This is a genomic window from Candidatus Poribacteria bacterium (assembly GCA_026702755.1).
In the GTDB taxonomy this organism is placed as follows: Bacteria; Poribacteria; WGA-4E; order WGA-4E; family WGA-3G; genus WGA-3G.
The window spans coordinates 1-93,816 of sequence record JAPPBX010000117.1 but is presented as its reverse complement, the minus strand read 5'-3'; the positions used below and the strand labels follow the sequence as shown (position 1 = coordinate 93,816).

76 protein-coding genes and 3 tRNA genes are annotated in these 93,816 nt (G+C 47.2%); 15 read left to right on the top strand and 64 right to left on the bottom strand.

Features of this window, described 5'->3' with window-relative positions; genetic code table 11:
- The 6 genes from OXH39_23510 to OXH39_23485 form a co-directional block, all read right to left on the bottom strand.
- The coding region (locus OXH39_23510) for a DNA adenine methylase (protein ID MCY3553438.1) at window positions 1-847 on the bottom strand (847 nt) is incomplete at its 3' end.
- Window positions 844-1,692 carry a hypothetical protein gene (locus tag OXH39_23505; GenBank protein ID MCY3553437.1) on the bottom strand — a complete coding sequence of 283 codons (849 nt, stop codon included), beginning with the start codon at window positions 1,690-1,692 and terminating at the stop codon, window positions 844-846. The genes OXH39_23510 and OXH39_23505, both read right to left, overlap by 4 nt.
- A gap of 95 nt (window positions 1,693-1,787) precedes the next feature.
- On the bottom strand, window positions 1,788-2,015 hold the full coding sequence (locus tag OXH39_23500; protein MCY3553436.1) for a DUF2283 domain-containing protein: 228 nt from the start codon (window positions 2,013-2,015) through the stop codon (window positions 1,788-1,790).
- A 23-nt stretch (window positions 2,016-2,038) separates the two neighbouring features.
- Window positions 2,039-2,968, bottom strand: a complete 930-nt coding sequence (locus OXH39_23495; protein ID MCY3553435.1) for a hypothetical protein — start codon at window positions 2,966-2,968, stop codon at window positions 2,039-2,041.
- Between the two features lie 19 nt (window positions 2,969-2,987).
- A complete protein-coding gene (locus tag OXH39_23490) occupies window positions 2,988-4,226 on the bottom strand; it encodes an ABC transporter permease (protein ID MCY3553434.1) in 1,239 nt (412 codons plus the stop codon).
- A 12-nt stretch (window positions 4,227-4,238) separates the two neighbouring features.
- Window positions 4,239-5,489 (bottom strand): ABC transporter permease, encoded by a 1,251-nt coding sequence (locus tag OXH39_23485; protein MCY3553433.1) that lies wholly within the window; start codon window positions 5,487-5,489, stop codon window positions 4,239-4,241.
- A gap of 175 nt (window positions 5,490-5,664) precedes the next feature.
- Between OXH39_23485 and OXH39_23480 the strand changes: the two genes are divergently transcribed.
- The 5 genes from OXH39_23480 to OXH39_23460 all read left to right on the top strand — a co-directional run bounded on the left by OXH39_23480 (window position 5,665) and on the right by OXH39_23460 (window position 12,432).
- Window positions 5,665-7,479: a hypothetical protein gene (locus tag OXH39_23480; protein ID MCY3553432.1), complete on the top strand. Its 1,815-nt coding sequence runs from the start codon at window positions 5,665-5,667 to the stop codon at window positions 7,477-7,479.
- A 52-nt stretch (window positions 7,480-7,531) separates the two neighbouring features.
- The gene (locus OXH39_23475) at window positions 7,532-7,945 is read left to right on the top strand and encodes a hypothetical protein (protein MCY3553431.1); all 414 of its coding nucleotides are present in this window, start codon (window positions 7,532-7,534) and stop codon (window positions 7,943-7,945) included.
- A 77-nt stretch (window positions 7,946-8,022) separates the two neighbouring features.
- Window positions 8,023-9,516 carry a tetratricopeptide repeat protein gene (locus OXH39_23470; GenBank protein MCY3553430.1) on the top strand — a complete coding sequence of 498 codons (1,494 nt, stop codon included), beginning with the start codon at window positions 8,023-8,025 and terminating at the stop codon, window positions 9,514-9,516.
- 36 nt (window positions 9,517-9,552) lie between these two features.
- Window positions 9,553-11,112 (top strand): thiamine pyrophosphate-binding protein, encoded by a 1,560-nt coding sequence (locus OXH39_23465; protein ID MCY3553429.1) that lies wholly within the window; start codon window positions 9,553-9,555, stop codon window positions 11,110-11,112.
- A gap of 117 nt (window positions 11,113-11,229) precedes the next feature.
- Window positions 11,230-12,432, top strand: coding sequence for a 6-phosphofructokinase (locus OXH39_23460; GenBank protein MCY3553428.1), 1,203 nt, complete (start codon window positions 11,230-11,232; stop codon window positions 12,430-12,432).
- A 46-nt stretch (window positions 12,433-12,478) separates the two neighbouring features.
- Here OXH39_23460 and OXH39_23455 read toward each other — a convergent pair whose 3' ends face one another.
- From OXH39_23455 to OXH39_23350, 22 genes are all read right to left on the bottom strand, one after another.
- Entirely contained in the window at window positions 12,479-15,640 is a 3,162-nt protein-coding gene (locus OXH39_23455) for a type I restriction endonuclease subunit R (protein ID MCY3553427.1), read from the bottom strand.
- Window positions 15,637-16,128, bottom strand: coding sequence for a hypothetical protein (locus OXH39_23450; protein MCY3553426.1), 492 nt, complete (start codon window positions 16,126-16,128; stop codon window positions 15,637-15,639). The genes OXH39_23455 and OXH39_23450 overlap by 4 nt, the downstream gene beginning before the upstream one ends.
- 5 nt (window positions 16,129-16,133) lie before the next feature.
- Window positions 16,134-16,454 carry a UPF0175 family protein gene (locus OXH39_23445; GenBank protein MCY3553425.1) on the bottom strand — a complete coding sequence of 107 codons (321 nt, stop codon included), beginning with the start codon at window positions 16,452-16,454 and terminating at the stop codon, window positions 16,134-16,136.
- 22 nt (window positions 16,455-16,476) lie between these two features.
- Window positions 16,477-17,040: a hypothetical protein gene (locus OXH39_23440; GenBank protein MCY3553424.1), complete on the bottom strand. Its 564-nt coding sequence runs from the start codon at window positions 17,038-17,040 to the stop codon at window positions 16,477-16,479.
- The gene (locus OXH39_23435; GenBank protein MCY3553423.1) at window positions 17,037-18,206 is read right to left on the bottom strand and encodes an AAA family ATPase; all 1,170 of its coding nucleotides are present in this window, start codon (window positions 18,204-18,206) and stop codon (window positions 17,037-17,039) included. Before OXH39_23435 ends, OXH39_23440 begins: the two co-directional genes overlap by 4 nt.
- A gap of 39 nt (window positions 18,207-18,245) precedes the next feature.
- A complete protein-coding gene (locus OXH39_23430) occupies window positions 18,246-18,503 on the bottom strand; it encodes a hypothetical protein (protein MCY3553422.1) in 258 nt (85 codons plus the stop codon).
- Between the two features lie 31 nt (window positions 18,504-18,534).
- Window positions 18,535-18,774, bottom strand: coding sequence for a hypothetical protein (locus OXH39_23425; GenBank protein MCY3553421.1), 240 nt, complete (start codon window positions 18,772-18,774; stop codon window positions 18,535-18,537).
- Window positions 18,775-18,933: 159 nt separating this feature from the next.
- Window positions 18,934-20,301: a restriction endonuclease subunit S gene (locus OXH39_23420; protein MCY3553420.1), complete on the bottom strand. Its 1,368-nt coding sequence runs from the start codon at window positions 20,299-20,301 to the stop codon at window positions 18,934-18,936.
- A 551-nt stretch (window positions 20,302-20,852) separates the two neighbouring features.
- The gene (locus tag OXH39_23415) at window positions 20,853-22,037 is read right to left on the bottom strand and encodes an ABC transporter substrate-binding protein (protein MCY3553419.1); all 1,185 of its coding nucleotides are present in this window, start codon (window positions 22,035-22,037) and stop codon (window positions 20,853-20,855) included.
- A gap of 136 nt (window positions 22,038-22,173) precedes the next feature.
- Complete coding sequence (locus tag OXH39_23410; GenBank protein MCY3553418.1) at window positions 22,174-22,707, bottom strand: 2'-5' RNA ligase family protein; 534 nt, start codon at window positions 22,705-22,707, stop codon at window positions 22,174-22,176.
- A gap of 27 nt (window positions 22,708-22,734) precedes the next feature.
- Entirely contained in the window at window positions 22,735-23,532 is a 798-nt protein-coding gene (locus OXH39_23405) for an SDR family NAD(P)-dependent oxidoreductase (GenBank protein ID MCY3553417.1), read from the bottom strand.
- Between the two features lie 270 nt (window positions 23,533-23,802).
- The gene (locus tag OXH39_23400; protein ID MCY3553416.1) at window positions 23,803-24,576 is read right to left on the bottom strand and encodes a glucose 1-dehydrogenase; all 774 of its coding nucleotides are present in this window, start codon (window positions 24,574-24,576) and stop codon (window positions 23,803-23,805) included.
- 14 nt (window positions 24,577-24,590) lie between these two features.
- Window positions 24,591-24,920 carry an XRE family transcriptional regulator gene (locus OXH39_23395; GenBank protein ID MCY3553415.1) on the bottom strand — a complete coding sequence of 110 codons (330 nt, stop codon included), beginning with the start codon at window positions 24,918-24,920 and terminating at the stop codon, window positions 24,591-24,593.
- A gap of 19 nt (window positions 24,921-24,939) precedes the next feature.
- Window positions 24,940-26,505: a class I SAM-dependent DNA methyltransferase gene (locus OXH39_23390; GenBank protein ID MCY3553414.1), complete on the bottom strand. Its 1,566-nt coding sequence runs from the start codon at window positions 26,503-26,505 to the stop codon at window positions 24,940-24,942.
- A 10-nt stretch (window positions 26,506-26,515) separates the two neighbouring features.
- Window positions 26,516-30,508 carry a peptidylprolyl isomerase gene (locus OXH39_23385; GenBank protein ID MCY3553413.1) on the bottom strand — a complete coding sequence of 1,331 codons (3,993 nt, stop codon included), beginning with the start codon at window positions 30,506-30,508 and terminating at the stop codon, window positions 26,516-26,518.
- 7 nt (window positions 30,509-30,515) lie between these two features.
- The gene (locus OXH39_23380) at window positions 30,516-31,820 is read right to left on the bottom strand and encodes a peptidylprolyl isomerase (protein ID MCY3553412.1); all 1,305 of its coding nucleotides are present in this window, start codon (window positions 31,818-31,820) and stop codon (window positions 30,516-30,518) included.
- Between the two features lie 104 nt (window positions 31,821-31,924).
- Window positions 31,925-32,959 (bottom strand): peptidyl-prolyl cis-trans isomerase, encoded by a 1,035-nt coding sequence (locus tag OXH39_23375; protein MCY3553411.1) that lies wholly within the window; start codon window positions 32,957-32,959, stop codon window positions 31,925-31,927.
- 137 nt (window positions 32,960-33,096) lie between these two features.
- Complete coding sequence (locus OXH39_23370) at window positions 33,097-34,068, bottom strand: peptidyl-prolyl cis-trans isomerase (GenBank protein ID MCY3553410.1); 972 nt, start codon at window positions 34,066-34,068, stop codon at window positions 33,097-33,099.
- A gap of 144 nt (window positions 34,069-34,212) precedes the next feature.
- Complete coding sequence (gene mfd / locus OXH39_23365; GenBank protein MCY3553409.1) at window positions 34,213-37,716, bottom strand: transcription-repair coupling factor; 3,504 nt, start codon at window positions 37,714-37,716, stop codon at window positions 34,213-34,215.
- A gap of 259 nt (window positions 37,717-37,975) precedes the next feature.
- Window positions 37,976-38,743 carry a DUF3108 domain-containing protein gene (locus OXH39_23360; protein ID MCY3553408.1) on the bottom strand — a complete coding sequence of 256 codons (768 nt, stop codon included), beginning with the start codon at window positions 38,741-38,743 and terminating at the stop codon, window positions 37,976-37,978.
- A 32-nt stretch (window positions 38,744-38,775) separates the two neighbouring features.
- Window positions 38,776-39,423: a hypothetical protein gene (locus OXH39_23355; protein MCY3553407.1), complete on the bottom strand. Its 648-nt coding sequence runs from the start codon at window positions 39,421-39,423 to the stop codon at window positions 38,776-38,778.
- 15 nt (window positions 39,424-39,438) lie between these two features.
- Entirely contained in the window at window positions 39,439-40,239 is an 801-nt protein-coding gene (locus tag OXH39_23350; protein MCY3553406.1) for a fibronectin type III domain-containing protein, read from the bottom strand.
- A gap of 244 nt (window positions 40,240-40,483) precedes the next feature.
- Between OXH39_23350 and OXH39_23345 the strand changes: the two genes are divergently transcribed.
- Window positions 40,484-40,981: a histidine phosphatase family protein gene (locus OXH39_23345; GenBank protein MCY3553405.1), complete on the top strand. Its 498-nt coding sequence runs from the start codon at window positions 40,484-40,486 to the stop codon at window positions 40,979-40,981.
- Window positions 40,951-42,336: a hypothetical protein gene (locus tag OXH39_23340; protein MCY3553404.1), complete on the top strand. Its 1,386-nt coding sequence runs from the start codon at window positions 40,951-40,953 to the stop codon at window positions 42,334-42,336. Before OXH39_23345 ends, OXH39_23340 begins: the two co-directional genes overlap by 31 nt.
- An 87-nt stretch (window positions 42,337-42,423) precedes the next feature.
- On the opposite strand, the gene OXH39_23335 is transcribed toward OXH39_23340, so the two are convergent.
- The 8 genes from OXH39_23335 to OXH39_23300 form a co-directional block, all read right to left on the bottom strand.
- On the bottom strand, window positions 42,424-44,031 hold the full coding sequence (locus OXH39_23335; GenBank protein ID MCY3553403.1) for an AAA-like domain-containing protein: 1,608 nt from the start codon (window positions 44,029-44,031) through the stop codon (window positions 42,424-42,426).
- Window positions 44,032-44,105: 74 nt separating this feature from the next.
- Window positions 44,106-45,959, bottom strand: a complete 1,854-nt coding sequence (locus OXH39_23330) for an AAA family ATPase (protein MCY3553402.1) — start codon at window positions 45,957-45,959, stop codon at window positions 44,106-44,108.
- 1 nt (window position 45,960) lies between these two features.
- The gene (locus tag OXH39_23325; protein MCY3553401.1) at window positions 45,961-46,167 is read right to left on the bottom strand and encodes a hypothetical protein; all 207 of its coding nucleotides are present in this window, start codon (window positions 46,165-46,167) and stop codon (window positions 45,961-45,963) included.
- A gap of 191 nt (window positions 46,168-46,358) precedes the next feature.
- Entirely contained in the window at window positions 46,359-47,489 is a 1,131-nt protein-coding gene (locus OXH39_23320; GenBank protein MCY3553400.1) for an aminotransferase class I/II-fold pyridoxal phosphate-dependent enzyme, read from the bottom strand.
- A 102-nt stretch (window positions 47,490-47,591) separates the two neighbouring features.
- Window positions 47,592-48,143, bottom strand: coding sequence for an O-methyltransferase (locus tag OXH39_23315; GenBank protein ID MCY3553399.1), 552 nt, complete (start codon window positions 48,141-48,143; stop codon window positions 47,592-47,594).
- A 66-nt stretch (window positions 48,144-48,209) separates the two neighbouring features.
- The gene (locus tag OXH39_23310) at window positions 48,210-48,992 is read right to left on the bottom strand and encodes a LamG domain-containing protein (GenBank protein MCY3553398.1); all 783 of its coding nucleotides are present in this window, start codon (window positions 48,990-48,992) and stop codon (window positions 48,210-48,212) included.
- A 91-nt stretch (window positions 48,993-49,083) separates the two neighbouring features.
- Complete coding sequence (locus tag OXH39_23305) at window positions 49,084-49,920, bottom strand: SMP-30/gluconolactonase/LRE family protein (GenBank protein MCY3553397.1); 837 nt, start codon at window positions 49,918-49,920, stop codon at window positions 49,084-49,086.
- Between the two features lie 16 nt (window positions 49,921-49,936).
- Entirely contained in the window at window positions 49,937-51,109 is a 1,173-nt protein-coding gene (locus OXH39_23300) for an FIST C-terminal domain-containing protein (protein MCY3553396.1), read from the bottom strand.
- A 232-nt stretch (window positions 51,110-51,341) separates the two neighbouring features.
- Here OXH39_23300 and OXH39_23295 point away from each other — a divergent pair, with 232 nt between their 5' ends.
- The 4 genes from OXH39_23295 (at window position 51,342) to OXH39_23280 (ending at window position 56,138) form a co-directional block, all read left to right on the top strand.
- A complete protein-coding gene (locus OXH39_23295; GenBank protein ID MCY3553395.1) occupies window positions 51,342-51,791 on the top strand; it encodes a hypothetical protein in 450 nt (149 codons plus the stop codon).
- A gap of 150 nt (window positions 51,792-51,941) precedes the next feature.
- Complete coding sequence (locus OXH39_23290; protein MCY3553394.1) at window positions 51,942-52,775, top strand: bifunctional 5,10-methylenetetrahydrofolate dehydrogenase/5,10-methenyltetrahydrofolate cyclohydrolase; 834 nt, start codon at window positions 51,942-51,944, stop codon at window positions 52,773-52,775.
- A 3-nt stretch (window positions 52,776-52,778) separates the two neighbouring features.
- Entirely contained in the window at window positions 52,779-53,543 is a 765-nt protein-coding gene (locus tag OXH39_23285) for an SDR family NAD(P)-dependent oxidoreductase (GenBank protein MCY3553393.1), read from the top strand.
- A 426-nt stretch (window positions 53,544-53,969) separates the two neighbouring features.
- The gene (locus tag OXH39_23280) at window positions 53,970-56,138 is read left to right on the top strand and encodes a hypothetical protein (GenBank protein ID MCY3553392.1); all 2,169 of its coding nucleotides are present in this window, start codon (window positions 53,970-53,972) and stop codon (window positions 56,136-56,138) included.
- 100 nt (window positions 56,139-56,238) lie between these two features.
- On the opposite strand, the gene OXH39_23275 is transcribed toward OXH39_23280, so the two are convergent.
- Window positions 56,239-57,366 (bottom strand): Gfo/Idh/MocA family oxidoreductase, encoded by a 1,128-nt coding sequence (locus OXH39_23275; protein ID MCY3553391.1) that lies wholly within the window; start codon window positions 57,364-57,366, stop codon window positions 56,239-56,241.
- A gap of 32 nt (window positions 57,367-57,398) precedes the next feature.
- Between OXH39_23275 and OXH39_23270 the strand changes: the two genes are divergently transcribed.
- The gene (locus OXH39_23270) at window positions 57,399-57,527 is read left to right on the top strand and encodes a hypothetical protein (GenBank protein MCY3553390.1); all 129 of its coding nucleotides are present in this window, start codon (window positions 57,399-57,401) and stop codon (window positions 57,525-57,527) included.
- On the opposite strand, the gene OXH39_23265 is transcribed toward OXH39_23270, so the two are convergent.
- From OXH39_23265 to OXH39_23250, 4 genes are all read right to left on the bottom strand, one after another.
- Window positions 57,524-60,496 carry a dockerin type I domain-containing protein gene (locus OXH39_23265; GenBank protein ID MCY3553389.1) on the bottom strand — a complete coding sequence of 991 codons (2,973 nt, stop codon included), beginning with the start codon at window positions 60,494-60,496 and terminating at the stop codon, window positions 57,524-57,526. The genes OXH39_23270 and OXH39_23265 overlap by 4 nt on opposite strands.
- A gap of 263 nt (window positions 60,497-60,759) precedes the next feature.
- Window positions 60,760-62,451, bottom strand: coding sequence for a lamin tail domain-containing protein (locus tag OXH39_23260; GenBank protein ID MCY3553388.1), 1,692 nt, complete (start codon window positions 62,449-62,451; stop codon window positions 60,760-60,762).
- Between the two features lie 763 nt (window positions 62,452-63,214).
- The gene (locus OXH39_23255; GenBank protein MCY3553387.1) at window positions 63,215-64,024 is read right to left on the bottom strand and encodes a class I SAM-dependent methyltransferase; all 810 of its coding nucleotides are present in this window, start codon (window positions 64,022-64,024) and stop codon (window positions 63,215-63,217) included.
- A gap of 27 nt (window positions 64,025-64,051) precedes the next feature.
- Complete coding sequence (locus OXH39_23250; GenBank protein MCY3553386.1) at window positions 64,052-64,234, bottom strand: hypothetical protein; 183 nt, start codon at window positions 64,232-64,234, stop codon at window positions 64,052-64,054.
- A 525-nt stretch (window positions 64,235-64,759) separates the two neighbouring features.
- Here OXH39_23250 and OXH39_23245 point away from each other — a divergent pair.
- Window positions 64,760-66,376 carry a hypothetical protein gene (locus tag OXH39_23245; protein MCY3553385.1) on the top strand — a complete coding sequence of 539 codons (1,617 nt, stop codon included), beginning with the start codon at window positions 64,760-64,762 and terminating at the stop codon, window positions 66,374-66,376.
- 428 nt (window positions 66,377-66,804) lie between these two features.
- On the opposite strand, the gene OXH39_23240 is transcribed toward OXH39_23245, so the two are convergent.
- The gene (locus OXH39_23240) at window positions 66,805-67,956 is read right to left on the bottom strand and encodes an amidohydrolase/deacetylase family metallohydrolase (GenBank protein ID MCY3553384.1); all 1,152 of its coding nucleotides are present in this window, start codon (window positions 67,954-67,956) and stop codon (window positions 66,805-66,807) included.
- A 70-nt stretch (window positions 67,957-68,026) separates the two neighbouring features.
- A complete protein-coding gene (locus tag OXH39_23235) occupies window positions 68,027-69,316 on the bottom strand; it encodes a restriction endonuclease subunit S (GenBank protein ID MCY3553383.1) in 1,290 nt (429 codons plus the stop codon).
- 395 nt (window positions 69,317-69,711) lie between these two features.
- Here OXH39_23235 and OXH39_23230 point away from each other — a divergent pair, with 395 nt between their 5' ends.
- The gene (locus tag OXH39_23230) at window positions 69,712-70,932 is read left to right on the top strand and encodes a transposase (protein MCY3553382.1); all 1,221 of its coding nucleotides are present in this window, start codon (window positions 69,712-69,714) and stop codon (window positions 70,930-70,932) included.
- Window positions 70,933-71,008: 76 nt separating this feature from the next.
- Here the strand turns inward: OXH39_23230 and OXH39_23225 are convergent, their stop codons facing one another.
- From OXH39_23225 to OXH39_23195, 7 genes are all read right to left on the bottom strand, one after another.
- The gene (locus OXH39_23225) at window positions 71,009-71,446 is read right to left on the bottom strand and encodes a retropepsin-like aspartic protease (protein MCY3553381.1); all 438 of its coding nucleotides are present in this window, start codon (window positions 71,444-71,446) and stop codon (window positions 71,009-71,011) included.
- A gap of 543 nt (window positions 71,447-71,989) precedes the next feature.
- A complete protein-coding gene (locus OXH39_23220) occupies window positions 71,990-73,498 on the bottom strand; it encodes a HEAT repeat domain-containing protein (GenBank protein MCY3553380.1) in 1,509 nt (502 codons plus the stop codon).
- A 267-nt stretch (window positions 73,499-73,765) separates the two neighbouring features.
- Window positions 73,766-74,116, bottom strand: a complete 351-nt coding sequence (locus OXH39_23215; protein ID MCY3553379.1) for a hypothetical protein — start codon at window positions 74,114-74,116, stop codon at window positions 73,766-73,768.
- Window positions 74,117-74,141: 25 nt separating this feature from the next.
- Window positions 74,142-74,660, bottom strand: a complete 519-nt coding sequence (locus OXH39_23210; protein ID MCY3553378.1) for a hypothetical protein — start codon at window positions 74,658-74,660, stop codon at window positions 74,142-74,144.
- Between the two features lie 156 nt (window positions 74,661-74,816).
- A complete protein-coding gene (locus OXH39_23205; protein MCY3553377.1) occupies window positions 74,817-76,475 on the bottom strand; it encodes an AAA-like domain-containing protein in 1,659 nt (552 codons plus the stop codon).
- 27 nt (window positions 76,476-76,502) lie between these two features.
- The gene (locus OXH39_23200) at window positions 76,503-77,525 is read right to left on the bottom strand and encodes an RRXRR domain-containing protein (protein ID MCY3553376.1); all 1,023 of its coding nucleotides are present in this window, start codon (window positions 77,523-77,525) and stop codon (window positions 76,503-76,505) included.
- A 366-nt stretch (window positions 77,526-77,891) separates the two neighbouring features.
- A complete protein-coding gene (locus tag OXH39_23195) occupies window positions 77,892-78,644 on the bottom strand; it encodes a methyltransferase domain-containing protein (protein MCY3553375.1) in 753 nt (250 codons plus the stop codon).
- 495 nt (window positions 78,645-79,139) lie between these two features.
- Here OXH39_23195 and OXH39_23190 point away from each other — a divergent pair, with 495 nt between their 5' ends.
- Window positions 79,140-79,943, top strand: coding sequence for a phytanoyl-CoA dioxygenase family protein (locus tag OXH39_23190; GenBank protein MCY3553374.1), 804 nt, complete (start codon window positions 79,140-79,142; stop codon window positions 79,941-79,943).
- A 168-nt stretch (window positions 79,944-80,111) separates the two neighbouring features.
- Here OXH39_23190 and OXH39_23185 read toward each other — a convergent pair whose 3' ends face one another.
- From OXH39_23185 to OXH39_23120, 14 genes are all read right to left on the bottom strand, one after another.
- Window positions 80,112-80,549 (bottom strand): Rieske (2Fe-2S) protein, encoded by a 438-nt coding sequence (locus OXH39_23185; GenBank protein MCY3553373.1) that lies wholly within the window; start codon window positions 80,547-80,549, stop codon window positions 80,112-80,114.
- Window positions 80,550-80,775: 226 nt separating this feature from the next.
- Entirely contained in the window at window positions 80,776-81,852 is a 1,077-nt protein-coding gene (locus OXH39_23180; GenBank protein ID MCY3553372.1) for an amidohydrolase family protein, read from the bottom strand.
- A 129-nt stretch (window positions 81,853-81,981) separates the two neighbouring features.
- Entirely contained in the window at window positions 81,982-83,055 is a 1,074-nt protein-coding gene (locus tag OXH39_23175; GenBank protein MCY3553371.1) for an amidohydrolase family protein, read from the bottom strand.
- A gap of 26 nt (window positions 83,056-83,081) precedes the next feature.
- Window positions 83,082-83,154 (bottom strand) — tRNA-Val (locus OXH39_23170).
- A gap of 11 nt (window positions 83,155-83,165) precedes the next feature.
- Window positions 83,166-83,238, bottom strand: a tRNA-Ile gene (locus OXH39_23165).
- A gap of 430 nt (window positions 83,239-83,668) precedes the next feature.
- Window positions 83,669-85,207, bottom strand: a complete 1,539-nt coding sequence (gene rpoD, locus OXH39_23160; protein MCY3553370.1) for an RNA polymerase sigma factor RpoD — start codon at window positions 85,205-85,207, stop codon at window positions 83,669-83,671.
- 2 nt (window positions 85,208-85,209) lie between these two features.
- On the bottom strand, window positions 85,210-87,042 hold the full coding sequence (gene dnaG, locus OXH39_23155; protein ID MCY3553369.1) for a DNA primase: 1,833 nt from the start codon (window positions 87,040-87,042) through the stop codon (window positions 85,210-85,212).
- Between the two features lie 113 nt (window positions 87,043-87,155).
- Window positions 87,156-89,573, bottom strand: a complete 2,418-nt coding sequence (locus OXH39_23150) for an endonuclease MutS2 (protein MCY3553368.1) — start codon at window positions 89,571-89,573, stop codon at window positions 87,156-87,158.
- Between the two features lie 54 nt (window positions 89,574-89,627).
- Entirely contained in the window at window positions 89,628-90,656 is a 1,029-nt protein-coding gene (locus OXH39_23145; GenBank protein ID MCY3553367.1) for a DPP IV N-terminal domain-containing protein, read from the bottom strand.
- A 58-nt stretch (window positions 90,657-90,714) separates the two neighbouring features.
- Window positions 90,715-91,809: a tetratricopeptide repeat protein gene (locus OXH39_23140; GenBank protein MCY3553366.1), complete on the bottom strand. Its 1,095-nt coding sequence runs from the start codon at window positions 91,807-91,809 to the stop codon at window positions 90,715-90,717.
- A 41-nt stretch (window positions 91,810-91,850) separates the two neighbouring features.
- Window positions 91,851-91,922: transfer RNA gene (locus tag OXH39_23135), tRNA-Gly, on the bottom strand.
- A gap of 271 nt (window positions 91,923-92,193) precedes the next feature.
- Window positions 92,194-92,661, bottom strand: a complete 468-nt coding sequence (locus tag OXH39_23130) for a redoxin domain-containing protein (protein ID MCY3553365.1) — start codon at window positions 92,659-92,661, stop codon at window positions 92,194-92,196.
- A 69-nt stretch (window positions 92,662-92,730) separates the two neighbouring features.
- Entirely contained in the window at window positions 92,731-93,405 is a 675-nt protein-coding gene (locus tag OXH39_23125; protein MCY3553364.1) for a DUF1080 domain-containing protein, read from the bottom strand.
- Window positions 93,406-93,490: 85 nt separating this feature from the next.
- Window positions 93,491-93,816 (bottom strand): hypothetical protein (locus OXH39_23120; protein ID MCY3553363.1); only part of this gene is annotated, 326 nt, incomplete at its 5' end.

The window sequence follows — 93,816 nt, the reverse complement described above, 5'->3', positions numbered from 1 at the left end:
CAGACGCGGCGAGGCGATCTGATGTATCTTCTCGCCGTTTTGCTTTGCCGAAAAGTGTGGGTTTATCAAAGATGACAACGCTTTTCCAGAGGTGGTAGTAGGCGGCATATCTGACGCGAGAGGGAGGCATCTTCTCGTTGTTTGAACCGTAGGGTGGATCGAAGTAGGCAAGGTCAACAGAAACACGCGGCACGAGTTCAAAAATGTCGGTTTGATAAACCTGATGTTTGCCTGCTGACGTGAAAACTTCCGGCACCTCAAGCACCAATTCCTTATAGGCACGAGGTGCCCATTCTTTGAGATACGCAGAAAAATGTCCGATCGTACTGTCAACGCGGTCAAGTGCCAGCATCAAACTTGTGAGTGCCACCGCTTTTTCGACTGGATCAAGATTGAGGGTTTCTATCTCTTGTCGAATCGCATCTAATTTGCGGGTGTTGTGAAGCTGCCACGGTTTCTTAAGTCCATCCGCTTGGACAGCATAGCCACCATTAGCGTGTCCGCCGTAATGCTCCGTGAACCAGCCATCAATAGGTGGTACGGCGTTGAGATGATCAATGAGGGATTGATACGCTTCTCTCGGTTTCGTGTTGAGAAGATAGCACGTACCGAAAACCGCTGACCAAGGCGCAATGTCGTTGCAGATAACGGTATAGCCGAGTTTGGCAAGCACCTGTGAGACGCGGGTTGTACCTGAGAAGCCGTCAAGGATTGTTTTGGCGTTGACTTTTTTGACAAGTTCCAGCACTTGTGGAATGAGTTTCAGTTTGGAACCGATGTATTTGATGCCTTCAGTAGTAGGCGGATTGAGTACAAAATCTTTGAAGAGAGGGAGCACCTGTTTCATGTTTCCACTCCCAATCCTTGCTTCATATTTGCAATATCTTCTTTAATCTCCTCAAACGCTGAGACATGTCCCGTTTCTGAAGACACTAGGGCATGAGAAAAAAGTTTGACAAGAGACAGATTATGTGAGTAAATAATCCATCCGTTGGTAACACTGTCGAAATACTTCAGGGCATTCTTAGTATGAGTCCACAGACCACGTTGAAGTGCGTTAGCAGTAGCATCACCATAGCGCACCTCACATATATAATTACCACTACTATCGTAAAATCGGTAAACGGGATGTTTTCTGCCTCTGCCACTTTCCTCTCTGATGATATAAGAGGTTTCATTCACTGCACGTTTCCAATCAAATACAAGTATATTGCACCGTTGTCTCTTCTCATCGTAGATTAAAGGTAACACGTTGATGCTATCAAACTCAGCAAAAGCAGTATCCTTTAAAAGATTTTGGATGGTGTCCTGATCCTTTATCTCTCTTCCGGTTTGCGTCAGTTTTGGAAACATGAGAGAATTTTTGTCGGTTGACAGTTGGAGCGGACCATGACCGTAAGCTTTAAGACTAACTGGGAACTCGTCTTCAGTAATTTCGTTGATAATTTTGATGTCTTCTTCTTTTGATTTTGCCCGATAGAGATCTTTGCCAACGTGAATAGATTTGAAATCATACATATATTGATTAATAAATTCACAGATGCCAATTTCCGCTAAATCTCCATGAGTTTTGTTTCCAAGGAGCCTCATAGTAAAAATATTACTGAGAGTAGTTGTGATCAACTGTGGATGCTTGCTAACCAGCAACTTCAAACGAGTAGTGAAATCATCGTAAGGATTGTTATTGTTCATGAAGCCTTCCTTTTTTGCAGAATCAACAACCAAAGTCGTAAACATACTAACACGTCTGAAGAAATCTGTCAAAAAAAGCAAAACGACCAGACCCATTAACTTTTGTTAACCAAAGAAATCCCTTCAGCGAAATCCGTATTCAAGACCGCATCCTGAATGAAAGCACTTGCGTTGAGAATCTCAATTTCGATAAGTTCACCATTCTCATTCAGTTCAGCAGTGATATTAGGGCTCAACTCTAAACTGTCGCTTTCAGGATCATCGGAAATCACGAGATGCGATATATCTTCTTTCTCAAAATACGTCATCTTCTGTTTATTCATCAACTAACCTAATCATCATCGTTCTACCCCTTGTCTCTGGCAGGATCATACAGACGATACTCTCCTCTGGCGACCCACCAATATTTACCATGGGGGTTGATAACGATATTATCATTGGGTGGTGGACCGTTAGCACAGTCCTCTATAATAACGCGTCTTAAGGTATTCACATTGAAGTTCGGATATTTCTCCAAAATATCTTTCTGTTTAAAAACAACATTGACATCTCCGTTTGTCAACCCTTGTACTACATCCCGCAGCACTTCTTGTGTTGATTGGTCTTCTGACCATCGGGAGATCTGGATAACAGCTTGCCTCTGGTTTCTGGAAGTGTTAAGTTCTTCATTTCCAACCTTTGCTTCCATACTTATAATTCGTTCATTAGATTCTGTTTGAAAGGTTGAAACATCTATACAGACGATATTCATACTATATGAGGTCCGAAGAAATCGACAAACCTGTGCTATTCGTGTTGGTATTTCTTCAGCTACTATGAATAAACGTAAAACCCGATTTAGCGGAGGAAGTTCATCGGTTTCAAGTATATCAAATACAATTCTGAACACATCATCGAAAGTTTTATCTTGGACCTCACTGCGAGTTGCAAAATAAGTTTCGGCAATCCTATGAATTTGGGAATCTGAAAGTTCATTTGCCCATGCTGCATATTCAAATAATTGTGCTACGACTTCGCGGGGAGCCTCGTCTCGTTTGAGTTCAACGATAATCAGGTTTCCTTCAGCATCAACTCCGAGTAAATCTGGAAAGATAGTTCTATCTTCAACTGAAGCACTTGTTTGCCTCCCAATCCAGAGAAGCGGTTCTTGAGTAAGAGCCTGAGGACTGTTTTCAAGCCAATCTTCCAGATGACTTTCGAGTTCAAGATTTGTCTCTTGCGCTATGACGAGTCTTGCCTCAGACATGTCTTCACCTTCTAATCTGAAAATAGGCATTATTTCTCCAATTGGTTGATTACGTATGCCGAATAGCATCAATCGGTGTCATCTTAGCGGCTTGGCTGGCGGGATAGTAGCCGAAGAAGATACCTACGGCCGCGCCCGCACCAACTGAAATCAGCACGGCTCTCAGAGTAATGACTGCGGGCCAGGAAAGCTCATTAAAGAAGTGACCCACCGCCCATGCAAAACCGTTTCCAACCACAGCACCAAACGCAATACCGAGTAGACTCCCAATCAGACACAATAACACGGATTCCGTGAGAAACTGTAACCGAATATCAAAGCTTTTTGCACCTACCGCTTTCCGAAGCCCAATTTCGGGTATCCGTTCCGTCACCGAGACGAGCATGATATTCAGAATACCGATGCCAGCAACAATCAACGCAACAGACGCAATAATCACGAGCACCATCTCTATAATAAAAATGATCCTTTTTCCGCCTTCAATTCCCTTTTTCGCGTTCCATGTTCGGAAAAACGTCTCGTCGCCACCGTGGTTACGCATAATCACGGTCTTCACCTCTTTGAGTGCCTGCTCAACTAAATCAATACTCTTGGCACGTGCCATAATAGCACCAACCCGATTCCGTCCACCAAAGCGGGTCTGGGCAGTGGTAATTGGGATAAAGATCATGTTATCGTCACTTCTGCCCTGTTCTAACCCATCCCCACGGCTCTCCATAACGCCAATAACGGTAAAGCGTCTATTGTTAATGCTGACTTCCTCGCCAATCGGATTCTGCCCTTTAAATTGCTCTTTCCAGACCCTTGCCCCGATGACGCAAACCTTATTCCAGAAGTCCATATCGGTATCGGCGAGAAATCTACCGTATTCAGTCTGCCATCGTCGGACGGCTTGGTATTCCTTTGTTGTTGCGCGGAGGTAGGTCCGTTGGTGCTTACCCTCAACTTCAAAGTCAATGGGGTGACTTCTTTCAACGGTGGCGACTTCAACGGAGGGGCAGTCCGCCAGAATGTCGTGCAGATCCCGCATCTCTAAGTAATGTGGGCTGTTGTTGCGTTGCCAACGGTCATTCTTTCGGACATATCCGGGACGATAAACACCGAACATACTCGGACCACCGATATTCTCAATCTCTGCCATCATGAGTTTTTCAGCACCTGCGCCGAAAGACATCATCGCTATCACACCGGCAATACCGATGGTAATCCCCAAAAGCGTGAGAATCGTACGGAGTTTACTCCCGCGAAGCACGGAAAACGCTGAGATGAGATTCTCTAAGATTTGCACTTTCGCTCCCTATTATGTATGACGGATAGCATCAATGGGGGTCATTTTCGCGGCTTGGCTGGCGGGATAATAGCCAAAGAAGATACCGACGGCTGCACCTGCGCCGACAGAGATGGAGATCGCCTCCAGCGTAAGCACAGAGGGCCAAGCAAGCTCTGGAATGAACTGAGCAACCACCCACGCGAAGCCTTGCCCAACCACAGCACCGAACGCAATGCCCAGTAAACTTCCAATCAGACACAACAACACAGATTCCGTGAGGAATTGCAAACGGATGTTAAAACTCTTCGCGCCGACTGCTTTTCGGAGTCCAATTTCGGGTATCCGCTCTGTCACCGAGACGAGCATGATATTCAGAATGCCGATACCTGCAACAATCAACGCAACAGACGCAATAACCACGAGAACCGATTCTATGATAAAAATCATTCTTTTCGCATGTTCGATTCCCTTTTTCGCCGACCACGTTCGGAAAAAAGTGTCGTCACCACCGTGGTTGCGCATAATAATAGTCTTTACCTCTTTCAACGCTTGATCGACTAAGAGTGGACTCTTAGCACGCACCATGATATGTCCAACGTGATCGTGTCCCCAAAACCGTTTCTGTGCGGTCGTAATGGGAATAAAGAGCATATTGTCGTCGCTCTTTCCTCGCTCTAACCCATCCCCTCGGCTCTCCATGATCCCGATAACAGTAAAACGTTTGTTGTTCCCATGATTGTTGATGATGACTTCCTTACCGATCGGATCCTGTCCTTTAAACTGCTCTTTCCAAATCTTTGAACCGATAACACAGACCTTTGTCCAAGTGTCCATGTCAGTGTCAGCGAGGAATCTGCCGTATTGTGTCTGCCATTCGCGAACGTCTTGGTATTCCTTTGTTGTTGCGCGGAGATAGGTTTTCTGAAATTTCCCATCAACACCGAGACTGATGTAGTAGCTGCCTTCAACGGTGGCAACTTCAACGGACGGACATTCCGCCAGAACGTCGCGAAGGTCTTTCATCTCTAAATGATGTGGGCTGTTGTTGCGTTGCCAACGGTTGTTCTTTCGGACATACCCAGGACGATAAACACCGAACATACTCGGTCCACCGATATTGTTGATCTCGGACATAAGGAGTTTCTCGGCACCCGCGCCGAAAGACATCATCGCTATCACACCCGCAATACCGATCGTAATTCCCAAAAGTGTGAGAATCGTACGGAGTTTGCTCCCGCGAAGCACAGAAAATGCTGAGATGAGATTTTCCAGTATGTTCATGTCTATCCTTCACAAGAAAACTTTTGATTGCACGAATTCTCAAGGTGTGCTAAACTCTTAATACAAAATATGGAGAAAACTCGCAAACCTTCACCCTTCTGTCAGTGTTAAAAGTATATCACAGAACGCTAAGCGTTGCAAATCTTTTGGGTTTCATAACTGGGAGTAGATAGTTGTGCAGACGGATTCTTTTGACGCGGGCAGTATCCTATCGTGGCGGAGCGGACAAGGAGCAGCGGCGCATCGGGCAGAATTAACCCGATTGCTGCGACGAGGCGAGCGCGCATGGGTTGCGCTACCGTCTGGATTACTGGAAACGCGATATCGGTTGAACGCCGTAGAATATTCCTTTGGCGATGCTGAACCAACAGCAATCCAAGCAACACTTCGGCAGTCCTACCTACAGCACAGTCCAGAACTCGGACAGCACTACTTAATTGCGGAACCGCAAGCAGAGGCTCCCTGCTATAACATCAGCGACTACGTCCAAAAATGTGTCGCAGGTGATCTCGCAATTGCTGAACGGCTCCGCGGGCGAACAGTGATTAATATCTACCAGACGGAAGGCGCGGCAGCGGATCTTTTAAGCGATACCGGCGTTTCAAGGTTCACGGAACAAGTACTGGCAAACTATTTAAAGGCTCACGGCAAAAAACATCTTGTCGGTTTCACCTGTGAATTACCAAGGTTTCTTTCACTCGCAAGCGTTTTGGGCGGAGAAACATCGTCGGTCCCGTGGAGTCCTAAGCTGTCAAACACGATAAGGGAAACACTTACGAAATATCTCCCTTTAGTGTTCTATGAAACCTATAACTCAGCAGCGGTCAGGAATACGTTTTGGCGTGAAGTGACGACGCGATTTGCAACCTGCTTTCTTGGTGGTATCCGCGATTTCTGTCATCAGGAGGCGTTACAATTTGCCTTAAGCCTCCCTACAAGTGCAAAGACATTAGAATTTGAACTCAGCGCAATGTTGGCACACGTGGATTGCCCGATTCTAAAAACCGCGGAAATAGATACACCCAAACGATTCGTCGTTGCAAAGTGGGTCTGCAGCGACACACAATATGCCGGCATTTCACGGAAGGAAACTGATAAAAGGAATAAAAAGACAGTGCTTGAAGAGGCAAGCCTCGGCTTTAATCTGTGGATAAACGGAGATCGTGCTGCGATACCGGAATCCATCTCTATAACGGAAACGTTATCGCATGGCTATCCGAAGAGACCCCTCCTTATGGTGGCACCGACACAGAGTCTCTGGACAAAACCTGATGAGAAACAGTGGAATGGATTGACAAAAGCGTGGGGATGGTTGTGCCAAAGCGTCTGGGAATTGGGATACGATTTCAGGATCGTCTCGGAGCAGGAGCTGAGCGCAGCAGAAATTGTAAGCACAGGAGGTCGTAGTAGCAGAAGTGGCGGACTCAGTTTTTTCAACAACCAGATGGGCACTCAGGAAATCTATAGTGTCGTTCTACTTCCGAGTTGCATATCGCTCCAAGAGGAGAGCGTTAAATGCCTAAAGGCATTCACAAAAGCGAAAGGCAGATTGATAGCAGACGAACCGATACCGTATCTGCTTAATGGGAGGATTGGACTGGAGCCGTATCCGCTGGAGCAACTCATCTATGGACGGCGTACGACTATTCTCCGTGGTCCACCCGATGAGAAAAAGGTGAAACTCGAAAAATGCCTCCGCAAATGGGTACGTCCTACCGTATCGGTGTATCTAAAACCTAAAAACGAAGCAACGAATACCGTTCAAATACACCATCGGGTGGCAGAGAAATCTGAACTTTTTTATCTTTTCCATACAGGGACTGAATCAATTGATACCTTGATTGAAATACACCGGAAGGCATCCCATCTCGCGGAGTGGGATCTACCTAAGAATGTCAGAGAGAGCATCGACTTTTGGCACGCCGATGGAAAAACATATCTGAACTGTACATTTGCCCCGAGACAGGCAAGGCTTTTCGTGGTTTCCTAAGGTAAGGAAACACTCGGCTAAAACAATAGATTTTACAAAGGACAGATGCCTTATGACATCAAAAAAAGAGAACTCACATCAGCAGCATGCCCAAAAAATCCCCCAAAAGATCCAAGGAACCATGGCGATTTTGGAGGCAGAGACTTTTCAGAAGTATCTCGGCAGCAACAAATACGAAGTTAACGTTAGTACTTGTAGTGGTTTCTTTGTGGAACGTGATCAAATTACGACAAGTTTTCACGTTTTAGAAGGTGCCATGAGCATTACCGCAAAGCATGTTGACACAGGAGCCGCGTACACAATTGAAGGCATCACAGCGTTTGATGAAAAGAATGATCTCACTGTTCTAAAAGTTTCGGAAGAGGAGATCCCTTTCCCCCTTGGCAACAGTGAGACTGTAAAAAAAAAGCGCGCATTTGTGCCATCGGCTACGACGGGGACAAGGAAAACAACGCAGCGGCTATAGTACGGTGTATTGAGAAAAAGGATAAATGGCTTCGGTTACATATACCTGCTGCAGGACCTGGGTGGAGTGGGTGCCCTTTGCTAAACAACGAAGGCGAAGTTATAGCCGTGCTTTCGCGGGGCAGCTTCAAACCCGGTAAGGGTAAGGGGTATGCTGTCCCTTCAAAAGCGCTCAAAGCATTGCTCACGGCGGCAGAACGGACGAAAGTTCAGTCTTTAACGGAATGGCAAAACCGCCCGCGAATACGTGCCTATCTTGAATATAAAAAGGGCATAGCGCATCAAGCAGGAGACGATTTTGAAAGTGCTCTTGCCGCCTATAATGAAGCTATCAATCTTAACCCGGATATACCTAACGCCTATACAGCCCGTAGTGAGACGCAATCTAAATTGGTAAGGCTCAATACTAAGGGGGACTATAAGCAGTTTGACTCGCTTGATGGTATAGCACTCCTTATGGACCGGGTGAAGGCTTATCGACTCATGTCAACGAATTATTCTCTGCCAACTTTCCGGGCTTTCAGGAAGCGAATGTTCGCTCAACTATTTCTAATCCCCTTACGATGGTTAGACAACTCAAAGGCAATGTACGCCCGCGCAAACGCAAAGATGCGAAGTGGCGCGTCCAAAGTCGAACACGGGGATATAGCAGCAGCCCGAAAGCACTATCACGCGGCGATCGCCGACTTTACGCATCTCATTGAATGGGAACCAAAGTTTGCCTCAGCCTATAATGTCCGCGGCTGGACAAAATATCTCCTCGGGCAAATTGTAACTGAACGAGAGAACAGTGGAGAAGCCGAATGGTACTATCAAAGCGCGGTCGTTGACAGTGATGTCGCTATCCAGTTAGCCTCAGCAGATAAGAATAGCAGTGCTGCCTACCATACTCGCGGGGCTGCAAGGGCTGCCCTTGGTGACTATGACAATGCAATTGCAGATTTCGATGCCGCCATCCGACTCTATCCGGAGACAGCAATAAGCTACCTCGATCGCGGGTTTGCAATGGAAGCACTCGGTGAAAGGGATGCTGCAAAAGCCGACTTTGAGAAAGCAACGCGGATAAACGGAGATGTGGCAGAGGATTACTACAAAGACGGACGCGGAAAAAATGATGGACGCGCGTACGAAGCCGCAATGGATAGTTTTGATAAGGCGATCTGGTTAAACCCAGAATACGCTTCCGCCTACAGCAATCGGGCACTTTCGCAGAATGCCTTGGGACGGCGTGAGTTGCGCCGAGAGAATCCAGAAAAAGCGAAATATCATTTGCGCGGGGCAGTTGCCGATTGTACGGAGGCTATCCGGCTAAATCCAAAGTATACTGCCGCTTACAACAATCGCGGGCTTGCGAAGTACCGCTTAGGTCAATCCGAGTCTGATTGCGGAAATTTACAGGAAGCAGAGAGTCACTATCAAGCGGCGATTGCAGATCTGGATAAAGCGATTCAGTTAAATCCGAAGCATGTCAAGGCGCATCGGAATCGCGGGTATGTGAAGGAGAAATTAGGTCAACAAGAAGCAGCAGAGGCTGACTTTGAGAAAGCGAAGGCACTCGACTCAGCCGCATAGATTCAGTAGGTACAAGACTATAGAAAAGGAGTTATTATGACAGGTGGAGATATGTTTGTTGAGTGCTTGAAAGCACAAGGTGTTAAGGTTATTTTCGGTTTACCGGGAAACCATTTAGACACCGTTTATGAATCGCTATACAACAATCAAGACAGCATCCAGCATTACGTCACACGGCACGAAGGCGGCGCATCATTTATGGCGGACGGCTACGCGCGCGCGACAGGCGATGTTGGTGTCTGTATGACTGTGCCGGGGCCCGGTTCAAACAACGCCTCTATCGGTATAGGCGAAGCAAACACAGCGTCTTCGCCTGTGCTTTGGATTACCGGACAGAATCCATCCTATTTGGCATCACGGGATCCGAAAAAGAGTTTCCATGGGTTGGATCAGAGAGCTGCCTTCACACCGATGACGAAACATCTGGAGATAATCCATCGGGTAGACCAGATTCCCGATGCCGTCAATCGGAGTTTCAGTGCGCTGCGTTCAGGGAGACCTGGACCTGTGCTGATTGAACTGGCAAAAGACGCATTGGATGCCGAGGCAGACTTGCCAATCCCTCCATACAACAACGGTATCCAGACAACAGCAAGTCCGCAAGATGTAGACGCAGCAGTAGCACTGTTGAACACCTCGGAACGTCCGTTGATCGTTGCAGGTGGCGGTATCAACCATACGCGTGCGACCGCGGAAATACTGGAGTTCGCACAACGACTTGACGCGCCCATCGTGATGACAGGTTTTGGAAAGGGTTCAGTGCCGGAAGACTCGCCGTATTCCATCGGTATCTTCCGAGACGGCATCGCCCAAGCAGCAATGGATGCCTCCGATCTCATCGTTGCTGTTGGCACCAGATTCAACTATCGTGATACCGGCAACTGGAGCCTCAAGATTCCACAACCCTTGTTGCATATTGAAGCGGACCCTGAAGAGATTCATAAGGAATATCCGGCGACTGTTGGTATTGGTGCGAATCCGAAACTGGTTTTACGCCAATTGAACACTGCGCTACGCGATGAGAAACACACAGGCGGTTGGGGTGACGGGTTACGCGAATTACACCGACAATTCATGGCGATTGAACGCCCTCAAATCCTCCAAGAGATGCGCGATGTCCTGCCTCACGATGCCATCTTGTCGGTTGACGTTAACATCACCGGCTACGGTGCCCTGCAGCATTTCCCCTGTTATCATCCGGGAAGTTACATCTTCTCCGGTGTATCTGTGGCAATGGGAATCGGATTGACGGGTGCTATCGGTGCACAAGTTGCGTATCCTGAGCGGAAAGTCGTCGCGCTAAGCGGTGATGGCGGGTTTTTAATGACGTGCCCGGATTTCGCAACCGCGGTGATGTATAACCTACCGGTTGTGACGCTCGTGATGAACGACAATCAGTACACCTCAATTGAACGCGGGCAGCTTCGACGTTTCGGTAAACGGATCGGTGTCGAATTGGTCAACCCTGATTTCGTGCAGTTTGCGGAATCGTTCGGTGCGGTTGGATTACGTGTTGAAGACCCAGGAGACTTTAAGCCAACGTTTGAAAAGGCACTCGCATTGGATAAGCCGGTTCTCCTCGAAGTGATTAAGTAATCCATATCGCACAATCGTTCTAATGGCTATCGGCTGTTAGTTATCCGTAGAAGAGAAACAATCTCTTGACCGAAAGCCGAAGACCGAAAACTGAAAGCCAATATAAAGGAGTTTGGTATGGCAAAAAAAATCGGTGTTCTAACAGGGGGCGGCGATACGAGCGCGCTCAACGCCACCCTCAAAGGCATCGCATTGAAATCCGAAGAACTCGGTTTTGAACTGGTCGGATTTATGGAAGGATGGCGTGGTGTTTTGAAAGGTGGACGCTACTTTACGCTGACACCCGACCTGATTGACGAAAACCGAGGTGGAACGTTATTAAAGAGTTCACGTACGAATCTAATCAAAGATAATAAGTTAGATGAGGCAGTCAGTAATCTGAAGAAACTGGATATTAGCGGTCTGATTCCGATAGGTGGTGATGATACTTTGACGGTCGGAACCGCACTGTCCGATCAGTTCACAACCACGTTTGTCACTAAAACAATTGATAACGATGTGGGTATCAATCCACCTGAAGGGGATGCTGTCGATTACTCCAAGATGGTGAACTATTTCTGTCCCGGCTTCCCGTCATCTGCGAACAGAGTCATCAATTACGTCCAAGATCTGCGGACAACGACCTACTCCCACGATCGTGTGATTGTTGTTGAAGCCATGGGGAGAGATGCGGGTTGGTTAACGCTATCTGCAGCCTACGGGCAAGCGGATCTTATCGTTGTCCCCGAAATCCCATATCAACCGGATAAACTGGCAGAAGCGATTCGCGAAAAACATGCAGCACAAGGGAACGTCATCGTCGTCGTGTCGGAAGGGATTCGGAATGATGCTGGGGAACTGATGATTACTTCACAAGAGGAACTTGATGCTTTTGGGCATACGAAACCGGGAGGGTGTTCAGAAATTATCGTTGAGACGATGAAAAAACTGCTTCCCGAGATTTCAGAGTCGGCGTTTCGTGCTTTGATCCTCGGTTATCTCCAGAGGTGCGGTAGCCCGATACCATTGGATAGAGACATCGCTATGAAGGCTGGGGCTATGGCGGTGCAAGCACTCTCAGACGGGATGTTCAACGGTGTCGCAACGATTACGCGAACAGAGGTCGGCATTGAACCGACGCTGTTGCCGTTAGAGCAGGTACTCAAACGGGATGCGTCTGGACATGTTGTCCGAAGGGACCTTGATTTACGGTTCTACGATGAGGAACGGTATCAGATATCCCCCGCAGGTGTTGGATACTTCCGTCCGCTTTTCGGTGATCTCCCGCGTCCAGATGTGTCTCTGGATGATCGATTGATTGAGATTGACGAGATTGAATAAAAATCAGGATTTTCAGTAAATACAGGCGCGGTTTGAAACCGCGCCTTTAATTCTGCGTATAGATGCTTTTCCCTTCACCGTAGTAAGAATCGTAGATGTGTTGATAAACCGCCCCAGATTTCTGATTGAACAGTTCAGGGGTGTAAGGTTGTGGCAGTTCATCATCAAGTATGTTGTCAACAGTCTCTTTCACTTCCGCCTTCGACTGTGTCCGTTTACGCCAATCCAAGACCAACTTCTCTCGCTTGAGCGTCTCAAGCAATTTCCGCACAGCAGTTTTTACCTCATCTCGTTCAGCAAGGGTTAGCCGCAGCTCAGGTTGCCTCAAGAGATCAAACACCGCCAATTCTTCTTCCGAGAATTCTTCCGCATCAGCGCGTTGGTCTTCCTGATGGAGTTCACCAGCGAAGTTAAAAAGTCCCTCAAAGAAATCATCAACATCAATGGTCCCCGCGTTGTATTCCGCGATCATCTGCTCAAATTTCTGTTGATAATTCATCCGACTCCTATTGAGACGAATCATCGCGGCGAGTTTACCGTTGATCGCGCCTCTGAGTCTCTCCGCCTCAACGCGTTTGTGTTCCGTCTGAAATTGTTCGCTTAGCTGGTCAAAGTCAATCTGGCTCAAATCTATCGGTTCGCTATCATAACTGTCAGGTGGTATCGGAATGAGAAAACCTTCAGGTGCAATTGATCGGTCGAGTAGGTCTTCAACGCCTATCATCACACCTGAGATGTCAGTCGAGGGTGTTAAATTTTTGATTTTCTGTGCGATAACACTGGTAAGTTGGCAGATTCTGGTAAACGCGTGTGCATCGGGGTCGGGTAGAATTGCCTTGTATAGTTTCGTGATGTTCGTCGCGTGTTGCAAATAGTTTCGTTTGGTCTCATCGTTTTCCAAGATGGCATCCATCGCCTCTTGAATTTGGTTAATGTTTTGCAAAGCGTCGTCGGTTTGGGCTGCTGCGAAGTCAATACCGAGACCTCGACAGAATTCGGAGGTTTCAGCGATTGCCTCTCTGAGCCTTTCGACCAGTTTCGACTTATCCGCAATCGGTTTCTGGTTTCCTTCCGTATCGGCACCGGTCGCATAAATCGCCAACGCTTTTTCAAGATAACGGAAAACCCCGATGTAGTCAACAATTAAGCCGTTGTTTTTATCACCGAAGACACGGTTGGCTCTGGCAATGGTCTGCATCAAGGTGTGGTTCCGTTGCGGTTTATCAAGATAGATTGTAGAACAAGAAGGCACATCGAAACCTGTGATCCACATCGCACAGACGAAAACAATTCGGAAAGGATCATTGGCATCCTTGAATTTGGTGTCCAAATCCTCAGCGTTCATACGGGCACGGTGGGGTCCAATGTCCGCTCCCTTTTGGCTGAGGTCATCAATTTCGTTTTGCCCCGGAGAAACGACGACTGCCATATCGGTCTCTTCCATATAGCGAACCCTTTCCTCTGAGAAGAGCCGCTCGCTACCGGTCTGTGTGGTCATCTCCGATTTTAGACGTTCAATGTACTGCTGCCAATGTTTCTGAACCTTGTCGAACATCTTGACAGCAGTGGCTTTGTCGATTGAGATGACCATGGCTTTCCCTCGGTAGCCTCTGCCCATAAAATGTTCAACAATATCTTCAGCGACGGTTTCTAATCGCTCATCTCGCGTGATGAGATGATACTCTCTGCCAAACTCGCGTTCAATTTTTGCCTCTTGTGCCTCATCCAACTCGGCATCCTCAAGGACCTGTTCCATGTCTTCGTTGAACTCTTCATTTATCAACTGTAGGGCTGGCACCCGGTTTTCGTAGTAGAGAGGCACGGTTGCACCGTCAACGATAGATTGGTTAAAATCGTAAATACTCACATAGGCACCGAAGACCGATTTTGTCTTTTCTTCACCCGCCATAAGCGGTGTCCCTGTAAACGCGACGAATGCAGCGTTAGGGAGTGCGGTGCGCATATTCAAGGCGAGTGTGTCGTATTGACTTCGATGCGCTTCATCGGTGATGACGACGATGTCTGACCGGTCAGAGAGAACGGGGTGCCGCTCGCTGCCTTGCGTCTGGAATTTGTGAATGAGGGTAAAGATATAGCGATGGTCTTCACCGAGGAGTTGGCGGAGATGCTTTATATCTTCTGCATGCACCCCCTGCTGTGTCAGGACACCACTCGTACTCGCGAAGGTCTTGTAGATTTGGTCGTCCAATTCCTTGCGATCCGTAACGACAACGAATGTCCAGTTTCCCGGTACTTTTCTGAGCACCTTCTGTGCAAAGAAGAGCATCGAGATGCTTTTCCCGCTCCCCTGCGTATGCCAAAAGACACCAAGCTTACCCTGATTATCTTCAATCTCCTTCAGGGATTCAATCGTGTTGTTGACACCGAGGTATTGATGGTTCTTGGCGAGAATCTTGATTAATCCGCCTTGCGCCTCCATAAATAGGATAAAGTTTTCGATGACATCAAGTAAGCGTTGCGGTTCACAGAGTGCCTGCAGAATCGTCTCTAAAGAGACCTTGGACGGTTCGTCTTCAGTGTGAACGCGCTTCCAATCAGCAAAATGTTCCCAACTGGCGGTGAGGCTGCCTACCTTACTCTCGGTCCCGTTAGAGAGCACAATAAAGGCGTTGTACCAAAAGAGGTGTCGGATGGTATCTTTGTAGTCTCGGAGGTTGTCATCATAAGCGGCTTTGAGGCTTACGTCAATCCGTTTGAATTCCATCAGGACCAAGGGAATTCCGTTGACGAAACATACTATATCTGGTCGTCTCATATACATGTCGCCAGTAATATGGAATTGGGATGCAGCGAAGAAATCGTTGTTTTCCGGGTTTTCCCAGTCAATCACCTGCAGCACTTCGACGGTCTCGCCTTCAGTGTCTGGCTCGCTAAGGGAAACCTTCACGCCATCTTTCAGGAGGGTGTATATCTCACGGTTGGCTTCGACAGCACTCATCAGTGCGCGGGAGTCGGTGAGTTGCTCAATCGCTTTGGTAATGGTATCTTCGGTTGCGTCGGGGTTGAGTTGGACTAACGCGGGGCGCAGTCGAGAGGTGAGGACGACTTCTGATTTTGTTTGTCTACCGAGTGGACTCCCTTCGGTTTGTTCAAATTCGCTGTAGCAGTTCAGCGTCTCCCACCCCATCCTTTCAAGTAGGCTGATAGCGGGTTGTTCTATGAGTTCATCTTCGCTGTATGGGTTCATTTGAAAATCGGGTCAATAGATCGAAATTTGAGTTGGTCTTCTGTCTCAATCTCTGTTATAACTTTCCGCACATCGGTTTGGGTCAAAATTTGTAACTCCCAGAATGCTCGTAAAATCCGAACTAAGTCTATGCAATGAATCTCGTTTGCCTTACAATAGTGCATTACTCGTCGTTCGTTGCTTGCAAAAATCGCGGCGAAGCGTTTACAGAGTGCCATAGATTCACTCTCTCCTGCACCAAGCGTTTGTGGTAAGGAACTCATAAACTCCTGATCCGCGAGCGTTGTATGATATGTGCGAACCTGTCCGTGCGTTTGCAATGCGATGATGTCGTTAGAAAAAGAGAATCCTTTTGATACCCCTATTTTGACCTCATTTTCTACTGCCTCAGCAATATTAAGCGTCTCTTGGTCAAAAACGACAAATAGCAATGGCAAACGCTCAATTTTGGCGAAAATTGAAAGCACATCGGTATCAACAAAAACCAAAACTACTATTCCTCTGTGCTAACGTTTGATTTATGAAGGCTTTTTATAAGAGAGACTCCCTCTTTCAATGCTTCTGCTGAATCAACTTCGACGATTTTCCATATACCCCTTGCTGCCAAAGCCTCTTCAAACTCAAAACGGTGGATGCCAGCCAACTCAGCAGCTCTCCCGAGCGTCACTTCACCGTTTTGATATAACACAATCGCGGCATCCAACTGTGATTCCTCTTCAAGGGACTTACGCAACTGCTCGCGCTCAGTTTTGGGCAGCTTTCGTATCAACGGCAATAGTTTTTCAAGTGTTATCGGTTCAGAAATTTGAATCATTGGGATCTGCTCCATTCAGAATTTATTTGTGAATATCTGCGGCTTCGGCGCGTTCACGTCTCACCTCTGCAAGTGCTTCCTCAAAATGACGCATCACTTCCTCCTCTGGAATATCGGCAAAGACATTGTGGAAATATGCTAAGGTCCTATCCCACTCCTCCCGAAACCTTTTGCGCTCACTTTCAACTTCAGAGCGAAAGTGCGAAACGATGTCTTGCCACTGCGTTGGTATGGCAGATTCGTCTTTTTGAATGTCGGGCGCGAAAAACACCTTATCAGACAAATTACAATTTTTGACGATTCGTTTAACCTCATTAGCAAGAGGTTTTGACCCATCCTGTCGTTGCTGATCGGAATCAACGATAAAAATAATATAATCATCCTGCTTGAGATAATGCTCAATCGCCTTCCTTAGGCTGCTGCTTATAGGCGTGCCTTTCCTATGACACTTGCGAAGTGTACTTCTTCCGGCTGTTCGGATAGCGATATCCCCAAGATGCCTGAATCTGATAAATTCATTTTCCAAAAATTTGACTGCTTTGGCATCTCGGTCAGATTCCAAACTCCAGATTCGGATGCTTATCATATCGGTTCCTCCATGAGATCTTGTAGCAGTCCACTGTCGAAAACCGCACTGCCGATTCCAAAATCAGCGATCCAGTCAGCAAATGCTTCACGCTTATCACGGATATTTTCAATGTTGAGTACTTCTGTGCCGAGTTTGGGGCGGTTGCGCAACAGCAAAACACCGAGCGAATCTGATAAACTCTTAGAACTGAAGGTATCAAGGAGTTGAGAACTATGCGTAGTAATAATCACCTGTGTTCGTTCAGCAAGACGCTCAAGTATGTATGCAATATCCTTCAGGGCACCAGGGTGTAAATTCCGCTCCGGTTCCTCAATGGTAATCAGCGGCGGTAATTTAGATTGATTGAGCAAGGTATTATATGCAAGAAGACGCAATGTTCCATCAGAGGCATTTGTTAAAGGTATCGGTTTCTTATATCCTTCAAGAAGGCAGAGTTGGGATCCGCCATCAATTTTGCAGTAGTCTATATTGATATTCGTGACAGCTGCTAAGGCTTCACTAACGTATTGGAAATCCTCTGGCGAATTTTCATACCAGTCCTGGAGTATGTCCGGTACCCCTGTACCATAGCTACCAAGTTTTTGAGAATCAAGAGTTTCTTTTTTAACAGAAGATCTATCAGAATTAGTTCGCATGTAGTTTGGTTCAAAGTCATAAAATTCCCATCCTTGAATAAACGCTGTTAACGCACTCGTAACAGGTTTATGTCCATAATCACCAGCAGATCTCAAAGCGAGTTTATTGGATGTGTATTTCGTTGCATTCTTACTATTTTCATCCTGAACTTGTCCTTCTCCATTCTGAATTGAGATAACTTTTACGCTGTTAACCAATAATTCTTCGTCAATAGAAAGATCTTCATCTTTAGTTTTAAACACCAATGTATATTGTGCTAATTTCTCTTTCACCTTGGCATGTAGTTCGCAAGTGATGTGGTCGCCTCCGCCTACCCAAAGGCGATCTCTGAGAAAATTTGCCTTTGTAGGAGGGGTTTCAACACTCAGGATCCCCTGGAAAAGGCGTAATGCGTTCAAAGTATTCGATTTCCCACTTGCATTCGGACCGACAAGAACCGTCAGAGACTTGAGCGGAAGCGTAACATTCCGTAAACTACGGTAGTTTTTAATATGAACTTTCTCTAAAAACGCTTTCTGTTCGGACATAGGTTTCATCTCCATATAGGGATTAAACGTTCGTACAGCTCAGTTTTTAAGGTTCAAGAGCGCATCCGTAAATTCTTTAATGTTTGAGGCACGTGCAGCAACCCGGTTTAACTGATCCAGACGCTGCAGATCGTCAATGACTCTAAGAAAAGGCTTTAGTTTCTCGGCGACATCGGTCTGAAAGCGAACCTCCAGCACCGTGAGGATCGCTTCAACGGCTTGCTGTTTTTTACCTTGTTCGATGCCTTGCTCAAAACTTTTCTCACTAAAGTATTGGATGATAGAAGATTCTTGCACGATTTCCTCCGATATCTTGTGTCGTAAACGGCTAACGTTTGCACGCGCGGTCCTCGTGGATGAGGTCATCAACAAAATATATGCGCTCCTCATCGCTCACTCTATCCCAATCTAAACCTCGAGACGCGGATAACTTCCGAAGTTGTGCCTCGGCGTAATCCATAAGTGCCTTTCGTTCAGCATCCGTTTGATTTATAGTATCACGCGGGGGCAGCTGCTTATCTTTTGATAATCCTTCTTGATCAGTTGCTAATTCAGTGGTTCCACTCATCTCATTTTCTCCTTCCTGAATACTACGAATGGTTAAGCCCCTCTACCTACTTATACGGGCATTTTCCAACACAATCAACAAGATGCCGAGCGTTGACATCGCGCATAAGTCTCCTCCTAATGCCGTTATTGCAAATTATACACCGTCGTGTTGTATATATCAATTGCTTTTAGGAGCCGTGTCAATGTCAAGTTCGGATATATCAATCTCACCGGAGATGAGCTTGGGGAGGAGGAGGTCACGGGTTTCACTGAGGTTTGTGCTTTTAAGGTTTAAGGCAACGATATTGTCAAAACAAGGTTCAACCATTTGGTTAAATTTTTCTAATAGACTCTGTGGAGGCATAATGACCGGAATTCTATTCAAGTTTTGCTGGTTAATCTTTGGCTGTGCAGTACCTGTAACATAACCTGAAATAACTACATTAGACATAAACACATAAAGAAAATTTGTCGAAATTGGTGCCTTTCCTTGGATAACATGCGTATGATTATTCACCCAAAACTTACCTGTTACTAATTGCAGTACAGGTTTTCCTTCTTCAGTAACAACGCTACCATCCTCTCCAATCAACAAATACCTTCCATCAAATAGATAATCATTAATATGGTCTAAGACTTTAGCAGCACCATAATATGGATATTCGCCTTGCATTGTTGACCTAACCCGTCCTGATAGTGGCTTACGCTGGCGATCAAAGTTAAGGGAAACCTCGCCAAAACTCTTAATCGCCCACCCTTCCGGTATTGGGCCCAACGGTGATTCTACCATAGGAACGTTCTCATGTCCGGGAAATCGGAAATGGACGAACCATTCTTGGTAGAGGGTTTGTACCATGTCTTCAAGGATTTTGATGCGGCGGGTGTTGTTTTCGATGAGATCATCGTAGGCAGAGAGGACAGCGGCGATTTTGCGTTGGGTTGCGAGAGAATAGGCTGGAACATGGATGTCTTCAACGGATGACAATATAGCGCGCTGCCGTCCTGATGCCCCCGTCATACTTTTCACAGCAGGTTCTCGAATCATAGGGCTCAGAGCCAAGTAAAATATATAAGTTGAGTCTGATACATTGGGCTTACCACGAAAGATAAAGAATTCAGTCGATCCAAAACAAGGTCCATTACTTGTATGCATGCATCGGACGATCTTCCCATTTTCTAAACAAGGTGTAATACGCGCAAAAAGCGTATCACCAGATTGAAACCGCGAACCCCCACCTTTGTAAACCCGTTTTTTCTGTGGGAAAACAAATCCATTGCCTGGATTAACATCAGCCATTTCAATGTACGGATACTCTTTTCCCTTCTCTAACCGGATGCGCGGATTAACTTCAACAAAATCGCCAAAACGAATTGTGTCTCTCATCCTGTTTTCTCTTTTATGTGGCTTTAGGTTAACCTGAACTTCTACTTCTTGGGTTTCATCCCAATAATCGGCAAGGCTATGTGTATCCCAAAATTCGCCGATCTCGTCTGGTGTTGCATCGGGAGGCGGCATTGGATCTCGTTTTTTATCTTCTTTTTTCATAATTTCTTCGCTCTGCTTGCTCATAAGACTATTGAGAAAATCTGGATAGATGCTATACAGATGTCGCCCCTACGGGGCTGAAAACAAAAGGCACGCGTTTCTATAAATATGCCACCCCTACGGGGTTGTAGACCGAGGGGACACACACCCTCTATAAACATGTCGCCTCTACGAGGTTAAACAGGGTTTTTATGGGATAATCCATTTGTGGAGTTTAAACCGGCAGCATCGTAGGTTGGGTTGAGCGGAACCGAAAAAAGTGATACGGATATCCCAAGCACTTTTACCACCCTATACCATGCTATCAATCAAGGAAACAGCGAAACCCAACGCGAACCTACCGCTATATTTGTAGCGTTTGACGCAAAGAGTGTTGGGTTTCACTCGGTTTCTCTATGTCTATGCGGGTATATTAAGTTTGATGTATTTTGAAATACCCACCTTTGATTTTCAATGCCGTTCAACCCAACCTACGGGAGCACGGAACCCTAAATTGACACCCATGGGGCGATTAGGAAACCGCACCTACCGGTTTTGGACAAGGTTTGTTGTTACGGCGTAATAACCTTGTAGAGTTCAATCTTCCCATTGCGAATTGTGTAGAGTTCAAGGTACTTGACAGGATGCCGATTCTCATCAAAATGGGAGATAGCCGTTGCACCTTGATAGTCAGTCGTGTTCGCCAAGGCATCCCGAATGGCATCAGGTTCCAATGTCTCAGCGTTTTCGATGGCGAGTGCCAGTAACGACATCGCATCGTAGCCCCACGCCGAGGGACCGTCCGGTGGCTCCATATACATTGCGGTGTAGGCTTTAACGAAAGCAGCTGCACTGACAGATTCGATATTGAAACCTCTCGTAAAGTAAGAACCTTCTAACGGTGTGTTGTCATCTAAAGTGCCGAGGAGTTTGTCGGGTTCATCCCAACCGTTGGTCCCGATAAAAGTTGCGTCAACCCCCATATTCCTCGCTTGCAATGCAAACAGCGGAATTTCTGGGCTAAAACCGGCAACGAGAAGCACATCCGGTGCCCCGGCTTTAATCTTTGTCAACTGCGCGGTGAAGTCTCTATCGCCGTGTTGATAGACCTCACGCGCGACGAGTTCCCCACCGAGCTTTTGGAAATTCTCCTCAAAGGCATCCGCAACTGCACCGGAGTATACATCGCCTGCCTGACGGATGGTTGCGGCGGTTTTCGCGTTGCGTTCTGTCGGATCCAATGCGAATTGCGCTGTTTTCATGCCCTGAACCGAGGACGGAGTCACCGTAATAAACACGAATTCGCCTGTTGAGGTTACTTTCTCACCGGAGGAACCGGTAATTATGGGTCGCCGAAGCAGAGAAACAACCGGTCCGACCTGCATGGAATTCGTTGAGAGGAGGGGCCCGAGGATTGCGACAACCCCCTCTTGTTCAATCAGTAATTGGGCGATGCGGACACTTTCCGCGGCATCCGGGAAGTCCCGCTCGCGTTGATTATCCATGACGATAAATTCGACCTGCATTCCCAGCAGTCCACCAGCCTCGTTAATCTGAGAACGTGCAAGTTCTGCGCCCTTGGTGAAATTGGGAGCCAGTCTCGAGGGTTGAATTACGCCAACTTTGACGGTGGACACCGTGTCTGAGGGAACGGGTTCGGATAGGATAACCTGCTGTATTCGTTCGCATCCAGAAACGGATATGATTAAGATTGCGATTAAGGTTAGGAAAATCGAGATAAAAGTTTTTGTGTTCACTACTAATTCCTTTTCTGAATTAAGATTGATATGCTATTGTCGGACCGCTCCGCTAAACCAAAGAAAAACGATACGACCTCAAGTTAATTTGACCTACAATATTATAATGCGCTGCACTTCGATTTGCAAATTGATGTCAGAAATCGAACTGCTCTGCGACGACGAATTTATCATCTGTTTCAGGGGAGCGATAAATGAGACTAATTGCTTCTATTTCACACCGGACCGGTTGCCATTCGGTTTGGAGTCGCTGTTGTTCGGATGGCAGGGAACGGTGCTGGAATTGCCCGACCGAGAGATGTGGATGGAATCCACAGGCAAACCGCGCCGTGTCGTCATAGTCTGGTAGATGTTCCAACAGGACACTGTGTAATCGCACGATCTCGTCTTCGGGTTCTGGAACAAGGAACATCGTACACGATTTGCGGTGTTTGAAAGCGTCAAAGCGCGTAAACTCAACGGAAACAGGTGACACTTGTTCCGCGGTTTTTATGAGCGCGGGGATAACAGAGGCGAAATCGCGACGTTCTGTGAACGGATAAAGCAATGTTATGTGTGGCATCCATCGCCTGAAGTTCCGGTCGTGAATCTGGCGGATGGCTTGGATAAGCGGCTGCACCGTTTCTGGTGGGATGAGAACGACGGCTGTGGTGTGGGTTTTAGTTGGCATAAGTGAAATAATAGCTGTCAGTAATCATCAACCGACGGACATTCCCCAACGACCACCATCAACGTGTAGCGTCTGTCCTGTGATGTAAGAAGCATCTTCGCTGAGGAGAAAAGCGATCGCGGCAGCAACCTCCTCTGGTTTAGCAAGCCGTTTCATGATACACGAATTGATCGCGGTTTCCTCTAATTCCTTTTTACGAGCAGCAGGGTCAGGTGCTTTACCGAAATGCATCTCCGTAACAATCCACCCGGGCGCAATAGCGTTGACTCGGATACCGTATTCGACGAATTCGGTAGCCATTGTTTTCGTGAGAGAGACGAGTCCCGCTTTGATTGCATCGTAGACCCACTGTCCAGGTCTACCGAGGAATCCGCCTTCCGATGAGAGGTTAACAATCGCGGCATCCTCTTTTTTCAGTAGTGGTAACAGATGTTGTGTTATCAGCACCCAGCCTCGGAGACCAATCGCGGTTTCGGGTTCCCAATTGGGTAGCCACGCGCCGTCTTCAATTTTGCCGCTTCTCAAGATAGCGGCGTTGTTGACAAGAGCATGAAGGGCAGAAAACTTTTCGGCAACAGTCCGCGCAGCGGCGATAACGCTGTCATCATCAGCAAGATCAACTTCTATAAAAAGTGCCTTCCCACCTGATTCTTGGATTTCGGCGACTGCCTTACGCGCCATCTCGGCGTTGTTATCAGCGATGATAACCTGTGCGCCTTCAGCTGCAAGGCGGTTCGCCGTTGCTCTGCCGATACCGGAGGCACCACCGGTTATCAATGCGACTTTATCTGTAAAACGGATTGTTCCCCATGGGTTTGTTTGCATTATGTTTTCCTTTAATGGGCTGTCGGCGGGCGGTTTCCATCAGCGATCAGAAAATGCGTTGGGTTTCACCCGTCTCTTGGTGATCTCAGATTTCTTGACGAATTTGAGGTTATCTTGTCTATGTGGTTTTCAGTAAAATTCCGTTCAACCCAACCTACGGGCTACTATAACAGTCGCGAGTAAAACTCGCTCCTACAACAGTCGCGAGTAAAACTCGCTCCTACAACAGTCGCGAGTAAAACTCGCTCCTACAGAAGAAATACAGTTTTTCTACACGCCTGCAGCGAATCCACCATCAACGAGCAGAGAAGCACCGGTGACCCATTCCGCATCGTCGGAGGCGAGAAAGACACAGGCACGTCCGATGTCTCTCGGTAGACCGAAGCGCGGCAAGGCTGTCTTTTCCAACGCCTCTTGGATCTGTTCCGGGGTGAGGTAATCCTGAATTGCTGTCTCAATATAACCGGGACAGATAGCATTGACGGTTATACCGAATTGCCCGATTTCTAACGCCGTATCTCGAACCATATTGACGAGCGCAGCCTTAGCGGGGGCATACGCAGGTCCCGCGCCGCCTCCGTAGGCATGGACAGAGGCGATCTGGATAATCCTTCCAAATTTCGATTGCTTTAGGTGAGGAATAGCGAGTTTCGTCGCGACGAAAACACCGCGGAGGTTGACACCCACAACCTTGTCCCAGTCAGCGATTGAAATCTCCTGCGCGCCACCCGGGATGTGGATACCGGCGTTATTGACGAGAATATCAAGTCCACCAAAGTGTTCGACAGTTTGCTGGATAGCGTCAGCGACCTGCGCTTCGTCAGCGACATCGGTTTGGAGGAAGATACCCTGCGCGCCGAGTTTTTCGATCTCTGCAACGGTTGGTGTTGTGACATCGGTTTCGTGATACTTGCCGCGAAGGGGTGTCTCTTGCCTATCAACAACGGCAACACGCGCACCCTCACGGGCAAATTCGAGTGCAATACCTCGTCCGATGCCTGAACTTCCACCGGTTACAATGCAAACGCGATCCTTGAGTAGCATTAAAAAACGCTTCCTTAAGTTGAAACAACTTGCAGGTGCCCAACTTTTTCATCCGAAGGTGTAATGCGAATTTCAATATTGCGGCTCAACCGCTTCAAGAGTAAAAGCAGCTGTGGCACGGTAAAAAGATGGAAATCTCCCTTTTGTATTCGAGATACATCATCTGCATCAATTCCAAAACGTGCCTTCGCTTTTGCATGAGTCAATTTTAGTTCCTCAAAAAGACTATAAACATGAAAGGCAAGGTACGACCTTAGCTGTTCATATTCAGCCTCCTCTTCAGAGAAACCTATATCCAGAAACACATTCCCAGAACTTTCCTCAACTTTTACTTCTTCACTCATTTTTTGCCTCCATCTGATATTATACCGTATCCTCCAAAATCTTTACAACATTTTCAGCAATCCGTTCCTCCAATTGACGTGCCTCAGCATTTAGTACCTCCAATTCTTCGTTGAGTTCCCCAAATCTTTCAGCGAAATCAAAATCGTCAGCCGTCTGTTCAGCAACACCGACATACCGTCCGGGGTTGAGACTCCATCCTTGCGCTTCAATTTCAGCGACGGTAGCCACCTTGCAAAGTCCGGGAACATCAATATACGCTGCATCGGGAAATTTCGTGGTAAGGAAATCCGCGCTGTCGTGTTGATTTTCAGGAATTTCTCCACGATAGAGTCTCACAATATTGGCAAGGAATTCAAGCTGCAAAGGTGTGAATTCCCGATGTGCGCGGCTCACCTGCCGATAGAGGTGGCGTGCATCAATAAACAATACCTTATCACGTCTGTCACTATCCGGTTTTGACTTGTCGAAAAACCAGAGGGTACAGGGTAAAGTAACAGTGTAGAAGAAATTTGAAGCGATACTGACGATAACATCTACTGACCCCGATTTGATAATCTGTGTGCGGATTTCGAGTTCGGAGGCACGGGCATCGGCGGCGGAATTCGCCATCACAAAGCCTGCGCGCCCGGATTCGGAGAGCGCACTATAGAAAAGTTGAATCCAGAGATAGTTGGCATTGTCAACGCGTGGCATACCGAACGGAAATCGAGGATCGTCTTTAATGCGTTCCATGTCTACGCGATCAACATTGAAGGGTGGATTTGCCATGACGAAGTCAAATCTATCGAGACAGTTATGCGAATCCTCATAGTAACTATTGGCTTGCTTGACATCGCCTTCAAGTCCATGGACTGCGAGGTTCATTTTGCACAACCTGATAGTTTCGGCGACGCGTTCAACGCCGTAGATGCTGATGTCTCCGGGGTTTCCATTTTTCTTGTGGTTGCTAATGAACGCCGCACTCTGGACGAACATGCCGCCAGAGCCACAAGCGGGATCAAAAATACGACCGTGAAAAGGTTGGATAATCTCAACGATAAGTTTAACAAGGGAGGTGGGGGTGAAAAACTCTCCGCCGCGTTGTCCTTCGCTCATGGCGAAATTGCCGAGAAAGTACTCGTAAACCCTTCCGAAAGCATCGCCCTCAATGTCCATAGGGATCTGTTCCATGATACGGAGGAGTTCAAGAAGCGTGTTCTTTTCAAGCCGATTGTAAGTCTTGGGTAGGATACCATCAACTTGAGGGTTTTCTTCTTCTATTGCCTTCATCGCATCCGTAACAACTTGTCCGATGTTTTCACCCTCCGGTAAACTCAGGAGGTACTGAAACCGCGCTTTCTCTGGCAGATAAAATACACCGCGAGCCTGATATTGCGTTTTTGGATCGGTACGTCTGCGCGTGTTTGTAGCGGCTTCACGACCGATTTCTTGTTCAGCCTGTGTAAATTTATGATCTGCATACCGTAAGAAGATAAGCCCAAGCACAGGCGTTGAGTACTCTGAGGCTCTGAGGCGGGAGTTGGCTCTGAGTTCATCTGCAGCGCTCCACAGTCTACTTTCGATTTCTGCGAGGTTGGTGCTCATAGGGTAGATATTAGAAGTAAGACCTGCCGAGTGAATTGCCGGAGCCAAATGCGTTGTAAGGCATGCCAGCTGGTATGGTTCGGAGTCCCCAAGTTTCAGTCGTCGCGTCGTAACCGACACCCATGGAAATCGCGGGTTCTTGAATCAGACTCACTTGGAATGTAAAGTCTTGGCGGACGTTGTTGTAACGCGGATCGCCGCGGTCAATACCGACTCGACTCCAAGAAATTCGGAGACTCCAATCGTGGAGGTTACGTGTAACTGTGAGACGTTGTGAGTAAAACTGCCGATCAATAGGATAATAGATGAGACTCAGATCGAATTCAAGGTTTTGGCTATAACGGTACCGACCGGTGGCAGTGAGAGACCGCGACGCGCGTCTCGATGTATGGCGTTTACTAAACGAGTTACCGATACTTACGTTCCACGACTGCCGAGTATAACGGATATTGGTACGGATTCCAACGACTTTGAACTGTTTGCCATCAACCGGATGCGGATTCGGATCGTGCGTAACTCGAAAGGTCATGTTTAGGTTTCGACTCGGAAGCGGAACGAATGTAAAATCACTCTCAATAGGCTCAAATTGACGCTCATACAAAGGATCGAATTCAGTGAAATCGGCGGTAAGCCGTGTATCAAAATAGAAGATACGGTGTGCCGACTGACTCCGTCGGGTCTTGATTTCAAAGTTCGTATTGAAGTTATACGTGAGTCTCTTCCGTTCATAGAAATAGGTACTGGGACCGAAAGGATAGAGGCTCTCATCTTGATCGACAGCGGGCTGATAATTAAACCGGAGTGAGGATTGTATTTCGTGTCGCAACCTTCGCATTCCGGGGATATAACTGATATTATAGATACGGAACAGGGTGTTCGTAGCAGTTCCATTAAAACTGTAAACCCCCCTTATAATGTTCTTATTATTTTCCTGATCCCGGTCGTGCCAAACCATGTTCGTATTGAGATTGAGACCGAGTTGAAGCTCGCGCAAAGGCGTAATAAGGAGCGTTGACTGCTTGCGGACATCAAATCCAAGGTCTACTGTCTGTAGGAATACATCTCTCTCTTCACCCGCTTTAGCGCGATAAACTTCTCTAAAGAAATTGCCGAACTCAAAATCAAGGTCAACACTTGTGCTGTCAAGGGTTGGAAAAGCGAGCAGTGAAAGAAATGGCTTTTCGGTTCCGAATCTTTCGGCAAGGGTCTCCATACCATCGTTAAGGGTCTTAAAGAGCGGAAAAGCATCCACACGCATCCGCGATAAATTTACAGTGAGCTGCGGAAGCTTTTGTAGCGAGGTCGTGCCTTCACCCGTGAAATCGTGAATGTGTCGCACTTCAAGCCTGCTTGTCAAATCACCGATAGTTTCTCGCGAGAACCTCAGGTTGCCGTTCTCATCAACATCCTCGTCAGCAACGGTGGAAAAACCTGTCCCGTAAGTGAGTATTCCAAAAGAGTTGAGTGTGGATTCGCTGGGAAGTTTTAATTCTTCCTTAAAATTCCGGGCTTGCAGCTCCGTCCTACCTGTGAAATTGATCGGACGCCTGCCGGCTTGGCGGTCATCCCACGGCGTATAGAAGGATTGGGTGTGTGCCCACCGCATATTCCAACGTCTACCGATTCGGGTGGCGTTCTGTCGCTCGTAGGAGTAGCGGTCTGCCCCGTAGAAGTAGATGTCCCCGCGATACGTTCGTTTTTTATCAACTTTGAGGAGGCGAAAGGACTTTTTGGTTTGAATGGGCCGTCTGCTAAATTCACCCGCGTACATGCTCTGTGCATCTGAGGCTACGGCACTCGGATCCTCCCACCGTCCTCGGAATCCGTGTTTCCGATAGACCTTAAGTTCGTCTTCGTCCTCCGCGTCTTCTTCGGAGGTTTCACCTTCTTCGTCTCCGTCGGTAGCTTCGCCTTCAACCTGATCAGAATCAGTTTCGCCTTCCTCCACATTCTCCGGTTCGCTCTGTTCCATATCCGTGCTGTTGTCAGCAGCATCGTCAGCATCGGTGGGATCAGGTGCTTGTCGCAGCTCTGGTGCAGTGGTAACAGTATCGGGTTCTTGGGGTTGAACGTTCTCGGTTGTGTTTTCTGCTTTATCACCTTCTTCGGTTTCGCTCGCCTCTCCATTCACTGGTTGACTCTGCTCTGTATCCCCAATGTCATCTGTAGGCGTTCCATCTTCTACGGCTTCCTCTGGCGGAGGATTCATCAGTTCCTCGTAAAAAGCATCCCATTCTGCCTCAAACTGTTCAGCGACTTCCTCAAAAGTTGGGGTTTGCTCTTTTCTAATGAGTTGGAAAATGTAAAGTCCTTCGGGCATAGAAATAGGTCTACGTTCAGTGACATCACCTGGATTTTCTAAGCGTCTGACTGAAGGTTGCCAAGAGGATTCCATCTCATTTAGCAGCATCCCCTTACCTTCATTGAGTTCTGACAAGACGGGTTGGGCAACATCAGTAAATTCATCGGGAATTTGTATTAATTGCTCAAAAGGCTCCCCTTCCTGGGCACGTTTGAGCATATCGTTCGCCAACTCGCGTATGACGTATTCTGTATCATCACTCGCAGTAATAGCCACATCAATACGGCTGAGTTTAATTTCGCGCTCACCATAGACATCAAGGACCTGTTCCGCTTTGAAGATATGGAAAGCGGATTCAGTTTGGATGACAGCACTAATTTCACCCTCTTGTAGTGCAAAGACGGCTTCCTCCAAAACAGGGTCGAGTTTCGGGTTATCTTCTTCATCAACTTCACCGGGAACGAGGAATCCCATATCCCCGCCATCATAACGGGTATCGTAATGGTCTGAATTGCTCTGTGCGATCTGTGCGAAGTCAGCATCCTCTTCCTGAAGCTGCGTGCGGAGTTCTTCGGCGCGATCTTTCGCGCGCTTCACATCCTCGTCAGTGATTTTATATTCAAGGAAAATTTGCCGCAACCAATAGCGGTCATATTCACCATCAAGCCGGTCATGTAATTCGTCCGCCTTCTCCTTTAACTTCGTGCGTTGGTTCGGTGTTACGTCCGGAGGGATAGGGATATAGATTTCTTGAAACTGTGTGTCATTGAATCGGTACTTTCCCTCAAACCCGTAACCCTGCCCACGTCTCGCACTCCTATCATAGAGCAACGCCCCATCATAACGCCGTTTACGTGCCACAGGTAAGATGATACTCAGGTTGGGACCTTGGTAGCTATCCGTGCCAACTTTGACGATGATCTTCGCGATCTTACCTTTACGCAGGTCCCGCCGAATCGCGGGGAAATAGAACAGGGGAAACCCACCAATACGCAAAACGATATTTTTCGCGATCATCTCCTGATTCATTCGGACGATGACTTCAGAAACACTGAAATAATAGTGCGGATGTTCCAATGAACACGTCGTTAGCGTCGCGCCGCGGATATAGGAACGATCCTCTTGGATTTTAAAGATTTCACTGCCCCCAAAATACCACGGATCACTGAACGTAAAGCCGTTGCGGGCAATTCCCTTTTTATTTTCAAGGTTGAAGATGAGTTCATCGGAGTAAGTCTCCTCGTTTCCTATCTTAAGGTGAACGTTTCCCGAAGCTCGCATCAGGTTTTCGTCAAAGTCAGCCCAGATATGGTCAGCCCGGAGAATGACATCCTCAAATTTGATAAGCGCGTTCCCGTGAATTTGAACGAAATTATCGACTATAGCCATATCGTCACCATCGCCGATGACCATGCCTTCTTCAGGGACATCTGTTTCAGGATTCAACCGTTCTGAGGCGGATTCTTCCTGCTGTGTTTGATCTGTGGATTCGGGGGGTGCTGTTTCAGTCGTGGAAGGTTCAGAGGGTTGCGCATCTTGCGCGATAACGCCCTGTAGCGGACAAAGCAGACATGCAATGACGAACATCGTGAGCACTATACGCTCAATTCCTGACGTTGCGATGCGGACAGCGTACTGCTGCACCGCCTTCGCGTATTGATACTGATAACAGGTAGGCACGTCAGACGCGTTCTTTCTCACGGATTTTTTACTCTTTCAATTGGATTTTGACGTAGGCATTTTCGAGGAGTTTGTCGGTATACGCATCCCATTCTTCCTGAAACCGTTGCTGACGGAGTATGGAGGTGATCTGTCTTTTCTCCGCTTCACTCAGGTCAGGGCTATTTCGCTCGTCAACTCTAAAAATGTGGAGTCCAGATTCAGTTTCGTGGGGTTGGCTGTAAGCCCCAGTTTCCAGTGCTTCAATCACGGCACGCGTTTTAGGATTGAGTTCCGCCAGGGAACGAACCCCGAGGTCACCGCCGTTCTCTCGTGTTTCAACATCGTCGGAATGTGCTGCGGCAAGTGCTGTAAAATCCTCACCATTTTCCAACTTTTTGTAAACTTCGACGATATCCTCGCGTGCCTCATGCATAGCCTCCGCACTGGGCACAAGTGGAACAATGAGATACCGAAAGGCAATCATCTCGTCGGTTTTCTGTTCCACAGCGAACACGTAGAGTCCTTCGTTTCCCTCAATCGGTTCGCTCAGCGCGCCCTCTGCCAAGTCTTTCAGGACATTCTGAAATATCTCTGGAAATTGATTGAGTTCTTCAGTGGTGGCTTCTATGAGCATCCCGGCTTGCGAACTTGAATTCTTTTTGGGGGCATACCGCCGTGCAAGTTCTTCAAACTTTGTGTTATCTGCTGCGATTTCATCAAGTGCTTTCCGAACGGTTTCAAATGCAGCATCTCGGTCGGCTTGATTCGGTTTAAAAGCAACAAAAATGTGTCGCAAACCGACTTTATCTGATTTAGTTGGCAATTGGTCTCGATTCTCTTCAAAAAACTTTTGGATCTCGCTGTCGCGGACTTGTAATCGCGGCACAATCCTCCCCATCACAAGTCTCTCCGCTTTAAGGTTCCGCTCCGATTGCTCACGAAAAGCAAAGAGTGTCATACCTTCTCGGTTTAACTGCTTTTCAAACTCCTCATCGGTTTCAATTTGGTATCTCTTTTTAAAGTCTTGAACGTACTGCTCTATGTCCACATCACTGACGGTAATCTTCAAGGTTAGCGCGGCTTCCAAAAGAAGCATTTGTCTGATAAGCCGATCGAGAAGTTCAGGTCGTTGTCGTTCGGATTCATTGAGTGCTTCGCGCTCGCTGTAGCGATAGACTTGCTGGAGTTCCATCGCGCGTTGCTTCACCAAGACATCAAGTTCTCGCTTGGTTACGACATCGTCATTGACGTAAGCGATAATTCTGTCAAAAGTGCGAGCAACACTGACGCTTACACTACTGCTGATGAGCAATAAACAGAGCATAAGATAAGCAACAATTCTGTAAGCCATTTTTTAATGATTCCTCGCAGTAAATGATATGGGATGAAAGGTTGGAAGAAAGGAAGATTGGGTGCCTATCCTTCCATCCTTCCTTTCTTCCATCCAAGAGTTTGCTACTCTTCAGGTTCTGTCTCCCCAGAAGACTCTTCGGCGTGCTCTTCCTCCGATGCCTCTTCGGCTTCTTCGGATTGTGCCTCCGGGATGCGATCTATGTAGGTTTTGACCTCGGCACGTTCACGAAGCTGACGAATCCAATCATCCATGAGTTGTTGTCGTTTTTCGCGTTCCGCTTTCCGCTCGACACTCTTACGAACATCTTCGTCGTCAAATGGCTTTTGGTATTCGTCACGAGCCTCATCTTTTCGGAATATCATGTAGTACTTCTGCCCCTGGACATCGACCTCAATAACCCCATCATGGAGTTTACCGATCTCCGCAGCGAACGCTGCATCTAAGAAAGGCTCAGTTCCCGTTGGGAAGGAATCCCGACCAATGTAGTTCGTGTCACCGGGGGTGGCTGGATTCGCCCCAGGACCGACGAGTTCACCGCGATCGGAAAGCTCTTGGGCGGCCTCAAGGATGTCTTTGCCGCCTTTGATTTGTGCGAACGTTTCATCAGCGCGCTCTTTATCAAGAAGCGTAATACATGAAAGCCTCACTTGCTCAGGGCGGACGTAGTCCCCTTTGTGCGTTTCATAGTGTTGAATATAGTCGTCTTCACTTAAAGTGAGCTTATCGTCAACCTCTTGCGTCGTAATCCTCTTGACCATCAACTCGTGAAGGTAATCCTGAACCTTCTTGAGAATTTCCGCGTCTTCATTGAGCTTTTCGTCCCGGGCGAGATTGAGAATTAAGCGACTCTCTGCCATGAGAAGCATATAGGTTTCTAATCCCTCTTTGTCTTGATATTGACGCTGCTTGTACTCAGGGAGTTCGCTAATCTCTTGCATCATCTCTTCAAGGGTGATGCGTTGTTTACCATTCCAATCAAATTCAGCAATGACTGTTCCGTCAGCACCAATTGCCTTGTCACCACAGCTATAGAAAATAGGGTGTGTGGCAAGAATCCCAAGTAAAAGTAAAGGGACAACCGGAAGCCGGAACTGACTATTGATTCTGCCCATGAGGCGGGCAACTGCTGTGAGCATTTTTTACTCCTTTTCTTATGGCTATCAGCAATCAACAAAAAGGGTTCTTTGTAACAATTTACTGCGCCCTACGAGTACACCAAGATAGGGTCTCTTGTTACAGATTTACTTCTTCACTGATGGCTGACAGCTAATTGCTACTGGTCTGACTCGTCGGTTTCCGCTTCTTCTGGTTTCGGCGGTTCCGGAATATTTTCAGGATAGGTGCGTAACTTGCCTTTCTCAGTAATTTCGGTGACCCATTCATTGATGCGTGAGCGTTTCTTTTCACGTTCAACCGTCCTTTGGATATCGCTCTTGACTTCATCGAATTCCTGCTGACGGTCTGGATGGTGTTCTTCCTTACGGAAGATGAGGTAGAAGGTTTCCTCATTGACATCAGTCTCAAAAAGGACATCCGTCATTTCGCCGATTTCTTGCTCAAAAACAGCCTCAATGAATTCCTCCCAGCGCGGTGAGGCAGACTTTGTGAAGAAGTAGGTATTGCCCGGATCATCCGGGTCGGAACTACCGGGTCCATTAGCAAGTTTTCCAGCTTCCGAGAGCTCCTTCGCCATCTCAATGATGTCCTTACCCGCTTTGATAGCATCCAACGTCTCATTGGCGAAATCTTCGTCATCAAGGGTAATGCAGGTTGCGCGAACTTTGGCATCCTCAACGTATTCACTCAAATTCGCTTGATAGTGCGTCATGAGCTCCTCGTCGGTATAGACAATTTTATTATCTACTTCCGCCTCGGTTAACTTCTCAACCATGAGCTGATGGGTGTAATCTTCGAGTTTGTTGAGGTGTTCGGGGAGCGTATCAAACCCCTCGTCAGCAGCACGAAGGATTTTGAGTTTCTCCTCTATCAATTCCTCAAGATACTCGGCTTTGTCTGCTCGACTCTTATAGTTCTGCTGACGGTAAACCGGCAATTCTGAGATTGCCGCGTTCAGGTCTGCCAACGAGATTTGATGGGATTCACCGTTCCATTTGTATTCCACCAAAATCACTTGGCTCTCGTCCATAGCAGGTTCAGGTTGTTCATGACCATCAGATTGAACAAACCGCCATGTCAACAGACAAGTCATAGCGACAATTACAAAAATAGTAATCGTTTTTTTCATATTTTTAATGTTCCTTGCGGTTCAGTCAGGCGGATTTAGGAAATGAAATGCCTTTCCGTATATCCAGCCTGCCCATTGGTTAGGCTTACGCACTTTGGAAAATGTGCGTAGCACGTCTTTCTCAGTGGAGCTTCGCTTTTACGATTACGCAACAAACAACTTTAAGGTTTGTTGCAGTTCGATTAACATATTCGTGCCAGTTACTCCCGGCATCCGAATTTTAAGTTGTGCCGGGGGTTGTAGTTCAAGTTCCTTACTTTGGTGGACAATCTCAACCAATTTCTTCACATTAATTCGCGGTTTTCGTTCGTCAAAAGTAACCTTTACCTGCTCCTTTCCAGCAACAATGGCAGTAATACCAAGACGTTGACTGAGCTGCTTGATGTTGGCAATCTCCAGTAACACTTCTGTAGGCTCCGGAATCGCACCGTACCTATCTCTGAGCTCTTCGCGGAGTTCATCAAGTGCATCCGGATCCTTTAACCCAGCAATTTTCTTGTAGATAGAGATCTTCTGACGACTGTCCGGTACGTAATCATCAGGCAGATACGCCTCAACGGGGAAACTGATACGTGTTTCCACGGTTTCCTCGACTGTTTCACCCTTCAATGCCATGACTGCCTCTTCAAGGAGTCTACAATAAAGTTCATAGCCTACGGTGACAATATGACCGTGCTGTTCCGCACCGAGAATATTCCCGGTCCCCCGAATCTCTAAGTCTCGGAGGGCTATTTTGAAACCTGAACCGAGGTCTGTGAACTCCTCAATAACCCGGAGTCTTTTCTGAGCACCTTCAGTAATCGCTCGGTCTTGCGGATAGAACAGATAGCCATAAGCCTGCGTCGTCGCACGACCAACACGTCCACGCAACTGGTAGAGTTGCGCTAAACCGAGGGCATCTGCCCGATTAATGAGGATAGTATTCACGTTAGGGATATCCAGACCTGACTCAATAATCATTGTGCAGACGAGGATATCGTGTTTGTGGCGAATAAACTCAAGCATAATGGTCTCTAATTCACGCTCTGGCATTTGTCCGTGCGCGACAGCGATACGCGCCTCTGGTACGAGTTCCTGAACTATTCGCGCGATACTTTGAATATCCTGAACGCGGTTATGAACAAAAAATATCTGTCCATCACGACTTAATTCGGTAATGATCGCTTCACGAATGACCTCGCTATCATAAGGCATAACGAATGTCTGAATCGGCAACCGATCTGCTGGTGGGGTATTAATAATACTAAAATCCCGTATACCAACAAGCGACATGTGAAGCGTACGTGGAATCGGCGTAGCAGTCAACGTAAGCACGTCAATCGTCTCTTTAAACTGTTTGATTTTCTCTTTGTGCTTAACGCCGAAACGGTGTTCCTCGTCAACGATCAAAAGCCCAAGGTTGTCAAATTCGACCGTTTTGTAGAGGAGACTGTGCGTCCCGATAACGATATCCACCGTCCCGTTTGCCAATCCCTCTTTAATCTCCTTTATTTGCTTCGGTGTCCGGAACCGGTTTAACATCTCAATATTGACTGGAAAAGATTGAAAACGTTTCTCAAAGGTGTCGTGGTGTTGGAGTGCGAGAATCGTGGTAGGCACAAGAATCGCTACCTGCTTTTCAGACATAACAGATTTGAAAGCGGCACGCAACGCGACCTCCGTTTTTCCGTAACCCACATCTCCACAGACGAGTCTATCCATTGGACGCTCATCTTCCATGTCGGTTTTCACGTCTTCAATCGCTTGGAGTTGATCATCCGTTTCCTGATACGGGAAGAGTGCTTCAAAGTCAGTTTGCCACGGCACCTCAGCCGGAAAACTGTATCCTTTCCGCGCTTGGCGAAGGGCGTACAGTTTGAGCAATTCATCCGCCATCTGTTCAATTGACGCTTTGACTTTACTTTTTCGTCGTCCCCAAGCGGTCCCCCCGAGCCTGTCAACACGCGGCTTATAGTTATTGTCCTTGCTGCCGATATACTTCTGAACAAGGTCAACCTGATAGGTCGGCACATAGAGGATGTCGTCCGCGCTGTATTTGAGTATTAGGAAATCCTGTGATTTGCCATCAATTGCCAATCGGCGTATCCCATCATAAACAGCGATGCCGTGTGAGACGTGTACGACGTAATCTCCAACCTTTAGATCGATTAGACTGAGAATCGGGGTGCCATCTGTAGACGGTCTGTGCCGGATCGGGCGACGCTGGCGACTGCCGAAGAGTTCATCTTCAGAAATGACAATAAGATTTAGCGATTCATTGAGAAACCCTTCACTAATTGCTCCCACGCTGGTGTTAATGTCTGGAGGAAACAACTCGCGCTCCGCTAAAATCTCAGAGACACGCTTTGACTGTTGAGGCGTTTCACAGAAAACATGAATCTGCATGCCTTCAGCTGTCCACGTTTTCATCTGGTTAATGACCGTCTGATAGTTGCCAGAGGGCAATACAAGCGGTTTCATTTCAAAATGCAGTGGTTCCAAGGCATTTTCTACGGCTTCACGAGGCGGTGCCAAAGACGTTGAGATGACGGGATACTTCTCTAATTCGATACTGAGTGTTTCAAAGGAGACTAACAACTCATCCGGCGGGACCATGAGGCTCGATTCTTCCAACTTCTTTTGAAACAATTCCTGCATCCGCTCGTGCATCTGCGATGCTTCGCGCTTCTGCCACTGCGGCTCTATCAAGCAGACGATTGTATCGTCAGGTAAATAATCGGTGAGGAGTCCAGTTTCAGGGATGAGCATTGGCAAAAACGCCTCAATGCCATCATTGAGTGGGCATTCTTCAAGCCGATATTGAGACGACGCAGCCTCCGTTAAACTTTGTGTTATTTCCCGGACAGCATTTATTAATTGCGGTGTCGCATGCTCCTGAATCAATTCATCCACCCGGGCTTGCCAATGATCAACGGATACATCATCGGAAAAAACTTCCCGTAGCGGTGTAAATGAAACCGACTGAACCGATTCTGTTGAACGTTGCGATATTGGATCAAAGGCGCGGATAGCATCAATTTCATCGCCGAAAAATTCGATGCGTACCGGGGTGTCAGCAGTAAGCGGATAAACATCTAAGATATCACCTCTGCGTGCAAATTCACCCTTGACTTCTACGAGTTCAACGTTCTGGTAACCACCACGGATGAGCATCGCCGCGACATCGTCCGGGTCTATTTCATCTCCGAGGTTAAGAACACAACAAGCTACGGCAAAACGTTCGCGCGGCGGTAATTTGTAAAGCATCGCTTGGCTTGTTGTTACAACGACACTTCGTTCCTCGTGGACTAAGCGTTCCAGACACCGCATCCGGTCTGAGACAATGTTTTTAGGAGGGGCAATACGATCAAAAAGTTTCGGGTTCCAAGCAGGAAACAAGTTAATTTCAGGCTGTTCATCGGCAGTAAGGGCGGTTTCCAAGGTAGGGTATGACCGGTACGTACAGATCTCTTCCAAGACTTGTTCGGCTTCACGCTGTGAGGGCAGCACAATCAGGAAGGATTTTTCTGGAAAATCGTCAGTGAGCGTTGCCAAAAGATACGCGGTCGATGCGTTTGCCAATCCTCTGAGCCATGGGAGCTGCTTACCACCTTTGAGGCATGCCACCAGTGTTTGGTAATTTTCAGTTTTGCGTAAAAATTCTATCACTACTGTTTCCTTAATTGGCTGTCAGTCATCAGCCGTCAGAAAGAATCGCGAGCGCAGCTCGCTCCTACAAAACGAGAAACTGTCAGTCATCAGCCGCCAGCAAGAATCGCGAGCGCAGCTCGCTCCTACAAAACGAGAAACTGTCAGTCATCAGCAGTTAACCATCAACAGATGAGGTTTCCCAACCTCACCAGTGAAGTGCGGATCAGCGATCGGCTTTCAGTAAGGAACCTCTTTGCTAACTGCCGACTGCCGTGTCTCAGTCGGTAAATTCGATGTCGGCTAAAGTAGCATTTGCTGTCCAGCGTCCCCTTTTGGTTGCTGCTTTGACGAGTATCCGACGTTTGTCGTCCGTGAACCAGAAGCGGTCCCCTGTTGAAGTTCGTAAAACGAGGGTTGTGACGATGCCCAATTTCTTATTCTTTACCTTCTCTCTGCGCTCAACAGTGAGCGTAACCTTCTGAACCTTGCCCTTCGCTATAAGCGGAAAGAAATAAGTTTTACCAACTGCAAGCTGTTTAGAACGTAGGAAGTAGAGCATTGACAGTTCATCTTGTGTACCAGCAGGTATCTCTAATACTTTTGCCTCGCGTTTGTCAGGCGATTTCGGCTTCGGGCGCGAGATTTTTTCATAATCTGCTGTTTCCTCTCGGAAATCAATTGTCACAGTAGCACGATATTTTTGATCCCGCAACTGATTTCGGAAGCGGATGGGTGAGAGTGTCTTTGGATTCAAATACGTTTCTTCCTGCCTCCCAAAACTATAGAGTCTAAAAAGAGCACGGGTTTTCAGTTCAGACTGGATATGATAAACCGTCTCTCCATTTACTGCTTCTTCTTTAACAATCCAGTCTGTCCGTTGAGCAGCACGCATTTTTGCCACATGAATATTGTAAGTTAACTTTTCACCGACCCGTAGTGGGTGAGGCGCAATGTTTGGACTTTCAACAAGCGATTGGGAGGTGCCATTTACGGCAAGACAGCCTATAAGAAGAAAGATGAAGATTAGGTGCTCTGCGTACTGCAAATTTTTCACCCCAGACCCGGTAGGTGCGGATGTTAAAACCTATGTGTAAAGATTAGAGATCTGATACCACTACTCCTTTGTTGCACTTGCACGGAAAATCTTTGATTATTATACGCTTCGGCAGTCTTCGGGGCATCAAAAATATTCCAAATATGGATCCCGATGCCTGTTGCGAGAAGAACACCACTGAGAAATGCGTGGTTTTTCATTCGGGTACGTCCCTGATCGTATGTTAAAAACTCACCTGTCCGGATGTCCTGAAATCCAGTTTCAAAAATATCTTGCTTATTGTAATGTAGGGCGCGCGCGATGTTATAACCAGCAAATGCAAACGTACCCAATTCAACGGTAAGGAAAAGCGTTGCTTTTGTGTAATTACCGGCGTAAGCTTGACCCAAACCCGGCATAAGTATTGATAACCGCCTTGCCTTCTGGAGATCAAGCGCAGGGTAGTAGCGCTCTGGGTGTGACCGGAACAGTGGATACTCCGATTCAGTTTCAGGCGTATTCAAATAGTTACGCAGAAGCGGTTGAGTACTTTGATTTTCAGGCTTAGATTTCTCATCAGTGGTTTTGGTTTCAGCGTTCACCGAAACAGTGCCAATGATGAAAACAAGCAGAAATGTAAGAAGCATGTATAATAGAGGCGACACCTGTGCCGCCTCAAGTCTGTTTGTCATGAAGTGCACTCCTCATCAAGGGATCTTGAGAGACGGAGCCAATTGGACATTTTCAGGATCCGTCTGGTATGCCCAATCAAAAATGACGGCATCGTCATAAAGCTCGCGCACCCGAATCTTGGCGAAATTACCATCGGGTGTATAGATAGCATAGATATGTCCTTCGAGCAGTTCAACAAATAGCGTCGTGTACCCGACTTCTGGAACGACATCAACTTCATCAAAGTGTTCGTGATACCCTAAATCCTGCATGAGCGTTTCATTATCGGAATAGAGATAGGTGACACCGATTTCGATATCAAGTCCAAAATAGATATCGGTTGCGGCGGCATCCCACGGGATACTCCCTTTTTGCGGTTGTGAGAAATCGAAACCACTTCTTTCAGGAAAAAGGTTGTAGTCATCAAGCGCGATATTTCGTCCTTCCGGTCGTGGTGTATCCCAAGCATTTTCAGGGCTGAGATCACTTTCGTTTCCGTGAATGTCATAAGCGGAAACAGCGTAATAGTAGGTCACTCCATTTCGCACGGTTGTATCCGTGTAACGTGTGGTGCCTTGCGGTGCCTCTATCAACATTTCATTAAAATTCGTGCCGTCGGGACCTCGCCACACTCTATAGCCTGCCAAGTCGTATTCGCCGTTAGGATACCATTCAACAGTAACCTGTTCGTCCCCTGTGATCGTTCTGACACCACGCGGAATAGCGGGCGGTTCATCATCTCTATCGTCAGTAGTGTCAATGTAACAGCCACTGATGCCGCCAAACAGCATCGCGAACATTAGTGTAATGAGTATTCCGTTAATTTTAGATAACATTTGTCTATCTCCTTAAGAGTTTAAATTACATTTAGACTCTATAACGGAGATTTCCATAAAATCGTTGACAGACATTTTATTAAATAATATCACAAAAGCCTTGAGAATGCAAGTCAAAAATTGACATGCTGTCCCAATTATGATACAATACGAGGAATGCCTCGTAAAGTCCTTAATTCTTTGGATACTCACCGGAAGGCGTGGATACAAACCACATCCCTGAACTGCAAGGTAAAATTAAAAAATGAAAACACTTCTGATTCTGCGACATGCCAAATCCAGTTGGAACTACCCAGAACTCTCCGATTACGACCGCCCTCTCAATAGACGCGGTAAACGCGATGCGCCGCGTATGGGCGAACACCTACGTCAAGAAGGATTAATTCCTGATCGGATCCTCACTTCATCGGCAAAGCGTGCAAGAAAAACAGCGAGCAAAGTCGCAAAAACGTCCGGTTATATAGGAAAAGTAGAAAAGTTAGATGTATTTTATGATACTGTACCGGGAGTTTACTTTGAAACATTACAAGCACTTCCGAACAAATATCAGTGCGTTATGGTGGTTGGACACAACCCCACAATGGAACAGCTCGTGGGCCATCTGACAGGACTCATCGAACGAATGCCGACAGCAGCACTCGCCCACATTGAACTCCCTATAGAACGCTGGGAAGAACTCAATCTGTATACAAAGGGAATCTTAATCAGCTTATGGACACCCAAAACGCTTTTCATCGACTGAAACGCCTCTTAATATTCCTATTACTCGTAGGTTCTTGCCTATTGTGCAGGACCACGTCGGCTGAAATTCCAGTTTCAACCGCTATAGACGGACAATTCCTTCCATGGGTCGTGGACGACGGTGAAAACGGTGTTATCGTTATGTGGGAGGATTATCGGACTGGTAAGGATTGGGATGTTTACGCCCAACGTGTTGACTCCACGAACACAACGCGTTGGGAACAGAACGGTATAAAAATTTGCACAGCGGGTAGAAATCAACGTCGCTTACGGATGATTCGACACGACAGGCACGCGATTGTCGTCTGGAACGATAGACGTGTCAGAAGCAACTGGGATATTTACGCCCAAGCAGTGACGCTCGACGGTGAGATTCTGTGGCAAACAAACGGGATTCCTATCTGCACAAATAACGCAGACCAATCAACACAGGCGATCTTGAGCGATGGTAAAGGCGGTGCCATCTTTATTTGGGAAGATGAACGCCGAAGTTCTGAATTCCAAGACCTTTACATCCAACGGGTTAATGCCAAAGGAGAAACGATGTGGGCACCCGATGGAATCCCCGTTTTTCCATCGGAATCTCTACAAAGCGAGCCAATTCTGGTTGCAGATGGGTTGGGAGGCTTCTATGTGGTTTGGTGGGATGTTATCGGATATGATGCCTGGCATATCATGGCGTATCGGATGCGTTTAGACGCGACACCGTTGTGGGAGAGTCCGCGCCTTGTCTCCCCAACAGAAGGGATGCAAGGTGAACCGCGTGTGATTGCCGATGGCGAAGGCGGTATTATCGTGCTTTGGCAGGTGTACGAAAATTTCATCAACGATCAACTCTACGCGCAGCGAATGAGTCCTAACGGCAGTAAATTGTGGCAGGACACTGGTGTTCCCATCTGTACTGCACCGGGCATCCAAAAACACGCCTCAATTGTGAACGACGGCGAAGGGGGTTTTATCACCGTTTGGCGCGACGAACGCGATATCTATTCTGACCTGTACGCGCAGCGTATCCGTGCGGACGGAACCCCTGTCTGGAAAGAGGACGGCATTCCGCTCTGCACAGCGGGCGGTCACCAAGACAAACCGTTCATCGTGCAGACTGAGCAGGATCGATTTTCCGTGGCATGGGTAGATTACCGGGAAGACTTCGGTGAAGAGAGTAAAGATGCCATCTACGGACAGCAAATTGATCTATCAGGAACTCTGTTATGGGAAAAAAACGGCGTGCCCATCTCTACAAGCACGGGAAAACACTACCCACCTTTTGTGGCATCCGTTGGAAACGGGGAATGGGTTGTCGTCTGGAGCAACATGCAAGAAGACAAGGGTGATATTTATCTTGAACGATTTTAAGCATCCCTTTCCTCAGCGTAAAGAAAATGGCGAGGCACAGAGACCTCACCCTATTTTTATGTCGAACTTACGTTTGGTAGGTTGTGTTTAAATATGGACAGTAGGAGTGGAGGGACGAGCTTGCACGACAGGAATGACATAACTCCGAATCGTTAAATCTTGTATTGTTTCGGTTTCTACCCGGGGTTCCGGATTTTTGCGATGATCAAATACCACGTAATAGCCTTCGTCGGCATTTTCTATGCTGAGATACTTCGCGAGTTGCTCTTTACCCGCCTCATAGAGCAGATCACCCTCCCAAATTTTCGTTTCAACCACATACTTGCGGGCATCGTGGAGAATGAGCAGATCCATTCTGCCGCGCCCGGTTGGGACCTCAAGGTACATGTTCCCGCCAACGAGACGAACGAATTGGTCGAGATAGGCAAAAAGGAGATACTGCCCGACATACTCGTGGGGTGTGTCTGGAATTTGCAGTATTCTGAAACCTGCGCGGGCGATGAAATCCTTGAAGTTGTCAAGGAGGGATTGCATGTGGATGTGTCCATCAGGTGTAAGGTAATCGCGAAAGCCGGCACGGGTGTCTTCCGGGAGGTAGTCCCGCTCTAAGCCGTTAATGGGTTGCTTGAATGCCTGCATAATACGGAATTGATAGATTGGGTTAACAATCCTACACACACCACCGGTATCTTCCTCAATCACGCCATACGTAACGAGTTTGCTGATGGCTTCATTGTCCAAGTTGAAAGCCACGCCTTCATCGTAAGAGGTGATCTGCATCAGGATTTTCTCAAAACGCGGGTTTCTGCGGATATTCGTCAACAAATGCTGAATATTGCGGTTTTGTTCCCGAAGGAGCCGCGTATGTGCGCTTGAGAAATGCTCCATTGTAATCGGTCCAGTCTTTGGAATTTCCAGTTCTGTTGTGAGAATTTGGGCGCATCGGTTGACGAGAAAGGGCTGTCCACCTGTCTGTTTGTGAAGACTTTCGATGACTTCAGGCGCGAAGGCTTGGCCAACTTCGTCTGTATATTGTCCAAGAAGTTCACGCACCTGTTCGAGGGTGAAATTGGACACCGCAAACTCGTCATGAATATTGAAGGGGGATACTGAGCGGTCGTAATCAAGTTGGGCGATGCTCTTAACACCAACAATGCCGACGCTGTGTGGACATTGCGGAGCACTACGGGTGAGGTAGATACGGCGCAACGAATGGAGGAAACCTCTCACAGCAGTTTTGGGAATGGCATCAAACTCGTCAATGATAACAACAAAATTTTGATTACCAAGCAAGCTCGCCAAACGTTGGAAAAACCTTAGCATCGACAGATGATCCGTTATCTCTGCGGTGTCTAAAAAAGACACCAATGCTTCAGTAGGCAGGCTTCCATATTTTTCAAAATTGTGTAACATCCCTTCACGAATATCTTCAACAAGGTTTCTATAAAAATCGACTGGATCTACATCTACATACGCTTCAAAGTTAAGTTCGATAGGGAAATAAGTTGAATCCTCGGCGACAAGCATATCAAGTGCGAATTGGAAAAATGTAGTCTTGCCAGTTTGGCGCGGTGCAAAAATAACAAGGTATTTTCCCTGTTTGATGCGATCAATAAAGTCAGTGAGTTCAGCAGTCCGGCTGACAATGTAGTTTTTCTCTGGGGACACGGGACCTTCGGTTCCAAACGTTTTCATTGCTCTCTCATCAGTAGGAGTGGTATAGCATTAAGTGTATCCAATTGAAAAAATAAATTCAACATCCCATCTCTCTATGCTTCTCTGCTCATCTCAATGAGATGCGCGCCCTCCAATCCCGAACGGACATCCTCATCATAACTCGTCACGACCACCTGATGCTCTTCAGCGAGTTGACGGATAAAGTCTACCATCAACGCCTTCCGTTCACCATCTAAATGGAGCGTTGGATCGTCGAACACGAAGAAACCAGGATTACCCAATACCTTGGCGAGTGCAACTTTGAAGCAGAGATAGAGAAACATCTTCTCGCTACCGCTGAGCAACATTAAACTTCGATCGACACCATCTATTGTAAGTGAAGGGAGTAGGTGTTGGCGTTGCAAGTCAACGCGCGTTTGTCCGAAGAGCTGCATCCTTTCGAGCCAGTGATGCAATTCCGCCTCGGCAGGCTTTAGGATCTGTTGTTGGAGGGTTTCGATGGTTTTGTCAACGCCTGCACAGGCGAGTTCTAAACTCAGGAGCGTCTTTTCAACCTTTGCTGCGTCTCTATTTACTCTCTGGAGCGCACCAAGTCTGTCCAAGCGGACAGCCTCTTGTTGCTTGAGTTGATCCAGCCGTTTCCGTTCCTGATCAATTTGGGCTTTCAATTTCGGTTTGTCAAGACCGGCAGATGCTTCAGAAGGCAATTGTTCACCTTTTTGGATGCCCCTCTCAGCCAAACGAGAAGTTAGTGTACGGAGTTCGTTTTGAATCTCCTCAATTTCACCAGAGCGTTGTTCAAATTGCGTCAAAAGTCTCAGCAAAGTTTGCAGCCGTTCTTCAAGTTCGCGCCGACTCTCTAAATTTGTGGTTTCTGTGTCCAAAGATTGCTTGTAGGCATCCAATTCAGTTTGGCGTTGCGATTTTTCAGTCTCTTTTTCATCAATAATCTGTTGCACCACTTCCTGCTCAACCTTTTGATAGCAGGTTGGACAGTGCTGGTCGTTACTCTCAATCAAGGTACGGAGCGTATCACAGACGTTTGTCAACGCCATAATTTGTGATTCATGACTTCCAATTTGCTGTATGAGTTTCTCACGTTTTGTTTCTAATCCGACGGCTTCCTGAACGGCAGCCTCAATTGTGGCTATCATTTTCCGCAGATGTACGACACCCTCGAAACCACTCAATGCCTCGCGCTGTTCGTATGTCAGCGTATCCAATTGTTTTTGCAAGCGGTTCTGGTGCTGTAGCCACTCTGCGATCAGTGCAGCATCACCCGTTTCAGCACCGTAAGCGGCTTCCAAATCTTTCAACTTCGCTTCAATCCGCTTGATCTCGGCTTCGTTTGCGTTCTTAGCATTGAACCGCAGACTATTTTGATGGGCATGGATCCTTCCCTGTTCTCGCTTAGCGATACGGCGCGTGTCGATGAACCGCTGCCGAACCTCAATCAACCTATCGATACCGAGGAGGGTGTGAAGGATATCGCGACGGCTCGCTGTCTGGCGGGCGAGGAATTCAAAAATCTCTCCCTCGCGGAGGAAAGTAGTGAGGGCAAGTTGCTCGTGCATAATCCCGAATTGCTCCTGCAACATGGTCTCCGTCACCTTGACTCGCTTCTCATCAAAAAGGATCTGCCACGCGCCGTTTTTCTCAGAACGGAGTTGGATGCGCTTCCCGGTAGCACGGTAGAGCTGGTAACGCACACCATCCACGAGAAATTGAAGTCCGGCTGTACCGCTATAGGCTTTGGCGTTTTTAATGGCAGAGGTATCCACACGCGGAACAATCGGTTTCCCTGTCAGTGTGAAGAAGATGGCGTTGACAAGCGTACTTTTCCCACTGAAATTGGGACCAAAAATGAGATTAATGCCGTTATGGAGTTCAAAATCGCGCTGCTGGAAACAGCCAAAAGTCTTAAGCCGGATCCGTTCTAACTGCATATCAATCGTCTCTCTTTTGGTGAATGAGGTCATAAAGCATCTGTGCTCGGACCTTCTCACGTCCGTTTGTCAAAGTCAATTCAAAGGCACGCACAATCGCCTCAAGTTCCGCGGGACCTAAATCTCTATACTTCTCGTCGCGCTGAATAAGTGCCTCAATTTCCCTTCTGTAGATATCTTGGGTTTCATTTTCAAGAGAAATGTCCATTTTTAATTTTACCTTGCGGAGTAATGAAGTGCGTTTTGACTTTGAGGTACGTCCCTCAAATCCGTCCTCCACTACGTTATGGACTACGGATTGGTTCTAACGAAAACCGCAAAATCGGTGCGGTTACAAACCACACCCACAGGGACTAGAAACCCTCTTAACTGAAAACTGAAAACTGAAAACTATTCTTATCAGATTTTCGTTTTGATTTGCATCAATCGTTCAGCGGCTTCAGTGAGGATGTCGTCCGCCATGCTGAACATAAACCGAAACTTCGTCCTGCCGAAGTGCGGACGGCTGTAGAAACTGGAACCCGGCACGCCGCCTACGCCAATCTCCTTCACCAACCAGTGGGCAAAAACCGTATCGTCCGGAAATCCAAAATCGGTGATGTCGGTCATGATGTAATAGGCACCTTCCGGCTGATGGCAGACAAACCCGGCTTCTGTGAGGTCATTTACGAGACGTTTGCGATTCTTATCATATTTCGCGACCAGCTCTTGATGATAACTCGGTGGCAAATTGAGGGCAACAACGCCAGCGCGCTGAAGTGGGTGGGGTGCCCCGACTGTCAGGAAATCGTGCATTTTTCGGATCGCATCGGTTAGCAGCTCTGGTGCGACGACATAACCTAATCGCCACCCAGTCATTGAATACGCTTTGCTTAATCCTGACACAGTAATCGTCCGGTCCCGCATCTGCGGCAGAGCACCGATACTGACATGCGGTCTTCCATCGTAAATCATGTGCTCATATATTTCATCAGTGATAGCGAGCGAGTCATACTCACAGCAGAGGTCAGCAACCTGTTGAAGTTCGTCTCGGCTAAACACCTTGCCGAGCGGATTATTCGGAGTGTTTATGATGATTGCTTTCGTATTGGCAGAGAAAGCATCTCGGAGTTCAGTTGCGTCATAAGTAAATTGAAGAGTGCCGTCAGGTACCGGTGTTTCCTGCAATGCTACATAGACCGGTTTCGCACCAGAGATGATCGTATCCGGTCCGTAGTTCTCATAAAAGGGTTCAAAGATGATAATCTCGTCATCGGGATTGATAACTGCAAGGAGCGAGGAGAGCATGCCCTCCGTTGAACCGCAGGTGACGGTGACGTTCCTGTCAGGATCGGTGGGAATGTCGTTAAACGTCGTCATCTTCTGCGCGATTGCTTCTCGAAACGTCGGTGCTCCCCACGTGATGCTATATTGATTATATCCTTCCTGGATTGCTTGAATCGCTGCGGCTTTGACTTCGGGAGGGGGTTGATACGCTGGCGTGCCTTGAGATAGGTTGATCGCATCGTAGCGCAGGCAGAGCTGCGTCATGCCACGGATGACAGATTCGGTAAAACGGGTGGATTTGTCTGAGAGTTTAGATTGGAGCGAAATTTTGGATGCCCTCTTGGTATCTTAATGTATGACTATATCTTAATCTCCGGTTTTGTAACTCACAATAATACCGTCGTCCAAGGGAATATCAACTGAGCTTAATATTGGCGTGTTAAAGACGTATTCGATATAATCCGGCATTTCATCGCGCATCGTTACGGTGTCATCTGCGACGATGAGACCACCCGTACGGATATTCGGCAACGCTAATTCAAGATAGCGTCGGTACTCGTTTTTCTCAGCGTCAAGGAACACGAGATCGAAGGTTACGTTGCACTTCGGGATTTCGTCAAGTGCGTTTCCAACGCGTATCTCAACGATGCTGTCCAGCCCGACTTCCTGAAGATGCGCCTGTGCTTCTTTCGCTCGTCCCGGGTCAAACTCAAGCGTGATGAGTCTACCGCCGGTCTCTTTCAGAGCAGCGGCAATCCAGATTGTCGAATATCCGTTACTCGTCCCAACTTCAAGGACGTTTCGCGCCTGAATAGATTGGATAAGAATAGAGAGAAATTGCCCGTTCTCGGGCGCGATATTGGTATACTGTTTCGCGGTTTTTTCAAGGCGTTTTAAAACAGATTTGTAATTTTTCATAGGGGACAGCGTGCTTGGCTCTTTTATAAAAAGAAAAAGGCGACAAAAATTGCCGCCTCGTTTCCGTTAGCGAAGCTTCTTAATCTTGGCCCAGGATGTGGCGAGTTTATCTTTCGGATTGACAGCCAAGAACTCGTCAGCCCCCATCTCCATGCTCTGTTCCATTTCGTCGTCAGAAAGCGCACGGTTCCAGAGACGAACCTCATCAACCATACCAGGCCATGCCTCACCCGACCATGTGCCGATCTGAATTTGGCTCGTAGCCCCTGCAGGTGCTACCGGATTATTAGAATCCTGTTCGTGGGTTACCTTGCCATCCACGTAAATTTTTACCTTGCCTTTGTTGTCCGATGTGTGGGTATAGGAAAGGTAATACCATTTACCGGTATCCAAGCCTGTTTTGTTATCGTTGATGTCCAAGAATCCACCACCGGCACCATTCGTCCAGACTTTGATACCGTTTCCGGGGTTCATCCCGTACCCGAATCCGATGTGTCTTCCACCGCCACCCATACGGGTGCCGAAAACAATAGCGTGTGCGCTCGGCAGTCGGTTGAGATTAATCCACGCGGCCTGTGTGATTTCATCTTCAATGTGAAAAGCTTCGTCATCCTCAATTGCAACAAAATCACTGGATGCGCTAAATTCGAGTGCTTTCCCAAATTTACCATCAACCCACTTGGCACCGCCGGTGAGTTCACCTTCAAAGCCGTTTTCCGAGAAATCTTCGGTCTTTTTACCGTTCCCTTCATCAAGCGGCATGTACAGGACAAGCCCTTCTAACAAATCAGCAGCGGCATAAGTGCTGCAGGCAAAGGCGAGAATTAAAATAATAAACAGTTGTTTCACGTGTTACCTCCATAATAGATAGTTATACGTATAATAATACCACAAATCGTGGTACCTGTCAAATATGTTTTGATTCTGGCACAAAATTGGTTTATTGGAACAGCTGCCAACTTCTACCGGGGAGGTCAGCGCGAAACACCTCTACATTCCCACGGTCTGCCATCGTGACGTAGCAGGTACACCCATCTGGCCCCCCAAAGGCAATATTCGAGCAGAGCTTACCCGTTAACTGCACTTCCAATAACACCTCACCTGCGGGGGAGAGTTTTGCCACCGTGCCTTTACCGTGCCGGGCGATATAGAGATTGCCTTCAATATCACACCGCATCCCGTCCATATTGAAATCAGGAAACTGGATTAGGAGGCGTTTGTTACTGATTTCCCCTCCAGCCGATAGGTCATAAGCCCAGACGTTACGTTGCGCCGATTCGTTGACATACAGCACTTTTTCATCAGGACTCACCTCAATGCCGTTTGTCGTGCCCATGTCCGCTTCAAGTAGCGTTACTTTTCCATCTGTATCCACCCGCCATATTTGCCCAGTTGACTCAGCCCAATTCGGGTCGCTGGCATAGAGAATATCGTTAGCACCAATAGCGATGTCATTAGGTTGGTTCATTGTCGGTTCGTGTGCATGAACGCTGATGTTCCGTGTGTCCATATCCACTTTGAGGACATTGTGGTTCGTGTAGTCGGCAATGTACATAAAACCTTCACTGTCGAAACGGATACCGTTGCCGATACTACCGGTTGGCAATTCGATGAAAACGCTTGCGGTGCCATCTGGTGTCACCTTACCAATCGTGTGCTGTCTCTCGTAGTTCACAGCGTATAGATTGCCCGCTGCGTCACAGGCGGGTCCCTCAATTCCGGACGTAAACCCGTCGACGGGTGTAAATTCTCGACTCACAAAAAGTTCTTCATTCATTTTTGGTCCCTCAAATTCAGTTTGCGGAGCAAAGCACAAATACACCCGTATAGGCATGGGCGAAGTTGTGTCCGCCAATTGGTGCAAATTCTGAATTGCCGAAGAATCCGATAACAGGGAGTCCCGGAAACTTCTCTTGGATAATGCCGATGTCGTGATTTGCCGCGCCATACAATCCTTTGCCACGACCTAAGCAGTTAAAATAAAGCCCAAACGCAGGGGACTGCGAACGTGTTTTTTCAGCCAACTGCGTTATAATTGCTTGGATTTCCTCTGCTGCGGCGAGCGGATTCCGCAGATGGAATTGCACCAGTTGCCCCTCTGTCACTTCCTCGGATATGGCGAGGGCGGCGTGTTCCTCATTAATACCCACAAGATTGCGAATCAGAAAATCACCGCGGGCCGGATTTTTGTTCTCAGGATCCATTGCGATTCCGACGAAAACTGTGCCACCCGACCGCCGAATATCGTCCTGTGTTAGCACTTGTAGTGTTCCCTTGAAATTTTCTAATGCGGGTTCATCCGCCAACTCAAAGATAACGCGCCCATCCGCCTTCGTGACCTCACGCGGCTCACCGATAGGTTGACATCCTTGGGCAACACCGATCTCGGCACTGAAATCCCCAGTCAAGAGAGCACCTGTAGCACCGCCCGCTGTTGCCTGATCACCTTTCCAATGGTACATTTGCGCGCCCGTCGCATCACCGGAAACAGCAGCACCTACAATAGGCAAGGTAGTCCCATCACTACCGATACACTCCACAAGTTCCGCTGGATTCACAGCACGAACATCTGGGAAAATTATCAAGAGCGAGTCATCTTCAAGTCCCGACTGAATGCGTCCGTGTATCTGTTCCCCAATCTCGGACGCTGTCCCTTGTGCACTAAATGACACAGCGGAAAGTTGCTCACTACGGAGGACCATTACAGCGAGTGCAGGTTCCTCTTCAAACTCCCCTGCTGAAGTGAGGACAGTCATTCCACTACACCCGATGAGCTCATCACAACCGGAGGCGGCATGAACCGCTTGGTATAATTCTTCATATTCTGTCTGATAGTTAATGGTAGCAAACACAATGGCAAGGTCGGCTTTAGCAATCCCGGCGTTCCCCATTGCCATAAGCGTCGCGCGATCCGCTGCTTCCACAGTGGAGAGACTTTGCGAATGTCCTACACCTACATGAATCATTTTTCTCACCTACCTTTTGTTGCACATCATACAGTATCTGTTAGAAAAGGTCAACAATTTGCGTAAAAAGAATAGGACTCTCAGTTTTGTAGCAGGCGAGATTTCCAAACCCCGACAGACACCTGTAGGAGTGAAGTGCCGGCTCGCGATTTCTCCGATAGAACCGACAGATTTTTTCGTTGACAATCTATATCGGATATGCTATTATATTTTTAATTTAATGGAGGACATTTTGAAAAAATCAGGAGTATTCTGGAGAGCCGTAAGAGACTTTTGGCGGACAGGGAAAGCGGGGGTTGCCCTATTTCTGATTTCTTTCTTTGTTATCATCTATGGTTACATCGCTTTAGATTATGAACTAACAAGAGGTTGGAAAGGGCACGAATCCATTCAAAATGTACTGAAGGATACTTCGGACTTTATCCCCGTTGGGGGAGCATTTGTTGGAATGATAGTGGGAGGCATAGATTTCCTCATGTTATTGTCAGATTGGTATTTAGCGAGACAAGAAAAACGAATTCAGGCAGCCAAAGCGGAAGGCAAAGCGGAAGGCAAAGCGGAAGGCAAAGCCGAGGTTTATCAAGAGATCGTGGCTTGGCATGCCCGTCGAACAGAGGCGGAGGAGCGCGGCGAGACCTTCACTGAACCGCCTCCCGGCGTGCCACAAAACGGTACTGAATAGGGCTTTTAGCGTCAGAGAGTCACCAACTTCTATAGGCGGCTCTCTTTTGCTTTAGAAGTGTCATAACTCGGCACCTCTTCTACTGGGGAATCAAATAATTTTGCGATAATACATTGATTCAAGAGAAGCATAAATTGGAGGAAAAGGGATTTGTCAGCCGAACTCCTTAATGGTAGTCGTCTTGCACAGCGCACCCGGACCCAAATTCGGAAAAAGTTAAAAAAACTGACGTTTACCCCAGGGCTCGCTGTTGTCCAAGTCGGCGATGACCCCGCGTCAACGCTCTATATCAAACATAAACAACGTGATTGTGAGAAGGTACATTTCCATTCCGAAGTCCATCGTCTACCAGCAACTATTAGCCAAAAGAGTCTCATTGAACACGTTGAAACTCTCAACGAGCGAACGGACATCCATGGAATCCTTGTGCAAATGCCACTACCGGAGGACATAGATAAAGAGGCGGTTATTGACATGATCGCCCCGCATAAAGATGCGGACGGGTTAAACCCTGTCAATTTAGGGAATCTGCTCATCAATCGCGAGCATGTGACACCTTGTACACCAACCGGAATTATCCGTTTGATTGAATTGACAGGCGAAAAGATCGAAGGCAAACATGCCGTCTGTATTGGTAGAAGCCCACTCGTCGGTAAGTCTGTCGGGTTGATGTTGCTGAATCGGAATGCCACCGTCACCTACTGCCATTCCCGAACAGCCGATTTGCCAGCGCAAACACAACAAGCGGATATTCTCATCGCTGCCGTAGGTAGATCCGAATTCATCAGGGCAGATATGGTAAAACCCGGTGCCGTCGTCATTGATGTCGGTATTAACCATGTTGACGGACGGGCAGTCGGGGATGTCAAATTTGAGGAAGTTAAAGAGGTCGCTGGATTTATCACACCGGTACCGGGTGGCGTCGGTCCCATGACGCGCGCGATGTTATTAGAAAATACTTTAAAATTAGCAATTGGAGGCTAAAATATGGCGTTTCCAGGATTTGAGTTAAAAGATAAAGTGATGTTAATCACGGGTTCGGGCAAAGGCATCGGCAGGGGTATCGCACTCGCCGCCGCGCAGATGGGGGCAAAGGTTATTTTGAATAGCCGTACACCGTCTGACCTTGAAGAGGTCGCGGGTGAGATCCGCGCCGACGGTGGTGAAGCGGAATCAGTTGTATTCGATGTTAGCGATATTGCACAGGTCGCTAAAGGCGCACAAGAAGCGATTGATGTCTGGGGTAGAGTGGATGTCCTCGTCAATAACGCCGGCACCAACCGCCCGAAACCCGCACTTGAGTTAACCGAAGAGGATTGGGATGCTATCTATGACCTCAATCTCAAGGGTCTGTTCTTTCTGACACAGACGCTCGTCAAACCGATGATAGAACGTGAGAACGGGAAGATTATCAACATCTCCTCAACGATGGGATTGGTCGGCGGTCCATTACGTACTGCCTACTCGGGGAGCAAAGGCGGTGTCGTGCTTTTAACCAAAGGACTCGCCGTTGAATGGGCACCCCACAACGTAACGGTGAATGCTGTCGCACCAGCGTTTACTCGAACCCCGCTCGCGGATGTGCTTTTGCAGCGTAAAGAATTTTACGAGGATGTCGTCCGCCGTATCCCGATGGGACGTGTCGGCGAGGTGGACGAAGTTGTCGGTGCAGTGCTATTCTTAGCGTCAGATGCAGCGAACTGGGTGACTGGACAAACAATCGCAGTCGATGGTGGCTGGGTCGCTTGGTAATTCCCAGGCTTCTCTAAATTCCAAAATGTAGGCGCGGTTTCCCAACCGCGCCATTTTTATGTACAGCGCGTCTCACAAATAGTTTGAGAGTCTTATAGTAGAATCCGAAAATATGTTTACAGTTCGTCAGGGAACAAACTCTCCACCAACGCTGGCGAGGATTGTATCCTCGCCCTTGTGTTAATAATTCACAACCTCGTGTAATCTTCTGTCCCCAAATTAACGTTGTTATAGTTGATTTTAGGATTAAGCCCACTTCCGATAGTGAGGTTACAAATCTCACTTGCAAATAGGTAATCCGAATCTTTTTCAAAGAGAATTTGCGTTGGAATATACTAATCCAACGAATGGACGCATGATCGAAAGATTTTGCCTAACTTACAAGAGCTGACCTAAGGGGTCAAGCATTTTTATCAAGGAGTAAAAGTGAAAAAATTCTTTATGATGACAAGCATCGCTATTGTGATTTTTTGTCAATTGAGCTGTTCTCCCGACGAAGAGCAGATGCAAACCGAAAATCCTTTGATAAGCGATACAATAACTGGATTGAACGCCCCACTCTTAGGGGATGTCGTCCTTGAAAATATGTATGAGGACGAAGCCCGGAAACTGGTGGATAAAACGCCCGTTCAAATCGTTACAGTGCTTGAAGGCACGAGCAGAGTTGTACTTCAGGCTCGGTTTCGTGGCGTTCGAGATTTCGGCTTCGGATTTCCACTTTATGAATGCGAACTGATGGATGAATCGGCTGAGGCTATGGGTGGCATTGCCCAAGGAATGTCGGGAAGTCCAGTCGGTCCGCCGGGGCGTATCATGGGCGCGCTTGCCCTTGGTGACCTCTTCGCAACAGCACCTACTCGGTTCTGGGTAACATCAATTGATGCAATGGAAGCTTCGATTGATCACCAGCCGCTCGGTGAATTTCTCGAGCAAGAGGCTGCACCTGCCGCGCCAGCTGCAGGAATTAATGCTACCTACGCGCCAGTTAAAACGCCTATAATGATCACCGGAATACAACCACATAAGATTCAGGAATTTTCTACACAGCTCCCTGATGCACAACGCAACTTCGTTGAATTGTTTGCCCATATTGGTGGCGCACCCGCGGCACCTCCAGCGGGGACCTCGCCGAAACTATCAGCAGGCGATATGATTGGGGTTGCCATAGCGACGGGGGACATTGTGAACGCAATAGGCTTTGGAACTGTGACCCAAGTTTACGACGATAAATTTGTGGCATTCGGGCATCCGATGTACGGCACCGGAAAGTCCGCATTGCCAGTATATAGAGCCGTCACCAATGGCATTGTTCCAAATTTACTGGCATCCTATAAATCTGCTTCCATTTACGGGAATCCAATCGGAACGATAACGAAAGACCTTACACCAGCGATCGTCGGTGAATTTGGTGCACCGCCACCAATGATTCCTGTCAAGGTCTCCTACCATCCGGCGAATAGTTCAACAGCGATAGAGAAACATCATCGTGTGGCGTACGGACAAGAATCGTATATTCCTCTTGTTGCCTCGGCTACTGTAGCGGCACTTCGGATGGAACTCAGCAATGCTACTGTTGATACAACTGTTACGCTCGAGTTTCAAGAAACCGATACCGTTTATACTGAATCGTTTCGGAGTGCTTCCGCCTCTCCATCTGAAGATGTGTTGGTAAACACAGGTCAGATTGTCCAGTTTTTCAGCGATACACTTACAAACAGTACTGGTAAAGCGACACTGAAAGCGGTATCAATCTCCGTCACGGACAAACCACAAATCACCACAGCAGAGATCACAGAGGTTATCGCGCCTGAAGAGATTACACCGGGTGAAAGTGCGACGGTCTCAATCGTGCTGCTTCCCCACTGGAGTGCCGCTGGGGATGAACGGACAATCCAGAGAGATATTACGCTCGAAATTCCTGAAGACTTTCCCACCGGTGAGGCAAACATTAATGTTTCTGGCAGTTCATTTGGCTTTTTTGGGTTCGAGGGGTTTGGACCGCCAATTGATGGCGTTCCCGATTTCGCAGTCGTTCCCGATTTCGGAGTTGGTGGATTTGGTGCCGAAGAGGAACAACCCACACCCAAAAATCTGGACGAACTGATTAAACAGATGCTGGAAGCTCAGGTGGATCCAGGTTTAATCACGGTAACCCTGATACCGTCCTTTGGTGGAGACTTCCCAGGATTACCAACAGATCTACTACCGGGAGATATCCCGTTTCCTGAAGATTTCTTGCCACCAATAGACGGTGAAATGCCAGAAGATGGCGAAGAAGGGGATAACGGAAACGGTGATGGTGAAATGCCAGAAGACGGCGAGATGCCTGAAGATGGTGAGGACGGCGGGAACGGTGATGGTGAAATACCATCAGATTTACAACTCCCCGAAGGTTTTCCACCGCTTGATGGATTACCATTCCCAGAGGATATTGGACCACCGCCGACTGTCGAAGCTAAACTCATCATTGATGGATTCATCGTGACGGGTTATAAAGATATAACAGTCACGATAAAAGGTGAAGATATGGATATAGGTGATGGGATGATTCCAGAATTACCTGAGTTACCTGTCGAACCCGTGGAAGAAGAATAATCCCAAAGTAGGATCGGTCACCAGACCACAATATCTATAACCATCTGGGCAGGTTTTCGGAACTGCCCAGATTTTTTTCTTTTTCCAACAGCGTTGTTATCTATGTGCTTTCACGCACAACGGGTCCCCGTTGTACATAACACCGCACAACGTCGATGATGAGTGCGATGTCGTTTCGCGCTGATTCCAGTGAGGTATAGCAGGGTTCACCTTCCGTGATGCAAGCATGGAAATGACGTAGTTCGCTCACAAACGCGCTCTCCCATTCAACCGCAGGTGTCTTGCTATAGGTCGTGCCATCGGCATCTATTCCGTATATCGTCACTTCTGACAGGATACCCCGAGAAAAACCGGTCGGATAGGATACGAGTACACGTTTGGTATCGCCGTAGATTTCCAACGTCTCCCTAAAGTCCCATAAATCTGGAAGGTCTACCCACGTAGCGACACAGCGTGCGCCATTCGGATAGCCAAACACAATCGTCACACCGCGTCCTTCGGACCAGACTTCCGCGCTAACTACCTCACTCGGTGAGCCGAGCATTACCCGTAGGCTATAGATGTCGTGGATCATGCTGCCAGCAAGCAGATAGAACACTCGTGCTGCCTTGCTTTGGATGTCGCTTTCAAGTCCGGTTTGTGATAACAACTCTCCGATGGCTTCTGCCTGTGCTTTTTCACGCGCCGCGCCCGCTGGCTTAAACGCGTCCGCTGGAACATCGTTGAATCGCTCAACATCGAATTGGCTTAGGTGTAAACTATTATTCGGATGGAGATGGTTAATCTGGACGAAGCGGTAACTTTCCATCGTATCCACTTCACGCTTAGCGACCTGGAAAGCAGGATCATGCACTTTCATATAACCGGCTTGCGCGACGGTGCCAGCCTTATGTTGCGCTGCCAACATCGCATCCATCTCCTGAAGTGAAAAGCAGACGGGTTTCTCAATAAAGACATGCTTCCCCGCTTCAAACGCAGCGAGTGCCACCTGCGTCTTCGGGTCTCCGTGGCATAGCAGTACAGCATCTACATCCGTCGCCAACAATTCATTGTAATCCGTCACGAATTGGGGAACATGGAATCGTTTTGCAACCGCTTGTGCAGCACCGCGAGAGAGATCACAGACAATCGGCACCTCAAATTCCCGATGGAGCGCGGTAAGATTGGGGAGATGATGTACTTGTGCGATTGCACCACAACCGATAACACCTATCCGTATACGACTCATAAATTTTAACCTCCAGCAGATAACGCTTTCTTATGCGTGTATCCTATCACGTACACGAAATAGATGCAACGACAGTTATCGGTTGTCGGTTATCAGCCATCAGTAATCAAGATTCGGAATTCAGCGACCTTGCCTACAAGAGAAATGAACGCCTCTGTTAGTTATCAATTTTTATCCCATCAGTAATCAACACCAGATCTAAAATGTTCACGACTCCATCCTTATTTACATCTGCACGATCTGATGTCTCCGTCTGCCCGAAGTGTGAGGTAACCAATACCAGGTCTAAGACGTTCACGACCCCATCCTTGTTCACATCAAGAGGTCCGAAGGGATCTATCTCGTTTTTCTGCCACTGTAGTGTCACATTTCCATGAACATCAATCACCTGAAGACCTATAAAAATCTCTGGGACCGCTATTAATTCAGAGACAGTAAATTCGATTGTGGCACGTTCGCCGTCTAATCGTTTGCAGTCAAGCATTTTATATCCTTGAATCGGATCTTGAGGCGTTGATGGCGTAATTAACTGCGCTTGATAGAGACCATCCGGATCAGTTACTTCAAAATGGAGACGGACAATATTGGACGAAGACGCAAACAGCGGCGACCGCTGAATGGTTGTCGGTGCGAGATCGTCCTGAGGGGTGTTGAAAAATGGGTGTACATTTAACGCTTCAGTGGCACATGGGGAAAGTTCAGCCAAGTATCTGCTGCCATCATCCATAAGATTGGGTTCACTAAAATCGTGATATAAGCCAAAAGCATGCCCAAGTTCATGGGCAACGATACGAAAACTAAAACAATTGTCAGTAGCAGGGAGGATCGCTGTACCGCCGCCAGATGAATGAGTTCCAGCAAGACCACAGACGTTATGTCCCAGAATGTCCCTATCGCCCCCCTCCAAAAAGACGAGTAAAATATCCTGAGATCTGTCAAATTGTGTATCAAGCTCCTCCAAGATTTTGTCGTAGGGTTGGTCGTGATAATATTTTTCGTGAAATTTCCCCTCTACATGGTGCGCCACTGCTTTGCCGGTTAGATCCGTTTCAAGCGTGAAGGTCTTTATACCGAACCCGTGGTGTTGCATCTGACGTGCATAGAAGAGTTGAACATCCTTGATCACCCTATCTGCCTGTGATTCTATACGGTGATCGGGCGCGCGGTCGCTTGGATGAAAATAAATCAACCGCACTTTAGGCTGATCTCGATCCTGTTGAAGTTGGGATATTGCCTGCTGTAGCTGTTGTTGCTGTGTACGGAGTAAGGTAAAATCCCACAGAATGACCGTGCCGTCCTCACTTCCACTTGCGAGTGTTTTGCCTCCCTGAGAATATGCAATTGATGTTACCCAACTGGTATGTCCAGCGAGTGTTGCAATCGAATACCCTGTAGCAGCATCCCATAACCGGACCGTGCCATCTTCACCGCCACTTACGAGTGTGTCTCCATCTGGAGAATATGCCACGGATCGGACATCGTGAGCATGTCCAATGAGGGTGGTTTTGAGCTGCCCCGTTTCAGCATCCCACAAATGTACAGTATCATCTCGTCCGCCACTTGCAATCGTTCGACCATCCGGGGAATATGCTACGGCATAAATGGTGTCAGTATGCTCTGTGAGTGTAGTTTTGGGTTGTGCAGTGTTGACATCCCACAATTGTACTGTCCCATCTCGACTCCCGCTCACAAGCGTGCGACTATCCGGTGAAAAAGCAATGGAACTAATCCTACGGGTATGTCCGGTGAGAGTTGTTTTGAGTTGCATCGTGGCAGTATTCCACAAACGGATAATGTTTCCTCCAAATCCACCACTACTGGCGATTGTGCGACCATCCGGGGAATACGTAACAGTATAAGCGGAGGAAACATGTCCAGTGAGTACAGCAAGTGATTGCCCTGTCGTGGCATCCCATAAACGCACGGTATTATCGCCAATACCTCCGACACTCGCGATTGTCCGACCATCCGGGGAATATGCTATAGCAGCTACCTCGTTGGGATGTGCAATAAATGTGGGAAGGGGTTGACTTATGTTAGCATCCCACAAACGTACGGTTCCATCCGCACACCCGCTGGCGAGTGTTGTACCATTGGCGGAATACGCTACTGAAGTTATCCTATCAATATAACCTGTGCGCGTAACGATAAGTTTACCGGTATCGGTGTTCCATAAACGTATGGTTCCATCCCCACTTCCACTGCTAAGTGTGCGACCATCGGGGGAATACGCAACCGATGTCACTTGACCCGTATGTTCCGTAAGCATGGCAATAGATTTGCCAGTGATAACATCCCATAAACGCACAGTATTATCGCTGCTTCCACTCACGATTGTGCGACCGTCGGGCGAATACGCGATAGAAGTCACCGAGCCGGTGTGCCCTATAAATATAGCAACAGGTTGGCTTGTATTAGCATCCCACAGACGTACCGTGCGGTCTCTACTTCCACTGGCTATCCACCTACCATCTGGTGAGAAGGCTACATCATAAACCCAACCAGTATGTCCAGTGAGCGTAGCAGTCAATTCACCCGTGTTGGTATCCCACAAACGCACGGTACTGTCTTCGCTGCCGCTGGCGATGTGTCTGCCGTCTGGGGAATATGCTACGGAGGTCACCCAATCCGAATGTCCAGTGAGCGTTGCCTTAAGGTGTCCAGTGTTGACATCCCACAAACGCACTGTATTATCCCGACCGCCACTGACAAGCATATTCCCGTCCGGGGAATATGCTACGGAGGTCACCGAATCGGTGTGTCCAGCAAGTGGAGCGATTGGTTGCCCGGTATTGGCATCCCACAAACGCACACTGCTATCCTCATCTGCGCTTGCAAGTATATGACCGTTTGGAGAATACGCGATACTCGGAACAAAACCGGTATATTCTGTGAGCAAAGGGAATTCTTCACCGGTATCTATATTATATCTCCAAACCCCAATGCTACTGGCGATGATAAGTTGAGTACTATCTGCGGAATAGGTTATCCCGTTTATTCTGCCTTTTCCCAGACGTACCATAGCACCATCGGGGACGTGTGATTGTGAAACATCCTGTGCAAAACCGATTTGTTGATTTATGATTGAAATGAGAATTAAGTTGAGTACGAAAATACGGATTCTGTTCATGAAGCGTCCTGAGTATTTTGTAGAAGCGAAAGAATATTTATAGTAAAACCTGAAAATATGGAGACAGTTGTTTGGCGATTAGAACGCTCACCGCCGCTGGTGAGGATTGTATCCTCGCCTTTTCACAATGTCTAATTAATTGTAGGTTTTACTATAAATTGAAAGGGGACGAATTACCGTAACTATTATTTTTCAGACCAAGAATAAGGGCGGAGATATGACTCCGCCCTTCTGGTTCAGCACTGTTTGGTATGAGCCAGCACCTATTTCAAGATTAGCATTTTGCGTGTAGCAGAGAAATCGTCACCTATTGTGAGCGTATAGAAATAGATGCCGCTTGCAACAGATTCCCCTAACGCGTTGGTCCCATCCCAATACGTGGCACGACTACGACTCTGGTATAACCCCGCAGGCTGATGCCCCAAATCAAATTGACGCACCAAAGTGCCTCGCCCATCGTAAATCGTAATTTGCACATCGCCCGCAGTCGCTAACTGATACGGTATCCATGTTTCCGGGTTGAATGGATTCGGATAGTTTACCAACAGTGTGGTCTCTTTAGGAATTAGCATTTTCAGGAGCTGCTCCAGTATCTGGATCCCTCGTTCATACGAGAAATCGCTTTGAGATAGAGAACTCTGAATTTGAATTGGATGAGAAATCTTCTGCTTCGCCTGACTCAGCCATTCCTGCACCTGCGCTGCTGTCAACGCGTGTGCTGAAGGTGCCGCAGCAATATTCCCCAGTCCATTGGCAATCACAATTAAATCTTGGATATTGACCTGACCATCGCCATTTATGTCAGCACTCGTATTACCGGACTGCCCGATCTGTGAAGCAACCAAAACGATATCCAAAATATTGACGATGCCATCGCTATTTGCATCCCCTATGATTGTCTCGTGTGGGTATCCGGGTGTGCCGAGATTCATGTCTTTGGGTGTATCACTATCATAACCGAGTCCGCCGTGGTATCCACTGATAATCCACGCGTCACTTTGATGTCCGAGGACAGTTGACTTAGCACGGAACCATGCCGTATCTAAATCAAAATCTGCTGTCGTCGGCAATTTCTCTTGTCCAAAGAGATAATCGCCTGCACTGTCTTCCCATGCAGATGGACTGCGGAGTATCAACATAAAATCTTCCTGCGGTAAAGTGAAAGCCTCATCTACAAGATAATGGTATGAAGGTTCCTCAGAGATTACCAGCGGCATGCCAGGGTCATTTGGATCGGTATTGAGGAGCAAGAGCAACTCTTCAGCAGGAAGCACTGTTCCTATAGGGAACTCAAAGTTTTCGATCGTTCCTTCTTTAACAATAACTAAGTGCCACCCACTGAGATCGACATCTGTGCTGGTAACGTTTCGCAACTCCACCCAATCGTGTGGATCGTTCGATGCATTGAAGAATTCATTGAAGATAATTGTATCAAGCGTAAGCTGAGAAATGACATGCTGGCGTTCTTCACTGGTAAAGGTTCGCAGAGCATCCGCAGCAGAAGGAAATGGTAAAGTGGGTCGTTCAGCGACATCATTGACATTGATAGTGACGGTGAGGGTGTCAGCTATCCCCAAAGGACTGCCATCGTTGTAGGGGTTATTGTCAAAATATTTGAGTATAAGCCTTACCGTATAGCTGCTCTGTACTTCGTAATTAAGTCTCACTTTAGTTTTTATCTGAACAAAATTTTTATTGAAACTGACAATATACTCGAACTTATTGTTATAATCCGGAAATTCGTACCTGATGGATTTAAAACCGTCTTTATCTACTGCAAATGGGGCACCGACATCTGTGCCTACATCAGCATTTTCATCTACGGATCGCGTGGCGGTGTCCTCGACATTTTCAAAAGATGGTAGTGTATCACCAATGCTTGTTACGCCAATTAGGAAGAGTCCCATCGCGAGTATTAACACTATGGTTTTAGAATCAACAGTTCGTCTTATCATGATAAACTCCTTAAAAAAGATAGTGATTTTGCGTAAATAATAAGGCAAGAAACAACGTTCCTTGTAAATAGAAATTGCGACAAAATCAAAATATATCATATAAAATTATTATTTATGACTTATTATAGTAAATAAATTATGAGCCATTATGATTATATTATAACCTACTTTGAACTGAAAGTCAAAAAATTCCGAAAAAAATCGTAATTTCGCCGTCAGTGGTTAGAAGCTGCGATTGGTGCGGTTCCAAACCGCACTATAAGTGTCAATTTTAGAAAAAACCGCCTCATAGCAGCGTAGGTTGGGTTGAACGGATGTCACCAAAACCGTGGAAATCATAGAAAAACGAACTTTTCTCCAGACACGCCACATCCGCCGGAGACCGAGTGAAACCCAACGCTCTTGTTCTGAAGTGCCACACCTCCGAGGGGACGTATGAAGTTGGGTTTCACTATGTTCTTGAGTGCATATCGCAGCCTCTTAGATTTGAGGTGTGTTTGAAACACCCACATCTCCCTCTCAACGCCGTTCAACCCAACCTACAAGAGCACAGAATCCCTAAATTGACACCTATGGCGCAGTTCCAAACCGCACCTACCGGCCTGGGGAAAATTGGAATTACCGATTTAAATAATTAATCTTCATCAAACCTCGCCAGCAGCGGTGAGGTGTTTTGTGTTTTCCAAAGTGCCCTTTTATTTTTGGGTTTTACTATAAAACGTCCTACTATTTGTTAGTAGCAACTTGGGTGAGGTATAGGTTTTTATGCAAGCGGGTCCAATGGGGTTCGACAGACTCCGATTAAATCTAAACCTGTGTAGAGTTGTACCTCGGTGACGTGAAAATCGGTGGTAGTGATGCTATGCGTCAAGTCGTCATGCGTGGCACTTAGGAAGGATTTTAATAACCTTCCGCCGACATCAAAACTCAGTCGTAAGAGTGGCTTGGGGAGCCAGTGCCGCATTTTTAGGATATCATAGTTGAAAATCTTTTGGATGCGCTGTGCCCGGAGCTCTTGAAATTGCTGTACTTTTGAACTCCCTTGGAGTGTATAAAGCGTCACATCTTTAAAATGCATTGAAAGAAGATTTCGGAACTCGCTGGCGTTGTATTCGCATTCGTGATAGGGCGATTGGAGACTTGTAGACTCCCGAAGTGGAGAATATCGATTCGGTGTTGAAATGAGAAGCACTGCTGCGGGGTGGACCAAGCGTTTGGCGACTTCCTCCAAGAAATACTCGGGAGTTCTTAGGTATTCAATGAGATGAAAACAGCAGACGACATCAAACGTATAAGGAAAATATTTGTGAAGTTGTGAGACATCTTGGATGTAGAAATCGAGATTGGGGAGATCGTATTTTTGCTTTGCTTGTTGTATGGTCTTTTTGTCTTTGTCAACGGCGACGACCTCTTTTGCGTGTTGTGCCAATAGGTGGGCACCGTATCCCTCGCCGCATCCGAGGTCCAATACGCGCTGCCCCTGTGTGAATTGTGTTGCGTATTCATAGACGGCGCGATACTGACAGTAAAATGGATGATTCTCTTTTTGTGTTGGATCTGTTCTTTCTGCCATGAGAAAAGGTCTCCTGATGTGTAAAACCTACAATTCCGCATCCGGATAAGTGATCGGTTGACACGGTGGTGGTTGTATTTCAGGGTGGCAGATTTCGGGGATCGGATGGCAGGATTCATACGCGGCGCGTGTAAGGTGCAGCGCGACGCTGAATGTCGCCACGACGAAGAAAAGCGCGATGGGGACCCACCGCAAGAGGTGTGTTTTCATGTTAGGCACTCCTTTTTTAGGGGCTGGTCCCTATAAAATAACACGCAACGAAAATCGTTATTTGCTATAATAGAAACCAGCGTTGTCATACTTGATCTATGGCAGTGCTACGCGTGGCAGGTGCTTGGTACACCTGCTGCGCACCCCGAAAACGGGGGAGCTGCCCCTGACGCGACCCAGGCGGTGTTAGCAGATGTGCTTCAGCATGAAATCAGCGTCATATAAAGTTTACCATGAAATGCAAAAATTGTCAAATTTTTAAATAGGCTTTAAATCGGACTTACTATAACCGTTACCGCGCGGCAGGCGAAACACTTTCCAAATCCTGCCCAATTTTACCATTTTTTCAGGGACTCTAATGAAGTTTGCGAAATTTTTTCTGAAAGAGGATTTCGCTACAATAGCGTAAGAATCGCGAGCACAACTCGCTCCTACAAGAAGTTCACATCATCAGAAAGTTGACAATAAACGCGAAAAACGCCATAATAAACGCAACCAAATCAGTCGTAAGACGGAGGTATAGGTATGGACATAACAATCATCCCGTGGCAAATGGTACTTTTGTGTGGTTTGTCGGTCTGTGTTGGATGGGGGATACGCGGTAACTTTGGACATGAATATGGTGCGGCACTCGCGGGTGCACTCGGAGCGATAGCAATCGCTTTACTCTCCGGGCGAGAGGATTGGTGGCGGCATGTTCACTACTTCGCGCTGTTTGGAGCAATCGGTTGGTCTTTCGGCGGAAGTATGTCATATATGATGGTCGTTGGGTACAGCCATTCATCACAATCGTTGACCGTGTTTTACGGATTTGCGAATCTATTCGCTATCGGCTTCTTGTGGGCAGCCCTCGGTGGTGCCGGAACCGCACTGCCAGCGTTCCTGACGCATAGCCAACTGTCTCTGCTTTTTACGCCAATCGCGGCAGTCTTCATCGGTTGGTCGCTTCAAGCAGTCATCATTGACCGTGTTCTTGCACCGAAACGGATGCAACGACACGAAAGCCCACTCTACTGGTATGATACAGATTGGGTCGCCGCGCTGGTGGCAATCATCGCTGCAGTTATCGTCGCGCTCTTCCGCGGCGGTTTGGACATGGGCACGAATCTTGTGCTATATATGGGTATCGGTTGGTTCGGCGGGTTTTTGTTGCTCGTAAACGTTTGCCGTCTCCGTATGACACCACCGCGTGGGGACAACTGGGCAGGTTGTGTCGGTATGGTTATCGGAATCTTGGGATACTGTTCGCGTTATGAACTCAGCGGTGTCGCTTTTGCTACGCTGATGACGGGTTTTGGCGGCGGTATCGCGTTTTCATTCGGACAATTGCTGAAACTCATCTACATCTGGACGGGTAACAAAACGAATTGGCACACGAATTGGCACAGTGTCATGGAACAGACCCAAGGTTTCCTATTCGGACTCGGTATTGCAATACCGTTCGGACTCCTTCTCAACAAAGCACCCCTGTTAGAAACCGAACCGAATCTCCCGCAATGGACGGAAATATTCGCGGTGTTCACTGTGTTAATTCTACTGACCTATGTCAATTATCGGAAGGCAGCAGGAACGTGGGTGGATTTAGTTGAAGGCTTACCAGAGCGATTTTTTGGGCTGCCTGTTGTCGGCTGGTTTCGGCATTCGAGAGGATGGATAGGCTGGTTCGAGCTTTTCTATATCGGTCTCGGCATCACCTGTGTCTGGCTTTTGTCGGTCCATTTCCGAGAACCGCTCGCCTTTATTCCGACGAGTTGGTTGGGGAAAGGTCAATTGCTCTACTTCGTATTTATATGGTGGGTAGTTATCTTCAACTTTGAACGCGCTTTGGTCGGCTTCAGTCCACACCGTCTGGTGACGGAGGGTGTGATTACGCTCAACGCGATTATCTGCACCGTGCTGATAGGACTCGGTCCACTATCAGTGCCAAAACAGACAGGGAGTCTCTTTTCGTTCACTGACTGGGTTTGGCAGACATTGATCTGGGGTGTCGTTGTACTGGTAGGAACGACGGTCATTTTCTGGGGTGTGAAGCACCTACTTTTTGGAAAGGAACATGCTCCCGGTGCGTCACTGCATATTCGTTTCGGAGCGGATTCCAACGCGCCAAAGGCGAAACCAAAGGCGGGGGAACAGCACCCGTAATGATAGCAATTAGCCATCAGCAGTCAGCAGTCAGAAGGCGAGGTTGGGAAATCTCGCCAGCGATGAAAGGGGACAATTAGCCATCAGATCCTGTAGGTTGGGTTGAGCGGTGTTGAAAATCAAAGGTAGATATTTCAAAGAACATCACACCTGATATACCCGCATAGGCGTAGAGAAATTCAGCGAAACCCAACGTTTTTTACGTCAAACGCCACAAACATGGCTGGTTTGCGTTGGGTTTCGCTATCTCCTTGATCGATAGAGCGGTATAGCGTGGTAAAATGTGCTTAGGGGTCGGTATCATTTTCCTCGGTTCCGCTCAACCCAACCTACGGTACTACTACGAGTGGGTATGTTTGTAGTAGTGCGATTCATCGCACGTTCGGAAATTACCGATGCGCGAGAATAGAAACTGCGCCTATGAAATTTTAGCCGTGTGTATGTCGTTGGCGATATACTTGTCCACCCTTGACAACGACAACCGGTTCCAATACCTGTTTGCCAACCCTCACCTGATCAAGCGCATCTACGAGTTGAAATTCGCCCTCGCGAAGTTCAAAAATCACCGCATCTCCCCACGCATCGACAGCCAGCGTGCCGACCTGTCCGGGCATCAATATGGTTTCAGCGGGGATGCTTGTGACCTTCGCGAGTGCGTCATCAAGCGACATACCAAGATATAGGAACTTGTTGACGACATTCACGAGATCGTACACGGGACCGTCAATGTTATAAACATGCAGGTCGGACGAGATTGTCGTAGGTTCAACGCCTTGCGCCATCGCCTTCTGAACGACATCCCAACTGAAAGAGCCTGCCCCGTGTCCAACGTCAAAGATAACACCGCGTTCAATCGCTGCATGGACTGAATCCCGTATTTTGCCATCTTCATCCAAGATACCGCATTCCATACCGTGGAAGCAGTGCGTTAGAATATCGCGTTCTCCCATCAGAGCCAATATATCATCAATAGACTCACACCACGCATCTTGTGGATGCACCATTATTGGAAGTCCGGCAGCATCAGCGGCTTCGCGTGCTCTATGTAACGGCACCATACCTGCCCTCACACCGACGATACTCTCCCGCGTCAATCGAACCTTAACACCTAAGATGATGTCGCGGTGCTGTTCTATCATTTGACACGCTTTCCCGACATCCGCATAGTCAGGGTTTTCCAACTCCCCAATTTCCTGCGTGAGCATGCCTTGTGAAGAGATGTTCAGTTGTGCGAGGATACGCGTGTCACTGACATCAATGACATATTTACGAAATCCGGGAAACGTATCTGCGCCTGCTGAACCCGCATCAACGACTGTCGTCGCCCCACGTGCTAAGCAGGTCGGATCCGGTTCAATCCCGAAGTGGCTTACGCCGTAGAAAACATGCACGTGCAAGTCGATTAAACCGGGCGTGACGAAACACCCGTCAGCATCTAATACTTCCCGTGCCTCAGATGTCGGTATTTCATCGCTGATTGCTGAGACACGCCCATTCGCGAATGCCACGTCTTTGCGAGCGTGGATACCTTGCGCGGGATCAACGACGGTTCCGTTTTTAATGATTAAATCATAGTTCATATGCGAAGTCCTTACCGTATAACTCTTGTTATACTAACGTGAGTTCGATAATAAAATGCTAATGTAGGTTCTAAACCTCGTTTCGGACATCAATTTTGCCGGTCACCGCTTCGGAGATGAGGGATTGACGGTATTCTTGCAAAAGTTGGATCTGTTTATTTTCTTTTTTCGTCATAGCGTCAATTTTCGACGTTTGTTCATCAAGAAACATTGCGATTTCTTTTTGTTCATCTACAGGTGGAAGTAGGACTGGTAGTCTTTTTAATGATTCTTGACTCAATGAAGAACGAGTAACTATATTCACTTCCCTTGCTAAAAAAATTCTTGGTAGATGAGAAGAAAAATAATATTTGGAAAGTTCCTTTGTTAATATTTTAGAAGTATTCCTAAACCTTATTAAGAAGCCGGAAAAGACACAATTCTCTATCGTTTTCATACATGTAGATGATATGCCAATATCTTCGATTGTCTCTGACGTTCTGGTAAAAAATACATCTCTTTCTAGCACGGAATATCTTTCCCTATCAGCTTTAGTTGATTTAACCAATTCCTCTACTTGTAGCGGTAAAGTTTCATTATTATATACATCGCCATAACTGAGAAAAGGGTATCCCAAACCAAATGAATCAGAATCTTTACTAATTCCGTTTTGTAATACCCCCAAATATCTCAACTTTATTATTTCCCAATGCGCTGGTATCTCCCCAATCCATTCGACACCCGACGGTTTCATCTCCACATTCGGATCAAGTCCCTTTGTTACTGACTGATTTATCAGTGCGGTGCGTTGTTCATGAAATAGTTCTATCTGTCGTTCCTTGATGCGGATGAGCTCGTCAATCTTTCCGGTCTTTTGGTCGAGAAAGTTGGCGATTTGGCGTTGTTCCTTATCTGAGGTAATAGGAATTTGTGCATTCAGAATATCATCAACAGCCGTGCGTGGCATTTTCGCTCCGTAAGATATGGAATCGCAGTACTCAATAAACCGACTGGACAACATGAAATAGAAAAGGTATTTACCCATACTTTGTAGAGACGGTCTCATAACTACCATTTCACCGAGAGAGTAACCATCATATTCTGCAAAGACCACTTTGTTTAGATAGACACGAATTTTGTTGAATAGCACATCTCCAACTTGAAATTTCACACCGCTTGAATCATAGGAACTGTAAAAATCAAGGATTTTGCCAGTTTTCGATTCAACATTTTCAGGTGAAATTTTTATGGTGCCTGCCTCAGGAGTGGATTTTTCACTCACAAGAGTTGCGATATGCTTTATTTTTTCTATTTTCCAATGTGCCGGTATCTCCCCAATCCACTTCACGCCGCTCTCTTTATATTCAGGGTAACGTTTCATAATTCCAAATCTCTTTGTCTGAATCGCGGATTCTCGCGGATGACACCGATTTCGCGGATTCTTTTCTCATGTTAACTTCATTTCGCGAGAACATTTTGGATTTTTTATTTCTTTTAATACTGTTCATACTATAAGGTAATTAAAAAATTGATTGAACATAGTTTATCCGTTTATCAAATCTTCGGTTCTAAAACCCCCTGCCTTTAGGCGGGGGATACAGAACCGCCCTATTGCATTAGACCATAGCGTTTTTGAAAAAAGTAAAAAAAATGTTGACAAATTTTGTAGGTTTTGCTATGGTATTCTTACCAGTTGGCAGACATGACAAGCGTAATTGCAAGATTACGTGTCTGCCACCCACTTGTCAGGGGTTAAAGGCTGGTAACTGGGAAACAATGCGAACTTACAAACAGAAAATCCATCACACTGAACAGTTAGACGCTCTTAATGCTGCGTCTGCGTCTGTTTGGAATGAGTGTTTGACGCTCAAAACCGTTTGGGACTATGCCCATGGTTACCGAACGGGTGGACGCATTGACACGCAATGTGAGTTGTGGATGGACAAACAACTGTCAAAGTCCCACCCTCTACATTCACAAAGTATCCAAGTCGTGAGGGAACGCTATTTCAAGAACAGGAAAGCCTATCGTGCGTTGCGTAGGAATGGCAATACAACTGCCAAGTCTCCACATAAACCCAAACGTTTTCAAACAACGACTTGGAAAAAGTCGGCGATCCGATTCAAAGAAGCGAGTTGCGGTCATGTGGTTGTGCTTTCCAACGGTAGGGGCAACCCGCCTCTACAAATACCCCTTCCAAAGTCGTTTAACCTCTCTATTGTCTCTGATATTGTGATTGTTAACCTCGTCTATACACATGGACGATATGAACTGCATTTTGTCTATAACACCGAGAAACCTGATGTATCCAAAGCAGATGGCGTTATGGGCGTTGATATTGGCGAAATACACCCAATCGTGAGCCATGATGGGCATAACACATTGATTTTCAATGGGCGGTATATCCGAAGCCTATACCGATTGAGAAACAAGGTGATTGCCTCCTTTGGTAAAAAGATTGACAGGTGTAAACGCCATTCAAAACGCTGGTGGCATCTCGTTAGACGTAAGTGGAAACGTATCCGAAAGATTGACAATCAAATCAAGGATGCACTCCATCAACACACCACAAAGTTTGTAAAACACTGCTCCGAGTCGGGTATCGGCACGATTGCTATTGGTGACCTAACGGGTATCCGAGCCAATATCAACTATGGTAAGCGTGCAAATCAGAAACTTCATCAGTGGGCTTTCGGTAAGGTTACCGAACTGATAACCTACAAAACCAAAGCACTCGGTATAAAGGTTGAATTGGTAGATGAAGCGTATACCTCACAGACTTGCCCAAAATGTGGCAACCGAAAGAAACCTACAAACCGAAACTATACCTGCACTTGTGGTTTCCAATACCACCGCGACGGTGTAGGTGCTATCAACATTCGTAAAAAGTATCTTGGACGCTTCGGTGTCCCAGTAGTGGCGGACACGGATAACCAAGCCGTGAAAATGACACCGCCCGTTGGATTTCGTCTCGAAGTCAAACGTTGCTCCGCCTGAGCGGAGAATGTTCCCACGAGGAACAAAAGAATCACCCTTGCTTTAGCTGGGTGAGTATGTCAAGGCAGTACAATGACTATGGTGTAATAACTTTAATCTTCCTTTCATTAATTTGCATAAAATTTTCGTCAAAGTTAATATATAGGTTGTAGTGGGTGAGAAAATCAAGTCCAAACACCCCGTGTATATTAATTGCATCAAAGTTTTTGTTACATAACACTTTGGGTTTTTCAAGATTTAGATGATGAACGTCAATTCTACTAAGCTCAATTATAGGCAATTTTTCTTCTATTCCTGCAGCAGTATCAAAATCCTCAAGAGAATAAGGGGCTGACGGGTCATAGCCTAATTGTACTGCCACAGATTCACTAATTCCACTTATCGTTGCGCCAGTATCTATTACGAAATCAAATATTCTAAAATAACGATTATCAACAGAATATATCTTGCATTCGACTTTAATATGTTCACCCACACCGTAGTATTTGATAGGTATCCTGTTCCTGTTTGTCAAAATTTCACCTTTCCAACAGCAAACCCTTATTGTCCGATGGATCATCAAGAACAATAAGGGTTTGTTTGGGCGTTAATTTAGATTTCTGGATCTATACGAAGTCATTTTAGGTCTTCGCTCTTGCGTTGTCCAATCACCTGTAAACCTTATAGCTGCATCACCTTTGAATTTCATAGATGCCTCATATACATCATCGCGCGATTTGCTATGAACTTGAACTATCCCAGAGACGAGGTGAGTCGTATTCTCACGAGTTTTAGGTTGAATAATAAACAGCCATTCGTTCGGGTATTTCTTAGACATCTCCTCTACAGTCATTCTTTCGCCAGGCATTGGAAACCTCCATTAAATTTAAGCAAGTTGCTACGGACAAGATTTTAGCTATGAAGTTTGCCTTTTTGTACCGTAATAGATAATTCTAATTCACCCTCAGGCACGGTAGGTGCGGTTTGCAACCGGGGTCCCCACCCGTTACTGGGAAGGGACACCGGACTTCGCCAATAAATTACCTAATCAAACCTCACCAGCAGATATCTGAATTTGCTAATGTGTACTCTCACGACTTGTAATCGGACACCATCGTGCCATCAATAGATAATCAAACAGTGCCGATTCCGCTTCGGAAGTGTCAATACGCTTCAGTGCGTGGATAGAGTTGTCTCGGACATAGCGATCTTCATCCCAGAGCGCGTTCGCCAGCACGGGAACTGCGTCGCTTGCAGCGGGTCCAATCTGCGCCAACGCCAATGCGGCTTCAAAGCGCGCCTGCTTATCGTCATCGTTATCAAGCATATCAATGAGTGCAGGCACTGCCGGTACTGCAGCGGGTCCAATGCTACCGAAGGCTTCAGCGAGATAACGACGCACTTCAACAGACTCGTCTTTCGTGCCTTCCACCAACACCGGGATAGCCGATTCCGCCAAATCACCTATTTGTGCCAAAGCATAAGCGGCTTCAATGCGAGCGGTCTCCTCGGTATGTTGTAACGCTTCACTCAATACAGGAACAGCCGGAGCACCGACCGCTGCCAAGGCATAAGCTGCCATTCGTCGCATGATCGGGTCTTCAACGCTGAGTGTTTCAATCAATTGAGAGACAGCTGGTGCACCGATCGCACCGAGTGCATAAGCGGCGTTCAGGCGAACAGGTTCATAAACATCACACAAACCTTGGATGAGATGTGGAATTGCCTCTGCAGCGGATTCACCAAACATCCCCAAGTCGTCAGCGGCGCGGGAACGGACAGCCCCATCATCATCCCCCAATCCTGTGATGTGCTTTGTCAGATTTCCATTAGCAGTCTGTGTTGCCTGTCCGTTGGATTCCCCTGCCATCCAATTCCAGACGTGTCGCCACGTCCCCTGATGCGTGGGGGTTGCCCGGTCGCTATCTTCCAGTTTCCAGTGGGGATCCGTTACGTTCCACTCGGGTGCCTGTGGTGCGTCCATCCGAATAAACTGGAATTTCATCATGTAGCGCGTTTTGTCCGTCTGGTTTGCCATAGCGCGATGCCAGAGGTCGAAGTGGATAATCGTTAAGGTGCCAGCCTCACCACTGAGTGCTAACTCACCATCGTTATCCTTAGTGATTCTCGTGTCATAGTACTGCGTTCCGGGTAAGACAGCAGAGGGTCCGATTTCGAGGGGTGAATCCTGCGGATAGTAGAACGCCATCGCCCAACGCGGACAGTGGTGACGCACCTTTTGATACCCCCAATAACTATCCTTGTGAAATCCCTGCCCATCGCTATGCGGATTGTTACGATGTGGGTGTCGATGCGAATGCATTGCGTAATTTTCGCCCAAAATACTTGTAAACGCCCCACGAACGGCAGGATCCTCGAAAACGGCTTGCAATTCCGGGACGCGCGGTAAGATATTATTCCCTAAATTTCCCTCTTTTGCCGTGTATTCCTGCGTCTTGCGATAGATCGTTTCATGGAAACTGCGCGGCAGATCGGCTTTTACCGTGAGATGTCCGTTCACAATAAAATCACGCATCTGCGCGTCGGTCAGTTTGTGGCTTTCCTTCAGATGTGAATTCGTTTGCATGGTCAAACTCCCTTTTAAGAGTTATCAGTTGTCGGTCGTCAGTTGTCGGGAATCGGAGTTCCCTCCTACCAGAAATCCAAACGCTCTTATCTATTTTACTTAAGACGAATTTATTTGTCATCTGTTTTAATTCAAGAAAGAGAAAAAGGGAAGGATAGAAGATTGGAAGAAAGGAAGCAGTTTCACTTCCCTTCAAACGGGAAAGTGTAGCCAAAACTAAAAGGAAAAGTTATCTATCTGACAGCAAACGTTAAGTTCGCTAAATCTTCACTTCAAAGTTCTATTTTTTTCTCTTACTTCCATAGAATGGCTAAGTTCACACGCATTCCAAATTAATTGTCCATAATCATCAGTTTCTTCGGATTCTAACACTGATTTAGCTTCCAGTAAAAGATCAACAACTTGCTGAAAATATTGTCTCGTATTCATCGAAAATTTTGAATTATCTGGCTTTAAAGACTTTACGTGCTCTTTTATAACTTTAATCGTTCTTTCAATTTCTGCGATTTTGTCCGAACACTCTGGCAAATCAATTGATTTGTACAACTCATAGGTCGTTCTGCGAACTTTTTCACATATTTCGATATTCGCCTGATTTTTGCATTCTTGTTGATTCATAATTTCACCTTATAGGTTGGGAAATTCACTTAACAAGGCAATGGTATATTGTACCATCAGCACGTACATAAACCATTATCCTAAAATACTTCTTATAAGTTTCTATTCTTCTTTGTCCATGTAGTTGTGAAAGAACCTCCGCAGCATCTGGTGGCGTATCTACGGGACCTGTTTGTGATTCAAACTCCCATTGTTTAGAAAGAGGGTTCCAACGTACTACTCCACGTGTTTTCGTCTTTTTAGGAGTACGCGGAACTGGTGACTGAATTCTTACACGTCTTTGCTGTGTAAAACTCTCTCTCCAAATATAGATAAGTCCACCAGCTGCGTCAGACGTAAGTTGATCTGCGGGTCCTTTGAACTGAATTAATCCTGAGATATGATGTCCTTTCCACTTATCATTTATAGCCAATTGGAGAATTGCTTTCGCTTCTTCAGTGGTAAAACTATTTTGACGGGTGGATACTGGTGCTATACATCCAAGTGACTGAGAAAACAAAAGGCATACCGAAAATACAAAAATGAAATTTCGTAAACGTTTCATAGTCTTACCTCGTGAGTAAAATAAAAATATAACGTTTCTACACATTTTACTACAAAAACGTGTAAAGTTTCAATTCCCCGTTCAAAGGGGAAAGCACATTCAAAGAGGCCCTTATTTACCTCCGTTTTTTGTAGAAGTGTTGGGTTGACAGGTTATTCATATATTTGAAGGAACTTCCTGCACAACTGGAATTACATAGCAGCGGATCGTCACACCATCAACACTCTCTGTCTCAACACGCTGTTCGGAGGACTGTCTGTGGTCAAACACAACGTAGAACCCCTCGGTCACACCCTCTAACCTTAGATACCTCGCAAGCTGCCACTTCCCCGACTGATAGTAGTGAGTGCCCAGCCAAATCTTTGTCTCAACGATGTATTTTCGCTGATTGTGCGTCACAATGAGATCCATCCGCCCTCGCCCTGTTTGAACTTCAATGTGCATCATACCACCGATCCGTCTTATAAACGCGTCAAGATATGCCATTAAAAGATGCTGCCCGACCAATTCCTGCGGTGTATCCGGCATTTGCAGTATCCTGAAACCAGCACGGACAATGAAGTCTCGGAAGTTATTCAGCAGCGATCCCATATCAATTCGTCCTGTAGACATTAGGTAGTCATCAAAGCCGTTATCTGTGTCGTCTGGAAGGTATTTATCCTCCAAGCCGTTCACCGTCGGCTTGAAGGTTCGTAGGATACGGTACAGATAAATCGGGTTAAGAATCTCACACATACCATCGTCACCTTCTTTAATGACACCGTAAGTTGCTAATTCACTGATGATGTCGTCGTCCAAATTAAAGTCTACACCTTCATCGCGCGTCATGATATGCATCAGGACGCTTTCAAAACGGGGATTCCTGCGGATGTTGGTCGTGAGATGATCAATATTCGTGTTCCGCTCGCGTAGGAGCTGCGTGTGCGCCTCTGTAAAATGTGCTATCGTCATCGGTTGGTTCTTTGGGATATCCAACACCTCAGTGAGGATCTGTGCTAACCGATTAACCAGCACAGGTTGCCCCGCCGTCTGTTTATGAATGGAGTCTATGACCTCTGGCATGAAGGCTTGTCCAACTTCTTCCGTGTATTGTCCGAGGAGTTCACGCACCTGTTCAAGGGTAAAGTTGGGTAAGCGGAATTCGTCTTGGATATTGAAGGGTGAAACTGAACGGTCATAGTCGAGTTGGGTGATACTCTTGACACCTACGATGCCGACACTGTGAGGACATCGAGGCTCATCGGAGAGATAAATAAGGCGGAGAGCATACAAAAAATCGCTTAAGGTGCCTTGTGGAATACCATCAAACTCGTCTATCATCAGGACAATCCGCCGGTTTTGCAGGATCCGCTGAAGTTCTCTGAAAAAGTCAACCATCGAAATATGGTTGGTGAGTGGGGTGGCATCTAAAAATTGAGACAGAGAAGTCATACTCCCTTGTTTCTGGAAAACGCTTTCGATTTGGGACCGGATCCCTTTTGATAGGTATGTGTAAAACTCAACCGCTGATAAATTGCGACACACCTGAAAATCGAGACGAATGGGGAAATAGGCTGCATCAGATGTGGAAGAAGCAGCGTTCTGCTGGAAGGTTTCCTGGGACACAGATGCAACGGGTGCCGCCGTTCTCGTCCGTTCGCTGAGTACATCAATGACGCGTCGGAAGAACGTCGTTTTGCCCGTTTGTCGCGGGGCAAAAAGGACAATGCATTTGCCGGTTCTGACGCGGTTGATAAAGTCAGCAATTTCGTTTGTGCGTGGAACAAAATAGTGGTGTGCAGGCTCGACGCGCCCTTCAGTGCCAAATCTTCTCATCAATCTTCGGGCCGGAGACCCCATCCTTTAGGTTGGGGAGGAATGCCCGCTCCTATAGTTGAAGTTAAGGCGTGTTAGCACTTTACAATCTGATATTTTAGCATTCTGGCAAAGTCGCCTCCCTCGCAAAGAATATAGCGAAATACCTTGCTTGCCAAATCCACTTATCCGTGTCAAGCCATGCGTCGCATGTTTGACGAGTGTGTTCTTCACTAAGCCATTGAAAGTCGTGCCACCATAGCGTGGACGCTTCCCTCCTTTTTGTGGATTTTGTCTGTGAAGTTCACGTCTGCGTATCGGTATAGGGGATATACAAAATATATTTCTATTATCAGGCATATTCTTACCCCCTACAGTGGAATATGCCAGACACCAACTATCCACACAATGTGCGTCAAAGGTTTCTGACATCTTCTCTGACGACTTTCTTAGCCCTAACCTATCGCGTATCTCTTTGGTTTCCCAGCCTTGAAGTGTTAGCAACTGCCACCGTTTTCGGAGTTCGGTATAGAACCACTGCTTACCGACTTCAAGTGGCGAAAAAGAGGTATTCCATTTCTTAGCGCGTTCTATCGTCGGTGCCTTAATATCCTCTACACACACGTCTGTTATTGGATAGAGTTTTGATAGCCAGTTAAGTATCCGAAGTTTCCAGTCCCACCTCGCACGTGTGCCTGCGGGGATACGCTCTCTATTCGCAAGGCGGTTGGTTCTGTTTTTTCGGTTCGGACACTTCCGTGAACGCCTACCTCTCCGCAACTCACGACGCTTCTCTACTTTCTTACCGACACCGCTATGAGCATCGGCTTGCACATTCAAATAAGTGTGTCTTTCTGATTTGACGGTAAACCCCTCTTTCTTACTACCGGGGTCTACACCGACAGCAATCTCTTGTGTTTCTCTGTCAGACGGTTCTTTGTTGAGACGGATACAATAGATACCGTTATCCCAGTAAGGTGTTGCCTCGCCACGCTTGATAAGTTTTCTGGCGCGTGCGGCATGCAGCGGCATCAGTTGTTGTCCGTTTTTCGTTTTTACAGGCACAAACATAAGTTTGTATTCTCCTTTGCAGGGTATATGTTTCCCCATCCAGATCGCGGTATCTAAGTGGAATCAGACTTGGGGAGCATCCGAAACATTCTGCTAACTGCCACGCTAAGACACTGCGATATATTACTGTAGAAAACCGTTTACCTTGTGGAGTGGACGCTTGGCATGCGCTTCGCACAAGCCCCATGCTTTAGCTTGGGGTAGTTGACTTGCTTTGGAATTCCTTATCCTTCCACCGAACTCATGTTATCGTTAAGTATACCCACATTTGCACAAATGTCAATTTCTCTGAATCACGGATTATCGCGGATTTCACGGATTTTTGACTTGATGTCAGATTAGCCTTTTCGCGGCGACTCGCCTACATCAATGCTTCCGCGCCCAGACACAGAAAACCATCTCCCAGAGACATGTTGCAGTGGTCTCTCTGCGTTCGGCAGCCAGACGACCATCGAGGGTATCAACATCAATCTCTGTCTCGGTCGCGATACCATGTCGCAGTATACGGGGGAGGACAGCGCGGATAATGGCAGCCACAGGATAGTCAGCGGTCGGTGTCAGCACATTCGCTTCAGCGCGCACTCGTTCTACAGCAAGTCCTGCAGCCGAAAGCACCCTATGAAGCTCGAAGCCCATGTGCAGGTTTGCTCCTTCACATTCGAGCATCTTTCGGAGCCAGGAGCGAACCTGATCATGCAGTGGCAAGGAAGTGCGATTGTCCTTTACTGCAATCGTATCGTGCTCATGAAAAGCGACGATGCCTCCAGGGCGGATCGCACGAGCAAGTTGCCCCACGGCTCTCACTGCATCCAATTGGTACATGAGGACACGGCGACCTACCGCTGCATCGAGCATGCCGTGCTCTGGCAAAGTCACGTCGAACCCACCTTCAAGGAAAGTGAGGTTTGAGATACCAGTTTCTCGCGCTTTTTCTCGGGCTAGTTCAATCACATGAGGGTTGCGATCGACTGCAAAGACATGTCCCTGGTTGCCGACGCGTCGTGAAAGCATGAGAGACACTGCCCCCATCCCACAGCCAATGTCGAGCACACGCATGCCTGGTTCTATACCCGCATCATCAAGCATTCGCTCGGTCATCTCATCAACACTGTTTGGCATCTTCGCGGGACCTCCACTCGCGACGAAATAGGTAATTGGTCATCAATAGAAATCGATTCAGGTTTGACCTCACAGTTGTCAGAAATCCAATGTGGATCTGATTCTAAGTTTCCCTTATCCCTGAGCATCCGAGGGGCTTCCTCCTACAATGTTTTGGTTGCTCATTATCCTGACATGGAGCAACCCTATTTATGGAATATCCCCAGTTAAATATATCAAATCTCCGATCAAAAGTCAAGATTGAATTTGGAAAGCGGTGCCCGCAGCGACATTCGGTTTTTGATTCTCTGGAAGCATCGGATAGGTCGCGATTCGGAGACCGCTCCTACAAAGTCAGTAAGAATCGCGAGCACAGCTCGCTCCTACAGAAAAATAGGACCCTTATTTTCCTTGACACAAATTTATTTGTCATCTATTTTATTACTTAGTTTTCAGTTATCGGTTATCAGTTGTCAGTTAACAGTCGCAAAACTGGATGACGGAGGCTATACATAGATGGGAATTTTGACGACGGATCAGCGTAAGCAGTGGAAGACAGAGGGTTACCTCGTTTTGAAAGAAGTACTCTCGTCTGAAGAAGTGCAAGCCTTGAGAGCGACAGTAGATGAAATGGATGCAGAATTTCGGAAAGGTGAGAATGTCACTGCCGACTCTGTCTTCGACAAGCGGAATGTGATGGAAGATAATAACATTTTCGTTGACCTGATGGACCACCCGGTGACATTTCCGATTGTGCGTGAGTTGATAGGAGACTTCATCCAATTGAGTATGTCTGAGGTTATTGTTCGTCCTCCGAATCCGAAAGATCAGGGTTATTTGCATACGGACGGCGGGCAGGCGATGCGAACCATTCGGGTCAGCAGGTCAAGTTCACCACTACAGGTCAAAATCCATTATTTCTTGACGGACCTTGAGCATCCAGACAGTGGGAACTTCACCATCGTGCCGGGAAGCCATAACCGTACTTTTCCAGAAACCGGAGTCAAGGACGGTCCCTATATCCCTGAAGCCGTCCAGTTGTGCGTGAAAGCAGGAGATGCTGCCGTATTTCCACACGCGTTATGGCACGGTGTTGTCGCAAACAGATCAGAACAGCCTCGAAAGACCTTGATCTATTGCTACAGTCATCAATGTTTTCGACCCTTTGACTATGAAAAGGCGACACCTGAGCTTATGGAGCGATGCACACCGCGCCAACGCCGGTTAATTGGAGACATCGGTGATTGGAAACCGGGCTCCTACTTCTATTCTCCAGGCGATCAGGAAAAAATAATAGACGGGTTAGCGGAAGATAATTAGCCATCAGCCATCGGAAACCGTCAGCGGTCAGCAGGAGTCGGAAATCGGAGTTTTCCCTATAAGAAACGCTATTAGGCATCAGCGAGGGTCGGGAATCGGAGTGTTTTTGCAAGTGCTGGAATCCAATGCGAAGAAAGTGTTTCTTCCCCCGTACAGAAGAACTATGCACTAATCAATTTCAATGACGATGTATTGTTGTTCAACGGTGACCGGAAACGTATCTGCGACATAAGGTCCCTTTTCGCGCTCAGAACTGGATGCCTCAATGTCCTCACCACTTTCAACTTGGACTTCGTATTTTCTAACACGCCGTTGTGCAGGATTCCACCACGATTGTCCAGTTTTAATGTCGAATTCCCAACTGTGCCATGGGCACCGGAGAATCTCACCTTTACGAGTATAGTGATAGTTGCCTGGAGCGGAAGACTCCAAAAAACCGGTGACCAGACCTTTGCACAAAGGGCCGCCTTGGTGTGGGCAGCTGTTACGGATGGCGAAAAATTCGCCATCTATATTAAAGATACCAATAGAACGTCCGCCGATGTCAACGATTTTGCTTTCGCCAGCGGGAATTTCTTCTGGGGTTGCTACTACGTATTTAGGCATGTGGTAATTAGCCATCGGCTGTCAGTACAGTTGCAGAATCTCAATTACTGAAATTGTCGTTTTCTCTATGTAAATCGGCGAGGTTACTGAAGTTTAAATAAATATTTCGGAATTGTTACAGATCGCGAGCACAGCTCGCTCCTACCAAGAGGCTGTTGATGCATTACCGACTTAAATTCTTAAACTTCATCAAACCTCGCCTACTAATTTTAAAGGGGAATCGCCACTATAACTTATCAAATGCGTAAAGTTCGCGGGCGTTCTCCGATAAGATTTTGCGACGCAGTTCCGGTTTTAGGAAACTGGGCAAAGCACGATCTGGAGCATCGAAATCCCAATGCGGATAATCTGTGGCAAACATAAGCTTATCGTTCATATCCATCTGCTCAAGCAGCTGCTCGAAATACTCTCGCTTGGGCGGTTCTTCCATCGGTTGTGTGCTGAGCCAGAAGTGGTCCCGGATGTACTCTGAAGGTTTTCGTTTAAGGTCAGGCACTTCCATACGTAACTTCTCCCATGTCGCATCGAGTCGCCAAATGAGCGGTGGGAGCCATGCGAATCCACCCTCAATAAGGACAACCTTGAGGTTCGGGAAACGCTCAAATACGCCCTCACAGACGTAACTGGTGACCTGAGTGTGGAAGGCTTGTGGCATACCGCCATGGTCTTCAATGTAATAGGAGGGCCACCCCGCCCCTGTTATCTGACCCTGATTGCCTCCGAAATGGATAGCGATAGGTAAGTCATACTCACAGGCGGCTTCGTACATTTTCCAGTACCTTCGGTTTCCAAGCGGATCTCTCGTTCGTGCGAGGAGCAAAATCTGAACAAACGCTGGATTGGGCCCGCAGCGATGAACCTCCTCAGCAGCAAGATCACCATCCTCATAAGGCGGGACAATAGAGGCACGGAGGCGCGAGTCAGCTTCTACCCAATCGGCAACTTGCCAATCGTTCACTGCACTTGCGAGTGCAGCACCAAATTCGATATTTAGCTGCTCACCGACAGGCATGAGCGGAGTAAGCACGCCGTACTCAATGTCGAATGCATCGAGAAGCTGTTCCTGCATGAACGCTAAATCTGCACCCGGTGAGAGTCCTGAAGGGGGCCATGCGTCCCGCCGTGCGGCATTCATAAGCGCACGCGGATAGTAACCACCAATACGACCCCGGAGACCGAAAGTCTTGTAATGCTCTTGCCACCGCTCAGATAAGTAAGGGGATAATCCCCCGGGTGGAATAGAATTGTGGATGTCGCAATCAATCACCTTGAATTTGGAACGTTTTGTCGTTGTGTTTTTCATTGCGTTTACTCCGTAGGTTATCAGTTATCGGCTATCGCTTGTCAGTTAAGAGGGTTTTTGTTGCACATCACCGGAACTGGGGAGCTCCAGGGAAGAATGCATGAAAATGAGTCTCTTAACTGAAAACTGCTAAAACAGTTGATAGAAGGTACGCGCGTTCTCGTACAAAATTTTACGAGCAAGCGATCCGGGTAATTCTTCAGGGAACGCTTCTTTCGGTGCGTTGAACTGCCAATGTGGATAATCCGTTGAAAACATCAGCATCTCATCTGATTCCAATTGTCCAATGATTTGAAGGAGCTGCTCTGGTGTCGGTGGTGAATCAATAGGTTGTAAAGTAAACCGGATGTGTTTCCGCATGTACTCAGAGGGCGGACGTTTCACCCACGGCGTGTTGTTTCGGAGTCCCCGCCACTCTTTATCAATCCGCCACATAACAGCGGGGAGCCATGTAAAACCACTTTCAATCAGAACAACGCGAAGGTCTGGGAACTGATCGAAAACGCCTTCCGCAACGAGACTAATCACTTGTGCCTGAAAGACTTGGGTCATCCCACTGTATTCTTCTAAGAATGTTGATGGCCACCCGGTCGCTGAAGGCTGAGTGCCCGGTGCCCCACCGTACTGGATACCGATGGCAAGATTATGTCGGACTGCCGCCTCGTAAATCGGATAATAGATACGATTGCCATACGGGGTCCGTGAACGGACAGGCATGACCACTTGGACAAACCCTGGATGCCCTCCAACTCGCTCAATTTCCTTTGCAGCGAGATCTGGAATCTGACTCGGTATAACGAGCGATGCCCGGAGTCGTGGTTCCTGATCCAGCCAATGTTCTATCTGCCAATCGTTTACTGCCTTTGCAATAGCGGCAGCGAGGTCGGGATTATGAACACTTTGCACGCGATAGGCACAATTGAGGATTCCGTATTCGAGATTCCAACCATTAAGCAGGTGTTCACGTACATGTTCAAGATCAATCTCTGATGGATACGGGGCATCGGGATGCGATGTTAGCGGTGCCTCGCGTGGATAATCGTTTGCATCGGGACCTCTAAAACCAGAAGTGCTACAATAGTCGGTCCAGAAATCAGACAGGTAAGGGAAGAGCGTCTGTAAGGTTGGAACTTCGTTATGGATGTCGCAGTCGATCGCCCTGACACCTGCCTGCACAAAATGTGGGGCATCCCTACTTGCCATCTATCTCTCCTTAGTCTCAGAAACGATGGGGCGTACTGGATTTGAACCAGTGACTTCTACCGTGTGAAGGTAGCGCTCGTACCCCTGAGCTAACGCCCCACGTAAAAATATGGGCCCACTAGGACTCGAACCTAGGACCAGCCGGTTATGAGCCGGCGGCTCTGACCACTGAGCTATGGGCCCCTTTTAGAACAACTTTCGTGAAAAAATTATATCATATTCCGCATTAAAAATCAAATTTTTTATTTGTTGTCAGTTATCAGTTGTCAGTTGTCGGTAAGACTGGAAACCATTAGCAATCAATGGAGGGCGAAACCAACCAACGAGGACGGAATGCGGCGAATTTAGAGAACGGCGATAATCCGCGAAATCTGTGTAATCCGCGATTCGCGGCGTACCCGCCCAAATGCGATCGGCATTCAGACGAGCACACCTATCAGCACATACCAGCATAGATGGAATTTATAGCAAAACCTACAATTAATTAGACATTGTAGAAGGGCGAGGTTACAAACCTCGCCAGCGGTGGTGAGGTGTTTTGTGTTTTCCAAAGTGCCCTCTTATTCTCGGGTTTTACTATAGTTACCTATAATTGGAAAATGAACTGCTCAAATTAGTTAACAAAATCGCGGAGTTTGCGGCTTCGTCTGGGGTGTCGTAACTTACGGAGTGCCTTTGCTTCAATCTGTCGGATTCGTTCACGTGTCACATCAAAGATATTCCCAACCTCTTCAAGCGTCCTCGGATACCCATCATCAATTCCGAAACGCAGGGAAATTACTTTCCGCTCACGCTCATTTAAATCGGAGAGGACTTCTTGAATCTGCTCCTTGAGAATATTCAACTCCGCTTCTTGAACAGGAGAGGGGGAGTCAATATCCATAATGAAGGCACCGAGAGGATTATCGTCCTCTTCACCGATCGGGGTATCTAAGGAAGCAGTCTCTGGTGCGACGGCTAAAGCCTCATTGACTTTGCTGGTAGAAATCTTGAGATCCTCGGCGATCTGCTCGGCTGTTGGTTCACTCCCTAACTCCTGCAAAAGGGAGCGCTGAACACGTCGAATCTTATTAATGCGCTCGTGCATGTGGACAGGGATGCGAATTGTCCGTCCTTGATCGGCGATGGCGCGTGTGATACCCTGTCGAATCCACCACGTTGCGTAAGTGCTAAACTTATACCCGCGCTGATAATCGAATTTGTCCACTGCCCGCATCAAACCGATGTTCCCTTCCTGAATTAAGTCAAGGAATTCAAGCCCGGATGCACGGTGTCTATGTCTCTTCGCAATACTGACGACAAGTCGGAGATTCGCCTCAACAATTGCCATCTTTGCGTCCTGCGCCTCGGATTCGCCTTTATCAATCTGCTGTGTAAGCGACCTGAGGTGCTCACGGGGAATACCGATTTCGATTATATGCTGCCGGATACTGCGCTGTAACCGGACGATCTCTATATAGGCATTCTTCATCTCATCCGTTTCAAATTTCCGTTCGGTTCCATTACTTTCATTGAGCCACTCATCAGGGATATTATGTACCTGCTGAAGGTGGAGGATCTCATTTTCCCAAGTGCTAATCTGATACTCTGCTTGTTTGACGAGGTCAGAAATTTTGCTAATCTCCTCCCTGTCAATCTTCAGTTCTTCAAGCGTCTTAATGAGGTTGGTACGCGTCTTCGATTTCTCCGAGGATTGCGTTTCATTCGCATCAAAGCCAGACGGGTCAGAGTTAAGACGTTCCACCTCTAATGTCTCCAGTACATCTAACGCCTTCTTAACCTGTTCACGTAACTTTCGCTCCTTGTTCTGGGTCGAGCTACTGGAAACAGGCATATCAATAATATCAGAGGCACGTTTTTTCGCCGTGACAATCTTATAGAGAAGTTTCCGAATTTCGGTAATAGCCAGTGCTGTGCCGAAAGTTGCTTCATGCGCGGCACGATGCCCTTCCTCAATCCGTTTGGCAAGTTCAACCTCCCGCTTCTTGTCAAGCAGATGGAATTTACCCATCTCGCGCATATACACCTTCACCGAATCATCGGTGTAACTCGTACCGGCTGCAGCTATTTCCGACATTTCATCGTCATATCCGAGTTCCTCATTGCCCTCGGTATCCAGAAAATCAAGAGTCGGATAGTCTTTAAAATTCATTGTCAATCCCCTCCTTCACTTGGACTATCACTGCGATTGTCTACTGCATCACGATCGCGTAAGGCACGTCTTTGATTTGAAAGTTGCACCAACTCTCCAAGGGTCTCCATTTCATCTGCGCCTTCAGCGAGTGCGTGCGAGCGGACACGTTGTTCAAGATCTTGCAAGAGAAAATGCTTTAGTTTTTTGAGGCATCCCTCCGCTCGTAGTTGTAAATTCGGCGGAGGCGTTTTCTGTAGAAGCATACTTGAAATGAGAGCACTTAGTTTTTCGTCAGGGCACTCATTAATTAGAGTTTGGATATCCACATTCTCGTCATCTGTGCAAGCCTCCCACAGCAGTTGTGCTACCTTAACAAAACTCGGTTCCGTGAAACTTTGATAATCAAACTGAGGTTTGATATGTGGAATTAACGCCGGACTTTGGATTAATGCTTCAATTAATTGACGCTCGATTTGTGCACGGGGTGTCAACTTTTCAGCGGCATTCCTAACTTGCCTCATTTGACGAGGCGTAGAAGTCTCCTTGAGACCCGCGTCTCGCAACTCTTGCCAAAGCACACTCTCCTCAACACGAAGTTCTCTTGAGGCATACTTGACGTATTCATTCCGCTCCATTCGGTTATTGACACTCAGGAGCGTCTGAGCCAACTCTTTAACCACCTGTGCCTTCACATCTACCCGATGAATGTCCTGTTGTTGAATAGCAGCTTGAATCTGAAATTCAATGAGGTTTATGGCTTTGTCCGTAAGTTCCGTGAACGCAGCGGCACCGTGTTGTCGTGCAAACGAGTCCGGATCCTCCCCCGCGGGCAGCAGTGCGATGCGTACCCGCAACCCCTCAGCAAGCAGTCGGTCCAACCCACGTTGCGCGGCTTGGAAACCGGAGGCATCCCCATCGTATACAATGACCACTTCCGGGGCAAACCGTTTCAATAAGTTCGCATGATTTTCACTCAAAGAGGTGCCAGAAGACGCTACCACATTCTCAATGCCAGACTGAGAAAGCATCAAGACATCCATATAGCCTTCAACAAGAAGCACCTGCTGCTTTTTGTAAACAGACTGACGCGCTTTGTCAAGGTTGTAAAGGATATTACTCTTATCGTAGAGAACCGTTGCGGGAGAATTCAAGTACTTCGGTTGATGTTCTTCAGAAAGCGAACGACCGCCAAAGCCGACCGGTACACCTCGTTCATTCTGAATTGGAAAAAGGATCCTGTTCCAAAATCTGTCCTGCGGACCCCGATCCTCGTCCTTAATGAGTCCGGTATCAACTAACTGTTGGATAGTAAAGCCGTTGTCTGTCGCAACCTTCACAAAATCTCGCCGTCCAGACTTCGCGTATCCCAATTGGAACGACCGGAGCGTTTTCGACTGGACCCCCCGGTGCGTGAGATACTGTTTCGCTTGCCGACCAACCCTCTCTGTGAGGAGTTGGCGGTGATAGTATTCCACAGCAAAACGGTTGAGGTCTTCTAAAGAGGTGACCCGTTTTCGGTTAGCACTCTCACGAACATTTTGATTCGGGAGGTCAATATTCGATCTATCCGCTAACCACTCCACAGTCTCAATAAAGGACTTCCCTTCATGCTTTTGCACAAAGGAGATGACATTACCACCGGTTTGACATCCAAAACAGTAGAAAATTTGCTTTTGCGGTGAGACCGTGAAGGAGGGGGTCTTCTCATCATGAAACGGGCAGAGTCCCTTATAATTTTGACCCGTAGGACGCAGCGCGATCCCACATTCGGAGATGATTTCAACGATATCACTTCGGCTCCGAATTTCATCAATCGTTTCGCGCGGCACAAAACCTTTACGGGTGTTGTTCATGATTCATCTGCCTCTTTGTATTTCTGATCGTTCAATTAAGACCCGTGCGGTGTTTTTGCGTGGAGGTTTCCCATAGCAACCGCACCTACCACCGGGAACAGAAATGTAGTTTCTCACTCTTTGAACGTGACGATGGTTACACCTTCACCACCTTGGCTGAGCGGTGCAAATTGATATTTGAATACAAGTGGATTTTCACGCAACTCCTCATGAACCGCTTTACGCAAGGCACCTGTTCCTTTTCCGTGTAGAATACGAACCGATGGTAACCCTGCAAGGACTGCGTCATCAAGATATTTGATGGTAATGTCCAATGCCTCTTTTACAAACATCCCGTGCAAGTTAAGTTCATCGGTAATTGCGTTGGCTTTGCTATATTGGATATCAAGCACAGAAGTTGATAAATGCGATGTCTCTTGTTTCGGCTGAACGGAGTCAATATCGTGATAAGCAGCTTGCATTTGCATATTCCCAACCAGAATTTGGAGTGGCGTTTTCCCGTGCGGTTTAACAGCAGTGACTTCCCCGAATCGGTTTAGTTTCTTGACGCGCACTTTATCACCGACATCGACTTTAAATTTTGGTTGGTTGGGTTGTTTCTTCGGACGTTCTTTCTCAAGCGACTTTTTGGCGGTCTCTATTTCTGAGAAAGCTTCTTGAATGCTGGCTTTAGAGGCTTGTTTCTTACGAATATCGGCGACAAGTTTTTCCACAGTTCGCCGCGCGCCGGAAACGATGTCACGTGCTTCATTCTCAGCCTGCTGTTTCAACGTCCCACGTTCCGCTTCCAACGTCTGAAGGAGTCGTGTGTGTTTCTCGGAAGCTTTCTCCGCAACTTGGATTTTATCGTGCAGAAGGGCACGCTCTGTCTCCAATTCGTCTTGTGTTTGTTGCAAACGCACAAGGAGGTCTTCAACAGCAACGTTGTTATTGCCTAAGTGTACCTGTGCTTCATCAAGAATTTCAGGCGGAATCCCCAATTGCGAGGCGATCTTTATCGCGTTGCTACTCCCCGGCACCCCCACCTGTAGGCGGTATGTTGGACGCAGCGTCGTCCAGTCAAACTCCATTGAAGCGTTTTCCATACGTGGCTGCGTATGGGCATACGCCTTGAGTGCTCCGTAGTGTGTCGTGACGATAGTATTAACTTGTCTCTCTCCAAGCCAATCAAGGAGTGCCATACCGAGCGCAGTGCCTTCACTGGGATCCGTTCCAGCACCAATCTCATCCAACAATACAAGCGTGTGCTCAGCATGCTCAATTTTCCGGAGCATCTCCGCAATTTTAGTAATATGCGAGGAAAAGGTACTTAGGCTCTGTTCTATCCCTTGATCGTCACCGATGTCAGCGAACACATGGTCAAAGATAGCGATTCGACTCCCATGCTCTGCGGGGATATGTAAACCGGATTGTGCCATGAGTACTAAAAGCCCAACCGTTTTGAGAACGACTGTTTTGCCCCCCGTATTTGGACCGGTAATAATCAGGGTCTTGAAATTTTTGCCGATATGAACGTCTGTCGGTACAACCTTTTCTGGTAGATCTACGCTCCTGTCACCATCAGAATCAGATGGCGGCTCGTTCTGAAGATGGAACTCCAGCAACGGATGCCGCGCTTGAATTAATTTAACAATCCCGCGGGTATTCAACTTCGGCTCAACAGCGTTCAGTGCGAGGCTAAAACGCGCCTTTGCGTTCAAAAAATCCAGTTCTGCTAACAACTCAAGGGAAAGTTCTAATTCGTGTAGGTTGTCGCGCACGCGATCGGTGAGGTCAAGGAGGATGCGACGAATTTCGCGTTGTTCCGCTTCAGCGGCTTCGTGGAGGGCATTGTTCATCTGGACAATATCCAAAGGCTCTACAAAGAAGGTAGCACCACTTGTGGATTGCCCCTGAACGACCCCTCGAAAAGAGGTTCGCGCTTCCTGCTTTATTGGGATAACGTACCGATTGTTTCGAGAGGTGATGACCGATTCCTGAATCGCTTTTTGATGTTCTGGTGAACGCAGTGTCGCTTCCAGTTTTTGATGTATATCTTCGCGGAGGCGTGATAATTTGCGACGAATAGCGCGTAATTCAGGGCTGGCACGATCCAGCAAGTTACCTTCAGCATCAATGCAATCGCCAATTGCCTCAACCAATTCCGGGAACGTTGGCAGCGCATCTACAATGGAAAAGAGATTCGGAAATTCTTCTCGGTCGCGTTTCTCAAAGACCCGGTGAATGTCTGTCGGAATCTGTGCGACTTTTCGGACATCGAGAAGTTCCTCAGCATCCAAAAGCGCGCCCGCCTTAGCAGCATGGGTCAATGATTTACGGATATCCCTTAAGCCATTGAGTGGAATCCCACCATAGATTTGATGGAAAAATTTGGTTTCACTGCACAACGCGAGTAGATAGCGAACCTTATCAACGTCATAAGACGGCGTAAGGGTGTCAACACGCGCCGTCCCCAGTTGAGAAGCGGTATACTTTTTCAGTAGTTCCCGGATTTTATCGTATTCTAACGCTTGTTCAACATTGGCTAACACCGGTTCGTCCCTTCCTAAATGTGCTTGAAGCCCCAAACGACAATCAGTAAAACGTTATTTCTGATCCGCACTACGTTTAAGAGCACTCCATGTCGTGACCAATTTCTCCTCTGGTTCGACCGACAATACAGCCCCTTCCCGCGACCATGCAATGACGAAGATACTTCCGTCAACCTCTACTATTGCCTCGGTCTCATCGGTTGCGAAGTTATACAGGTAGATAGATCCCCATCGAGAATAGACGATATAATCCCCTTCAGGCGACCAATCCCCCCAATAGCCAGTGGCTTTATCAACATCAAACAAGGGTTGGATTGCTTTGGTTTCAACGTCAACCGTGTAAAACGTGTCAAACTCTCTATTCCATCTGAGAAAGAGGATGCGGTTACCATCAGGAGACCATACAGGATAAAAATCTTTATGGAGTTCGGTTAAGACCTCTATCTCTTTCGTTTCAACGTCTAAAAGATACATGTGTTCCAACCAGCCGGGTCTGGAAAGTGAAAAGACGAGTCGTTTTCCACTGGGCGACCAAGATATTCCGTAGAATGAATAGGGCCATCCTAAGTGCGGTACTTGCGTCATTACTTCCATTTCTCCGGTATCGACATCCAGCACCCAAATCTGGTTTTCTTGGGGTAACTGGTCTAAGGTATAACCGTTAAAAGCGAGTTTTTTGCCATCGGGAGAAACGGAAAGAAACCGATATGTGCCAGAAATCGGTGTAATTCGTTTTTTATTTTTTGGATTTTCTGGATCAACCGAATAGATATCAGCGTGTCCTTTACCGCGTTGGATGAAATAGAGCACATCTCCGTTGGGTCCCCATGATGGGTACATCCCTTTGTGGTTCAAGGAGACAGCCTTTAAATCTTTAGTGCCACTGATTTCGGTGATGTATAGATTCCAATCAAACCGTCCCAGATTTTCATCGAATCCATTCACTGCGTAAGCGAAATAGCCGGTTGGCTCAGCTTCGCCGAGTGAAGTGAATGAAACAAGGGTTAAAATAAGCACGCCCAAGAAAGCGAACATAGCAGCTTTAGGCGCATAAAGACGTATAATGCTATATTTAGGGGTCATTACTACTCCTTAATAAAAAATAGAGTAAAAATAGACTAAAATAAAAATAAATTTAAAATTATTGGGCAGGTTCAAGTCGCTTATAGTGGAGCAGTGCGTTCTCATAGAGGCGGCGACTTAACCCCAGTTTTTCAAGTTCAACAACCACATCATAACTATACAGTGCCGAGCTTTCTCTGCCATCTTTGTCAGCACGACGGGCATTCTGAATACTGTTTATTACCTCCAACGCTCCTTTTTCAAAACTTCCAATCTTCTTTCGGAGTTCCGAAGACAATCCACTCTGAATGTCCTTGTTCACCTTGTAAGTACGAATCGCATCGGTATACGCAACATAAGCCTCATAGTAACGTTTTTCACTTTCCAGTTTTTCCGCAGCTGAGGTATCCAACGGCTCTCCAATGGTGGCGATAACTTCCTTTGCCTCTCCAAGCAATTCGCGACTTTTCTGGGCAATTCCTTCCTCAAGTGCTGTTCGGAAGTCGTCCACGATCTCTTTGTAGGTTGCCCTTGCTGCAGCCGAATCACCCAACTTTTCATAGGCGAGTGCTTGGTTAAATTTAGCTTCAGCGATCACAAACTTCCGAATCTCAGGTGAGAGTTGCGGCGTGGGCGGGAATGCCTTCGCCTGATAGGCAGCAATAGCTTTTTCGTAGTCCCCTTCCTGTTCGTAGGTATTACCTATCGCCTTTTGGGCATATAGACTATATATCTGATTTTCGGGTTGATGCCCTGCAATTATCTGCTGAAATTGCGTGCGTGCTTCTGCGTAGTTCCCCTGATAATAGAGTGTGCTGGCGTACTGATAACGCGCTTTATCCGAAAAAACCGTATTCGGGTGTTTCTCAAAGACTTCTCGAAGTTGCGTCTGTGCTGTTTTAAGCGATTCTTCACTCTCCGCTAATTTCTCTGCATCGAAAAGGCTCTCCGATGCGGTTCCATAAGCCTCAGTGGCTTCACGGAGCGAAATAGCAGCTGCGGCGCGTTGGTTCTCTTGATTCTGATGATATGCCGCATAGCCCGCGACAGCAGCAAGCACTACGCCTACGACAATGATAATGGTTCGCAGATTCTCTTTTATGGACGCGTAGACTTTCAGAATCCCTTCAACAAACTTATCTTCTTGGATTTCTTCTTTCGTGAGTCGTGCCATGAATTTCCTCAGTTTTAGGCAATTTTTAAGTCAAATATTCAAGCGGGTGACGGGAATTGAACCCGTGACCCTCAGCTTGGGAAGCTGACGCTCTACCGCTGAGCTACACCCGCATTAATGATATTATATCATACATTTTTGGCATTGTCAATGTTATCAATAGGACTTACGCAATTTTCTTATGAATACCTACGTACCGCACGCCGCTGGCGAGGTTTAAAACCTCGCCAGCGAAGGAAGCTGCGTAAGCCCTAATCAAGTTAAAATGAAAAGCGGGCGTTGGCATGATATACAACCATAATTTGCAAGTTCCGCCAGATGCCCGCTTTTCCGTTTCATTGCGGCACATAGACCGTGCCTACAATACCGGTTACGCCGGAGTATTTACTGTAATTTGTCCAACTCGCCCAGAACTTGCTCAGCTGTCAGTGTGTTATCCGGCGGAGCCTCTTCAACGTGTTTAAAGGCAATCCTCCCCGCCTTGTCAATAATAAACACACCGCGCGTGGTAATCCCAACCTCTTCAAGTGCCATGCCGAATTCCTTGGAAACAGAAAGGTTCATATCGGCGAGGAGCGGAAAATCGACACCACCGAGGTCCGCACTCCATGCTTTGTGCGCAAACGTCGAATCGCGGTTGATAGCAATGACATCAGCACCTTTCGCCTGAATTGCAGCGAGATTCTCATTAAAATCTGGCACCTGCTCAGCACAGACCGGAGAAAAAGCGAGCGGATAGAAAAGAACGACCAAGTTTTTACCCGCGTAATCACTCAACGAAACTTCGGTATCTTCTTGATTGACTGCGCCCGTCAAGGTGAAATCCGGGGCAGCACTTCCTACATCTGACATTAAAATCCTCCTATGTGCGCTCAAAAAGCGCGTCTAAAACAAATTTATTCCTTTTTCGCTTGTATAAGATTATCGTTTTTTCAAGGCTGCCCACGATATCGCAAGCTTTCCCTGAGGCTCAATTTCTGTGAGGGAGGTTGTTGTGTCACCCTTAACGCTTACGTCATCAAAACTGGCTTGCGTATCCCACGTCCAGACCCCGACTTTCCCAACGGGATATGTACCATCAAAAAAGACACCCTGTTCTATCCCATTAATTGCGACTGCAATGCGGCTACCTTCAACGGCGACGCGGAGTGTGAACCATTCGTTGCGAGTAATTGTAAGTCCGATAGGCTCAATGTCGTGTTCAATTTCATCGCGTGCCTCAAACCCATCTTTAAAGGCAGTACTGCGCCGGTGTCGCCACAATTCAGATTTGTTTTCCTTCGGGCAGATGAGGTACACATAATACTCAAATTCATTTTGTGCCCGGAAAACGATACCGCCCCAGTGTCCGTCATCAACACGGACCTTTGCTTCCAGCGTGTGATCTGTCCATTCCATCCCATCAACCAACGCTTTCTGTGCTTCACCCCAGCGCGTTGTCTGTTTATAGACCCCCTGTTCGACTTCCCAAGTCCCATTCGCGGGGCTCCAATCGGCGGCATTGTTGTCAAACGTCCAAACGTGCTCCTCAGCAGTCGCAGAGAACGCAAAATAGAGACTGAGACACATCACAAAGAGTGTGAGTCCACTTTTCATAACGCCCATCACGGTTGGTCGGTTTCGCTAAACCCAACCGAAAAATAGGGCAGAGGTCCAAGAACCTCGCCCTATCATTAAGGTCTTACTTCGCTTTAAGTTTTGCCCATTTGGTGGCAAGTTTGCCCTTGGGATCAACAGAAAGCGTTCCGATTTCCATTTCGTTAACTTCGTCCTCCGTCAATGCAACGGAGTAAATACGGGATTCCTCAATATGCGCGTTGAGGTCCCCAGGACCGCCGAGTCCGTTTGTATGTCGTTTCCCCCAAATGGCTTCGGCATCATCGGTGGGCCAGGTTTTGATGTCGCCCTTTTCATAACTTCCGAGGCTCACACCGTTGCGGTATCCAGTAATCTTGTAAGTTCCGCCCTTATCTTCATAAGTGAAGGCTAAGTAGACCATTTCGCCTT

Bases quoted from the DNA above. Each gene is read 5' to 3' on its own strand.
- OXH39_23275 (MCY3553391.1), bottom strand. From the start codon at position 57,366: ATGAGTCGTATACGGATAGGTGTTATCGGTTGTGGTGCAATCGCACAA.
- OXH39_23145 (MCY3553367.1), bottom strand. From the start codon at position 90,656: ATGACCCCTAAATATAGCATTATACGTCTTTATGCGCCTAAAGCTGCT.
- OXH39_23265 (MCY3553389.1), bottom strand. From the start codon at position 60,496: ATGAACAGAATCCGTATTTTCGTACTCAACTTAATTCTCATTTCAATC.
- OXH39_23330 (MCY3553402.1), bottom strand. From the start codon at position 45,959: ATGCAGTTAGAACGGATCCGGCTTAAGACTTTTGGCTGTTTCCAGCAG.
- OXH39_23425 (MCY3553421.1), bottom strand. From the start codon at position 18,774: ATGAGTGGAACCACTGAATTAGCAACTGATCAAGAAGGATTATCAAAA.
- OXH39_23215 (MCY3553379.1), bottom strand. From the start codon at position 74,116: ATGAATCAACAAGAATGCAAAAATCAGGCGAATATCGAAATATGTGAA.
- OXH39_23335 (MCY3553403.1), bottom strand. From the start codon at position 44,031: ATGAAAACGTTTGGAACCGAAGGTCCCGTGTCCCCAGAGAAAAACTAC.
- OXH39_23315 (MCY3553399.1), bottom strand. From the start codon at position 48,143: ATGAAAAATTACAAATCTGTTTTAAAACGCCTTGAAAAAACCGCGAAA.
- OXH39_23300 (MCY3553396.1), bottom strand. From the start codon at position 51,109: ATGATTCATGTAGGTGTAGGACATTCGCAAAGTCTCTCCACTGTGGAA.
- OXH39_23345 (MCY3553405.1), top strand. From the start codon at position 40,484: ATGAAAACACTTCTGATTCTGCGACATGCCAAATCCAGTTGGAACTAC.
- OXH39_23255 (MCY3553387.1), bottom strand. From the start codon at position 64,024: ATGGCAGAAAGAACAGATCCAACACAAAAAGAGAATCATCCATTTTAC.
- OXH39_23380 (MCY3553412.1), bottom strand. From the start codon at position 31,820: ATGGCTTACAGAATTGTTGCTTATCTTATGCTCTGTTTATTGCTCATC.
- OXH39_23125 (MCY3553364.1), bottom strand. From the start codon at position 93,405: ATGAAAAGTGGACTCACACTCTTTGTGATGTGTCTCAGTCTCTATTTT.
- OXH39_23370 (MCY3553410.1), bottom strand. From the start codon at position 34,068: ATGAAAAAAACGATTACTATTTTTGTAATTGTCGCTATGACTTGTCTG.
- OXH39_23400 (MCY3553416.1), bottom strand. From the start codon at position 24,576: ATGCTACTCAAGGATCGCGTTTGCATTGTAACCGGTGGAAGTTCAGGC.
- OXH39_23270 (MCY3553390.1), top strand. From the start codon at position 57,399: ATGCGTGTATCCTATCACGTACACGAAATAGATGCAACGACAGTTATC.
- OXH39_23260 (MCY3553388.1), bottom strand. From the start codon at position 62,451: ATGATAAGACGAACTGTTGATTCTAAAACCATAGTGTTAATACTCGCG.
- OXH39_23230 (MCY3553382.1), top strand. From the start codon at position 69,712: ATGCGAACTTACAAACAGAAAATCCATCACACTGAACAGTTAGACGCT.
- OXH39_23205 (MCY3553377.1), bottom strand. From the start codon at position 76,475: ATGAGAAGATTTGGCACTGAAGGGCGCGTCGAGCCTGCACACCACTAT.
- OXH39_23140 (MCY3553366.1), bottom strand. From the start codon at position 91,809: ATGGCACGACTCACGAAAGAAGAAATCCAAGAAGATAAGTTTGTTGAA.
- OXH39_23455 (MCY3553427.1), bottom strand. From the start codon at position 15,640: ATGAACCCATACAGCGAAGATGAACTCATAGAACAACCCGCTATCAGC.
- rpoD (MCY3553370.1), bottom strand. From the start codon at position 85,207: ATGAATTTTAAAGACTATCCGACTCTTGATTTTCTGGATACCGAGGGC.
- OXH39_23320 (MCY3553400.1), bottom strand. From the start codon at position 47,489: ATGACGCAGCTCTGCCTGCGCTACGATGCGATCAACCTATCTCAAGGC.
- OXH39_23375 (MCY3553411.1), bottom strand. From the start codon at position 32,959: ATGCTCACAGCAGTTGCCCGCCTCATGGGCAGAATCAATAGTCAGTTC.
- OXH39_23240 (MCY3553384.1), bottom strand. From the start codon at position 67,956: ATGAACTATGATTTAATCATTAAAAACGGAACCGTCGTTGATCCCGCG.
- OXH39_23495 (MCY3553435.1), bottom strand. From the start codon at position 2,968: ATGCCTATTTTCAGATTAGAAGGTGAAGACATGTCTGAGGCAAGACTC.
- OXH39_23305 (MCY3553397.1), bottom strand. From the start codon at position 49,920: ATGAATGAAGAACTTTTTGTGAGTCGAGAATTTACACCCGTCGACGGG.
- OXH39_23195 (MCY3553375.1), bottom strand. From the start codon at position 78,644: ATGCCAAACAGTGTTGATGAGATGACCGAGCGAATGCTTGATGATGCG.
- OXH39_23390 (MCY3553414.1), bottom strand. From the start codon at position 26,505: ATGAGCACCAACCTCGCAGAAATCGAAAGTAGACTGTGGAGCGCTGCA.
- OXH39_23325 (MCY3553401.1), bottom strand. From the start codon at position 46,167: ATGGACATTTCTCTTGAAAATGAAACCCAAGATATCTACAGAAGGGAA.
- OXH39_23355 (MCY3553407.1), bottom strand. From the start codon at position 39,423: ATGACAAACAGACTTGAGGCGGCACAGGTGTCGCCTCTATTATACATG.
- OXH39_23190 (MCY3553374.1), top strand. From the start codon at position 79,140: ATGGGAATTTTGACGACGGATCAGCGTAAGCAGTGGAAGACAGAGGGT.
- OXH39_23410 (MCY3553418.1), bottom strand. From the start codon at position 22,707: ATGCCAACTAAAACCCACACCACAGCCGTCGTTCTCATCCCACCAGAA.
- OXH39_23220 (MCY3553380.1), bottom strand. From the start codon at position 73,498: ATGCAAACGAATTCACATCTGAAGGAAAGCCACAAACTGACCGACGCG.
- OXH39_23500 (MCY3553436.1), bottom strand. From the start codon at position 2,015: ATGAATAAACAGAAGATGACGTATTTTGAGAAAGAAGATATATCGCAT.
- OXH39_23350 (MCY3553406.1), bottom strand. From the start codon at position 40,239: ATGTTATCTAAAATTAACGGAATACTCATTACACTAATGTTCGCGATG.
- OXH39_23405 (MCY3553417.1), bottom strand. From the start codon at position 23,532: ATGCAAACAAACCCATGGGGAACAATCCGTTTTACAGATAAAGTCGCA.
- OXH39_23485 (MCY3553433.1), bottom strand. From the start codon at position 5,489: ATGAACATACTGGAAAATCTCATCTCAGCATTTTCTGTGCTTCGCGGG.
- OXH39_23235 (MCY3553383.1), bottom strand. From the start codon at position 69,316: ATGAAACGTTACCCTGAATATAAAGAGAGCGGCGTGAAGTGGATTGGG.
- OXH39_23285 (MCY3553393.1), top strand. From the start codon at position 52,779: ATGGCGTTTCCAGGATTTGAGTTAAAAGATAAAGTGATGTTAATCACG.
- OXH39_23475 (MCY3553431.1), top strand. From the start codon at position 7,532: ATGACATCAAAAAAAGAGAACTCACATCAGCAGCATGCCCAAAAAATC.
- OXH39_23210 (MCY3553378.1), bottom strand. From the start codon at position 74,660: ATGAAACGTTTACGAAATTTCATTTTTGTATTTTCGGTATGCCTTTTG.
- OXH39_23435 (MCY3553423.1), bottom strand. From the start codon at position 18,206: ATGTCCGAACAGAAAGCGTTTTTAGAGAAAGTTCATATTAAAAACTAC.
- OXH39_23420 (MCY3553420.1), bottom strand. From the start codon at position 20,301: ATGAAAAAAGAAGATAAAAAACGAGATCCAATGCCGCCTCCCGATGCA.
- OXH39_23200 (MCY3553376.1), bottom strand. From the start codon at position 77,525: ATGTTTGTGCCTGTAAAAACGAAAAACGGACAACAACTGATGCCGCTG.
- OXH39_23505 (MCY3553437.1), bottom strand. From the start codon at position 1,692: ATGAACAATAACAATCCTTACGATGATTTCACTACTCGTTTGAAGTTG.
- OXH39_23445 (MCY3553425.1), bottom strand. From the start codon at position 16,454: ATGATTCAAATTTCTGAACCGATAACACTTGAAAAACTATTGCCGTTG.
- dnaG (MCY3553369.1), bottom strand. From the start codon at position 87,042: ATGAACAACACCCGTAAAGGTTTTGTGCCGCGCGAAACGATTGATGAA.
- OXH39_23465 (MCY3553429.1), top strand. From the start codon at position 9,553: ATGACAGGTGGAGATATGTTTGTTGAGTGCTTGAAAGCACAAGGTGTT.
- OXH39_23460 (MCY3553428.1), top strand. From the start codon at position 11,230: ATGGCAAAAAAAATCGGTGTTCTAACAGGGGGCGGCGATACGAGCGCG.
- OXH39_23340 (MCY3553404.1), top strand. From the start codon at position 40,951: ATGGACACCCAAAACGCTTTTCATCGACTGAAACGCCTCTTAATATTC.
- OXH39_23245 (MCY3553385.1), top strand. From the start codon at position 64,760: ATGGACATAACAATCATCCCGTGGCAAATGGTACTTTTGTGTGGTTTG.
- OXH39_23185 (MCY3553373.1), bottom strand. From the start codon at position 80,549: ATGCCTAAATACGTAGTAGCAACCCCAGAAGAAATTCCCGCTGGCGAA.
- OXH39_23440 (MCY3553424.1), bottom strand. From the start codon at position 17,040: ATGATAAGCATCCGAATCTGGAGTTTGGAATCTGACCGAGATGCCAAA.
- OXH39_23250 (MCY3553386.1), bottom strand. From the start codon at position 64,234: ATGAAAACACACCTCTTGCGGTGGGTCCCCATCGCGCTTTTCTTCGTC.
- OXH39_23180 (MCY3553372.1), bottom strand. From the start codon at position 81,852: ATGAAAAACACAACGACAAAACGTTCCAAATTCAAGGTGATTGATTGC.
- OXH39_23395 (MCY3553415.1), bottom strand. From the start codon at position 24,920: ATGAGTGAAGAAGTAAAAGTTGAGGAAAGTTCTGGGAATGTGTTTCTG.
- OXH39_23130 (MCY3553365.1), bottom strand. From the start codon at position 92,661: ATGTCAGATGTAGGAAGTGCTGCCCCGGATTTCACCTTGACGGGCGCA.
- OXH39_23175 (MCY3553371.1), bottom strand. From the start codon at position 83,055: ATGGCAAGTAGGGATGCCCCACATTTTGTGCAGGCAGGTGTCAGGGCG.